Annotated in this window: 112 protein-coding genes, 1 tRNA gene and 1 other RNA gene (2 of these 114 cut by a window edge); 59 read left to right on the top strand and 55 right to left on the bottom strand. The window is 61.4% G+C overall.

Going from position 1 to position 111,251, the window contains the following annotated elements; genetic code table 11:
- Positions 1–1,178 carry the 3' portion of an AsmA family protein gene (locus tag ACSQ3G_RS10315; RefSeq protein ID WP_436109953.1) on the top strand. 2,524 nt of this gene lie to the left of the window's left edge, so the window shows 1,178 of its 3,702 coding nt (coding positions 2,525–3,702); its start codon lies beyond the left edge, outside the window; its stop codon occupies positions 1,176–1,178.
- Between the two features lie 28 nt (positions 1,179–1,206).
- Here ACSQ3G_RS10315 and ACSQ3G_RS10310 read toward each other — a convergent pair whose 3' ends face one another.
- The 4 genes from ACSQ3G_RS10310 to ssrA form a co-directional block, all read right to left on the bottom strand.
- Positions 1,207–1,416 carry a ribbon-helix-helix domain-containing protein gene (locus tag ACSQ3G_RS10310; RefSeq protein WP_046626051.1) on the bottom strand — a complete coding sequence of 70 codons (210 nt, stop codon included), beginning with the start codon at positions 1,414–1,416 and terminating at the stop codon, positions 1,207–1,209.
- 114 nt (positions 1,417–1,530) lie between these two features.
- Entirely contained in the window at positions 1,531–1,725 is a 195-nt protein-coding gene (locus ACSQ3G_RS10305; protein ID WP_046667612.1) for a DUF4169 family protein, read from the bottom strand.
- Positions 1,726–1,746: 21 nt separating this feature from the next.
- Positions 1,747–2,253, bottom strand: a complete 507-nt coding sequence (locus ACSQ3G_RS10300; RefSeq protein ID WP_046667613.1) for an SspB family protein — start codon at positions 2,251–2,253, stop codon at positions 1,747–1,749.
- A gap of 120 nt (positions 2,254–2,373) precedes the next feature.
- Positions 2,374–2,753: a transfer-messenger RNA gene (gene ssrA, locus ACSQ3G_RS10295) on the bottom strand.
- 238 nt (positions 2,754–2,991) lie between these two features.
- Between ssrA and ACSQ3G_RS10290 the strand changes: the two genes are divergently transcribed.
- Complete coding sequence (locus tag ACSQ3G_RS10290) at positions 2,992–3,357, top strand: hypothetical protein (RefSeq protein WP_105424373.1); 366 nt, start codon at positions 2,992–2,994, stop codon at positions 3,355–3,357.
- 46 nt (positions 3,358–3,403) lie between these two features.
- Here the strand turns inward: ACSQ3G_RS10290 and ACSQ3G_RS10285 are convergent, their stop codons facing one another.
- The 8 genes from ACSQ3G_RS10285 to ACSQ3G_RS10250 form a co-directional block, all read right to left on the bottom strand.
- Positions 3,404–3,688, bottom strand: a complete 285-nt coding sequence (locus tag ACSQ3G_RS10285; protein WP_105424374.1) for a copper-binding protein — start codon at positions 3,686–3,688, stop codon at positions 3,404–3,406.
- A gap of 22 nt (positions 3,689–3,710) precedes the next feature.
- Positions 3,711–4,190 carry a cupredoxin domain-containing protein gene (locus ACSQ3G_RS10280; RefSeq protein WP_105400977.1) on the bottom strand — a complete coding sequence of 160 codons (480 nt, stop codon included), beginning with the start codon at positions 4,188–4,190 and terminating at the stop codon, positions 3,711–3,713.
- Between the two features lie 32 nt (positions 4,191–4,222).
- A complete protein-coding gene (locus ACSQ3G_RS10275; protein WP_105424375.1) occupies positions 4,223–5,581 on the bottom strand; it encodes a multicopper oxidase family protein in 1,359 nt (452 codons plus the stop codon).
- A gap of 14 nt (positions 5,582–5,595) precedes the next feature.
- Positions 5,596–7,047, bottom strand: a complete 1,452-nt coding sequence (locus ACSQ3G_RS10270; protein WP_436109952.1) for a TolC family protein — start codon at positions 7,045–7,047, stop codon at positions 5,596–5,598.
- A 5-nt stretch (positions 7,048–7,052) separates the two neighbouring features.
- Positions 7,053–7,271, bottom strand: coding sequence for a hypothetical protein (locus ACSQ3G_RS10265; RefSeq protein WP_436109951.1), 219 nt, complete (start codon positions 7,269–7,271; stop codon positions 7,053–7,055).
- An 88-nt stretch (positions 7,272–7,359) separates the two neighbouring features.
- Positions 7,360–7,788: a hypothetical protein gene (locus ACSQ3G_RS10260; RefSeq protein ID WP_342588832.1), complete on the bottom strand. Its 429-nt coding sequence runs from the start codon at positions 7,786–7,788 to the stop codon at positions 7,360–7,362.
- Positions 7,789–7,896: 108 nt separating this feature from the next.
- Positions 7,897–8,145 (bottom strand): hypothetical protein, encoded by a 249-nt coding sequence (locus tag ACSQ3G_RS10255; protein ID WP_436109950.1) that lies wholly within the window; start codon positions 8,143–8,145, stop codon positions 7,897–7,899.
- A 109-nt stretch (positions 8,146–8,254) separates the two neighbouring features.
- On the bottom strand, positions 8,255–8,527 hold the full coding sequence (locus tag ACSQ3G_RS10250; protein ID WP_436109949.1) for a hypothetical protein: 273 nt from the start codon (positions 8,525–8,527) through the stop codon (positions 8,255–8,257).
- A gap of 225 nt (positions 8,528–8,752) precedes the next feature.
- On the opposite strand from ACSQ3G_RS10250, the gene ACSQ3G_RS10245 reads away from it, so the two are divergent.
- Together ACSQ3G_RS10245 and ACSQ3G_RS10240 are read left to right on the top strand one after the other, a co-directional pair.
- Positions 8,753–9,430 carry a winged helix-turn-helix domain-containing protein gene (locus tag ACSQ3G_RS10245; RefSeq protein WP_046633601.1) on the top strand — a complete coding sequence of 226 codons (678 nt, stop codon included), beginning with the start codon at positions 8,753–8,755 and terminating at the stop codon, positions 9,428–9,430.
- Between the two features lie 196 nt (positions 9,431–9,626).
- The gene (locus ACSQ3G_RS10240) at positions 9,627–10,766 is read left to right on the top strand and encodes a sensor histidine kinase (protein WP_436109948.1); all 1,140 of its coding nucleotides are present in this window, start codon (positions 9,627–9,629) and stop codon (positions 10,764–10,766) included.
- Between the two features lie 68 nt (positions 10,767–10,834).
- Here the strand turns inward: ACSQ3G_RS10240 and ACSQ3G_RS10235 are convergent, their stop codons facing one another.
- Complete coding sequence (locus ACSQ3G_RS10235; RefSeq protein ID WP_436109947.1) at positions 10,835–12,736, bottom strand: multicopper oxidase domain-containing protein; 1,902 nt, start codon at positions 12,734–12,736, stop codon at positions 10,835–10,837.
- 250 nt (positions 12,737–12,986) lie between these two features.
- Between ACSQ3G_RS10235 and ACSQ3G_RS10230 the strand changes: the two genes are divergently transcribed.
- The 6 genes from ACSQ3G_RS10230 to ACSQ3G_RS10205 all read left to right on the top strand — a co-directional run bounded on the left by ACSQ3G_RS10230 (position 12,987) and on the right by ACSQ3G_RS10205 (position 19,352).
- The gene (locus tag ACSQ3G_RS10230) at positions 12,987–13,880 is read left to right on the top strand and encodes an NAD-dependent epimerase/dehydratase family protein (RefSeq protein ID WP_436109946.1); all 894 of its coding nucleotides are present in this window, start codon (positions 12,987–12,989) and stop codon (positions 13,878–13,880) included.
- Positions 13,881–13,979: 99 nt separating this feature from the next.
- On the top strand, positions 13,980–14,774 hold the full coding sequence (locus ACSQ3G_RS10225) for a thymidylate synthase (protein WP_436109945.1): 795 nt from the start codon (positions 13,980–13,982) through the stop codon (positions 14,772–14,774).
- Positions 14,771–15,301: a dihydrofolate reductase gene (locus ACSQ3G_RS10220; RefSeq protein ID WP_436109944.1), complete on the top strand. Its 531-nt coding sequence runs from the start codon at positions 14,771–14,773 to the stop codon at positions 15,299–15,301. Before ACSQ3G_RS10225 ends, ACSQ3G_RS10220 begins: the two co-directional genes overlap by 4 nt.
- Before the next feature lie 140 nt (positions 15,302–15,441).
- A complete protein-coding gene (hflK, locus tag ACSQ3G_RS10215; RefSeq protein WP_105400980.1) occupies positions 15,442–16,539 on the top strand; it encodes an FtsH protease activity modulator HflK in 1,098 nt (365 codons plus the stop codon).
- Complete coding sequence (gene hflC / locus ACSQ3G_RS10210; RefSeq protein ID WP_436109943.1) at positions 16,536–17,486, top strand: protease modulator HflC; 951 nt, start codon at positions 16,536–16,538, stop codon at positions 17,484–17,486. The genes hflK and hflC overlap by 4 nt, the downstream gene beginning before the upstream one ends.
- A 222-nt stretch (positions 17,487–17,708) precedes the next feature.
- Positions 17,709–19,352 (top strand): Do family serine endopeptidase, encoded by a 1,644-nt coding sequence (locus ACSQ3G_RS10205; protein ID WP_436109942.1) that lies wholly within the window; start codon positions 17,709–17,711, stop codon positions 19,350–19,352.
- Between the two features lie 16 nt (positions 19,353–19,368).
- Here ACSQ3G_RS10205 and ACSQ3G_RS10200 read toward each other — a convergent pair whose 3' ends face one another.
- Genes ACSQ3G_RS10200 through serB form a run of 4 tightly spaced genes read right to left on the bottom strand, consistent with a single transcriptional unit; the run spans position 19,369 to position 21,579 of the window.
- A complete protein-coding gene (locus tag ACSQ3G_RS10200; protein WP_436109941.1) occupies positions 19,369–19,959 on the bottom strand; it encodes a GNAT family N-acetyltransferase in 591 nt (196 codons plus the stop codon).
- Positions 19,960–19,974: 15 nt separating this feature from the next.
- Positions 19,975–20,289, bottom strand: a complete 315-nt coding sequence (locus tag ACSQ3G_RS10195) for a helix-turn-helix domain-containing protein (protein WP_345927186.1) — start codon at positions 20,287–20,289, stop codon at positions 19,975–19,977.
- Positions 20,286–20,639 carry a type II toxin-antitoxin system RelE/ParE family toxin gene (locus ACSQ3G_RS10190; RefSeq protein ID WP_245440344.1) on the bottom strand — a complete coding sequence of 118 codons (354 nt, stop codon included), beginning with the start codon at positions 20,637–20,639 and terminating at the stop codon, positions 20,286–20,288. The genes ACSQ3G_RS10195 and ACSQ3G_RS10190 overlap by 4 nt, the downstream gene beginning before the upstream one ends.
- A gap of 49 nt (positions 20,640–20,688) precedes the next feature.
- Positions 20,689–21,579 carry a phosphoserine phosphatase SerB gene (gene serB, locus ACSQ3G_RS10185; protein ID WP_436109940.1) on the bottom strand — a complete coding sequence of 297 codons (891 nt, stop codon included), beginning with the start codon at positions 21,577–21,579 and terminating at the stop codon, positions 20,689–20,691.
- Here serB and miaA point away from each other — a divergent pair, their 5' ends adjacent.
- Positions 21,580–22,470 (top strand): tRNA (adenosine(37)-N6)-dimethylallyltransferase MiaA, encoded by an 891-nt coding sequence (gene miaA / locus ACSQ3G_RS10180; RefSeq protein WP_436109939.1) that lies wholly within the window; start codon positions 21,580–21,582, stop codon positions 22,468–22,470.
- 7 nt (positions 22,471–22,477) lie between these two features.
- Here miaA and ACSQ3G_RS10175 read toward each other — a convergent pair whose 3' ends face one another.
- Positions 22,478–24,595: an ATP-binding protein gene (locus ACSQ3G_RS10175; protein WP_436109938.1), complete on the bottom strand. Its 2,118-nt coding sequence runs from the start codon at positions 24,593–24,595 to the stop codon at positions 22,478–22,480.
- A 434-nt stretch (positions 24,596–25,029) separates the two neighbouring features.
- On the opposite strand from ACSQ3G_RS10175, the gene ACSQ3G_RS10170 reads away from it, so the two are divergent.
- The gene (locus ACSQ3G_RS10170) at positions 25,030–26,817 is read left to right on the top strand and encodes an acetolactate synthase 3 large subunit (protein ID WP_105424520.1); all 1,788 of its coding nucleotides are present in this window, start codon (positions 25,030–25,032) and stop codon (positions 26,815–26,817) included.
- Positions 26,818–26,867: 50 nt separating this feature from the next.
- On the top strand, positions 26,868–27,440 hold the full coding sequence (gene ilvN, locus ACSQ3G_RS10165; RefSeq protein ID WP_436109937.1) for an acetolactate synthase small subunit: 573 nt from the start codon (positions 26,868–26,870) through the stop codon (positions 27,438–27,440).
- Between the two features lie 73 nt (positions 27,441–27,513).
- Here the strand turns inward: ilvN and ACSQ3G_RS10160 are convergent, their stop codons facing one another.
- The gene (locus ACSQ3G_RS10160; protein ID WP_436109936.1) at positions 27,514–28,356 is read right to left on the bottom strand and encodes an aldo/keto reductase; all 843 of its coding nucleotides are present in this window, start codon (positions 28,354–28,356) and stop codon (positions 27,514–27,516) included.
- 174 nt (positions 28,357–28,530) lie between these two features.
- Between ACSQ3G_RS10160 and ACSQ3G_RS10155 the strand changes: the two genes are divergently transcribed.
- The 4 genes from ACSQ3G_RS10155 to ACSQ3G_RS10140 are packed head-to-tail and all read left to right on the top strand — an operon-like array spanning position 28,531 to position 30,809.
- On the top strand, positions 28,531–29,124 hold the full coding sequence (locus ACSQ3G_RS10155) for a LysE family translocator (protein WP_436109935.1): 594 nt from the start codon (positions 28,531–28,533) through the stop codon (positions 29,122–29,124).
- 11 nt (positions 29,125–29,135) lie between these two features.
- Complete coding sequence (gene nthA / locus ACSQ3G_RS10150) at positions 29,136–29,795, top strand: nitrile hydratase subunit alpha (RefSeq protein ID WP_436109934.1); 660 nt, start codon at positions 29,136–29,138, stop codon at positions 29,793–29,795.
- Positions 29,792–30,451 carry a nitrile hydratase subunit beta gene (nthB, locus tag ACSQ3G_RS10145; RefSeq protein WP_436109933.1) on the top strand — a complete coding sequence of 220 codons (660 nt, stop codon included), beginning with the start codon at positions 29,792–29,794 and terminating at the stop codon, positions 30,449–30,451. The genes nthA and nthB overlap by 4 nt, the downstream gene beginning before the upstream one ends.
- Complete coding sequence (locus tag ACSQ3G_RS10140) at positions 30,438–30,809, top strand: nitrile hydratase accessory protein (RefSeq protein WP_436109932.1); 372 nt, start codon at positions 30,438–30,440, stop codon at positions 30,807–30,809. The genes nthB and ACSQ3G_RS10140 overlap by 14 nt, the downstream gene beginning before the upstream one ends.
- Before the next feature lie 3 nt (positions 30,810–30,812).
- Here ACSQ3G_RS10140 and ACSQ3G_RS10135 read toward each other — a convergent pair whose 3' ends face one another.
- From ACSQ3G_RS10135 to ACSQ3G_RS10125, 3 genes are read right to left on the bottom strand one after another with little or no spacing between them, the layout of a single operon-like run.
- Positions 30,813–31,598: an anti-sigma factor family protein gene (locus ACSQ3G_RS10135; protein WP_436109931.1), complete on the bottom strand. Its 786-nt coding sequence runs from the start codon at positions 31,596–31,598 to the stop codon at positions 30,813–30,815.
- A complete protein-coding gene (locus ACSQ3G_RS10130; protein WP_436109930.1) occupies positions 31,595–32,155 on the bottom strand; it encodes an RNA polymerase sigma factor in 561 nt (186 codons plus the stop codon). Before ACSQ3G_RS10130 ends, ACSQ3G_RS10135 begins: the two co-directional genes overlap by 4 nt.
- Entirely contained in the window at positions 32,139–32,516 is a 378-nt protein-coding gene (locus tag ACSQ3G_RS10125) for a COG4315 family predicted lipoprotein (RefSeq protein WP_105400834.1), read from the bottom strand. Before ACSQ3G_RS10125 ends, ACSQ3G_RS10130 begins: the two co-directional genes overlap by 17 nt.
- A 150-nt stretch (positions 32,517–32,666) precedes the next feature.
- Here ACSQ3G_RS10125 and ACSQ3G_RS10120 point away from each other — a divergent pair, with 150 nt between their 5' ends.
- Entirely contained in the window at positions 32,667–33,032 is a 366-nt protein-coding gene (locus tag ACSQ3G_RS10120; protein ID WP_436109929.1) for an ArsR/SmtB family transcription factor, read from the top strand.
- On the top strand, positions 33,029–33,505 hold the full coding sequence (locus ACSQ3G_RS10115; protein WP_436109928.1) for an SRPBCC family protein: 477 nt from the start codon (positions 33,029–33,031) through the stop codon (positions 33,503–33,505). The genes ACSQ3G_RS10120 and ACSQ3G_RS10115 overlap by 4 nt, the downstream gene beginning before the upstream one ends.
- 4 nt (positions 33,506–33,509) lie before the next feature.
- On the opposite strand, the gene ACSQ3G_RS10110 is transcribed toward ACSQ3G_RS10115, so the two are convergent.
- Together ACSQ3G_RS10110 and ACSQ3G_RS10105 are read right to left on the bottom strand one after the other, a co-directional pair.
- Positions 33,510–33,989, bottom strand: coding sequence for a DUF2269 family protein (locus tag ACSQ3G_RS10110; RefSeq protein WP_436109927.1), 480 nt, complete (start codon positions 33,987–33,989; stop codon positions 33,510–33,512).
- Positions 33,989–35,269, bottom strand: a complete 1,281-nt coding sequence (locus ACSQ3G_RS10105; RefSeq protein WP_436109926.1) for an SDR family oxidoreductase — start codon at positions 35,267–35,269, stop codon at positions 33,989–33,991. The genes ACSQ3G_RS10110 and ACSQ3G_RS10105 overlap by 1 nt, the downstream gene beginning before the upstream one ends.
- A 179-nt stretch (positions 35,270–35,448) precedes the next feature.
- Here ACSQ3G_RS10105 and ACSQ3G_RS10100 point away from each other — a divergent pair, with 179 nt between their 5' ends.
- Positions 35,449–36,573, top strand: coding sequence for an ATP-dependent DNA helicase (locus ACSQ3G_RS10100; protein WP_046633654.1), 1,125 nt, complete (start codon positions 35,449–35,451; stop codon positions 36,571–36,573).
- Between the two features lie 9 nt (positions 36,574–36,582).
- Here ACSQ3G_RS10100 and ACSQ3G_RS10095 read toward each other — a convergent pair whose 3' ends face one another.
- Positions 36,583–37,257 (bottom strand): MerR family transcriptional regulator, encoded by a 675-nt coding sequence (locus tag ACSQ3G_RS10095; protein ID WP_436109925.1) that lies wholly within the window; start codon positions 37,255–37,257, stop codon positions 36,583–36,585.
- A gap of 355 nt (positions 37,258–37,612) precedes the next feature.
- Here ACSQ3G_RS10095 and ACSQ3G_RS10090 point away from each other — a divergent pair, with 355 nt between their 5' ends.
- Complete coding sequence (locus ACSQ3G_RS10090; protein WP_436109924.1) at positions 37,613–38,365, top strand: pyridoxine 5'-phosphate synthase; 753 nt, start codon at positions 37,613–37,615, stop codon at positions 38,363–38,365.
- Here the strand turns inward: ACSQ3G_RS10090 and ACSQ3G_RS10085 are convergent.
- The 3 genes from ACSQ3G_RS10085 to ACSQ3G_RS10075 all read right to left on the bottom strand — a co-directional run bounded on the left by ACSQ3G_RS10085 (position 38,362) and on the right by ACSQ3G_RS10075 (position 41,051).
- Positions 38,362–39,312 carry a bifunctional helix-turn-helix transcriptional regulator/GNAT family N-acetyltransferase gene (locus ACSQ3G_RS10085; RefSeq protein ID WP_436109923.1) on the bottom strand — a complete coding sequence of 317 codons (951 nt, stop codon included), beginning with the start codon at positions 39,310–39,312 and terminating at the stop codon, positions 38,362–38,364. The genes ACSQ3G_RS10090 and ACSQ3G_RS10085 overlap by 4 nt on opposite strands.
- 59 nt (positions 39,313–39,371) lie before the next feature.
- Positions 39,372–40,088 carry an aspartate/glutamate racemase family protein gene (locus ACSQ3G_RS10080; RefSeq protein WP_436109922.1) on the bottom strand — a complete coding sequence of 239 codons (717 nt, stop codon included), beginning with the start codon at positions 40,086–40,088 and terminating at the stop codon, positions 39,372–39,374.
- 78 nt (positions 40,089–40,166) lie between these two features.
- A complete protein-coding gene (locus ACSQ3G_RS10075) occupies positions 40,167–41,051 on the bottom strand; it encodes an SDR family oxidoreductase (protein WP_436109921.1) in 885 nt (294 codons plus the stop codon).
- A 145-nt stretch (positions 41,052–41,196) separates the two neighbouring features.
- Here ACSQ3G_RS10075 and ACSQ3G_RS10070 point away from each other — a divergent pair, with 145 nt between their 5' ends.
- From ACSQ3G_RS10070 to ACSQ3G_RS10055, 4 genes are all read left to right on the top strand, one after another.
- Positions 41,197–41,607: a winged helix-turn-helix transcriptional regulator gene (locus tag ACSQ3G_RS10070; protein ID WP_046633662.1), complete on the top strand. Its 411-nt coding sequence runs from the start codon at positions 41,197–41,199 to the stop codon at positions 41,605–41,607.
- A 243-nt stretch (positions 41,608–41,850) separates the two neighbouring features.
- Complete coding sequence (gene glmU / locus ACSQ3G_RS10065) at positions 41,851–43,212, top strand: bifunctional UDP-N-acetylglucosamine diphosphorylase/glucosamine-1-phosphate N-acetyltransferase GlmU (RefSeq protein WP_436109920.1); 1,362 nt, start codon at positions 41,851–41,853, stop codon at positions 43,210–43,212.
- 119 nt (positions 43,213–43,331) lie between these two features.
- Entirely contained in the window at positions 43,332–45,158 is a 1,827-nt protein-coding gene (gene glmS, locus ACSQ3G_RS10060) for a glutamine--fructose-6-phosphate transaminase (isomerizing) (RefSeq protein ID WP_436109919.1), read from the top strand.
- A 91-nt stretch (positions 45,159–45,249) separates the two neighbouring features.
- Complete coding sequence (locus ACSQ3G_RS10055; RefSeq protein WP_046633667.1) at positions 45,250–45,945, top strand: DUF502 domain-containing protein; 696 nt, start codon at positions 45,250–45,252, stop codon at positions 45,943–45,945.
- On the opposite strand, the gene recG is transcribed toward ACSQ3G_RS10055, so the two are convergent.
- The gene (recG, locus tag ACSQ3G_RS10050) at positions 45,942–48,047 is read right to left on the bottom strand and encodes an ATP-dependent DNA helicase RecG (protein WP_436109918.1); all 2,106 of its coding nucleotides are present in this window, start codon (positions 48,045–48,047) and stop codon (positions 45,942–45,944) included. The two genes, ACSQ3G_RS10055 and recG, sit on opposite strands and share 4 nt — an antisense overlap.
- A 90-nt stretch (positions 48,048–48,137) precedes the next feature.
- On the opposite strand from recG, the gene ACSQ3G_RS10045 reads away from it, so the two are divergent.
- A complete protein-coding gene (locus ACSQ3G_RS10045) occupies positions 48,138–48,467 on the top strand; it encodes an FAD assembly factor SdhE (protein WP_105415773.1) in 330 nt (109 codons plus the stop codon).
- A gap of 11 nt (positions 48,468–48,478) precedes the next feature.
- Positions 48,479–51,985 carry a transcription-repair coupling factor gene (gene mfd, locus ACSQ3G_RS10040; protein ID WP_436109917.1) on the top strand — a complete coding sequence of 1,169 codons (3,507 nt, stop codon included), beginning with the start codon at positions 48,479–48,481 and terminating at the stop codon, positions 51,983–51,985.
- On the opposite strand, the gene ACSQ3G_RS10035 is transcribed toward mfd, so the two are convergent.
- Genes ACSQ3G_RS10035 through ACSQ3G_RS10025 form a run of 3 tightly spaced genes read right to left on the bottom strand, consistent with a single transcriptional unit; the run spans position 51,986 to position 55,461 of the window.
- Positions 51,986–52,924, bottom strand: coding sequence for a DMT family transporter (locus tag ACSQ3G_RS10035; protein WP_436109916.1), 939 nt, complete (start codon positions 52,922–52,924; stop codon positions 51,986–51,988).
- Positions 52,925–52,939: 15 nt separating this feature from the next.
- Entirely contained in the window at positions 52,940–53,611 is a 672-nt protein-coding gene (locus ACSQ3G_RS10030; RefSeq protein ID WP_436109915.1) for a DsbA family oxidoreductase, read from the bottom strand.
- Positions 53,612–53,646: 35 nt separating this feature from the next.
- Positions 53,647–55,461 (bottom strand): extracellular solute-binding protein, encoded by a 1,815-nt coding sequence (locus tag ACSQ3G_RS10025; protein ID WP_436109914.1) that lies wholly within the window; start codon positions 55,459–55,461, stop codon positions 53,647–53,649.
- A gap of 276 nt (positions 55,462–55,737) precedes the next feature.
- Here ACSQ3G_RS10025 and ACSQ3G_RS10020 point away from each other — a divergent pair, with 276 nt between their 5' ends.
- Positions 55,738–56,385, top strand: coding sequence for an invasion associated locus B family protein (locus ACSQ3G_RS10020; RefSeq protein WP_037087005.1), 648 nt, complete (start codon positions 55,738–55,740; stop codon positions 56,383–56,385).
- Between the two features lie 115 nt (positions 56,386–56,500).
- On the opposite strand, the gene hspQ is transcribed toward ACSQ3G_RS10020, so the two are convergent.
- The 4 genes from hspQ to ACSQ3G_RS10000 all read right to left on the bottom strand — a co-directional run bounded on the left by hspQ (position 56,501) and on the right by ACSQ3G_RS10000 (position 59,777).
- Positions 56,501–56,830, bottom strand: a complete 330-nt coding sequence (gene hspQ / locus ACSQ3G_RS10015; RefSeq protein ID WP_046667651.1) for a heat shock protein HspQ — start codon at positions 56,828–56,830, stop codon at positions 56,501–56,503.
- Positions 56,831–56,924: 94 nt separating this feature from the next.
- The gene (locus tag ACSQ3G_RS10010) at positions 56,925–57,848 is read right to left on the bottom strand and encodes a DMT family transporter (RefSeq protein ID WP_436109913.1); all 924 of its coding nucleotides are present in this window, start codon (positions 57,846–57,848) and stop codon (positions 56,925–56,927) included.
- 112 nt (positions 57,849–57,960) lie between these two features.
- The gene (gene glnA, locus ACSQ3G_RS10005) at positions 57,961–59,370 is read right to left on the bottom strand and encodes a type I glutamate--ammonia ligase (protein WP_037087011.1); all 1,410 of its coding nucleotides are present in this window, start codon (positions 59,368–59,370) and stop codon (positions 57,961–57,963) included.
- A gap of 68 nt (positions 59,371–59,438) precedes the next feature.
- The gene (locus ACSQ3G_RS10000; RefSeq protein WP_007753933.1) at positions 59,439–59,777 is read right to left on the bottom strand and encodes a P-II family nitrogen regulator; all 339 of its coding nucleotides are present in this window, start codon (positions 59,775–59,777) and stop codon (positions 59,439–59,441) included.
- Positions 59,778–60,120: 343 nt separating this feature from the next.
- On the opposite strand from ACSQ3G_RS10000, the gene ACSQ3G_RS09995 reads away from it, so the two are divergent.
- Entirely contained in the window at positions 60,121–61,602 is a 1,482-nt protein-coding gene (locus ACSQ3G_RS09995; RefSeq protein ID WP_436109912.1) for an NAD(P)H-hydrate dehydratase, read from the top strand.
- On the opposite strand, the gene ACSQ3G_RS09990 is transcribed toward ACSQ3G_RS09995, so the two are convergent.
- Both ACSQ3G_RS09990 and uvrA read right to left on the bottom strand, forming a co-directional pair.
- Positions 61,599–62,411, bottom strand: coding sequence for a DUF72 domain-containing protein (locus tag ACSQ3G_RS09990; protein ID WP_436109911.1), 813 nt, complete (start codon positions 62,409–62,411; stop codon positions 61,599–61,601). The genes ACSQ3G_RS09995 and ACSQ3G_RS09990 overlap by 4 nt on opposite strands.
- A 24-nt stretch (positions 62,412–62,435) precedes the next feature.
- On the bottom strand, positions 62,436–65,357 hold the full coding sequence (uvrA, locus tag ACSQ3G_RS09985) for an excinuclease ABC subunit UvrA (protein ID WP_105415785.1): 2,922 nt from the start codon (positions 65,355–65,357) through the stop codon (positions 62,436–62,438).
- Between the two features lie 246 nt (positions 65,358–65,603).
- On the opposite strand from uvrA, the gene ACSQ3G_RS09980 reads away from it, so the two are divergent.
- The gene (locus tag ACSQ3G_RS09980; RefSeq protein ID WP_436109910.1) at positions 65,604–66,161 is read left to right on the top strand and encodes a single-stranded DNA-binding protein; all 558 of its coding nucleotides are present in this window, start codon (positions 65,604–65,606) and stop codon (positions 66,159–66,161) included.
- 49 nt (positions 66,162–66,210) lie between these two features.
- Here ACSQ3G_RS09980 and ACSQ3G_RS09975 read toward each other — a convergent pair whose 3' ends face one another.
- Both ACSQ3G_RS09975 and ACSQ3G_RS09970 read right to left on the bottom strand, forming a co-directional pair.
- The gene (locus ACSQ3G_RS09975) at positions 66,211–67,356 is read right to left on the bottom strand and encodes an HPP family protein (protein WP_436111697.1); all 1,146 of its coding nucleotides are present in this window, start codon (positions 67,354–67,356) and stop codon (positions 66,211–66,213) included.
- Positions 67,357–67,461: 105 nt separating this feature from the next.
- Entirely contained in the window at positions 67,462–68,091 is a 630-nt protein-coding gene (locus tag ACSQ3G_RS09970) for a MarC family protein (RefSeq protein ID WP_436109909.1), read from the bottom strand.
- A gap of 227 nt (positions 68,092–68,318) precedes the next feature.
- Here ACSQ3G_RS09970 and gyrA point away from each other — a divergent pair, with 227 nt between their 5' ends.
- Both gyrA and tnpA read left to right on the top strand, forming a co-directional pair.
- Positions 68,319–71,135, top strand: a complete 2,817-nt coding sequence (gene gyrA, locus ACSQ3G_RS09965; protein WP_436109908.1) for a DNA gyrase subunit A — start codon at positions 68,319–68,321, stop codon at positions 71,133–71,135.
- Positions 71,136–71,314: 179 nt separating this feature from the next.
- Positions 71,315–71,749, top strand: coding sequence for an IS200/IS605 family transposase (tnpA, locus tag ACSQ3G_RS09960; protein WP_436109907.1), 435 nt, complete (start codon positions 71,315–71,317; stop codon positions 71,747–71,749).
- A 146-nt stretch (positions 71,750–71,895) separates the two neighbouring features.
- Here tnpA and ACSQ3G_RS09955 read toward each other — a convergent pair whose 3' ends face one another.
- Positions 71,896–72,039 carry a hypothetical protein gene (locus tag ACSQ3G_RS09955; RefSeq protein WP_167336316.1) on the bottom strand — a complete coding sequence of 48 codons (144 nt, stop codon included), beginning with the start codon at positions 72,037–72,039 and terminating at the stop codon, positions 71,896–71,898.
- Positions 72,040–72,068: 29 nt separating this feature from the next.
- Entirely contained in the window at positions 72,069–72,224 is a 156-nt protein-coding gene (locus ACSQ3G_RS09950) for a hypothetical protein (RefSeq protein WP_436109906.1), read from the bottom strand.
- A gap of 438 nt (positions 72,225–72,662) precedes the next feature.
- Between ACSQ3G_RS09950 and coaD the strand changes: the two genes are divergently transcribed.
- The 5 genes from coaD to tgt all read left to right on the top strand — a co-directional run bounded on the left by coaD (position 72,663) and on the right by tgt (position 76,627).
- A complete protein-coding gene (gene coaD / locus ACSQ3G_RS09945) occupies positions 72,663–73,157 on the top strand; it encodes a pantetheine-phosphate adenylyltransferase (protein WP_436109905.1) in 495 nt (164 codons plus the stop codon).
- 27 nt (positions 73,158–73,184) lie between these two features.
- Entirely contained in the window at positions 73,185–73,757 is a 573-nt protein-coding gene (locus ACSQ3G_RS09940) for a peptidylprolyl isomerase (protein WP_046667657.1), read from the top strand.
- Between the two features lie 70 nt (positions 73,758–73,827).
- Positions 73,828–74,337 (top strand): peptidylprolyl isomerase, encoded by a 510-nt coding sequence (locus tag ACSQ3G_RS09935; protein WP_046633694.1) that lies wholly within the window; start codon positions 73,828–73,830, stop codon positions 74,335–74,337.
- Positions 74,338–74,402: 65 nt separating this feature from the next.
- Positions 74,403–75,500, top strand: coding sequence for a tRNA preQ1(34) S-adenosylmethionine ribosyltransferase-isomerase QueA (queA, locus tag ACSQ3G_RS09930; protein WP_436109904.1), 1,098 nt, complete (start codon positions 74,403–74,405; stop codon positions 75,498–75,500).
- Positions 75,497–76,627, top strand: a complete 1,131-nt coding sequence (tgt, locus tag ACSQ3G_RS09925; RefSeq protein ID WP_436109903.1) for a tRNA guanosine(34) transglycosylase Tgt — start codon at positions 75,497–75,499, stop codon at positions 76,625–76,627. The genes queA and tgt overlap by 4 nt, the downstream gene beginning before the upstream one ends.
- Positions 76,628–76,636: 9 nt before the next feature.
- Here the strand turns inward: tgt and ACSQ3G_RS09920 are convergent, their stop codons facing one another.
- The gene (locus tag ACSQ3G_RS09920) at positions 76,637–77,062 is read right to left on the bottom strand and encodes a DUF4864 domain-containing protein (RefSeq protein ID WP_046606992.1); all 426 of its coding nucleotides are present in this window, start codon (positions 77,060–77,062) and stop codon (positions 76,637–76,639) included.
- 284 nt (positions 77,063–77,346) lie between these two features.
- Here ACSQ3G_RS09920 and ACSQ3G_RS09915 point away from each other — a divergent pair, with 284 nt between their 5' ends.
- The 4 genes from ACSQ3G_RS09915 to ACSQ3G_RS09900 all read left to right on the top strand — a co-directional run bounded on the left by ACSQ3G_RS09915 (position 77,347) and on the right by ACSQ3G_RS09900 (position 79,923).
- Positions 77,347–78,501, top strand: coding sequence for an MFS transporter (locus ACSQ3G_RS09915; RefSeq protein ID WP_436109902.1), 1,155 nt, complete (start codon positions 77,347–77,349; stop codon positions 78,499–78,501).
- 138 nt (positions 78,502–78,639) lie between these two features.
- Positions 78,640–79,224, top strand: a complete 585-nt coding sequence (locus ACSQ3G_RS09910) for a J domain-containing protein (RefSeq protein WP_046633704.1) — start codon at positions 78,640–78,642, stop codon at positions 79,222–79,224.
- A 76-nt stretch (positions 79,225–79,300) separates the two neighbouring features.
- Positions 79,301–79,780, top strand: coding sequence for a GNAT family N-acetyltransferase (locus tag ACSQ3G_RS09905; protein ID WP_436109901.1), 480 nt, complete (start codon positions 79,301–79,303; stop codon positions 79,778–79,780).
- A 53-nt stretch (positions 79,781–79,833) separates the two neighbouring features.
- Positions 79,834–79,923: transfer RNA gene (locus ACSQ3G_RS09900), tRNA-Ser, on the top strand.
- A 958-nt stretch (positions 79,924–80,881) separates the two neighbouring features.
- On the opposite strand, the gene ACSQ3G_RS09895 is transcribed toward ACSQ3G_RS09900, so the two are convergent.
- Positions 80,882–81,601 (bottom strand): Crp/Fnr family transcriptional regulator, encoded by a 720-nt coding sequence (locus tag ACSQ3G_RS09895; RefSeq protein WP_436109900.1) that lies wholly within the window; start codon positions 81,599–81,601, stop codon positions 80,882–80,884.
- A gap of 93 nt (positions 81,602–81,694) precedes the next feature.
- On the opposite strand from ACSQ3G_RS09895, the gene ACSQ3G_RS09890 reads away from it, so the two are divergent.
- The 10 genes from ACSQ3G_RS09890 to ACSQ3G_RS09845 all read left to right on the top strand — a co-directional run bounded on the left by ACSQ3G_RS09890 (position 81,695) and on the right by ACSQ3G_RS09845 (position 91,394).
- Complete coding sequence (locus ACSQ3G_RS09890) at positions 81,695–81,994, top strand: DUF6894 family protein (protein ID WP_436109899.1); 300 nt, start codon at positions 81,695–81,697, stop codon at positions 81,992–81,994.
- A 256-nt stretch (positions 81,995–82,250) separates the two neighbouring features.
- The gene (locus ACSQ3G_RS09885) at positions 82,251–83,303 is read left to right on the top strand and encodes a septal ring lytic transglycosylase RlpA family protein (RefSeq protein ID WP_436109898.1); all 1,053 of its coding nucleotides are present in this window, start codon (positions 82,251–82,253) and stop codon (positions 83,301–83,303) included.
- Between the two features lie 67 nt (positions 83,304–83,370).
- Entirely contained in the window at positions 83,371–84,549 is a 1,179-nt protein-coding gene (locus ACSQ3G_RS09880; protein WP_436109897.1) for a D-alanyl-D-alanine carboxypeptidase family protein, read from the top strand.
- A 70-nt stretch (positions 84,550–84,619) separates the two neighbouring features.
- A complete protein-coding gene (gene tmk / locus ACSQ3G_RS09875; RefSeq protein WP_046633712.1) occupies positions 84,620–85,300 on the top strand; it encodes a dTMP kinase in 681 nt (226 codons plus the stop codon).
- On the top strand, positions 85,297–86,325 hold the full coding sequence (locus tag ACSQ3G_RS09870; RefSeq protein ID WP_105415805.1) for a DNA polymerase III subunit delta': 1,029 nt from the start codon (positions 85,297–85,299) through the stop codon (positions 86,323–86,325). The genes tmk and ACSQ3G_RS09870 overlap by 4 nt, the downstream gene beginning before the upstream one ends.
- A 104-nt stretch (positions 86,326–86,429) precedes the next feature.
- Complete coding sequence (gene metG / locus ACSQ3G_RS09865; protein WP_105434813.1) at positions 86,430–87,983, top strand: methionine--tRNA ligase; 1,554 nt, start codon at positions 86,430–86,432, stop codon at positions 87,981–87,983.
- Positions 87,984–87,993: 10 nt separating this feature from the next.
- Positions 87,994–88,776, top strand: a complete 783-nt coding sequence (locus ACSQ3G_RS09860) for a TatD family hydrolase (protein WP_436109896.1) — start codon at positions 87,994–87,996, stop codon at positions 88,774–88,776.
- Positions 88,777–88,779: 3 nt separating this feature from the next.
- Positions 88,780–89,601 carry an MBL fold metallo-hydrolase gene (locus tag ACSQ3G_RS09855; RefSeq protein WP_436109895.1) on the top strand — a complete coding sequence of 274 codons (822 nt, stop codon included), beginning with the start codon at positions 88,780–88,782 and terminating at the stop codon, positions 89,599–89,601.
- 359 nt (positions 89,602–89,960) lie between these two features.
- A complete protein-coding gene (locus ACSQ3G_RS09850; RefSeq protein WP_436109894.1) occupies positions 89,961–90,770 on the top strand; it encodes a sulfite exporter TauE/SafE family protein in 810 nt (269 codons plus the stop codon).
- A gap of 42 nt (positions 90,771–90,812) precedes the next feature.
- Complete coding sequence (locus tag ACSQ3G_RS09845; protein ID WP_436109893.1) at positions 90,813–91,394, top strand: cation efflux transmembrane domain-containing protein; 582 nt, start codon at positions 90,813–90,815, stop codon at positions 91,392–91,394.
- 59 nt (positions 91,395–91,453) lie between these two features.
- Here ACSQ3G_RS09845 and ACSQ3G_RS09840 read toward each other — a convergent pair whose 3' ends face one another.
- From ACSQ3G_RS09840 to ACSQ3G_RS09820, 5 genes are all read right to left on the bottom strand, one after another.
- Positions 91,454–92,512 (bottom strand): arsenic resistance protein, encoded by a 1,059-nt coding sequence (locus tag ACSQ3G_RS09840; protein WP_436109892.1) that lies wholly within the window; start codon positions 92,510–92,512, stop codon positions 91,454–91,456.
- Complete coding sequence (locus tag ACSQ3G_RS09835; protein WP_436109891.1) at positions 92,509–93,219, bottom strand: cytochrome c biogenesis CcdA family protein; 711 nt, start codon at positions 93,217–93,219, stop codon at positions 92,509–92,511. Before ACSQ3G_RS09835 ends, ACSQ3G_RS09840 begins: the two co-directional genes overlap by 4 nt.
- Positions 93,220–93,221: 2 nt before the next feature.
- On the bottom strand, positions 93,222–93,611 hold the full coding sequence (locus ACSQ3G_RS09830) for a thioredoxin family protein (protein WP_436109890.1): 390 nt from the start codon (positions 93,609–93,611) through the stop codon (positions 93,222–93,224).
- On the bottom strand, positions 93,608–94,198 hold the full coding sequence (locus ACSQ3G_RS09825; protein ID WP_436109889.1) for a hypothetical protein: 591 nt from the start codon (positions 94,196–94,198) through the stop codon (positions 93,608–93,610). The genes ACSQ3G_RS09830 and ACSQ3G_RS09825 overlap by 4 nt, the downstream gene beginning before the upstream one ends.
- Before the next feature lie 85 nt (positions 94,199–94,283).
- Positions 94,284–95,473, bottom strand: a protein-coding gene (locus tag ACSQ3G_RS09820) for an IS3 family transposase (RefSeq protein ID WP_255760215.1) whose coding sequence is annotated in 2 segments (ribosomal slippage) — positions 94,284–95,224 and positions 95,224–95,473 — 1,191 coding nt in all. Because the reading frame shifts where the segments join, the coding sequence is not laid out codon by codon here.
- A gap of 78 nt (positions 95,474–95,551) precedes the next feature.
- On the opposite strand from ACSQ3G_RS09820, the gene ACSQ3G_RS09815 reads away from it, so the two are divergent.
- Positions 95,552–96,025, top strand: coding sequence for a MerR family transcriptional regulator (locus ACSQ3G_RS09815; RefSeq protein ID WP_436109888.1), 474 nt, complete (start codon positions 95,552–95,554; stop codon positions 96,023–96,025).
- Here the strand turns inward: ACSQ3G_RS09815 and ACSQ3G_RS09810 are convergent.
- From ACSQ3G_RS09810 to ACSQ3G_RS09785, 6 genes are all read right to left on the bottom strand, one after another.
- Positions 96,002–98,293: an AAA family ATPase gene (locus ACSQ3G_RS09810; protein WP_436109887.1), complete on the bottom strand. Its 2,292-nt coding sequence runs from the start codon at positions 98,291–98,293 to the stop codon at positions 96,002–96,004. The two genes, ACSQ3G_RS09815 and ACSQ3G_RS09810, sit on opposite strands and share 24 nt — an antisense overlap.
- Before the next feature lie 139 nt (positions 98,294–98,432).
- Entirely contained in the window at positions 98,433–98,840 is a 408-nt protein-coding gene (locus ACSQ3G_RS09805) for a VPA1267 family protein (protein WP_436109886.1), read from the bottom strand.
- Positions 98,840–99,292 (bottom strand): hypothetical protein, encoded by a 453-nt coding sequence (locus ACSQ3G_RS09800; RefSeq protein WP_436109885.1) that lies wholly within the window; start codon positions 99,290–99,292, stop codon positions 98,840–98,842. The genes ACSQ3G_RS09805 and ACSQ3G_RS09800 overlap by 1 nt, the downstream gene beginning before the upstream one ends.
- Positions 99,285–101,645 (bottom strand): hypothetical protein, encoded by a 2,361-nt coding sequence (locus ACSQ3G_RS09795; protein ID WP_436109884.1) that lies wholly within the window; start codon positions 101,643–101,645, stop codon positions 99,285–99,287. The genes ACSQ3G_RS09800 and ACSQ3G_RS09795 overlap by 8 nt, the downstream gene beginning before the upstream one ends.
- On the bottom strand, positions 101,642–103,174 hold the full coding sequence (locus ACSQ3G_RS09790) for a tyrosine-type recombinase/integrase (RefSeq protein ID WP_436109883.1): 1,533 nt from the start codon (positions 103,172–103,174) through the stop codon (positions 101,642–101,644). The genes ACSQ3G_RS09795 and ACSQ3G_RS09790 overlap by 4 nt, the downstream gene beginning before the upstream one ends.
- Entirely contained in the window at positions 103,171–104,385 is a 1,215-nt protein-coding gene (locus ACSQ3G_RS09785; protein WP_436109882.1) for a tyrosine-type recombinase/integrase, read from the bottom strand. Before ACSQ3G_RS09785 ends, ACSQ3G_RS09790 begins: the two co-directional genes overlap by 4 nt.
- 247 nt (positions 104,386–104,632) lie before the next feature.
- On the opposite strand from ACSQ3G_RS09785, the gene ACSQ3G_RS09780 reads away from it, so the two are divergent.
- The 7 genes from ACSQ3G_RS09780 to trpC all read left to right on the top strand — a co-directional run.
- Complete coding sequence (locus ACSQ3G_RS09780; protein WP_436109881.1) at positions 104,633–105,634, top strand: IS30 family transposase; 1,002 nt, start codon at positions 104,633–104,635, stop codon at positions 105,632–105,634.
- A gap of 189 nt (positions 105,635–105,823) precedes the next feature.
- Positions 105,824–105,982, top strand: a complete 159-nt coding sequence (locus tag ACSQ3G_RS09775) for a hypothetical protein (RefSeq protein ID WP_250813572.1) — start codon at positions 105,824–105,826, stop codon at positions 105,980–105,982.
- 90 nt (positions 105,983–106,072) lie between these two features.
- Positions 106,073–106,420: a DMT family protein gene (locus tag ACSQ3G_RS09770; protein ID WP_037082394.1), complete on the top strand. Its 348-nt coding sequence runs from the start codon at positions 106,073–106,075 to the stop codon at positions 106,418–106,420.
- A 63-nt stretch (positions 106,421–106,483) separates the two neighbouring features.
- Complete coding sequence (locus tag ACSQ3G_RS09765; protein ID WP_436109880.1) at positions 106,484–107,401, top strand: DUF72 domain-containing protein; 918 nt, start codon at positions 106,484–106,486, stop codon at positions 107,399–107,401.
- 118 nt (positions 107,402–107,519) lie between these two features.
- Positions 107,520–109,403, top strand: a complete 1,884-nt coding sequence (locus tag ACSQ3G_RS09760) for a peptidylprolyl isomerase (RefSeq protein WP_436109879.1) — start codon at positions 107,520–107,522, stop codon at positions 109,401–109,403.
- 19 nt (positions 109,404–109,422) lie between these two features.
- Positions 109,423–110,439, top strand: coding sequence for an anthranilate phosphoribosyltransferase (gene trpD / locus ACSQ3G_RS09755; RefSeq protein ID WP_105424427.1), 1,017 nt, complete (start codon positions 109,423–109,425; stop codon positions 110,437–110,439).
- 4 nt (positions 110,440–110,443) lie between these two features.
- A protein-coding gene (trpC, locus tag ACSQ3G_RS09750; RefSeq protein ID WP_436109878.1) for an indole-3-glycerol phosphate synthase TrpC crosses the window boundary here: on the top strand, positions 110,444–111,251 show its 5' portion. It continues 8 nt past the right edge of the window; the window shows 808 of its 816 coding nt (coding positions 1–808); its start codon is at positions 110,444–110,446; its stop codon lies off the right edge, out of view.

Genomic DNA, 111,251 nt, shown 5'->3' with positions numbered 1-111,251 from the left:
CGGTCAGCGATCCGCAGAGCGGGGCATTTTCCTCCAAACCCTTTGCCCGGCCGATCTTTTCCGGCGCGGACGTCGCTCTCGACGTCAAGGCGCGAAGGTTCGATGCCGGCGTTTTCGGCAATATCGGTGATTTTGCAGCCAGGGTCACCCATCGCAGCGGCGGCATCACCATCGAGAACGGTGCGGGCAACTGGCAGGGCGGCCGGCTTGCCGGCCGGCTGCTGATGTCGAACGGTGACGGAACAGGACTTCTGCAGGCCCGGATTTCGGCGGAGAACGCCGATCTCGCGCCGCTCGTCTGGAAGGCTGGCGGCAAGCCGGTCGCCAGCGGCAAGCTCGATTTCAACATGTCCGCCGAATCGACCGGCAGGACCTTGGCCGAACTCCTCGGTGCAACGAGCGGTTCGGCCGAGTTGCGGCTGAAGGGCCTGACCGTCGCCGGCATCAATCCCGATGCGATGAAGCCCTTGATGGCCGGGGTCGACAAGCTTGGCGGCGAGGTGACGGAGTCGAGGGTCCGGCCGATCGCAACCGGCCTGCTGCATCAGGGAAGTGCGGCGGTCGGCAACGTGACCATCCCCGTGACGATCACGGCCGGCGAAGCGCGGGCGCAGAATGTCGCAGCCGGCGTCGGCGCGACGAAGCTCGCGGGCGAGGGGCGCTTCGATCTGCTGGATGACAGTCTGAGCGCAAATCTGGCGGTCACCTACGATGCCGGCGAGGAAGCGCTGGCCGGCGGCGATCCGACCATCCGGCTCGAATATTCGGGGGACCTTGCCGCACCCGCCAAACGGGTCGATATCGCGGCGATGACGAATTTCCTGTCGCAGCGGGCTTTCGAGCAGCAGCGGCGGCGTGTCGAGACGCTGCAGGCGAGCGTGCTCGAAAAGCAGCGTCTTCGCCGTGAGGTGGCGCTCTATAATTTCCAGGCGATCGAGCGGCAGGCGGCCCGCGACAAGGCGGCGGCCGAAGAGCGGGCCCGCCAGCAGCAGGCGGCCGAGGCGGAACGCCAGCGTCAGGGAGTGGAGGCGGCGGCGCGAGCGGCGGAAGAGGTGCGTCAGCGCCAGATCAGCCAGCCGCCGCAGCTGATCGTACCGCCGACCGACGGCGCGATCCGCCAGAACTTTCCGTCCCCCGGCATTTCCAATATGCCAAGTCTGCCAGGGGTGCAGCAGTAGCTGCCCCAACGGCGGTGCCAATTTCATTCTACGAAGACTTGAGCCACGTCAGGACATGGACGCGCAGCGCCGACGAGAGATTGCTGGCAGCATCCCTTTGATCGTCGATCTCGGCGATCAGGGTCGCCAGGCTGATATCGCGTTTTGCTGCGATTGCCTTCAACTCGAGCCAGAACTCGTCCTCGAGGGAAAAACTGGTGCGATGACCGTGAAGGGTCGCGGAATGTTTGCGGATCACGAAACTCTCCGGACCTTCGGAACAAGCTCGCTTATTCAGACTGTGGTACTTCCGGCGTCAAGCCGATCGGCTGAAGCTTGGTTAGCGGATACTTAATATACACCGGACGGAAAGTCAGTCGTCCTTGCCGGGCTTTTCCAGGCGGCCCTGGTCGAGCCCCTTCTCCGCCTTGTCGTTGCGTGCCTTGGTCAGGGACTTGTCGGCCTTGGTACGGCCGAAGGTGAGGCGGTTCTGCTCCGCCTCCTTTTCCTTTTCGAGCCGTTCCTTGGCTTTGCGGAACTGGCGAAGGTTGACGATTTCGGCGCTCATGGCTGACGCGCCTCCCGGCGCTTACTGCTTCTTGCGGAAGGAATCGAGCGAGATGACCGAGCCGGGCTTCTTCTCTTCGCCGGGCTTGGCTTCGGTGTCGGCAGACTTGGAAATGGCATCTACGGGGATGGCGGTGATTTCGGCGGTGGTGTTCTCGTCCTCGTCGGCGAGCGGCACTTCGAATTCAAGCTCGAAATTCACAGAAGGGTCGTAGAAACCGCGAATGGCGTTGAAGGGAACGACCAGGCGTTCCGGGGTATCGGAGAAGGAAAGGCCGATCTCGAACTGGGTATCGGAGACCTTGAGGTCCCAGAACTGGTGCTGGACGACGATGGTCATCTGTTCGGCATATTTCGCCTTGAGGTGCTGCGAGATGCGCACGCCCGGGGCGCCGGTCAGGAAGGTGATGAAGAAATGATGGTCGCCCGGCAGACGGCCCGTGGCCGCAACCTCGGTCAAAACCTTACGGATGACGCCGCGCAACGCGTCCTGCGCCAGAATATCGTAACGGATGTGGTCCTGCCCCATACGGTCCTGTCTTTCCATTCTCTCGTCTTTTAGTCAGACGCGTTATGCCATGCCGGCCCGGCGCGGGGAAGCCCCGACGAGCATCCGAGTCAGTTCCATAGTATTCGACTGGGGAGCGAAGGTGAAGGCTTCTGTTGCCAGGTGCCTTCGGACCCCGCCTTAAAGTGCTACCTCCAAGGACTTAGTTCGGATTTCCCGCACCGCCATTAGGCAGCGAGAGCATAACCCTTAGCGTTGTTGTCGTTTGCAACTACACTTTTTGACCCGATAACGGTGGTATCATGCCGAGCAAAAGTTCGATCTTTAAGCCCTTGTCGATCCTATTTCGCCCCCATCAAAAGCCGGTCCGCAAGGTTTCCATGCGACCGACCGGTTTTTGGTGGAGGCGCCGGGTACCGCCCCCGGGTCCAATAGGTTTATTACACCGGCCGTTTATTGCCATAGCCGGACCGAAGTCCGGCAACCGTCATATAGGCGTTTCCACCCCCGGTGAAAAGGGGTGAGAAGCGTGAAGGCTCCCATAAATCGTCGCATCGATCACTTTTGCCGCTGGCCAACAGGGAAACGGGCAGGAACCGAGGATCAGCGCAATCGACCGGTTCCTTCGCGCAGATAACGATCCGCGATCGTTGCGCTTCCCTTTTTTGATATGAGCCGTTGTGGCAGCACCTGACAATCGCTGTCCCAGCGGTCCAATCGATGCTAAACTACTGAAGTGTCGTGCCTTGGGAGGGGCCGATGGGCCGTCTCTGCTTAGCTGTGGCAGCATTCGTCATTGTGGCGTCGGGCCTAGAAGCTCAGGAACGTCAGCCGTTTCACATTGCGCAATTCCCCGACAGCCGGACAGTGAGCCTTACGATCATGTCGGCGGCGACGTCGGAAGACATCGAGTATGATTACGACGTCGCAATTGGACTGACCGAGCACAAGACCGGCGGCGAACCCATCTTCGTGGACAACGGCACCCATGTCATGCGTATCCGGTGTCAGGCGCCACGAACGGTATTGGTCGGCGCTACAGTTTACAGGCTGCATGACCCGCCAGTGATGGGCGACTGGAAAGAGGACCTGTGGAAGGCCTTGTGCCTTCAACCCGTCTCTTGAGTAGGTGAGTAGGCCCCCGCTTCCGGGGAAGCGGGGGCCGTTGTTGTCACTTCACCTGGGTGACGGTCAGCTTGCCGTTGACACGTTCCGCCACGAACTGGATGTTCGCGCCTTCCTTCATCTTCCCGAGCATCCCCTCGTCGGCCACGCTGAAGACCATGGTCATCGCGGGCATTTCTAGACCCTTCAGCTCCTCGTGGATGAGCGTGACCTTCTTGGCCTTGGCATCGACCTTCTTGACCGTGCCCTTGGTGAATTCCTGAGCGAACGCACCGCTGGCGGATGCCAGGCCGAGCGCTGCGACGACAGCAAGTTTGAGAACCGTTTTCATGCTCTTACTCCTTCCTTCTTACCTACTTGTTGGCGACAGTGACGTCGCCGTGCATTCCGGCGTCGTAGTGGCCGGGAACGAGGCAGGCGATCTTGAAGACGCCATCGTTGGTGAATTTCCAGACGATATCACCGGACTTGCCCGGCTTCAGGCGGATCGCGTTCGGATCGTCATGTTCCATGTCCGGAAATTTCTCCATGACCGCCTTGTGCTCCATCACCTTCGCCTCCTGGTCGAGGACGAATTCGTGGTCGAGCTCGCCTTCGTTCTTGATGGTGAAGCGGATGGTCTGACCCTTGCGAACCTTGAAGTCGTTCGGGGTGAAGATCATCTTGCCGTCGGGCGTCTCCTTCATGCTGACGCGGATGGTCTGGCTGACCTTCGACTTGTCGCCGGGTTCGCCAACGGCCATGGCTTCGCCGTGGCCGCCCGCGTGGCTGCCCGATGCCAGAACCGGCGTTGCGAGGGTAGCGAGGATGAGGCCAAGAATTGCAGTTTTCATGATCATGTCCTTTGATTGTTGGAAGTGTTCGATCAGCCGTGGTTCGAATGTTTCGACGGCGGCTGTGTCTTTGCGTCTTTGGCCTTGGGCGCGTCGGGGAGGCTTCCCGTCCACTCCCAGGCCTGGGTGCCGGGCGGGTTTTCGTACCAACCCGGATCGGCGTAGTCGCCCGCCGAGATACCCTCGCGGACCTTCACCACGGAAAACATGCCGCCCATCTCGATGGGGCCGTGTGGTCCCCATCCAGTCATCATGGGAACAGTGTTTTCCGGTATTTCCATGGACATCTCGCCCATATCCGCCATGCCGGCCGTACCCATCGGCATATATTCGGGACGGATCTGCCTGATCTTTTTGGTGACTTCCTTCTTGTCAACGCCGATGAACGTCGGGATGTCGTGGCCCATCGCGTTCATCGTGTGATGCGACTTGTGGCAATGGATCGCCCAGTCGCCGACATGCTTTGCGTCGAACTCGTAGGCCCGCATCGCGCCGACGGGAATGTCGATGCTGACCTCCGGCCAGCGGGCTTCAGGCCGAACCCAGCCGCCGTCGGTGCAGGTCACTTCGAAATCGTAGCCGTGCATGTGGATCGGGTGGTTGGTCATCGTGAGGTTACCGACGCGGACGCGGACCTTGTCGTTCTTCGAGACCACCAGCGGATCGATGCCCGGGAAGATGCGGCTGTTCCAGGTCCAGAGATTGAAGTCGGTCATCTCCATGACGCGCGGCACATAGGTGCCGGGATCGATGTCATAGGCGCTGAGCAGGAAAACGAAGTCGCGGTCGACCGGCATGAACTTCGGGTCCTTGGGATGGACCACGAAGAAACCCATCATGCCCATCGCCATCTGGACCATCTCGTCCGAATGCGGGTGGTACATGAAGGTGCCGGACTTCACGAGGTCGAACTCGTAGACGAAGGTCTTGCCGACGGGAATATGTGGTTGGGAAAGGCCGCCCACACCGTCCATCCCCGATGGCACGAGCATGCCATGCCAGTGGACCGTGGTGTGCTCCGGCAGCTTGTTGGTCACGAAGATGCGGACCCGGTCGCCCTCGACCGCCTCGATGGTCGGACCTGGCGACTGGCCGTTATAGCCCCAGAGGTATGCGGTCATGCCTTCCGCCATCTCGCGTTCGACAGGCTCGGCGACGAGGTGGAACTCCTTGACGCCGTTGTTCATGCGGAAGGGCAGGGTCCAGCCGTTCAGGGTCACCACCGGATTGTAGTCGGGACCGACTGACGGCCGAACCGGCGTCTGGGTTGCGGCGGAATCCATGGCGGCTGCTTCCGGCAGACCCATGTTCGATGTCTGGCCCCAGGCCTGGGAGGAGACGAGTGCGGCACCGGCGGCACCTGCTCCGAGCAATTGTCTTCTATTGAACATTCTCGTTTCCTTTCTCAGTCTTCGGCTTCTTCAGCCGAAGCGACCTCGGTTTCTGCCGAGGCCGAACCGGTGCTGCCGCCATAGATGACGGGGGCAAGGTTCGCTTCGGCAAGCCAGAAGTCGCGTTTGGCGTTGACGGCAAGGATGGTGGAATCGATCTTCTCGCGGGTGTCGGCGATCAGTTCGAAGGTGCTGGTGATCATTCCGTTGTAGGTGAGGAGGGACTGTTCCTCGATCGCATTGCGCAACGGCAGGACGTTGTTTCGGTAGTGGCGCGCGATATCGTAGTTCGACTTGTAGGCCAGATAGGCAGAGCGGGCTTGTGAACGGGTGTTGACCGCAAGTTCCGCCAGCTGGTTGGCAGCCCGCATATAGGCGAGCTCGCCCTTTCGCAGACGCGCCTGGCCGGAATCGAAGATCGGGATCCTGAATTCCAGTCCTGCCGTCTTCGACACGTCCGAGAGGATCTTGCCGTCCTCGCGCTCGCGTTCCTTTTCGTAAGTGCCGACCAGTTCGATGTCGGTGACGATGCGGGTGACATCCTCGAGCTTGTAGGACTGGGCGGTCGCCTGAAGCTCCAGGCGGGCGACCTGCAGATCCATGCGCTTGTGGATCGACTCGGCCTCGATGTCGTTGCGCTTGATCAATGCTTTCGGCAGTGAGGGGAGGCGGTTCGGAATCTGGAAGTCGATGTCGGAACCGGTGAGGCCCATCAGCCTGACCAGCTCCTCCTTGGCAAGCTTTGCTTCGAGCCTTGCCTTGGCAGTCTCGCCGGTCAGCTCCGCGTAAAAGACGTGTTCACGAGCCTGGTCGGCCTTCGGCATTGATCCGGCTTCGCCGATCTTCTTGGCGAGTTCGGAGGCAGCGTCGGCGGCGACCTTGGCCTGGTTGAGGTAGGCGACGTTTTCCCATGCCGCCACGGCGTTGATCCAGGCTCGCCGCGTTTCGGCGGCGAGAGAGATCGTGGCGATCGCCGCGTTGAGCTGGGCCTGACGGAACCGCGTGTCGGCCAGCTTGATGTTCTTGTCGTATGTCGCCAGAGCCAGAATATTGGCCGCGACGGCGCCCTCGAGAACGCGATAGGCCTCAAGTCCGGGAGTGGCTATCCCGGTCAGGCCGACGGAGAAGGTCGGCAAGACCGAAAGCTGCGTCTGCCATGCGTCCGCCGCACTATCTCCGAGATCGGCATAGGAGGCCTGGAGGCCCTTGTTGTTCAGGAGAGCGACCTGGACAGCGGTCTCGACGTCGATGGTCTTTTTGGCCAACAGCGCCTTCACGCGGCCCTGGACTGCCTGAGCCTGCTGTCGGTTCTGGACCCACACGGTTTGTTTGCCGGTTGCCTCGCTGCCTTTCGCCGAGGCATTCATGAAGCCGGCGTCTTTGGCCGAATAGTCCGTCGTTACGCAGCCGGTGGCGACAAGGGGGAGCACGACGGCGGACACGAGCCTGATGTGATGTGTTATCATCGCGCTCATCCTTTTTTCGGAGCCTGGGCATCGTTGAGACCGCGCCAGGGCTTCGGATCGACGGGCATGCGATGGGTGTAGCCGTCAATGGGGCTCCGATATCGGAGGGGCATGACGTCGGCCCCGGTGTCGGGGTGGTCGGTCGAAGCAACGACTTCAGGCAATGTGGATGCACACCCGCTGGCAAAAAGCGGAAGAGCAACCACCAGGAACAAATGTTTCATGGTAAAAATCCGAGAATATGATCGCAATTGCGCCATGGCGCTCACTCGCGCACAGGCACAGCAAGACCCGCCCTGCGGGTGCTAGTTCTCAGATATTAGGTGGACGATGCAGGCTCGGCTTCTGACCGGCAGTATCCGTGTCGTCGATGAACTCGCGAATGGAGACCACGCGCGGATGGTTCAACGAGGAGCCGGAGCAGGCGATGGCGGCAACACCGCAATAATCCGTGCAGCAGGAGCTTTTGGATTTTTCCGGGCTGCCGTGGTCGTGCTGGTTGCCGTGATGATCGGCATCGGCCATCGCAACGCCGTCGCCATGGTGAGCGGCGTGGCCATCTTCGACCTGCGAGACCTGGGCGGCGCTTTCGGGATGCATCGCGGCGCTGACGGCAGAAAAGCTGTAGCCCGCCAGTGACAAGATCATCACCAGTCTGAACATCAGTGCCATCGCTTTAGATGTGATTCGATACATCCCGCTCATGCCTATCAGGATTGCCAGAGCCTTCGAGCTTGTCAATCGACGCCTTCTCAAACCACCACTTCACGTCGTTTGTGTGGCACCGCAACAACGCCACGAAGGGTGCCCCGCCGTATCTGAGGCCAGCGGGCACCGGTTGCATTGGCTTTAGTTGGGGCGGTCCGAACCACCATAGTAGTCGCCGCTGTTGGTCGTCTTCGGGGTCGTGTCCCACCCGTTGCGAAGCGCCGGATTGTTGATCGATCCGGTATATCCGTAGCGGGCGTCCCGGGCTGCAGATGCTTCTACCGAAGGGTTGCGGTCAGCCCCTCCGTAGTAGTTGCCTTCCTGGGCCAGTGCGGATGTGCTCAGAAAAATTGCGGCCAGAAGCGCGATAGCGGAAGCTGCTTTCATCATTGTAGATATTCCTTCAGAATTGCCGACCATTGGAGTTAGCGACCATGGTCGATGCGTTGCCGATGTCTTGAATGTCGAGCAGGGATCGCTGATCGACGGCAGTTGAAGTTCAGCGGTTGTCGCGGGATTTATGGAGTTCAGCACGCGGATCGGTTACGGAAACGGTCCCGAACCGCTTGTTGGTGCGCTCGACGATGCCATTGTCGAGGACCCGGAATGTCACGTTGCTATTTGACTTGGCGACGGCGGTTTCTCCGGGTTTGCCGTGCCCTTGGACAATCGCATCCACATGAGACGCTTCGGGAGCCAAGGGACCGTTAGCCAGAGCGGGGACTGCAACGGCCGCGAAACCAACCGATAGGATTAGGAGCTTGGAATTCATGATCTTTTCCTCGTTCGACTGCGTGGTGCAGCGTGAGGAAGTTACATCGCGGTTTTGTCGGCCGCCTTTCGCCAAGTTTACAAAATTGTAAGGTGGAACGGCTCACCGCCGCGGCTATCACGGGTCAGGCAGGGCTGATATCCTGCCGCAACAAAGCCTGGATCGTGCCGCTTGGAGCATCGGCGAGCGCGCGATCAAAATACTGCTCTACAGACCGGAAGCCTTATGAAAATCCTCCTCATAGAAGATGACAAGAAGACGGCCACCTATATCGTCAAAGGTTTTACGTCGGCTGGACATGTCGTGGATTGGGTTCTCGATGGCAGAGATGGGTTGGCGGCCGGACTCGATGCGTCCTATGACGTGATGGTCGTAGACCGGATGGTTCCAGCTCTGGACGGCCTCACGCTCGTAAAGAGCCTTCGCGCAGCCTCCGTCCGAACCCCGGTTCTTTTCCTCACGGCCATGAGCGGTGTCGATGACCGCGTCGAGGGTCTCGAAGCCGGGGGCGATGACTATCTCGTCAAACCTTTCGCCTTCTCGGAGTTGACAGCGAGGATCAACGCGTTGCTCAGGCGTCCGCCAATGACTGCCGAGAAAACGAAGTTGCGCGTCGGGGATCTTGAACTCGATCTGGTCAAACGAACCGCCGAACGAGCTGGAATGCCTCTTGAATTGCTGCCGAGAGAATTCACGCTGCTGGAGCTTCTGATGCGAAACGAGGGAAGGGTGCTCACCAAAACGATGCTTCTGGAGAGGATCTGGAACTTCAATTTCGATCCGCAGAGCTCCGTGGTCGAAACCCATATCAGCCGATTGCGGTCGAAGATCGATAAACCGTTCGACTTCCCGCTCCTGCACACCGTCCGCAACACCGGTTATAGCCTGCATGCGCGGCGGTAGCTTCTTCAAGAGCACGGCTGTCCGGCTTGCCTTCCTCTACATATCGCTGTTTGTGGTCTCCTACCTCGCAGCCAACGTCATTGCCTACCAGATGGTGCTGAATTTTCTGGACGAGCGGCTCAACGCAAACGTTATGGAGCGATACAGGGAAATCGGGTCAGCCTACGAGGCTCGCGGCCTCCCAGGCGCGATCAGCATGATCAACAGCCACGGCCCGGCGATCCGAGGCGAAGAGACGATCTACACGCTCCGGAATTCATCCGGAGCGCTGATTGCCGGAAACGCCGAACTGGAAGGCGTTGCGAAAGGCTTCTCGACCCTGAGGCCTAAAGATCAGCATCAAAGCGACGTCAACTATAAGCTGTTCCGGGGCCAGCTCGACGGGAACGACCTGACGGTTGGCATCAGCTACGGCGACACCGACGAACTGGCACGGATCGTGTTGGTCAGCTTCGGGTGGGCCACCGCAATCGTATTTACCGTCGGGCTAGGCGGAGCGGTCGTCCTGAGATATCGCACCCGTCGGCGGATTTCGGAGCTCTCCCAAACCGCTCATGCCATCGGCCGCGGCGAGCTTGCGAGGCGACTGCCGGTCTCGTCGAGGATGGACGAGATCGACATGTTATCGTCGGAGGTCAATGTTGCGCTGGAGCGTCTGGAGGCGAGCGTTGCCACCTTGAACCATGTAACGACGGACGTCGCCCATGACCTGAAAACGCCGATCGGTCGGACGTTCCTGATTCTGGACGATGCTCTGCAGGCAGAAACAATGGAAGAGGCCAGAAACGCGGTAGAAGCCGCTCTCGCTGAACTGACCGCGATAGCGAGCACGTTCGACGCACTCCTGAGGATTGCTCAGATCGAGGCCCGCAACAGGACTGCCCATTTCAAGTCAATCGATCTCACTGCACTGGTCCGCGACATCTACGATATTTACGACGCGATCGCCGCGGAGGACGGCTACACGCTTCGTATGCAGGAAGCGGGTGAGGAATGTCAGGTTCGCGCCGATCCGGACCTGATAAGGCAGATGTTGGCCAATCTGCTCGCCAACGCGCTCCGTCATACCCCGCCCGGCTCCACCATCACATTGGGCGTGACGCATCGTAGCGGCGCCATCTGCTTGAGCGTATCCGATGACGGGCCAGGCATTCCTGCGGAAGAGCGGGAGCGGGTATTCGATCGCTTCTATCGGCTAGAAAAAAGCAGAACCACCGTCGGATCGGGTCTTGGCCTCAGCCTCGTAAAAGCGATTGCAGAGCTTCATGGTGCGAAGGTCGAGTTGCTGGACAATGCGCCGGGGCTGTCTGTGGTTATCCTGTTCCGCCGCCTCTGAAACTGCTCCGCGTGCGGCGTGATCGCCTCTCATATGGCGCGATCATGGGCGAAGTCGAGCTGAAACACTCACGTTTGGACATCGATCACCAGCATTAAGCCACCACCGCCGTCGGTTTCGACATTGTTGTTCGTCGTGTGGTGGGAGATATGGCAGTGGACGAGCCATTTGCCCGGCCGCCGGGCGGTCCATAGGACATCGTAGCGTTGTCCGGGAGCAATGTTGACCGTGTCGGCCAGGTAGCGGGCGGCTGGCGCCAGTGTCTCCCCGTCGCGTGCGGCGACCTCGAACGGGCCTCCATGGACGTGCATCGGATGGATGGCCGTCGTGTGGGAACCGACGAAGCGTATTTTCAGTTTCTGCCCGACCTTCATCTTGATCGTATCCGTTGCGGGATAGGATTTCCCGTTGATCGTGAAGAAGTTGGGCAGGGCACCTTCCATCGGCATGGCGGGATATGTGAGCCACTCCCGCTTCACCCATTCCTGAAGCTGCATCGTATATTCGAGATCGGCCGGAATTTCGTTCGCCGCATCCTTGGGATCGATGATCAGTGCGCCGTACAGGCCAAGCGACTGCTGCCGGTCCACGTGGTCGTGCGTGTGGTAGAAATACGTGCCCGACTGCCCGACGGTATATTCGTAGGTGAAGGTCTGGCCGGGCTCTATCGGCTTCTGGGTGATGTGGGCCGGCCCGTCCATCTCGTTTGGCAGGATCAGGCCATGCCAATGGACGGTCGTGCTTTCTGGCAGCCGGTTCGTGACGTTGATCCGGACCTTGTCGCCTTGCACGACCCGCAAGGTCGGGCCTGGAACCTGATTGTTGTAGGCGTAGGCTTCCACCGTTTCGCCGGGCAATATCGACCACCCGATCACCGAGGCGGTCAGGTCGAAGACCTTGACGTCGCCATCGATACGCGGCGGAAGGACTTCGCCGCCCGTCGCCGTCTCCCGCGCCCGAAAACCGGCGAGACGGGGATCGACCGCCGCCATGTCGCGCATGGCGTCGCCCGGCGTATCGAACGTCATGATCATCCCGGGGGCCATGATCGCACCACCGACGTCGTGGGCGCTCAGTTGCATGTTCACCTTGGTGAACGGGTAGGCGAAGCCGGCAATCAGCATGATCGAGGTGAAGGCGGCCATCGTCGCGATCTGGAGACGGGTAGGGGCGAATGCGCGGCTTGGGCGATCCTGCCCCGACCCATGATGCTGATGGTTGCCGGCTGGATCTTGTCCTCGCGCCTCTCCGTGGGCAGGTGCGCCCTCCTGCTGGTGCTGCCCATGAGTGTCGCCGGACACGTGGCCTCGCTCCGTCATCAGCCCGTGCTTCAGGCCCTTGGCGACCAGCCAGACGTTGAACGGGTAGGCGATGACAAAACCGACCCCGATGCCGAGGGCCATCACGCCCCAGAAGAGCATCTCTCCCGGCCACATGGCCCTCATGTCGCGGCCCATCATCAGGATCGCCATGACCGGAGCCATGCCGGCCATCATCGCATTCATGCTGATGAATTCCGGCATGAACGAATTTCGGACATTCTGCCAGTAAGTGCCGCCCATCATGTTCTTCATGAACAGAGCCTGGAAGATGAACAGGCCGAGCGTGAAGCCGGCGATGTATTCGATGATGATATCGATCCACATCGGCAGCCCGAGAAGGGCGGTGATCGCAGCGGCGATGATGATGCCCGTCGCATCGCCGGCAACGCAGTGGATGGTGGAGCCGATCCCCTGCTTCCACAGCGGCTTGATGAACTCTTCGTGCGTTCCGGGCACAGGTTCCTTGTCGGCCAGGATGTAGAGGAGCAGGCCGATCGGCCCGAGGTAGAGCGTGACGAGGATGAAGCCCCATTTCATCACAGCCGGCTCGGGATTGTTCCTGAACTGATCCCAGGCGACGTACAGGGTGCTCAGGCCGGCGAGGATGAACCAGACGAAGAGAAGATAGTCGATTGGCTGGATGAACACGGCTTCCTCCAAGTCGCGAAGTCACGAGATGGAGCGGACGCTACAAGTTTCCAGCATTGGAAGGTCAAGCGCGTCGAGGCGTGTTTCAGGCGTCCTGCTTTTGCGCGATCGACGTTGACGGGCTGGTGGTGCCATGCTTCATCATCGAGCCAGACAGGTCGTTTCGGCTGGCGATGCCGGGCTCGCAGAAGGTGGGCGGACGATATCGACAGTTGCGGCAGGGCCAGGATGGGATTTGAGGAGGCACGTCATGGGCAAGCGGATCGTATTCACCGGCGGCAGCGGCAAGGCCGGACGGCATGTCGTGCCGTATCTCGTAGGGCAAGGGCATGAGGTCCTCAACCTCGACCTAGTGCCGCTCGAGTGCCCCGGCGTCAACACGCTGATTGCCGATCTCAGGGACGGCGGCGAGACCTTCAACGCGCTGTCGATGCATTTCGGCTTCAAGGGACTGGAGAGCGGCAAGGGGCCGGCGCCCGCCGATGCGGTGGTGCATTTCGCCGCCGTGCCGCGCATCCTGTTGCGCCCCGACAACGCGACGTTTTCGGCCAACACGATCTCCACCTACAACGTCATCGAGGCGGCGATGAAGCTCGGTATCCCCAAGGTGATCATCGCATCCAGCGAGACGACCTATGGGGTCTGCTTTGCCGAGGGCGACAGGGACTACCATTCCTTTCCGCTCACCGAAGATTACGATGTCGATCCGATGGACAGCTACGGTCTCTCCAAGGTCGTCAACGAGAAGACGGCGCGGGCCTTTGCCATGCGTTTCGGCGCGGACATCTACGCGCTTCGGATCGGCAACGTGATCTCGCCGGAGGACTACAGCCGCTTCCCCGTCTTCCTCGCCGACCCGCCATCGCGCAAGCGCAATGCCTGGAGCTATATCGATGCCCGCGATCTCGGCCAGATCGTGCATCTCTGCATCGAAAAGGACGGCCTGGGCTTCCAGGTCTTCAACGCGGTCAACGACACGATTACGGCGCTTGAGCCGACCCGGCCGTTCCTCGAGCGCTGGGCGCCCGGCACGCCCATCGTCGGCGAGATCGGCGAATTCGAGGCTCCGATCAGCAACCGCAAGATCAGGGAGGTCCTGGGTTTCGCCGAGAGCCACGATTGGCGCCAATACGTCACCAGGTGATTGGCGCCGCTAAAACGGGGGAAAGCCACCAAACGCGATTGGTCGGGCCGAGCTATGCTACTATATGATTCCATGACGATGGAATCGGCGGCCTGACCCATGAAACAATATCTCGATCTTCTCCGGCATGTGATGGAAACCGGCACCGACCGGGGCGACCGGACCGGCAAGGGCACCCGCTCGGTATTCGGCTATCAGATGCGCTTCGACCTCGCAGAAGGTTTTCCGGTCCTGACGACCAAGAAGCTGCATCTGAGATCGATCATCCACGAGCTCCTGTGGTTCCTGAAGGGCGATACGAACGTCGCCTATCTGAAGGAGAACGGCGTCTCGATCTGGGATGAATGGGCCGACGAGAAGGGCGAGCTTGGCCCCGTCTACGGCTATCAATGGCGCTCCTGGCCCGCCCCCGACGGCCGCCAGATCGACCAGATTTCGCAATTGATCGAGGGCCTCAAGGTCAACCCCAATTCGCGCCGGCATATCGTGTCGGCCTGGAACGTCGGCCAGCTCGACGAGATGGCGCTGCCGGCCTGCCATTGCCTGTTCCAGTTCTACGTCGCCGACGGCAAGCTCTCCTGCCAGCTCTACCAGCGCTCCGCCGACGTCTTTCTCGGCGTGCCGTTTAACATCGCATCCTACGCCCTGCTGACGATGATGGTCGCCCAGGTGACCGGCCTGAAGCCCGGCGACTTCGTCCACACGTTCGGCGATACGCATATCTACTCGGATCACTTCGATCAGGCGAAGCTGCAGCTGACCCGTACCCCGAAAGCGCTGCCCACCATGCGCGTCAATCCTGCGGTAAAGGACATCTTCTCCTTCCGCTTCGAGGATTTTGCGCTGGAAGGATACGAGGCCGATCCGCATATCAAGGCGGCGGTGGCGGTGTGAGCAAGCCCCATCTCGTCATCATCGCCGCCGTCTCGCGGAACGGCGTCATAGGCCGCGATGGCGATATGCCCTGGAGACTTTCGACCGATCTGAAGCGCTTCAAGGCGCTGACCTTGGGCAAACCGGTGATCGTCGGGCGCAAGACCTTCGACAGTTTCGGCGGCAGACCTCTCCCTGGCCGGCCGCATGTGGTCGTCACGCGCAATCCGGACTTCCACTACGAGGGCATCGATGTGGCAGCCTCCCTCGACGAGGCACTGAAGATTGCCGGCCGCAGGGCCGAGGAGGCCGGAGCCGACGAGATTTATGTGCTCGGCGGCGGCGAGATTTATGCCCAGGCGATCGAGATCGCAGACATGCTGCGCGTTACCCATGTCGAAACCGATATTTCGGACGGTGATACGGTCTTTCCGGCCATCGATCCGGCGGTGTTCGAGAAGATCGATGAGGTTGCCGTTCCGGTGGGCGAGAAGGACAGTTATCCGACCCGTTTCGCCACTTATGCCCGCCGAACCGCGACAAACTGAAACATTTCGTTACCGTTGAACGGGAAGTTATTGAACCTGCGTTGAAAGCAGGTCGGCGCATCCCTATAACGGGCAATAGCCAGACGGCTGCCGCACGGCAGGGTCGCGGTTTGGGAGCGAATACGAACAAAGAGGTTTTGATGCCCTGGAGCAATCAGAATGGTGGCGGCGGCGGTCCTTGGGGCGGCGGTGGCGGTAATAATCAAGGGCCCTGGGGACAGGGACCGAACCGCCCACGCGGCGGCGGGGGCAGCGGCGGTCCGCCCGACCTCGAAGACATCATAAGGCGCAGTCAGGACCGGCTGCGCAGCGTAATGCCCGGCGGCTTCAACGGCGGCGCCTTCGCGATCGTTCTCATCGTGATCATTGCCTTCCTCGCCTTCCAGTCCGTCTATACGGTCCAGCCGGACGAGCGCGGGGTCGAACTGCGTTTCGGCCGCCCGAAGGACGAAATCTCGATGCCGGGCCTGCATTTCCATTTCTGGCCCTTCGAGTCCGTCGAGATCGTCAAGGTCACCGAACAGCAGCAGAATATCGGCGCGGCTCGGGGCTCAAGCTCCAATGCCGGCTGGATGCTGACCGGCGACCAGAACATCGTCAACGTTCAGTTCTCGGTTCTGTTCACCGTGACCGATCCGAAGGCCTATCTCTTCAACCTGGAAGGCCCGGCTTCGACGCTGCAGCAGGTTTCCGAAAGTGCCATGCGCGAAGTCGTCGGCCGCCGTCCGGCGCAGGACATTTTCCGCGACAACCGCGAAGGCATCTCGACGGAAGTGCGCAGCATCATCCAGGGTACGATGGATACCTACGGCTCCGGCCTTTCCATCAATGCTGTACCGATCGAGGATGCGGCGCCGCCGCGTGAAGTGGCCGACGCCTTCGAAGAAGTGCAGCGTGCCGAACAGGACGAGGATCGTTTCGTCGAAGAGGCGAACCAATACGCCAACCAGAAGCTCGGTCAGGCCCGCGGTCAGGCAGCCCAGGTCCGCGAAGAGGCATCCGCCTACAAGGACAAGGTCGTCAACGAAGCGCAGGGCGAGGCGCAGCGCTTCGTCTCCATCTATAACGAATATGCCAACGCGCCTGAAGTGACGCGCCGGCGCATCTTCCTCGAAACCATGGAAACGGTGCTGAAGAACTCCCGCAAGATCATTCTGGACAACAAGGACGGCGTGGTTCCCTATCTGCCGCTCAACGAGATGATCAAGCCGCAGACGAACCAGGGAGGCACACGATGAACTCCAATCGACTCCCCGCAATCCTGATCGGCCTCGCGGTCCTTCTCATGCTCATCTATTCGTCGGTCTTCGTGGTCAATGAGCGCGAACAGGCGATCGTCGTCCGCTTCGGCGAAATCCAGGACGTCAAGCGCGAGCCGGGCATCTACTTCAAGCTGCCCTTCGCATTCATGGACGCCGACCGCGTCCAGTATGTCGAGGACCGGGCTTTGCGCTTCGATCTCGACAATATCCGCGTCCAGGTGCGCGGTGGTGCCTTCTATGAAGTCGACGCTTTCGTCGTCTACTCGATCACCGATCCGCGCCTCTTCCGGGAAACTGTCTCGGGCGACCGCGATTCGGCCGAATCGCGCCTTCGCACCCGCCTCGATGCGGCTCTGCGCCGGGTCTACGGTCTGCGCAATTTCGACGCGGCGCTTTCCAACGAGCGCTCTTCGATGATGCAGGAGGTTCGCGCCGACCTCACCGCGGCTGCGGAAACCCTCGGGCTCGCGATCCGCGATGTTCGTATCCGCCGCACCGACCTCACCCAGGAAGTGTCGCAGCAGACCTTCCAGCGTATGAAGGCGGAACGTCTTGCAGAAGCTGAACTGATCCGCGCTCGTGGTAACGAGCAGGGCCAGCGTCGCCGCGCCATCGCCGACCGTCAGGTGGTCGAGCTGGTCTCCGAAGCGCAGCGGGATTCGGAAATCATGCGCGGTCAGGGCGATGCCGAACGCAACAAGATCTTCGGCGAAGCCTTCCAGCGCGATCCGAGCTTCTTCGAGTTCTACCGTACCATGCGGGCTTATGTGGCTGCACTTGCCGACAACGGCACGACGCTGGTGCTGTCGCCGGATTCGGAATTCTTCCGGTTCTTCAACTCGTCCGCAGGTCAGGCACTTGCGCCGATCCAGCCTCCGGCTCGACCGGCACCGCCTGCCGCGCCCGCAGCGCCGGCGAACTGATCCGACAAGCTTGGGGCGGCGCAAAGCCGCCCCTTTCATGACAAGACCATCCACAGGCGTGACGGGTAGAGGGCGCAGTCCTCACGAAAAGGTAATTTCCACAGTCGTCATTCCGCCTTATGCTCTGCCGAAACTCCGCCCGATTCAAAGGTTCCTATAGCCTGCCCGGGTGGAGACCGCTCTTCCGGGGTGATGCGGACAACCCAACAGCGAGGACGCCAGATGGCCCATTCGGTTCGATCGACCTTCAAGCGCACCGTCACGCTTGCGGCAACTTTTGCCCTGCTGGCGGCACCCTTGCAGGCGATTGCCCAGACACCGGTCCCTGCCGCCCCGGGGCAGAGCGCCAATCCGCCGGCCGGTTCTCCGGGCGTCATGCTGCCGGCTCCGCCGACCCCGTCTCCGACCATTAATCCGCCCCCGGCTCCCGGGCCGATGGCAGGCGGCGGCCCGGGCTCGATCGCCGATCTCGCCGAGGGCCTGCTCGATGCCGTCGTCAACATCTCCACCTCCCAGAGCGTCAAGGACCAGGGGGCCGGCCCGCAGCCTCAGATCCAGGAGGGCTCGCCGTTCCAGGAGTTTTTCGAGGACTTCTTCGATGGCCAGGGCAACCAGAACGGCAATCAGAAGGTTTCTTCGCTCGGCTCCGGCTTCGTGATCGATCCCTCCGGCTACGTGGTCACCAACAACCACGTCATTGAAGGCGCCGACGACATCGAGGTGATTTTCCCGAACGGCTCGAAGCTCAAGGCCAAGCTGGTTGGCACCGACACCAAGACCGACCTGTCGGTCCTGAAGGTCGAGCCCAAGGCGCCGCTCAAGGCCGTGCGCTTCGGCGATTCCCGCCGCATGCGGATCGGCGACTGGGTGATGGCGATCGGCAACCCCTTCGGCCTCGGCGGATCCGTGACACTGGGCATCATCTCGGCCCGCGGCCGCAACATCAATGCCGGTCCCTACGACAACTTCATTCAGACGGATGCGGCGATCAACAAGGGCAATTCCGGCGGCCCGCTGTTCAACATGCGCGGCGAGGTGATCGGCATCAATACCGCGATCATTTCACCGTCCGGCGGTTCGATCGGTATCGGCTTCGCCGTACCGACGGAGCTCGCCGAAAATGTCGTGCACCAGCTGACCGAATTCGGCGAGACGCGTCGCGGCTGGCTCGGCGTGCGCATCCAGCCGGTCACCGACGACGTGGCGGCAAGCCTCGGCCTCGACCGGGCGCGCGGCGCGCTGGTATCCGGCGTGGTCAACGGCGGGCCGATCAAGAACGGCGAGATCAAGGCAGGCGACGTGGTCCTCACCTTCGACGGCCAGTCCGTCAACGAGATGCGCGACCTGCCGCGCATCGTTGCGGAAAGCCCGGTCAACAAGGAAGTCGACGTGGTGATCCTGCGCGACGGCAAGCAGCAGACCGTCAAGGTGACGCTCGGCCGCCTGGAGGATAGCGCCGATCCGGAGGAGGAAGACGACCAGCCGGCCCTGCCGGAAGGCCAGGGCGAGAACAAGACGCCGGACAACAAGCCGCCCGGGGACCAGAAGGGCGAACTCAGCCAGGACCCGGCCGCAGCCTTCGGCATGACGCTCGCCGTGCTCGACGAGGAGCGCCGCAAGAGTTTCAGCATCGTTGAAAGCGTCGAGGGGGTATTGATCACCGCCGTCGCGCCGAATTCGCCGGCAGCCCAGAAGGGGTTGAAGGTCGGCGAGGTCGTGGTCGAGGTGGCGCAGGATTTCGTCGAAAGCCCGGCCGACGTCGTCAAGCGGATCTCGGTCCTGAAGTCCGAGGGCCGGCGCAACGCGCATGTGATGGTCTCGGATCCTTCCGGAAACCTGCGCTTCGTGGCGCTGCCGCTGGAATAAGCCCAGGGCGAGGCGGTCAGTGGGTGTGCCCCGCGGCCGCCCCCTGGCGTTGCCACTCATCGCGTGTAATCGCGTAGACCACATGCGGTTTCAGATGCGGATGCGTATCCGGCACCCGCGGATGGTCGAAATCCATGCCGGTGATGCGATGCAGGCCGAGCCGCTTCATCACTGCGGTCGATCGCCTGTTTTCGCCGACTGCGAAGGAGACGACCGCATCGAGGTGCTTTTCGCCGAAGGCGAAGTCGAGCAGCGCGCGGGCTGCCTCCGTGACATAACCGTTGCCCCAGAACCGGGTCGCCAGCCGCCAGCCGATCTCCACCGTCTCGATCGGAAAGATATCCGGCATGTTGGCGAGCGACAGGCCACAGAAACCCATGGGCTCCTGCGTTTCCTTCAGTTCCAGCGCGTAAAAGCCGAGCCCGGTTTCGGTGATCGCATCATTGAGTTTTGCGAGGAAGGTGTCGGCCTCCTCGTGGGTGCGGCGGAACGGGAAAAACTCCATCACCTTCGGATCGGAATTGATCTCGCGAAAGAGGCCACGGTCGCTGTCGATCCAGCTTCTGAGGCGCAGGCGTTCGGTTTCGAGGATGATCCGTGGGGGCATGTCTTGGGCTTTGTCCTACGAAACCTTCGCAGAGGATTTCGGCTTTTCGAACCTGATGCGCAGTTTGGTACCGGTGGCATCGGCGAAACGCTGCAGGGTGCGGGTGGAGGGCATGGAGCGACCGCTCTCCAGCCGCGCGATCGCAGCCTGCGTCGTACCCATGGCCTTGGCAACGTCTTCCTGCGTCATGGACGCCTGGGCGCGAGCCTTGATCAGGGCCTCCGCGAGGGCGAACTCCTCTTCGAGGGCGTCGTATGCCGCGACGAATTCGGGGTCCTTGCGCCACTCTTCAAAGGCATCTCGGGCAAGCAGGCTATTTCGTTTCGTCATTTGACCTCCTTCGCTTTCTTCAGCGCGAATTCGATGTCGCGACGCGGCGTTTTCTGAGTTTTCTTTCGAAAAACGTGCACGACAACGACGCGCCTTTCTTTCACCGTAATATAGGCGGCACGGGCAATGCCATCGCGCCCCGTTAGGCGCATTTCCCAAACGGGGCCTTCGAGATGCTTCACATATGGCGCGCGCATCCCGGCAAGGCCATGGTCTTCGATCAGGTGAGAGATGCGCTCGAAGACCGCACGCATGTCCAAGGGAAGGGAATAGAGTTTTTCCCTTACTTCAGCATCGAGAAACTCAATCGTCCAAGGCATAAAATATACCATTTTTGCAATGATCTTCAATGCAAATAATGCGATGTATATTTCAATCAGTCAATCGCAAGGGTTGCAATCAGGCCGTCACGAAATCCGTCTTGCGATAACCCTGGATATAGAGGAGGGCGGTCAGATCGCCGTGGTCGATGCGCATCCTGGCCTGGGCGGCAACGGTGGGCTTGGCGTGCAGCGCGACACCGGAACCGGCGATGTCGAGCATGCCGAGATCGTTGGCGCCGTCGCCGACGGCGATCGCGTCTTCCGGGGAGATGCCGAGCTTTTCCGCGATGGCAAGCAGCGCGTCCACCTTGGCCTGTTTGCCGAGGATGGGTTCGGCGACCTCGCCGGTGAGGATGCCATCGTTTTCGAGGAGGATGTTGGCGCGGTTCTCGTCGAAGCCGAGGGTCGCGGCGATGCGGCTGGTGAAGACCGTGAAACCGCCCGACACGAGCGCGGCGTAGTGGCCTTTGGCCTTCATAGTGGCGATCAGTTCCGGCCCACCTGAGGTCAGCGTAATGCGCTTGGCGATGACGTCGTCGACGACCGTGATCGGCAGACCTTTCAGAAGTGCGACACGTTCGCGAAGCGCGGGTTCGAAGGCGATCTCGCCGTTCATGGCGCGGGCCGTGATCGTCGCGACCTTGTCCTTCAGTCCCACGACATCAGCAAGCTCGTCGATGCATTCCTGGCCGATCATGGTCGAATCCATGTCGGCGATCAGGAATTTCTTGCGCCGCGTATCCGCGTCCTGGATGACGAGATCGATCGGGACGCTGCTGATGACAACCCTCAGATTGGCCTCGGCTGCCTCGATATCGCAGCCGTCGCGCAAGGCGATATCGCAGGCGATCCCATCCGCCAACCAGTAGAGGCCGGAGGCTTTCACCGCCTCCGCCGCTTGTTCTCCGAGCTGTTGCGTGAGAACGGGGTTTGACGGATGGGCAATGAGCGTGGCAACGAAAGCCATATGAGCGACCTTATCGACAATTTTGATGCGATCCTGATAACCGGGCCGACGGCCAGCGGCAAGTCGGCGCTTGCATTGCGCCTGGCGCGCGAGAAAAACGGCGTGGTGATCAATGCCGACAGCATGCAGGTCTACGACACGCTGCGGGTCCTGACGGCGCGACCGGCCGAGGACGAGATGGAGGGCGTGCCGCACCTGCTCTACGGGCATGTGCCGGCGACGAGGGCCTATTCCACCGGCGAGTGGCTGCGCGACGTGACGGCGCTTCTGCCGGAACTGGCGCGCGAGGGCAGGCTGCCGGTTTTCGTCGGCGGCACCGGGCTTTATTTCAAGGCGCTGACCGGCGGCCTGTCCGACATGCCGGAAATCTCGCAGGATATTCGTTGCGAGGTGCGCCTGCGTCTCAAGGAGGAAGGCCCGGAAGCGCTGCATGCGGAGCTTTCGACACGCGATGCGACGGTCGCGGCGAACCTCGAGCCGAAGGACGGACAGCGGATCGTGAGAGCGCTGGAGGTTCTGGCGGAGACCGGCCGCTCCATCGCCGAGTTTCAGGGCAGGCAGGGGCCGGTGGTGATCGATCCGTCGAGGGCGAAGAAGCTTGTCGTCCTGCCGGACAGAAAGCTCCTGCACGAACGGATCGACCGCCGTTTCGCGACGATGCTGGAGACCGGGGCCGTAGATGAGGTGAGGGCGCTGCTGGCGCTCGATCCCGCCCCCGACCTGCCTGTCGTGAAGGCGATCGGCGTTGTGCAGATCGCCGAGATGCTGGAAGGCCGTATGAGCCGGGAAGAGGTTATCGAACGTGGCTCGGCATTGACCCGCCAATATGCCAAGCGCCAGATGACCTGGTTTCGCAACCAGATGGACGAGAGTTGGGAGCGCCTGGCCTGAGTCCGGCTCAGTCCTTGTCGTAAAGGCTGCTCAGCGGTTTCTTCAGCAGGCTTTCGCGTAGCGATCCTTCGCGCCGGAGCAGCGGGTTCGGGCGCGGCGCGCCTTCGGGCACCGGCGGACGCTGGAATGTCGGAGGCGTGGGCTGGTAGGGCTGCGGCTCAGGCGGGCGGTCGCGGCGCAGTTCAGCGAAACGGTCGGGGCGGGGCGCCGAGGGTTGTTCGGGGCCCGCCGCGCGCGGCAGCATTTCCGGCCGGTAGGGTTCCAGCTGCGGGTTGCCTGCCATGGGCGGCGTCGGATTGATCGTCACATGGCCGGTCGAGCGGATCTCCCGGTTCCAGCGATCGAGTTCGGCATCACCTGCCGGCGGGAAATCATCGTCCGTATCCTCGTCGGCCCCGGAAGCGCCTTCCGCGAAAGGCGCCGTCGCCGTGGAGTAGCTTTGCTGGAAGGTGGAAATATCGGGGCCGCTGACGGCGCGCATACGGGCGATCACGGTGCGCAGATCGACCGTATCAGGCGTATCCTCCGTGCCTTTGTCGGCGACCCCATTGGCCTTGGGCAGGTATTTTTCCTCGACGCGGGCAAACCGCATGCGCATCGGCACGGAAATCGCCTCGCCGAAGGCGATCGCCTCACCATTGCCGATCGACGACAGGAAGCTGGTCGTCGAGATCGACGAATTCGGGATTGCCGACTTGATGATTTCCTGGTCGCGGTCGTTTGACAGCCGCATCGCGAACACTGTGGAACACTGCGACAGGATCGTCTGGTCGAGTTCGCCGGGGCGTTGGGTGATGACGCCGAGCGAGACGCCGTATTTGCGGCCCTCCTTGGCGATCCGCGAGATGGCCTGCCTTGTCGGGAAGAAACCAAGTTCCCGGTCGGCCGGCACGTAGCGGTGTGCTTCCTCGCAGACGACGAGCATGTGGATGGCGCCATTGCTCCAGAGCGCCAGTTCAAACGCCATGCGGCAGAGGACCGAGGCGATGGAATTGACGACTTCAGAGGGAATGCCGGCAAGCTGGAAGGTCGAGATCGGCCGGTCGTCGCCGGGAATGCGGAAGATATAGGCGATCGTCTCCATGATCGTGTCGTTGATCGTATTGTTGGAGAACATGAAATGGTAGCGCGGGTCGTTGATCGCCGACAGGATGCGCATCTTGAGCGACCGCAGGAACGGTTTTTCGCCGCGGCCTTCCAGGCGGCCGATACGTTCGTCGATCAGCGCCAGGAGGTCCGCCATGCGGTAGGGGACCGGCGTATCGGCGGTGACCGAGCTTTTTTCCGTCGAGCGGCGCATCAGCGAGGTCTCGTTGCCGCGGAAGGCGCGTTTCGCCTCCGGGATCAGGTCGCGCAGGATGTCGAGTTCTTCCGCCACGGCCGGGCGGCCGCGGAAAACCACTTCTGAAAACTCTTCGAGCCGCATCAGCCAGAAGGGCAGGTCGAGCGTCTCGGTATCGATGACGACCGCGTGCTCGGGGAAGGCTGCGGCAAATTCGTTGTGCGGATCGAGAATGAGGACGCGCAGCTTCGGGTCGGTCTCGATCGCTTTGTGGAGGAGCAGGGAGACGGCGGTCGATTTGCCGACGCCGGTCGAGCCGACGATGGCGAAATGTTTCGACAGCATCGACGGGATATGGATCGTCGCGTCGATCGTGTCGTCCTGCGTCAGCTTGCCGACCACGCAGGTTTCGTTCTTGCCGGTATCATAAATGCGGGAAAGGTCGGCGGCACGAATCCGGTGCGCGACGGCGCCGAGATAGGGATAACAGGAAATGCCGCCGGTGAATTCGTCGCGGCCATTGAGCCCCTTGCGCACCTCGCCGAGCAGTTCGGCCTCGATGTGAAAGCCGGTGTTGCCGTTTTCGCTCCATTCCTTGCCACCGGTTTGCATTGCATAGGCAAGCGCCACGACACGGTTTTCGCCGACGCTGATGGAGATCAGCCGGCCGACGGACCACAGTTCGGTAAGATCGGTCTCGCCGTGTTCAGCAACGGCGGAAATGGTGGCGTGCGAGCCGGTGCAGGCGACGACGCGGCCAAGCATGCGGTTGCCCGGCTTCTGGATGTCGCGACGATCCTGCTCTCCTGCAGATGCGGAATGTTGCAGATCGTTGTTCAACAAACTCTGGCCCCTATCATTGGGGGTGGCGGAACGGGTCACGGTTCGTCCGTCGGGTCGCTACCCTCCAAACAGGGGGACTATATTGTGCCGGCCTTAACAACTCGTGTAGGAAAGCGCGCGGCCGAATGCGCGGAAACGGAGCAGCAAAATCAGGCCGATGAGGATTTTTGGTGCAGGCCCACGTTGACGAACGACATTTATCTGGCTAACACTTCGCGCCATGAAGATCTCGATCGCTCTTATTGTGGTGGGAACGCGCATGGGCAGGACGGTGTAACCGTCCGGCGACAGCCACCCATGCGCGGAAAGACAGGCTCCTCCAAGGGGCCTTTTTTTATGCCTTCAATCCGGCTCGGAGGAGCCGCCGGTAAAAATCCAGCAGCGAATGGACCAAGACAATGACGGATACGAACAATCAGGGGCCGGGCAACCAGATGCCAGATAATCAGATGCCAGATAACCGGATGACTGGTGCGGAGATCGTCCTGAAGGCTCTGAAGGACAATGGCGTCGAACATATCTTCGGATATCCGGGCGGCGCCGTTCTGCCGATCTATGACGAGATCTTCCAGCAGGACGACATTCAGCACATTCTGGTGCGCCACGAGCAGGGCGCCGGCCATGCGGCCGAAGGTTATGCCCGCTCCACCGGCAAGGTCGGGGTCATGCTGGTGACCTCCGGTCCAGGCGCCACCAATGCCGTCACCCCGCTGCAGGATGCGCTGATGGATTCTGTGCCGCTGGTCTGCCTGTCGGGCCAGGTCCCGACGACGTTGATCGGCTCGGACGCCTTCCAGGAATGCGACACCGTCGGCATCACCCGGCCCTGCACCAAGCACAACTGGCTGGTCAAGGACGTCAACGAACTGGCCGGCATCATCCACGAGGCCTTCCGCATCGCCCAGACCGGGCGGCCAGGTCCGGTCGTCGTCGACATCCCGAAGGACATCCAGTTCGCGACCGGTACCTATACGCCGAAGCCGGAGATCGCTCAGAACACCAGTTATCAGCCGCGCACCCAGGGCGACATCAACGCCATTCAGGCGGCTATCGAGCTGATGGCCTCGGCGCGCCGGCCGATCCTCTACACCGGCGGCGGCGTCGTCAATTCCGGCCCGCACGCCTCGCGCCTGCTGCGCGAGCTGGTCGAGCTCAGCGATTTCCCGATCACCTCGACGCTGATGGGGCTCGGCACCTATCCGGCGTCGGGCAAGAACTGGCTCGGCATGCTCGGCATGCACGGTTCCTACGAGGCGAACATGGCGATGCACGACTGCGACGTCATGGTCTGCATCGGCGCCCGTTTCGACGACCGCATTACCGGCCGCCTCAACGCGTTCTCACCGAATTCGCGCAAGGTCCATATCGATATCGACCCGTCCTCGATCAACAAGAACGTGCATGTCGACATCCCGATCCTCGGCGACGTCGGCAGCGTTCTCGAAGACATGGTCCGCCTGTGGCGCGCGCTGCCGAAAAAGCCGGCCAAGGCGCAGACCGAGGAATGGTGGAGCCAGATCAACCGCTGGCGGGCTCGCAAGAGTTTTTCCTACAAACATTCCAACGACGTCATCATGCCGCAATATGCGCTGCAGCGTCTTTTCGAGGCGACCAGGGGGCATGACACCTACATCACGACGGAAGTCGGCCAGCACCAGATGTGGGCGGCGCAATTCCTCGAATTCGAGGAGCCCAACCGCTGGATGACTTCCGGCGGCCTCGGCACGATGGGCTATGGTCTGCCGGCGGCGATCGGCGTTCAGGTGGCGCATCCGGACGCTCTCGTTATCGACGTTGCCGGTGACGCCTCGATCCAGATGTGCATCCAGGAAATGTCCTGCGCCATCCAGCATAACCTGCCGGTCAAGATCTTCATCCTGAACAACCAGTACATGGGCATGGTCCGCCAGTGGCAGCAGCTGCTGCACGGCAACCGTCTGTCGAATTCCTATACGGAAGCGATGCCGGACTTCGTCAAGCTTGCGGAAGCCTATGGCGCCGTCGGCATCTACTGCGACGATCCGAAGGAGCTCGACGACAAGATCGAGGAAATGATCGCGGTCAAGAAGCCGGTGATCTTCGATTGCCGCGTCGCCAATCTCGCCAACTGCTTCCCGATGATCCCTTCGGGCAAGGCACACAACGAGATGCTGCTGCCGGACGAAGCCACCGACGAAGCGGTTGCCAATGCCATCGATGCCAAGGGTCGCCAGCTCGTCTGAGACGGGCGGCACATCCTTCAACAAAATTCTGAGGAAATGGACCCAAGACCATGAATGCGCATCAGCAACCGACCGGATCCGCCTATTTCATCGCGCCTGAGACGGCGAAAGCCGAAAGCCACACGCTTTCGGTTCTCGTCGCCAACGAACCGGGTGTGCTCGCACGGGTGATCGGCCTGTTTTCCGGCCGCGGCTACAATATCGAGAGCCTGACGGTTTCGGAAACGGAACACGAAGCTCACCTATCCCGCATTACCATCGTGACGCGCGGCACGCCGACGGTGCTCGAACAGATCAAGGCGCAGCTCGAGCGCATCGTACCGGTGCACCGGGTCGTCGACCTGACTGTTCGCGCCCACGCACTCGGCCAGGAACGGCCGATCGAGCGCGAGGTGGCGCTGGTCAAGGTTGTCGGCCAGGGCGAACACCGCGCCGAAACGCTGCGGCTTGCGGATGCCTTCCATGCCAAGGTCGTCGATGCGACGGTCGAGCATTTCATCCTGGAGATCACCGGGAAATCCTCGAAGATCGACCAGTTCGTGGCGATCATGAAGCCGCTCGGCCTAGTAGAAGTCTGCCGCACCGGGATCGCGGCGATGAACCGCGGTCCGCAGGGGATGTAACGGGTCGGGCGGAGATCGATGTCTTCGAGGCGATCGACACGCTGGTAGCGGAGCGTCGGATGCTCGATCTCGACTAGATCATCTCCAACGGCGCCTTTTGCGATGGTGGCGGGAAGGCGGCGTCGAGGGCTGTCCAGTCCGCCTCGCTGAGATCCAGATCGACCGCCTCGGCATTTTCCGCGACGCGGTCCGGATTGGCGGATTTCGGGATGGCGATGACGCCGTCGCGTTCCAGCAGGAAGGCAAGCGCCACCTGCGCGGGTGTGGCCTGATAGGCCTTGGCGATGCGGATCAGTTCGCCGTTTCTGGCAAGCCGGCCCTGTTCGATCGGTGAATAGGCCATAAGCGGGATGCCGCGCTCCTGGCACCAGGGCAGAAGATCGTATTCGACGCCGCGGCGGGAGAGATTGTAGAGCACCTGGTTGGCGGCGCAGTTTCCGCCATCCAGCACTTCCATCAGTTCCTGCATGTCGCCGAGATCGAAATTGGAGACGCCCCAGGCGCCGATCTTGCCGGCCCGGCGCAGTCCCTCGAAGCCGGCGACGGTTTCGGCCAGCGGATGCTCGCCGCGCCAATGCAGGAGATAGAGGTCGAGGCGGTCGGTCTTCAGCCGGTCGAGGCTGCGTTCGCAGGCCTCGACGACACCCTTCCGGCTGGCATTCCAGGGATAGACCTTGCTGACCAGAAACACCTGGTCCCGGCGGCCGGAGATCGCTTGGCCGGTGATTTTTTCGGCCCCGCCCTCGCCATACATTTCCGCCGTGTCGATCAGCGTCAGGCGGAGGTCGAGGCCGCGCTTCAGGCTCTCGATCTCCACCGCGGCCTTGCGGCCGTCCTCGCCCATCTGCCAGGTGCCGAGGCCGAGAGCCGGAACCGAAATGCCGGAGGGCAAGGTGACTGTCGGAATATCGGACATCAGGGACCTCGGTCTGTCGCTTCTGGAGACGTATATCCTACTCAGATATGGCTTTGATTGAAGCTGCCAAGTTCCGCTTGAAGATCTTCTCCAACGATCCTATCACCGGAAGGTGGGCCATCCGCGAAACGAGATGGTCGAGATAGCCGGGACGGATTGGCGCTAGGAGAAAATATGTCGCTGGAAACTTTTCTGGCCCTTGTCCTGTTCGCCTTCACGACTTCGATCACGCCGGGTCCGAACAACATGATGCTGTTCGCGTCGGGCGTGAACTTCGGCTTTGCGCGGACAATTCCCCATATGCTCGGCATCGGTGCCGGCTTTCTGTCGCTGCTGATCGCGGTCGGCCTCGGCCTCGGCGCGCTGCTGCATTCGGTGCCGGTCGTCTACACCGGACTGAAATTCGCCGGCGGCGCCTATCTGCTCTGGGTCGCCTGGAAGATCGGCACGTCGCGCAGCCTGGCGGACGGCAAGACCGGTGCACAGCCGATGACATTTGTTGGTGCGGCGGCCTTCCAATGGGTCAATCCGAAGGCCTGGGTCATGGCAGTCACTGCCATGGCGACCTATACGAACCCGGAATATTACCTGCCGACCGTGATGCTCGTGGGGCTGGCGTTCGCTGCGGTCAACGTGCCGAGCGTTTCGACCTGGGCCGGCTTCGGTTCGGCGTTGCGCGAATGGCTGTCGGTGCCGGCGCGGCTGAAATGGTTCAACATCACCATGGCGCTCTTGCTTGTCGCAAGCCTCTGGCCGATGTTGAAGTGAGGGAGACGACCATGTCTACACATCATCACCACGATCACCATCACGACCACGGGCATGACCCCCAGCACGGCCATGACCACGATCACGACAACCGCTACAGCGACATGCAGGCGCGCGTAAAAGCGCTCGAAACGGTGCTGACCGAAAAGGGGCTGATCGATCCGAAGGCGATCGATGCGATCGTCGACACCTATGAGACGAAGATCGGCCCGCGCAACGGCGCCCGGGTGGTCGCCAAGGCCTGGAGCGATCCGGATTTCGCCGAATGGCTAAAAACCGATGCGACCGCGGCGATTGCAAGCCTTGGATTTACCGGCCGGCAGGGCGAGCATATGCGGGCGGTGTTCAATACGCCGGATACCCATAACCTGGTCGTCTGCACGCTGTGCTCCTGTTACCCCTGGGCGGTACTCGGGCTGCCGCCGGTCTGGTACAAGGCGCCGGCCTATCGCTCGCGCGCGGTCATCGATCCGCGCGGCGTGCTTGCTGAATTCGGCCTGGTCCTGCCGGAGACCAAGAAGATCCGCGTCTGGGATTCGACCGCCGAACTGCGCTATCTGGTGATCCCCGAAAGGCCGGAAGGTACAGCAGGTCTCGGCGAGGAGGCTCTCGCCGACCTCGTCAGCCGCGACGCGATGATCGGCACGGCGATTGCGGGGCCTCGGCCATGAACGGGCCCCATGATCTCGGCGGCCAGATGGGCTTCGGGCCGGTGGCGCCGGAAAAGGACGAGCCGTATTTTCATGCCGAGTGGGAGAAGCGGGCGCTGGGGCTGACACTGTCCGGCGGTGCTCTCGGTGGCTGGACGATCGACGAAAGCCGGCATGCGCGCGAAAATATTCCGCCGGCGGCGTATCTGGGCGCGAGCTATTACGAAATCTGGATCCAGGCGCTGGAAGTGCTGCTCGAACGCCATGGTTTTGCGGCGCGGGCGGAAATCGATGCGGGCCGCAAGCAGATGGAGCCGGCGACGCCAAAACGCATCCTGAAGGCGGAGATGGTGGCGGGCGCGCTTGCCAAGGGCGGACCGTGCGACCGGCCCGTCGAGACGGAACCACAGTTCCAGCCGGGCGACCGGGTGCGGACCCGCAATTTCAATCCGGAGACACATACGCGGCTGCCGCGTTATGCCCGCGCCAAGACCGGTGTCGTCGAGGCCGTGCAGGGCTCCTTCGTATTTCCGGACGACAATGCGCATGGCAAGGGCGAGAACCCGCAATGGGTCTATACGGTGGTGTTCGACGGCCCTGAAATCTGGGGCGAGGGCGCCGACCCGACGCTGACGGTCTCGATCGATGCCTGGGAGAGCTATCTTGAGCGCGTGTGAGGTCCCCTCGGCATTGGTGCAGTCGCCCGGATTGCCGAAGTCACCGGAGGGTGATCCGGTGTTTCCGGAGCCCTGGGCGGCGGAAGCCTTCGCGATGACCGTGCATCTGTACGAGCGCGGCCTGTTCAGCTGGGGCGAATGGGCCGAAGCGCTTTCAGGCGAGGTCCACAAGCCCGGCAGAGCGGATGACGGCAGCGACTATTTCGACTGCTGGGTGGCGGCACTCTCCGGCCTGCTGGTCGGCAAGGGCGTCGCGGACTGCGAAACGATCCTCAGGCTGCAGCGGAGCTGGCAGCGGGCAGCGGAGGCGACGCCGCATGGCCGGCCGATCGAACTTGCCAACGATCCGCTGCGCTGAAGATCAGCTCGGAAACTGGCGGTAACATTCCTCGGCGACCCGGCGCAGCATGTCGCGGGAGATTTCGCCGGTGACGGCATATCCGAGCTCGCCGTCGATCCAGTAGAAGGTCTCGACGGTGCTGGCGGAGGCGAACCGAAAACTGGTCGTGCGGTTTTCCTTGTTGCGCCCGACGAGCACGGTCAGGCGCTGGCCCGTCTGGTCCTCGTACATGAACAGCGCGCCCGGCTTGCCGCCGACCGGCAGGAGGCGGCCGCCGACCAGCTTGAAGCCCTGTCCCTGCAGGTTCGGAACCTTGAGATTGGCGATCGACAGCCGCTTGCCAAGCCAGTTGGCGAGATGCGTCTCTTCGTTGGCGAAAACTTCGACCGGGTGGCGCACTTCGCTTGCATAAACGAGGAAGGCGTTGCGAGCCTCGCGCGGCAGGACTTCGGTAGCGGCAAGCTGGATATCCGGGCGTCCGAACAGCAGCGGGCCATAATGGCCTCCGAGCGCGCCGGCTGCGAAGATCACGACCGCGGCGGCTGCCAGCGCGAAGCGGCGGGACGGCCGGGTGCTGGTGCGCGCCAGACCGCCCGTGAGAATCTGGATATCGGTGGGTTTCGATCGTTCATGACCGGCGAAGGCGGCGCGCAGATCGTCGTTCTGTTCCTGCCAGTCGGCCACCATCTGTGCGGCGTCCGGGTTCTCGGCCAGAAAATCCTGCACGCGAGCGCGGTCGGCCTCGTTTAGGACGCCGTCGGCATAGGCGTGCAGTTCCGCTTCGGTTACGGATCTGGCTTCGGTCATCGTGGTCTCCGCAAAGGTATGACGTTTTCCTCCCGCATTTTTTCCCGCAATGCCTGGCGCGCCCGAGACAGGCGCGACATCACCGTGCCGACCGGAATCTCCAGCATCTCGGCGACTTCCTGATAGGCGTAACCTTCGACGACAACCAGCATCAGCACCGCGCGGGCCTCCTTCGGCAGCGTCTCCAGCGCCTGCACGAGACGGTTCTTTTCCAAGGGATCGTCGGCAGCCGTGCTTGCAGCCAAGCTCTCGGCCTCCTCGATGCCGACGGACGGGCGTCGCGCGATCGACCGCCGTGCGTTGAGGTGAAGATTGGTCATGATCCTGTAGGCCCAGGACTTGAAATTCGCGCCGCGCCACTGGCCGCGACTGACCAGCGCCTTCTCGACGCAATCCTGCAACAGGTCCTCGCTCTCCGTGTCCGAGCGCGTCAGGCTGCGCGAATAGCGCCTGAGCGAGGGCAGGAGGGCGAGGATCTGCGCCTCAAAGGAAAGCGGCGCGTGAGCCTGTGCCTCACGCGCCGTTCCGGAAGCGGATTGATCAGGGCTTTGCGACATCCCAAACGCCGTTCACGCCGTCACCGGTGGTGTCGCCTTCCTTGGTGTCCTTGACCCAGTAATAGAGCGGCATGCCATCCTTCGCCCACTGCTTGGCCCCGTCCTTGCGGGTCACGATGGAGTATGCACCATCGGCCTTCGCATCGGAAGCGGCCATGACCGGCGGCCAGTTGGTGGCGCACTTGTCGTAGCAGTTGGAAGTACCTGGCTTGTCGTTCTTGAAGGTGTAGAGCGTCATGCCCTTTTCGCCGACGAGGACTTCGCCTTTGGTCGAGGTCTTGACGGTCTTGAACGGGCCGGCGGCAAAGGCGACGGAGGTCAGCGCTGCGAGCGCGAAAGGCACGAGAATGAAGGTCTTCATGGATCGTCTCCCTGGTTGATGGCGGCCTCACGTCGGCCACCGAAGTCAAGACACCGGGAGCGGCGGATTTATTCCGTCGATGCCGAAGATTTTTCGGGAAAATCATTATTTAGCTATTGAGCTAAGTATCTTGATTTGATACTTATCCTTATGGAAAACTATTCAAACGAACTCGACGGTCTGTTCCAGGCGCTTGCAGATCCGACCCGGCGGGCGGTTCTGGGGCGGCTCGGTCACGGATCGGCCAGCATCAGCGATCTCGCGGAACCGTTCGACATGGCGCTGCCCTCGTTCATGAAACATGTGCGTTTCCTGGAGGAGAGCGGCCTGATCCGCACGCAGAAACAGGGCCGGGTGCGGACATGCACGCTGGAGCGGGCACGGTTCGCGATGCTGGAGAACTGGCTTTCCGAACAGCGGGCGATCTGGGAAGCCCGTACCGACAGGCTGGAGCAATTGGTTCTGGCGAAACAGGAATTCCTTCGGCACGAACAGAAACGGGAGACAGGCAGATGACGCAGACGTTCAATCCGGATCTCGACCTCACCATTTCGCGGTTGATCAAAGCGCCGCGCTCGGCTGTGTGGAATGCCTGGACGGACAAGGCGAGTTTCGAGCAGTGGTGGATCCCGGCGCCGGCGCTCTGCAGGGTCACGGCGATGGACATTCGCCCGGGCGGGGCCTTCGAAACGCAGATGAGCGAGAACGGCGGCGATTTCGGTCCGCATCTCAGCGCCTGTTTTCTGGCCGCCGACGACCAGGAGAGGATCGTCTTCACCAATGCGCTGACAGGCGGTTGGCGGCCGGCCGAACAGCCGTTTATGACAGCGATCATCACCTTCAAGGATCATCCGCAGGGCACGGAATATCTGGCGCATGTCATGCACAAGAGCCCGGAGGACCGCAAGATGCATGACGAGCTGGGCTTTTTCGACGGTTGGGGCACGGTGATCGAGCAGCTGGTGAAGCTGGTCGAGCGGCGGCACTGAGGGCTCAGAACAGCGGGATATCCGGCTTCGTCAGCATCAGCCAGAAGATGGCGATGACCGCGAAGAAGGCCGGGAAGCCGCAGGCAAACCAGATCCGGTAGAGCCGGTACCATTCTGGCGGCAGCGGCGCGGAGTCTTCGCAGGCGATGCGGGCGATATCGCGCATCTTGATCTGGATCCAGACGACCGGCAGCCAGAACAGTCCCGTCACCACGTAGAGAATGAGCGACAGGGCGACCCAGCCATCCGTCAGCGACCAGCCGATGCTCCTTGCCAGCAGGTAGCCGGTAACCGGCTGCAGGATGACGGCGGTGGCGGTGAAGACGGTATCGGCCAGCACGACCGTGCCGGCGGTGTGGGCGATCAGTTTCGGATCTTCCGTCCGCCGGGCGATGACCATGAAAAAGGCGATGCCGGCGCCGGTTCCGAGCAGCACCGCGGCGCCGATTACATGCAGGAGGCGCAACAGGCTTTCGGCGTCCATCAGCGTTCGTCCAGAATGGCGAGGGAGACGAGGGTGAGCGCGATCGACGGCAGGACTTTCACGAGGACCCCGAGCGGATCGAGCCAGAGCTGCGGCGCAAGGATCGTGCCGCCGGCCAGGTAGGCGAGGCTGGTGAGGATCATTCCAAGCATCGCCTTGCGGGCATGGGGGCGGACGAGGACGGCAGACCCGAGCAGGATGTCGAGGAGACATGTCGCGACCGTCATTGCCACGGCGAAGGAGCCCGGCACGATGGGCGGAAATCGGGCTGCCGCGGCGCTCAGGTCGAGGAGCGGGATCAGGCCGGACAACAGCCAGAACAGCGACAGCGTCAGAATGATTGCGGGTTTCAGGAGATAGAGCCGCGCGAACCAGAGGTCCTGGACGCCGCTCGGATGGGCGGCGAGGGTCTCTGCCGCATCTGCCAGGACGAGGCCGGCCGGTTTCGGCCTCAGGCTCCTGACGCCTTCCGACATTATCGTCACCGCCGTCGAGCGAAGCGGCGAACGCCAGCCGAGTCGTCCGGCGATGTCGGCGGCCCAGGTGACGGGTTTCGCAAGCGCCGCCGGCGATGCAATGACGGCGGCCGCAGGCAGGCCAAGCCAGGTGCGGTGAAGCTTCACGAGGTCAGACAAGGTCAGGGTCCTGTCGGCGGCGAGATCGAGATCGCTGCCGGCCGGGATGGTGCCGTCGACCGAAAGGGAGACGGCGGCGGCGACATCGTCGAGCGAGACGGTTTCGACCGGGCTTTGCGCATGGATGAGCGGCAGCAGGCCGGGTAGGCTCGCGAGCGACCGGAGAAGCGCTGTGCCGCCATGGGCATTGCGGCCGATAACGAGCGCAGGCCGCAGGATGACGAACGGGAGACCGCTTGCCGCAAGCGCTTCGTCGGCACGACGTTTGGTGGCGAGGAAGGGCAGGTCGGCGGCTGCGCCGTCCGTGCGGGCGGAGATCTGCACGATATGCCTGCCGCCGAGCGCCCGTGCCGCCTCGTAGAGCGACAGCATCGCCTTTTCCTGGGTGGCGCCAAGATCATCCGAAAGACTGTCCTGGAGGGCGCCAGCGCAATTGACGACGACATCCTGATCCTCGATCAGCGGACGCCATGCGGCGGCAGACAGTTGCGCGAGATCTGCCTTTATCCACTCGGCCGCGGGCCATTTCAGGCGGGCTTTGTCCGGGTCTCGCCCGAGCCCGGTTATTCGATGACCCTCCGCGGCAAGCCTTTGCAGGATCGCCGAGCCGATAAAGCCGGTTGCGCCGAGAATCAGAATCTTCATGCCGCGATCATAGGGGCCGATGATGAAAGCTGAACAGTGGCAATTCCACCCTCCGGATAGACGGAGAGAAAGGTGTCGCCCGCCCTCCGGAAGACCGGCAACGAGCTCATCCCGGCCTTTGATTCATCTTTCGTTCTTTTTCGGTTGCGCTTGGCCGCAGAATCCTGCCAAGTCCCGTCATGCAATTTGCACCGCAACAGGACGAGGCCCTCAAGGCCGTTTCACAATGGCTGAAAGAGGGCCGCGGCCAGGTCTTCCGGCTGTTCGGTTATGCGGGCACCGGCAAGACCACGCTTGCCAAACATTTCGCCGAAAATGTCGATGGCGAGGTGCTGTTCGCAGCCTTCACCGGCAAGGCGGCGCAGGTTCTGCGCTCGCGCGGGGCGCGGAACGCGAAAACCATCCACTCGCTGATCTACAGGCCGCGCGGCGAGGAAGCGGTCGAGGACGATGCCGGAAAAACTTCGATCGCGCCGATGTTCTCGATCAACCGCCAGAGCCCGGTCGCCAAGGCGGCGCTGATCATCATCGACGAATGCTCGATGGTGGACGAGGCGCTCGGCAAGGACCTGATGAGCTTCGGCACGCCGATCCTGGTGCTCGGCGATCCCGGCCAGCTGCCGCCGGTAACCGGCGGCGGGTTCTTCACCGAACAGGAGCCGGATTACCTGCTGACGGATATCCACCGCCAGGCGCGCGACAACCCGATCATCCAGCTCGCGATGAACGTGCGCGAGGGCAAGGAGATCATGTATGGCGACTATGGCACGGCGAAAGTGATTTCACGCAACGAGGTGACGCAGCCTTTGGTGATGGAGGCGGACCAGGTTCTGGTCGGCACCAACAAGACCCGCAAGCGCTACAATCAGCGGCTTCGGGAACTGAAAGGGTTTACCGCCGACTATCCGCAATCCGGCGACAAGCTGGTCTGCCTGCGCAACGACCCGGCCAAAGGGCTGCTCAACGGTTCGCTCTGGCAGGTGATGAGCTCGTCGCGCGAGACCGTGAAGCCCGGCATCAACCTGATGATCAGGCCGGAAGACGACGACATGGATCGCGGCGCGGCCAAGATCAAGCTTCTGAAACAGGCGTTCGAAGAGCAGGAAGGGGAAATCCCCTGGACGACCCGCAAACGTTACGACGAGTTCGATTACGGCTACGCGCTGACCGTCCACAAGGCGCAGGGGTCGCAGTGGAACAACGTCGTTCTGTTCGATGAAAGCTGGGCGTTTCGCGACAGCCGGGAGCGCTGGCTTTATACCGCCATCACGCGCGCGGCCGAGACTCTGACGATCGTCCGCTAAAGAAGCCGATCAGTTCGGCACGAAACCGAGCAGCATCGCCTTGGCGACCGCCTGAAAACGGTTGGTGGCCTGGAATTTCTGGATGATGTCATCTTCCATCCGGCGCAGGTCCTCGAATTCGAGATTGAGCGCGCGGGCAAGCCGTGGCGCCGAATAACCCTCGGCCATCAGCCCCAGGCACCGTTTCTCGATGTCGCTCAGGACCAGCGACATGGGCTTGGGAGTGGCAAGCGTCGGATTTTCCTCCTCGGCCACCAGCAGGCTTTCGATCTGCTGCATCTGCCGGCGGATGTTGGAGATGTCGGCCGTGAGCTCCCGTTTGCGCCGCGCCAGCATGTCGTGGAACATCTCGTCCGCTTCCGCCTCCGAGGTCGCGCCGGCAAGCTCTTCCATCAGTTCCTGGATGACCGCAACCGGAATACCGATCTCGCGGCAGGCATTGATGACCGCCATGCGGTGGATCTGAACCCTGTCATAGACCCGCATGCTGCCGGAGCGGCGGGCCGTGATCAGGCCCTTTTCCTCGTAGAAGTGAAGAGTGCGATGGGTGACGCCGAAGAGGTCCGCCATTTCGGCGATCGCCACCGGCTGGGTGGGCATTTCAAAAGAGAGTGAAACCTGGGGGAGATAAGGGAAATTGTGGGCCGCTCCCGCAAGGGGCGCACTGTCGGTCCTGGCTTGCATGATATCGCTCTGCATCGAGTTCCCTTGCGCCTGAGTTTGGCGTCGTGGTCAGATATGCATCTACAGGTTGCGACTTTGCGCCGAACCTTCTGGATGGAACCTCGGTACTGAAAATGCGGACCCGATTAAAATCGATGGCAGAATTCGCTGTTCAAACCGTATTCCGCCGCCTTTTGGCCTGCTCAGCGAACTCTGTTAGATATACGTTACTTAAAATTTTAGGAAATGGTAGCCCCGGTTGCCTCGTGAATTCTCGTCCATCAAAACTCTTTATAGGTGCATTTTTCCAAACCTGGTGGCATTGCGAAGGCGCATGTCCTAAAAGCGGATCAACCTTTCAAAACCGGGTATTGCCATGCCGACCAAGCTTTCCGTGAACCTCAATGCCGTCGCCATGCTGCGCAACCGCCGCGATCTTCCCTGGCCGAGCGTCAAGGGGCTGGGGCGCATCGCGCTTCAGGCAGGTGCGGCCGGCCTGACGGTGCATCCGCGCCCCGACCAGCGCCACATCCGCTTCACCGATCTGCCGGCTCTTCGGGCGCTGATCGACGACGAGTTTCCAGCGGCCGAGTTCAATATCGAGGGATATCCGAGCGAGGATTTCCTGGCGCTCTGCGAAGCGACCCAGCCGGAGCAGGTGACGCTGGTGCCGGACGATCCGACCCAGGCGACCTCGGATCACGGGTTCGATTTCCGCGCCACGCACGAGATGCTGAAGCCGATCGTGGCGCGGCTCAAGAAGGGCGGCATGCGGGTGTCGTTGTTTGCCGATGGCGACGGCGATGTCGAGGCGGTAAAGCTTGCAAGGGCAACGGGTGCCGATCGCATCGAGCTCTATACCGGTCCCTATGGCGGCTGTTTCGACAATCCGGAGCGCGGCGCCGAACTGCTTGAAAAACTCGGGCGGACGGCGGATGCGGCACTTGCCGAAGGGCTCGGCGTCAATGGCGGCCACGACCTGACAGTCGCCAACCTGCCGGCATTGGTGAAGCGTATACCGAAGCTCGCCGAGGTGTCGATTGGGCACGGGCTGACGGCGGATGCGCTCGAATACGGCATGGCGGAAACCGTGCGCCGCTTCCGCCGCGCCTGCGGCCAGGCCGTCTAGTTCGACGACGAAAGCTTCGCTTCGCAGAGATCCAGCACCCAGGTCTGGCCGTTGCATTCCGGCCCGAACAGGTTGTGCTTTTCCTCCGCGACGAGTTTGAAGCCCGTGGTCTCGTAGATGCGGATCGCAGCCGTCAGGCAATCGTTGGTCCAGAGCGACAGCATCTTATAACCGGCGAGCGTCGAGAACTTGATGCATTGCTCGACCAGCGTCCGGCCGAGACCGAGGCCACGGGCGGCCGGGTCGAGATAGAGGAGGCGCAGCTTGGCGGTATCGCCGCCGCCATCGGCCAGGACCACCGAACCGACACGCTTGCCGTCGCGTTCGGCGATCCAGCAGCGTTCGCGCTCGGGGTTGAAATTGGCGATGAACTTGCCGGCGACCTCGGCGACCAGCCCTTCGAACTTGTCGTTCCACCCGTATTCCCGCGCATAAGCGACCGCCTGAGCTTCGATGAGCCAGCCCATGTCGCCGATCCGGTGCGGACGGATGACGACCGGTGGGGAGGGGGCGGCCGATTGCGGATCGAGAATGGTGCGGATCGCCTGCATGGAGCCGATCAGCTTCTCATGGCCCATCTCGTTCACGTCCCTCAGATCCTTGGCGATCTGCTGGCGGGAGCGTTCGCCGAGCGTCTCGTATTCGGCTTGTCCCTTGTCGGTGACAACGAGGATCTGGCTACGTTTGTCCTCGGGATCCGGTTCGCTGTCGATGAAGCCCGCCTCGCGGAATTTCTTCAGCAGCCGGCTGAGATAGGCGGGATCGAGGCCGAGATCGCGGTTGAGTTCGGTTGCCGAAACCCGTTTGCGGGCGCCCATCTCGTACAGGATGCGCGCCTCGGTCAGCGTGTAATCTGTATCGAGATAGCCCTTGGCGAGAACGCCGAGCTTGTTTGTGTAGAAACGATTGAAGGCGCGGACGGCGTCGAGAACGGCAGGATCGGTCATCGGCAGGATCTCCTCTTCGAAGATTCTGTCCAATATTTACTTGACTGAGTCAAGCAAACTTACGCCGCGGCGCGTTTCACCGGCGACAGGCCGAGTGCGAAATCGACTGCGGCCCTGGCGTGGATGGCGGTGGAATCGACGCCAGGAAGCGGCAGGCTGGAGGGGTCGAGCAGGAGGCAGATTTCCGTGCAGCCGAGGATGATGCTGTCGGCGCCTTCAGCCTTCGCCTTTTCGATCATGGCGATGGCCCGCGTGCGGGAGGTGTCTAGAACCGTGCCGGCACAGAGTTCGTTGAAGATGATGTCATGGATATCGGTGCGATCGTCCGCGTCCGGCACCATGACATCGACGCCGAGCATCTTCATGCGCTCGATATAGAAACCGTGCTCCATCGTGTAGCGGGTGGCCAGCAGGAGCGGGCGGTTCAGCCCTTTCGACGTCAATGCCCTGGCGGTCTCATCGATGACATGGATGAGCGGCACGTCGATCGCAGCCTGTACGTCCGGCGCGACGATGTGCATGGTGTTGGTGCAGATCAGCACGCATTCGGCGCCGGCCGCCTTCAGCCCGCGGGCGCTCTTGGCAAGGTGCTCGGCCGCCAGATCCCAGCGGCCGGCCTTCTGCATGTCGACGATTTCGGCAAAATTGACGGAATGCAGCAGGAGATCGGCCGACGCAAAACCACCGAGGCGTTCGCGCACCATCTCGTTGATCAGCCGATAATACACGGCAGTGCTTTCGAAACTCATCCCGCCAATCAAGCCGATCTTGCGCATTTTTTCTCCAAACGAGATGGAATCTGGTAACTCCATCTCATTATCGCGAAATTCGGAGAGCCGCAATCCGGCGAGATGCTAAGCGGCGAGGGCGGCCTTCTGGGTCTCGAAATAGGCGGCGAGCGTCTGCGGCTTCTGGCCGGTCAGCGTCTCATAGTCGCTGGTCACCTGTTCGAAATTGCCAGCACGGATATTGGCATCCGCCGAGACTAGCATATTCACGACGAAAGCAGGCAGGCCGGCGCCGGTAAGGCCCTGGGTCAGCTGCTCGTCGGTGACATCAACGACATCCAGCGGCTTGCCGGTGGCAGTTGATGCGCGGGCGGCGATTTCGTTGGCCGTCAGGGATTCCGCACCGGTGAGCGTCAGCGTGCGGCTGCCGGCCGGCGGATTGGCAAGGGCTCCGGCTGCGGCACGGGCGCAGTCGTCGCGGCTGATCGTGGTGATCTTGCCCGCACCCACGGACGTGTACCATTTGCCGACCTGAAGATTGTGCGGCATGCTCATCAGATAATTGTCGTGGTACCAGGAATTGCGCAGGATCGTGTAGGCGACGCCGCTCGCCTTGATGGCCTCTTCGGTGCCGAGATGATCCGGCGCGAACGTGACCAGCGACTTGTCCGGGTTGGGCATGGACGTGTAGACGATGTGCTTCACGCCGGCCTTCTTGGCGGCGGAAACGGCGTTCCTGTGCTGCGTGATGCGCTTGCCGGGCGTCGCCAGCTCGTCGGTGGAGATGATCAGCAGACGGTCGACGCCGGTGAATGCCTTGATAAGGCCGGCTTCGTCGTCGAAATCGGCCGTGCGGGTTTCCAGACCGCTGGCGGCAAGGTCGGCGAGCTTGTTCGGATCACGGCTGGCGGCGACGATGTCGGCGGCGGCGACCTTGGATGTCTCCAGCAGGTGACGCAGGACTGCGGGGCCCAGATGGCCGGCGGCGCCGGTGACGAGAAGTTTGGTCATGCGGGTTTCTTTCCTGGCAATGGCCGGCCTGTAGCGCGGCGAGAACGTTGGTCTCAAAAAGAGACTAGCACTAGAATAAGAATTGACTTCGATCTGTAAAGGAGGCAGTTTCGAGGGAGATCGTTACTTCAAGGGAACCAACTCCATGGCCCTCAATGCAAGCCGCAAGCCGGTGCTGGACGGCAAGGAATGTGATATGTCCGGGTGGGACATGGGTAACTGCCCGGTTCGGGACGTCCTCGACCGGATCGCCGGCAAATGGTCGACGCTGCTTCTCGGGGCCTTGGCGCGTCAGCCCTACCGCTTCGGCGAGCTTCGCCGGCTGGTGCCGGATATTTCGCAGCGGATGCTGACCCAGACGCTGCGCGACTTGCAGCGCGACGGTTATATCGAACGCGAAGTGTTTCCGACCAAGCCGCCGAGCGTCGAATACCGGATGACCGATCTCGGCCGCTCGCTCTTCGAGCCGCTTTCCAAGGTGCTGCTATGGGCGGAGGCCAATCATCCGTCCGTCAAGGCAGCGCGCGTGAAATACGACGAGAGCGAACTGGCTTAATGTGAAAAGGGCTCCGATATGGCAGCCCGATATTCTCCATAGGGCCTGGCAACAACCAGACCTGACCGCGACCATCCTCCTGGCATATCCTATAAAACGGCAGCATCTGTTCCAATGGTTCGGTCAAATTCCAGCGCAGGCGGTCGAGCCACCTTTTTGTTGCGGCCAGACATAAGGCGTTTATCGCACTTCAATCATCTTGCTGTTATGAAGCGGCAAAATGCCTGAGAAGGAGAAACCCCTATGAGCCGTTCCTGCCTTGCCGTCATCCTCGCCGCCGGCGACAGCACGCGCATGAAATCGTCGATGTCGAAAGTGCTGCATCCGATTGCCGGCCGCCCGATGATTGCTCATGTCATGGCGGCGGTGGCATCGAGCGGCGTGACCGAGGCGGCTCTGGTGGTCGGCCGTGATGCGGACGGGGTTGCCAAGGCCGGCGCGGTCCAGGGTGTTACGGTCGAGGCCTTCCTGCAGACCGAGCGCCGGGGCACAGGCCATGCGGTCCTGACGGCGAAACAAGCCATCGCCCGCGGTTACGACGACATCCTGGTCGCCTATGGCGACGTCCCGCTGGTCACCTCGGCTCCCTTCGCCGAGGCGCGGGAAAAACTGGCCGCCGGAGCCGATGTCGTGGTGATCGGTTTTCACACCGACAAGCCGACCGGCTATGGCCGGCTGCTGGTGGAAAACGGCGAGCTGATCGCCATCCGCGAGGAAAAGGATGCGACGGAGGACGAGCGCAAGGTCACCTGGTGCAATAGCGGGCTGATGGCGATCAACGGCCGCAAGGCACTGTCGCTTCTGGAGGGCATCACCAATCAAAACGCGAAGGGCGAATATTACCTGACCGATCTCGTCGAGATCGCCCGTGCCGCCGGCGGCAAGGTCGTGGCGGTCGATGCGCCGGAAACGGAGGTTGCCGGCTGCAACAACCGGGCCGAACTGGCCATGCTCGAAAAGCACTGGCAGGAACGCCGGCGCCATGAGTTGATGATCTCGGGCGTCAGCATGATCGCGCCGGAAACCGTCTTCCTGTCCTATGATACGGAGATCGGCCAGGACGCGCTGATCGAGCCGAACGTCGTTTTCGGCCCGGGCGTCAGGATCGACAGCGGAGCGGTGATCCATGCCTTTTCCCATATCGAGGGTGCGCATGTGAGCGGCGGCGCGACGGTCGGACCTTTCGCGCGGCTCCGCCCCGGCGCCGATCTTTCCGCAGGCTCCAAGGTCGGCAATTTCTGCGAGGTCAAGAATGCCAGGATCGACGAAGGCGCCAAGGTCAACCACCTGACCTATATCGGCGATGCCTTTGTCGGCGCTCATTCCAATATCGGCGCCGGCACGATCACCTGCAACTACGACGGCGTCAACAAGCACGAGACCCGCATCGGCGCCAATGCCTTTGTCGGATCGAACTCGTCGCTCGTCGCACCCGTCTCGATCGGCGACGGCGCCTATGTCGCCTCGGGAAGTGTCATCACCGACAATGTCCCGGCCGATGCGCTGGCGCTTGGCCGTGCCCGCCAGGAGGTGAAGCCGGAGCGCGCGAAAATCCTCCGGGAGCGGGCGCTCGCCCTCAAGGCCGCCCGCAAGGCGCAAAAGTAGCGCGGCTATTAACATTTGCGCGTTACTTTCCGACATCGAAAGTGACCGGCGGGCCGATTGCGCAAAACCAGCAATCGGCTAGGAGTTCGCGCGGGTTCCAGAAGCGGAGAGGGTCGTTCATGTGCGGAATTGTCGGGATCGTCGGAAATTCGCCGGTGGCGGCGCGTCTGGTCGATGCGTTGCGAAGGCTCGAATACCGCGGTTATGATTCTGCAGGCGTCGCGACCATCCACGAGGGCCGCATGGATCGCCGCCGCGCCGAAGGAAAACTCTTCAATCTCGAAAAGCGGCTCGACGCCGAGCCGCTGCCCGGCACGATCGGCATCGCCCACACCCGCTGGGCGACCCACGGCGTTCCGAACGAGACCAATGCCCATCCGCATTTCGTCGATGGGGTTGCCGTCGTCCACAACGGCATCATCGAGAACTTCTCGGAACTGAAGGACGAACTGCTGGCCGAAGGGGCGGTCTTCGAAAGCCAGACCGACACGGAGGTCGTGGCACACCTGCTCGCCAAATACACCCGCCAGGGTCTCGACCATCGCGCCGCCATGCTGGCGACGCTGAACCGCGTTGCCGGCGCCTATGCGCTGGTGGTGATGTTCGAGGACGACCCGGGCACGATCATGGCCGCCCGGTTCGGACCGCCGCTTGCGATCGGCCACGGCCGCGGCGAAATGTTCCTGGGGTCGGATGCGATCGCGCTGTCGCCGTTCACCAATGAAATCACCTATCTGGTCGATGGCGACTGCGCCGTCATGACCCACAAGGGTGCAGAGATCATCGACTACGACGGCAGGCCGGTGACGCGGCAGAGCCAGATTTCCCAAGCCTCTGCCTTCATGGTCGACAAGGGCAACCACCGCCATTTCATGGAGAAGGAAATCTACGAACAGCCGGAGATCATCTCCCATGCGCTCAGCCACTATATCGATTTCGCCGCCCATACGGTGAAGGCGAACGATACGGCGATCGACTTCGGCAAGGTCTCGGGCTTGGCGATTGCCGCCTGCGGCACGGCCTATCTGTCCGGCCTGATCGGCAAATACTGGTTCGAGCGTTATGCGCGCCTGCCGGTCGAAATCGACGTCGCCTCGGAATTCCGCTATCGCGAACTGCCGCTGTCGCCGTCCCAGGCGGCGCTGTTCATTTCCCAGTCGGGCGAGACCGCCGATACGCTTGCCTCGTTGCGCTACTGCAAGGACAACGGCCTCAAGATCGGCGCGGTGGTCAACGTCAGGGAATCGACCATCGCCCGCGAATCGGACGCGATCTTCCCGATCCTCGCCGGCCCGGAAATCGGCGTCGCCTCCACCAAGGCCTTCACCTGCCAGCTTGCTGTCCTCGCCGCGCTCGCGATCGGTGCCGGCCGCGCCCGCGGCACGGTGACGGCGGGCGACGAGAAGGCGATGGTGAAGCACCTCGCCGAAATGCCGCGGATCATGAGCCGGGTGCTGAACGACATCCAGCCGCAGATCGAGTCGCTGTCGCGCGAACTGTCGCGCTTCAAGGACGTGCTCTATCTCGGCCGAGGCACCAGTTTTCCGCTTGCCATGGAAGGCGCGCTGAAGCTCAAGGAGATCTCCTACATCCATGCGGAAGGTTATGCCGCAGGCGAACTGAAGCACGGGCCTATCGCGCTGATCGACGAACACATGCCGGTGATCGTCATCGCGCCGCATGACCGCTTCTTCGAAAAGACCGTTTCCAACATGCAGGAAGTGGCGGCGCGCGGCGGCAAGATCATCTTCATCACCGACGAAAAGGGGGCGGCGGCGTCCAAGCTTCCCACCATGGCGACGATCGCGCTGCCGAATGTCGACGAGATCATCGCGCCGATGATCTTCTCGCTGCCGATCCAGCTTCTTGCCTATCATACGGCGGTGTTCATGGGGACCGATGTCGATCAGCCGCGCAATCTGGCAAAATCCGTCACGGTGGAGTGATATCCGCCGGCTTTTCCTTGCATCGCAACATCGCATCCGGCATTGTCGCATCAATGATTGCGGCAATGCTTAGGGTATGCAGGGAAACAGAATGAGCGACAGTCCAGAGCGAATATCGCTGGCCGGCCGTCTCAGGAACAACTTCCTAACCGGCCTGATCATCTGCGCGCCGCTTGCCATCACCATCTGGCTTACCTTCACCTTCATCGACTGGGCGGATAGCTGGGTCACGCCCTATATTCCGCAGCGCTACGACCCCCAATATTACTTCAACATCACCATTCCCGGCACCGGCCTGCTGATCGCGGTGGTGCTCATCACCATCATCGGCTTTCTCGGCAAGAACCTGATCGGCCGCTCGATCGTCAAGTTCGGCGAATCGATCCTGCACAGGATGCCGCTGATCCGCAGCATTTATAAGAGCATCAAACAGATCTTCGAGACGGTGCTGAAGGAACAGTCGACCTCCTTCAAGAGATGCGGGCTGATCGAGTTTCCGAGCCCCGGCATGTGGGCGCTGGTCTTCATTTCCGGCGACGCGCAGGGAGAGATCGCGGCGAAGCTCAATGCGGACGGTGAGGAAATGGTCGGCGTCTTCCTGCCCCCGACCCCGGTTCCGACCGCCGGTTTCCTGATGTTCGTGCCAAAGAGCAAGATCATCATGCTCGACATGACGCCGGAAGAAGGCGCCAAGCTGCTGATATCGGGGGGCCTCATCGCACCGGACTACAAGCCCGTCCCCGGCGCACCGACCGCCGTCCTGCCGGCCCCGAAAATGCAGGCCTAACCGGCTCTCAGGAACCGGATAGCCTCGTCGCGGCGGTGCAGATAAAGCAGCACGCGCATGTTCTGGCCCCGTTCGCTGGTGAGTTCCGGATCCCGCTCCAGGAGGTAGGCCGCATCCTTGCGGGCGATTTCCAGCAGGTCCGCATGCGCTTCCAGGCTGGCGATCCGAAAACCGGGCGTGCCGGACTGGCGGGTGCCGAGCAGCTCGCCTTCGCCGCGCAGTTTCAGATCCTCCTCGGCGATCAAAAAACCGTCCTCGCTGTCGCGCAGGATCGAAAGCCGCGCCCGGCCGGTTTCGCTGAGCGGCCCCTTGTAGAGCAGGATACAGGTCGAAGCCTCGTCGCCGCGCCCGACGCGGCCGCGCAACTGGTGCAACTGGGCGAGCCCGAACCGCTCGGCATGTTCGATGACCATGATCGTCGCATCCGGCACGTCGACGCCCACTTCGACGACGGTGGTCGCGACCAACAGCCGGATTTCGCCGGTCTTGAAGGCGCCCATCACCGCGTCCTTGTCAGGTCCGCTCATGCGGCCGTGGATGAGGCCGACATCGCGGCCGAGTTCCCTGGCAAGAACCGCATAACGTTCCTCCGCCGACATCAGATCGGAGACGTCCGATTCCTCGACGAGAGGGCAGATCCAATAGGCTTTTTTTCCTTCGCCGATCGCGCCCCTCAGCCGGGCGACGATGTCGCCGATCCGTTCGGTGGGGATGGTGACGGTTTGGATCGGCTTGCGGCCTGCCGGTTTTTCGGTGAGCTTCGAGACGTCCATGTCGCCGAAGGCGGCGAGCACCAGCGTGCGGGGAATGGGCGTCGCGGTCATCACCAGCATATGCGGGGAAATTCCCTTGGCCGTCAGCCGAAGGCGCTGATGCACGCCGAACCGGTGCTGCTCGTCCACCACCGCGAGCATAAGATTGTGATAGTTGATCGCGTCTTGAAAGAGTGCGTGGGTGCCGACGATGATCTGCGCTTCGCCAGACGCAATCCGCTCGATGATCTGGTCGCGCTCGCGCCCCTTGGTGCGGCCGGTCAGCACCTCCACCGCGACGCCTGCCGCACCTGCGAGCTTGGAGATCGTCGAATAATGCTGGCGGGCGAGGATTTCTGTCGGCGCCATCAGCACCGCCTGGCCACCGGCCTCGACGGCCGCCGACATGGCGAGCAGCGCCACTAGCGTCTTGCCGGCCCCGACATCGCCCTGCAGCAGTCGCAGCATGCGGTCTTCGCCGGCCATATCCTTGATGACGTCCTCGACAGCCGCTTTTTGGCTGGGCGTCAGCGAGAAGGGAAGGTTGGCGATGATCTTTGCGGCAAGATCGCCCTTCACGCGGATCGGCTGGCCCGGGACCTTGCGCACCCTCTGACGCACCAGCGACAGGGACACCTGGCCGGCGAGGAACTCGTCATAGGCGAGCCGCCGACGGGCAGGGGCCTGCGGATCGATATCCGCCGCGTCGCGCGGATCGTGCAGCCCGCGAAAGGCCTCCGCCACCGACGGAAAACCCTGGCGCAAGGCCAGCGCCGCATCCGCCCATTCCGGCAGTTCCGGTATGCGGGCGACGGCACCGTCGATCGCCTTGCGCAGGACTTTCGGCGTCAGGCCGGCCGTCATCGGGTAGACCGGCTCCACCAGGGCCATGTTTTCGGCCTCGGAGGATTTTACGATGAAATCCGGATGCACCATCGAGGGCCGGCCGTTGAACCAGTCCACCTTGCCGCTCACCATCACCATCTCGTCAATCGGCAGCGACTTTTCCAGCCAATTGCCTTTTGCCCGGAAGAAGGTGAGCGCCAACTCGCCCGTATCGTCGTGCAGGAAGACGCGATAGGGCATATTGGACTTGCCGGGCGGGGGCGGCTGATGGCGGTCGACCCGGCCTTCGATCGTGACGATCGCGCCTTGCGGCGAAAGCGCGATGCCCGGCCGGTTGCGCCGGTCGATCAGCGAGGAGGGGGCATGGAAAAGCAGGTCCACGACACGACAATCGTCCGGGTCCTCGCGGCCGGTGACGCGGGCGATCAGTTCGGCAAGCTTCGGCCCGACACCGGCAAGCGAGGCGACGGGCGAGAACAGCGGATCGAGTATGGCGGGACGCATGGCGCGCAAAATGCGATGGATTTTGCCCATTTGGCAAGGTGACGAGGGCGGAAAAGCGTCCTATATGAACGGCAAAACAAGGACACGGCCATGACAGGACTATCCCGCACCAGCGCGGATCTCGACCCGCGCCGCAGGCGCATCCTCTATCGCTGCTGGCATCGAGGCATCCGGGAAATGGACCTGGTTCTCGGGAGTTTTGCGGAATCCGAGATCGGCAAGCTCGGAGAAGCCGAACTCGACGAATTCGAAGCGATCATGGGCGAGGACGACCACGACCTGCATGCCTGGATCACCGGGGCTCAAACTTTGCCCGAGCACAGGAAGACGCCGCTTTTCGCGCGCGTCGCTGCCTATAACCCGGATTTCGATCCCGTCACCAAGGCTTCCCTGGAAGCAAGGCTCGGGCACAAGATATGAATTCTGGCCCGATGATTCCCGGATTCGACGCGAAGAAGATCGCCGCGGCGCAAACCCCGCTGACCATAGGCAACGTGCCGCCGGGCATGGAGCCGCTGATCCTTGCCGAGCTCGCCCGCGCCGGCCAGGCGGTCGCCTATGTCATGTCGGACGGCCAGCGCATGTTCGATCTGGACCAGATGCTGACCTTCGTGGCGCCGGAAATCCCGGTCCTGACTTTGCCTGCCTGGGATTGTCTTCCCTATGACCGCGTTTCCCCGAGCGCCGATGTCTCCGCCCGCCGGCTGGCGGCCCTCTCCGGGCTGATCTCGCATGCCAAGAAGCCGCATGCGGCGATCGTGCTCGTCACCGTCAATGCGATGCTGCAGAAGATCGCTCCTGCCGAGATCATCGAAAGCCTCGCCTTCTCGGCCAAACCCGGCAACCAGATCCGCATGGACGACATCGCCGCGCGGCTCGAGCGCAACGGGTTCGAGCGTGTCGCGACGGTTCGTGAAGTCGGCGAATTCGCCGTGCGCGGCGGCATTCTCGATGTCTTCGTGCCGGGCACGGAGGAGCCGGTACGCCTCGATTTCTTCGGCGACACGCTGGAATCGATCCGCTCGTTTGACCCCGCCAGCCAGCGCACCACCGGCCAGGCGCGTGCCCTCGACCTCAATCCGATGAGCGAGGTGACGCTGACGCCGGACACGATCAGCCGCTTCCGCAAGAACTATCTCTCCCTCTTCGGCGCCGCGACCCGCGACGACGCTCTCTATCAGGCAGTCTCGGAAGGCCGACGTTACCCCGGCATGGAACACTGGCTGCCGCTGTTCTACGACGGTCTCGAAACCGCCTTTGACTACTTCAAGGGTTTTCGGATCGTCACCGACCACACGGCTCGCGAAGCGGCCGGCGAGCGTTCGAAACTGGTGCTCGATTATTACGAGGCGCGGCGCGACAGCGGCACCCAGGGCAAGGGTGCGGCCGCCCAGGCGGCGCCCTACAAGCCGGTTTCACCGGGTCAGCTCTACCTCGAAAGCAAAGCCTTTGCCGCAGCGCTTGACGCCGTCAACGCGGTGCGCCTGACGCCGTTCAACGAGATGGACGCGGAAGGTCGCCGGGTGGTGACTCTGGATGCGCATGCCGGCCCGCGCTGGGCGAAAAACCAGACGGAGGAAAAGGACCGCGACGAACGGGTCAACGTCTTCGACCTTGTCGTCAAGCATATCGCCGACAAGCGCGCCGAGGGCGCCAAGGTTCTTGTCACCGGCTGGTCCGCCGGCTCGCTCGACCGGCTGCTGCAGGTGCTCGACGAGCGCGGGCTGAAGCGCATCAACCAGATCGACAAGCTTGCCGATCTCGACAAGCTGGAAAAAGGCGAGACGGCTTCTGCGGTCCTCAGCCTGGAGGCCGGTTTCGAGACGGGCAATATCGTCGTCATCGGCGAACAGGACATTCTCGGCGACCGCATGGTCCGCCGCGGCAAGCGCCGCAAGCGCGGCGCCAATTTCCTGACCGAAGTCGCCGGCCTCGACGAAGGTTCGCTGGTCGTCCATGCGGAGCATGGCATCGGGAAATTCGTCGGCCTGGTGACGATCGAGGCCGCCGGCGCGCCGCGCGCCTGCCTCGAGCTCCACTATGCCGACCAGGCAAAACTCTTCCTGCCGGTCGAGAATATCGATCTTCTGTCGCGCTACGGCTCGGATGCGGCGGAAGCCCAGCTCGACAGGCTTGGCGGCGGCGCCTGGCAGGCCCGCAAGGCGAAGCTCAAGAAACGCCTGCTCGATATGGCGGACGCGCTGATCCGCATCGCGGCCACCCGCATCACCCGCCGCGCGCCGGTGCTCACCACGCCGGAAGGGCTCTACGACGAATTCGCCGCCCGCTTCCCCTATGACGAGACCGAGGATCAGGCGAACGCCATCGATTCCGTGCGTGATGATCTTGGCGCCGGTCGGCCGATGGACCGCCTCGTCTGCGGCGACGTCGGTTTCGGCAAGACGGAAGTCGCGTTGCGTGCCGCTTTCTTCGCGGCGATGAACGGCGCGCAGGTCGCGGTCGTCGTGCCGACCACGCTTCTCTCCCGCCAGCACTTCAAGACGTTTCGCGAGCGTTTTCGCGGTCTGCCGATCAAGGTCGAGCAGGCCTCGCGGCTGGTGCCCGCCAAGGAACTCGCCCAGACCAAGAAGGACATTGCCGACGGCAAAGTCGACATCGTCGTCGGCACCCATGCGCTGCTTGGCGCCGGCATCCAGTTCGCCAATCTCGGCCTGCTGATCATCGACGAGGAGCAGCATTTCGGCGTCAAGCACAAGGAACGGCTGAAGGAGCTGAAGAGCGACGTGCATGTCCTGACGCTTTCGGCAACGCCGATCCCGCGCACGCTGCAGCTCGCCATGACGGGTGTACGCGAACTGTCGCTGATTACCACGCCGCCGGTTGACCGCATGGCGGTCCGCACCTTCATCTCGCCCTTCGATCCGCTGGTCATCCGCGAAACGCTGATGCGCGAACATTATCGCGGCGGCCAGAGTTTCTACGTCTGCCCGCGGCTGGCGGACCTGCCGGAAATCCAGACTTTCCTCCAGTCGGACGTGCCGGAACTGAAGGTCGCGGTTGCCCATGGCCAGATGGCGGCAGGCGAGCTCGAAGACATCATGAATGCCTTCTACGACGGCAAATACGATGTGCTTCTGTCGACCACGATCGTCGAATCCGGCCTCGACGTGCCGACCGCCAATACGCTGATCGTCCACCGCGCCGACATGTTCGGCCTGGCGCAGCTCTATCAGCTCCGCGGCCGTGTCGGCCGTTCCAAGGTGCGCGCCTTCGCGCTCTTCACACTGCCGGTCAACAAGCAGTTGACGACCACCGCCGAGCGCCGCCTGAAAGTGCTGCAATCGCTCGACACGCTTGGTGCCGGCTTCCAGCTCGCCAGCCACGACCTCGACATCCGCGGCGCCGGCAATCTGCTCGGCGAGGAACAGTCCGGCCATATCAAGGAAGTCGGTTTCGAGCTCTACCAGCAGATGCTGGAGGAAGCCGTGGCGGAGGTGAAGGGCGACGACGAGATCACCGATACCGGCTGGTCGCCGCAGATTTCCGTCGGCATCACAGTGATGATCCCGGAAAGCTACGTGCCGGACCTGCACCTGCGCATGGGCCTTTACCGCCGTCTCGGCGAAGTCACGGACCTGTCCGAGATCGACGGTTTCGGCGCGGAAATGGTCGACCGTTTTGGCCCGATGCCGGTCGAGGTGCAGAACCTGTTGAAGGTGGTCTACATCAAGTCGCTGTGCCGCAAGGCCAATGTCGAGAAGCTCGACGCCGGCCCCAAGGGTATCGTCGTCACCTTCCGCGACAAACAGTTCCCGAACCCGGCCAATCTTGTCGGTTATATCGCCAAGCAGGGGACGCTCGCCAAGATCCGCCCGGACCACAGCGTCTTCCTCACCCGCGACCTGCCGTCCCCCGAAAAGCGGCTGACGGCCGCCGCCCAGGTGATGACCCAGTTCGCGGAATTGGCTAAATCGTGATCATGTGTCGGATTTGTTGTCGGGGACGGTAACGACGGCGGCTTGCTGATCCGTCGCGACGGACGCGGGCAGGCGCACGTCGCGTGCCCGCTCGCGGGCGAGCGTCAGGAGGCCGGAGCCGATGATCAGCACGATGCCGATCAACATCGGCAGGTCGACTTTGTCGCCGAAGACGAGATAACCGAACAGGATGGCCCAGAGCATCTGGCTGTATTGGGTCGGCCCGATCACGGCGGCGGGCGCGTAATTGGCGGCATACATCAGCCAGACGGTGGCAAGTGCCCCCAGCAGGCCGTATCCGGCAAGCATGGCCCATTGCGGAAGGGTCGGCCAGTGGAAGTCCGGGATCATCAGGATGCCGAGGATGACGAGAACGCCAAGCACCCCGGCGCCATAAAGCGAGATGTGCTTCTCGGACGGCCCGACGGCGCGATAGACGATGATCGAGATCGCCCCGGAAAATCCGGCAAAAACCGCGCCGACATGCCCGATCGAAAGCTCGCGGAAACCGGGGCGCAATATGACCAGAACGCCGACGAAGCCGATGATCACGGCGCTCCAGCGCCGGATGCCGACCGTCTCCTTGAGGAACAGCACCGACATGATCGTCACGAAGGACGGCAGCAGGAAGATCAGCGCGAAGGCTTCCGCCATCGACAGATAGGTGAAGGCCGCGACACTGCCGATCGTCCCCACGGCCGCGGAGAAGAAGCGCAGGACCCATAACGGCCGGTTGGTGCTTCTCACCACGTCGAGCCAGCTGTCCCCCGGCTTCATGAGATAGGGAAAACCGGCCAGCATGAAGACGGCGCCGAAAAAGCCCATTTCATAGGGCGTCAGCGCGCCCTCGATCATCTTGACGCTGGCATCGCTCCAGGAATAGGCGGCAAACGAGGCGAAGGCGAGAAGGACGCCTTTCGGGGTCTGGTCGGTACGCAAGCGGTCGGTCCGTTCTCAGATCATGCCCTTGCGGGCTTCCGCCTTCAGCTTGGCGATTTCGCGCAGCGCATTGGCAAGCACATCCGGCGTCTGCGCGCCGCTGACCGCGTATTGTCCGTCGATGATGAAGAACGGCACGCCAGTCACGCCCATCTTCTGGGCCGCCTCGATCTCCCCAAGGACGGTGTCCTTGTCGGCGTCGCTTGCCAGAAGGTTCTCGATGACCTTGCGGTCCAGGCCCGACTTTTCGGCGATATCGGCCAGCACGGCGTGGTCGCCGACATTGCGGCCTTCCTCGAAATTCGCCTTGAACAGGGCGGTCGCGACCTTGTCCTGAATTTGACGATCCTCTACGATTGCCCAATGCAGCAGGCGATGGGCATCGAGCGTGTTGGGCCCGATCTTGATCGCCTCGAAATCATACTTGATGCCAACCTCTTCGCCGAGCTTCTTCAGCATCTCGTGGGCGCGTTCGACGGCATCCCTGCCGCCGAGCTTGGCGGCAAGGTCGGCCTGATGGTCGACGCCCTCGGGCGGATGGTCCGGATTGAGCCGATAAGGGCGCCAGTTGATATCAAAGCCGATCTCGTCCTGCACCTCGGCGACCGCCAGTTCCATCCTTGCCTTGCCGAGGTAACACCAGGGGCAGACGATATCCGAAACGATGTCGATGGTTACGCGCTCCATGGCGGCGTCCTTTCTTCGGTAACCGGAAGACCGGATTATTGCGCCCGCTTGTCCCACCAGGTGTTGAGCTGGTAGCCATAGAGCGGGAGCTTTTCCGGATAACCGATATGCTTGCGACGCGCCACCCACTGATCGGGGATATGATAGAGCGGAACGAGATAGTGACCGGAAATCAGCATCCGGTCGTAAGCCCGCACCGCGGCCTCGAAATCCTCCTTGCTGCGAACGGTCAGCATGGTCTCGATCAGCTTGTCGAGATCGGGGTCCGCAGTGCCGGCAAAATTGAAACTGCCGTCGCGATTGCGGGAATCCGATCCCCAGCGCCCGGCCTGTTCGATGCCCGGCGACAGTGACGCGGGATAGGATTTGACGATCATGTCATAGTCGAAATTGCCGGAGCGGGCCTGGTACTGGGCATCGTCGACGGTGCGGATCGACATGTCGACGCCGATCATTTTCAGCGTCCGCTGATAGGCGATCGCGAGCTTTTCCTGGTCCTGGGTCTGGGTCATGACCTCGAAGGTCAACGGCCTGCCCGAAGCGTCCGTCATCCTGCCGTTCTTGATCGCATAACCGCCCTTCCTGAGAAGATCGACCGCATCGCGCAAAACCTTGCGATCCGCACCGGAAGCGTCGGTCTTCGGCAGATGATAACTGCCGTCGAGCACCGCCGGCTCGATCCTGCCCTTGATGGCTCCGAGGATCTTGAGCTCCCGTTCGTCCGCCGGCTTGCCGAGCGAGGAGAGGGGCGAATTCTGCCAGAAGCTTTCCGTGCGGGTATAGGCGCCCTCGAAGAGGTTCTTGTTGGCCCATTCGAAATCGAAGGCGAGCGACAGGCCGGCGCGCACGTTGACGTCGGCGAAGAGCGCTCTTCTCGTATTGAACACGAAACCGAGCATGCCGGTCGGCAGCTGCGGCTTGAACGCATCCTTGATCACGTCGCCGTTCTGGACCGCCGGGAAATCATAGGCCCGCGCCCAATGTGTCGGGCTGCCATCGGGATAGATGTCGATCGCGCCCTTCTTGAAGGCCTCGAACAACGTGTTGTCCTGCAGGAAATATTCGACGCTGATCTGGTCGTAATTGTCGAAACCCACCTTGGCCGGAATATCCTTGCCCCAGTAACCCGGATCCCGTTCATAAACGATGCGTTCTCCGGGCGAAATGGATTTGATCCGGTAAGGGCCGGAGCCGACCGGCGGCTTCAGCGTCGACTGATCGAAGGTGACTGGATCGGTCGCGTGTTTCGGCAGGATCGGGGTGCCGGTGGCGAGAATCAGGGGAAATTCACGGTCGGCCTTTTCGTTGAAGGTCAGACGGACGCCGTGTTCGCCGACCTTCTCCATTTTCGCGACGGGCGCCAATCGGGACGAGAACGGAATGCGGGCCTTGTCGCGCAACAGTTCGAACGAAAAGATCACATCATCCGGGGTCACCGGTTGGCCATCCGACCATTTCGCCTTCGGATTGAGATTGAACTGGATGAAGGTCCGGTCGTCATTCCATTCGACGCTCTCGGCCAGCAGCCCATAAAGTGTGAACGGCTCGTCGCTGGAACGGGTCATCAGCGATTCGAAGATAAGATTGCCGAAAGCCGGGTCCCAGATGCCGCGCGCCGAGGTGCGCATGCTTTTCAGGATGAACGGATTGAGGCTGTCGAACGTGCCGACGACGCCATAGGTTACACGCCCGCCCTTCTTCACGTCCGGGTTCACGTAAGGGAAATGTTTGTAGTCGGGGCCGAGCGCCGGACTGCCGTGCATGGCTATCCCGTGCACCGGTTCGGCAAGGGCCGGGGTGCCGATAAGAAGCGCGGCGATGAGGGGAAGAAAGCGTCGCATGGGACCCATGGCGGTGAAATCCTCGCTGATTCGCCTGCAAAATAGCGCATGCCATGAGGCCAACCAACCGTCGCCATGTGCAAAAGAGTGATCGCCGACGTTAACTCCTTGTCAAAAAATACGAAAGAGGGACTGGATATCGATGTCCGCCCGATGTAACAGGTTGGCCACACGGGCGGGTCATTCAATTGCCTCATTTGACCGACAGGTCACAGGCAGTAGGACACCCCGAGGGAGTTGACGGCGTCTGCCGTACCCAGCGGATTTCAGGAGACGGATCTCGTTATGATGCTTAAGGCAACCCAAGTTCTGCGGACGGCGATGTCCGCTCTCGCTCTTTCGGCCGGCGCAGCAGCGCTGCCGGTCGCAGCCCTTGCACAGGATGCTCCGGCCGCGGCCGCTCCTGGTGCACCGCCGCTCGGCTGGTTCAAGACCTGCACCAAGCAGGACGACAGCGATCTCTGCGTCGTGCAGAACATCATTGCCGCCCAGAACGGCCAGCTCATCACCGCCGTCGGCCTGATCACGGTGGAAGGCAAGGTCAACCGCAAGATCATGCAGGTTTCGGTCCCGACCGCGCGGCTCGTGCCGCCCGGCATCGTCATGCAGATCGACGGCGGCAAGGGCCAGAAGCTCGATTACATCGTTTGCCTTCCGGACAAGTGCACCGCCGAAGTGCCGCTGACCGACGCCATGATCGCCAGCCTCAAGAAGGGCGGCGAGGTGGTCTTCACGTCGATCAACTTCCGCCGCGCTCCGAACCCGATCAAGGTTCCGCTCACCGGCTTCACCGGCGTATTCGACGGTCCGGCCATGCCGCAGGAACAGATCGCTCAAAGCCAGCGCAGCCTCGAAGAAGGCATGCAGCGCAAGGCGGAAGAGACCCGCAAGAAGCTGGAAGACGCCCAGAATTCTGCAAAGCAGGGTCAGTAAGTTCCAGTCGGAACCAAACAGCTTAAAGCCCGGCCAAGCGCCGGGCTTTCTGATTCCGGACATGAAAAAAGCGCCGACAGAATGCCGACGCCTTTCCGGGTCTTGCGAATTCGGGTTAGTGGGCCAGTATGATCTTGGGCTTCAACTGACCGGATGGGCCGCGATCGAAGATCTGGTAGACCTGCGGATTGCGCAGCGGGGCATCGTTTTCGTCGTGTTCCAGGTTCTGCTCCGAGACATAGGCGACATACTCCGTCTCGTCATTCTCCGCGAGGAGATGATAGAAGGGCTGGTCCTTGTTCGGCCGGATTTCCGCGGGAATGGAATTCCACCATTCTTCCGTATTTGCGAATTCCGGATCCACATCGAACACGACGCCCCGGAACGGAAAGACCTTGTGGCGGACCACTTCTCCGATGGTAAATTTAGCGTGGCGTTGTTTCATGGTGCGATGTCCTTTCGCATCCTAATGTGGGAATAAAATTCTCCGACATCAAGAGATTAATGCAGACCGGCCCGCTTCGTTCCACGGGATAGACTTAAGACTTAGTCAGCCTCCGCGGCCGGGTCGTCGCCAGAACTATGCCGCCGAGCACTAGAACGATGCCGACCGCGTGATAGCTTTCAAAAGTCTCGCCGAGGAATATCACCGCCATGACGATAGAGACCGGCGGCATCATGTAAAGCGTCACTCCCGCCGTCGCCGGACCAAATATCCTCACCGTATGCTGAAAGCAATAAAACGCTGCAAGCGAGGCAAACAGGATGATGCCGGCAATCTTCGACCAGGCTGAAAACGTCGTCGGCAGCAGTCCGCCATGGAAGAATTCCCAGAGCGCCGGGGGCAGCAGGGGGAGCGACCCGGAAAAGCCGATCAGCGCGAACAGCGTGAATGGCCGGATCGCCTGGGCCGCCGGGCGGCGCAGCAGGAGCGAATAGATCGCAAAGGCGATCGCCGCCACGAGCATGCCGAGGTCGCCGACATTGAAATTCATGTGCGCCAGGGCGCCGACGTCGCCACGCAGCACGATCGCCGCCACGCCGGCGAATGCGACCGCCATGCCCAGAAGCTCGCGGCCGCCGATCCGGCGGCCGGAAAACTGCCATTCGAAAAGGATGATGAACAGCGATGAGGTCGTGTAGATCAGCGTCGCATTCGATGCCGTCGTCAGCGTCAGCGCCCAATAGACGAAGCCGCCGCTGATGCCGATGCTCAGGAAACCCAGCCACAACCAAAGCCAGGTATGCCGGCGCACAAAGGTCCAGGCAGCCGCCCAGTCGAGATACAGCAGCGGCACGATGATCAGCGTTGCTCCGGCCCAGCGGATGAAGGCGGTGATGAACGGCCCGATCTCGCCGATCACGCCGCGTCCGAAGATCAGGTTGCTGGAAAAGAACACCGGCACGAGCGCGAAGATCACCCAGTCGATCGGGCGCGGTTGTGGAGAGTTGGGGGAGGTCATCGGCACACCGGCAATGGAGGCGCAAGCCACAAGGCTCGGCGAAATGGAAAACGGCGGGCTTGCGGCCCGCCGTTCTTAACGCAGCCAAGCGCGGAAATCGCGCCCAGTCGGATCAGGCCGAATAGTACATGTCGAACTCGACCGGATGCGGCGTCATTTCGAAGCGCATGACTTCCACCATCTTGAGCTCGATATAAGCGTCGATCTGGTCGTCGTCGAAGACGCCGCCGGCGGTCAGGAACTTGCGGTCGCGATCGAGGTTTTCGAGGGCTTCGCGCAGAGAACCGCAGACGGTCGGGATCTTCTTCAGTTCCTTCGGCGGCAGGTCGTAGAGATCCTTGTCCATGGCCTTGCCGGGATGGATCTTGTTCTTGATGCCGTCGAGGCCGGCCATCAGCATGGCAGCAAAGGCAAGATAGGGGTTTGCCAGCGGATCCGGGAAGCGGACTTCGACGCGCTTCGACTTCGGTCCTGTGCCGAAGGGAATGCGGCACGAAGCCGAGCGGTTGCGAGCCGAGTAAGCGAGCAGAACCGGCGCTTCATAACCCGGGACGAGACGCTTGTAGGAATTCGTCGTCGGGTTGGTGAAGGCGTTGATCGCCTTGGCATGTTTGATGATGCCGCCGATATAGAAGAGGCAGCTCTCGGAAAGGCCGGCATATTCGTCGCCGGCGAAAGTCGGCTTGCCGTCCTTCCAGATCGACTGGTGCACGTGCATGCCCGAGCCGTTGTCGCCGAAGATCGGCTTCGGCATGAAGGTCGCGGTCTTGCCATAGGCATTGGCGACCTGGTGCACGACATACTTGTAGATCTGGATCTTGTCGGCGTTGCGCACCAGCGTGTCGAACTTGACGCCGAGCTCGTGCTGGGCGGAAGCCACTTCGTGGTGATGCTTTTCGACGACCACGCCCATTTCGGCGAGCACGGTCAGCATTTCGGAGCGCATGTCCTGCAGGCTGTCGACCGGCGGAACCGGGAAGTAGCCGCCCTTGACGCGGGGGCGGTGGCCAAGGTTGCCGGTCTCGTAGTCCGTGTCGTCGTTCGACGGCAGTTCGGACGAGTCGAGCTTGAAGCCCGTGTTGTAAGGGTCGGCCTTGTACTTGACGTCGTCGAACACGAAGAATTCCGGCTCGGGGCCGACAAATACCGTATCGCCGATGCCCGATGCCTTGAGATAGGCTTCGGCCTTCTTGGCGGTGCCGCGCGGATCGCGGTTATAGGCTTCGCCGGAAATCGGATCGAGGATGTCGCAGAAGATGACCATGGTCGACTGGGCGAAGAACGGATCCATGTGGACCGTCGCCGGGTCGGGCATCAGCACCATGTCCGACTCGTTGATGGCCTTCCAGCCGCCGATCGAGGAACCGTCGAACATGACGCCATCGGCGAACATGTCCTCATCGACGCAGACGACGTCCATGGTGACATGCTGCAGCTTGCCCTTGGGGTCGGTAAAGCGCAGGTCCACGAACTTGACGTCGTTTTCCTTGATTTGTTTCATGATTTCGCTTGCGCTCGTCATATGGCCTCCTCGATGTACGATGACGATGAAACCCCGGCCTTTGGCCCTAGGGCGTTTATTGGGGGCGTTTAGATGGCGTCCACGCCCGTTTCACCGGTGCGGATGCGGATGACTTCCTCCACATTGGAAACGAATATCTTGCCGTCTCCAATCCGTCCAGTCTGTGCCGCATTGCGGATGGCTTCAATGACGGCATCCGCGTTCTCGTCCGCCAGGACGACCTCAACTTTGACCTTCGGCAGAAAATCGACGACGTACTCCGCGCCGCGATAGAGCTCGGTATGGCCCTTCTGGCGGCCAAAGCCCTTGGCTTCGGTCACTGTGATCCCCTGCAAACCGACTTCCTGAAGGGCTTCCTTCACTTCGTCGAGCTTGAAAGGCTTGATGATCGCTTCGATCTTTTTCATGAGAAACTATATCTCCGCTTCTCTCTTGAAGCAGGCCGTTACCCGCTCGCACATGCCAATGCAGTTATCGTGCCAAACTCGGACGACACTTTCAAAAAAATAATGCGGTTTTGCCCTAATTCCCTACAAAACAGCAGCTTCAGTGACAAAATTGCTTCCGTTTTTCTCACAATTGGTGCGTTGCGGCACAAGAATCGGAGTTTTTTGAAGTTTTTCCTCTAGTTAAGCATTGTCGAATATACTGCGAGTGCGGATGTAAATTTAGGCATTTGCACAATTTTTTGCCTATTTGACGGGCCAGACGGCGCTTGTTTTCTGATCATCTTTCCGTTCAATTGCGCCTATGGATGCTTCGCTTGTCTCATTGCTTCTGACACCCGACGAGATGGCAGCGGCGGACGCCGCCTCTGCCCGATCCGGCATTCCGCCGTTCGCTCTGATGGAGCGGGCAGGGCAGGCGGTTGCGGCGGCCGCACTCCGGCAATTTCCCGGCGCCTTGCGTTTTGTCGTGCTCTGCGGCCCCGGAAACAATGGCGGCGACGGATATGTGGCGGCCCGCGCGCTTGACCAAGCCGGCGCGTCCGTTCGCGTCTATCATCTCGGCGACCCGCAGAAGCTGAAGGGAGATGCCAGGCAGGCGCGCGAGCTCTGCGGCCTGCCGTCTGAACCGCTCCAGGCCTATCGGCCGATGGCGGGGCACGTGGTGGTCGATGCGCTATTCGGCGCCGGCCTGACGCGTGACGTGCCCGACATTGTCGCGGATCTGATCCGCTGGGTTGGCGAGGCGCGGATACCGGTTATCGCCGTCGACCTGCCTTCCGGTCTCTGCGGAAGGCGTGGCGTACCGCTCGGCGCCGCCTTCCAGGCCGCCCATACGGTCACCTTCATGACCCGAAAGCCGGGCCACCTGCTGCTGCCGGGCAGGTCTCTCTGCGGTGACGTCGAGGTTTTCGATATCGGCATTCCGGCCCGCATTATCCGTGAGGTTGCCGGCGAGACGAGGGAAAACGGACCGGAATTGTGGCGCAGCCTCTTGGTCGAGCCGGGAAGCGAAACCCATAAATACCGCCGCGGCCATCTGGCCGTGTTTTCCGGGGAGGCGGGCAAGACCGGCGCGGCTCGGCTTTCGGCGACGGCGGGCCTGAAGGCAGGGGCAGGGCTGGTGACCGTCGGTTCGCCGAGCGCTGGCATGCCGGTCAATGCAGCCTCGCTGACTGCGATCATGCTGCATCCGGTCGATACGGTGAAAGATCTGAAAAACTGGCTCGGTTCGGCAAAACTCGCCGCCTTCGTGCTCGGACCGGGATTTGGCATCGGCAAGAAAGCGAGGCAGTTCGCGCTGGCGCTGAAAGATCGCCCGTTGGTGCTCGATGCCGACGGGATCACCTCCTTCAAGGAAAAGCCCTCGGACCTGTTCGATGCCTTTGCCGGCGGGGAGCCCCACCTGGTGCTGACCCCGCACGAGGGCGAATTCGCCCGCCTGTTTCCTGACATCGCCGCGGATGACAACCTGAGCAAGATGGAAAAGGCGGTGGCGGCTTCCGCCCGCGCCCATGCCGCCATTGTCTACAAGGGCGCCGATACGGTGATCGCCAGCCCCGATGGACGCGCCTATATCAATACCAACGGACCGCCGTGGCTCGCGACTGCCGGTTCCGGCGACGTTCTGGCCGGCATGATCGGCGCATTGCTCGCCCAAGGCATGCCCGCCTTCGAGGCAGCCGCGGCAGGCGTCTACCTGCATGGCGAAGCCAGCAAGCGGGCGGGCAGGGGCATGACGGCCGAAGATCTCGCCGTCCATGCCGGCATCTTCCTGGATCCCTAGCTTCGGCTTTCCAGGAGTTCGCGCATCGCCATCGCGCCATAGGGCGCGTTCACCTTGCCCTCGTGGATGAAGAAGGCGAAGACGTCGCGCGGCTCCTTCTTCGGCTTGTGTTTGTCATCGACCAGAGGCAGGTCGTCCGGCACGCTGCCTTCCGCCCAGGTTTCCAGCCTTTTCGCCCAAGCTTTCATATCCTCTTCCGCATAACAGGTCTTGATATCGTCCGACCCCTTCTGCAGGCGCGCGTAGACGAAATCCGCAGTCACATCCGCGATCATCGGATAGTCGAAATGATCGGCACAGACGGGCGCGATGTTGTATTCCGTAAGCAGCGCGATGAATTCCGGCACCTTGAACGTGTCGTTGCGGACCTCGACCACATGGGTCAGCTTCAGCCCGTCCAGCTTGTTCGGTAGCAGTTTCAGGAAGGCCTCGAAATCATCCGCCTCGAACTTCTTGGTCGGCGCGAACTGCCAGAGCAATGGGCCGAGATGGTCGCCAAGCTCGGTCAGGCCCTGGGTCAGGAATTTCTCGATCGACTCCCCCGCTTCGGCCAGGACCTTGCGGTTGGTGGTGAAGCGGCTCGCCTTCAGAGAAAAGATGAAGCCGTCCGGCACTTCCGATGCCCATTTGGCGAAGGTCTCGGGCTTTTGCGACCCGTAATAGGTGCCGTTGACCTCGATGACCTTCAGTTTGCTGGCTGCGTATTCGAGCTGCTTCTTTTTCGCCAGTTTTTCAGGATAGAACGTGCCTTCCCACGGCTCGAAGGTCCAGCCGCCGATGCCCGTGCGTATTGTGCCGGCTTTGGTCATGAATTGCCTCCCTTGTGCGGAGGTTCACTCCGCCGCTTCCACCTTCTTCATCGGCCGCCGCTCCAGCAGTTCCTTCAGGAAGTGGCCGGTATAGGACCGCTTTTCCTTGACGATCTGCTCGGGCGTGCCGGCCGCGATCACTTCGCCGCCACCGGTGCCGCCTTCCGGGCCGATATCGATGATCCAGTCGGCCGTCTTGATGACCTCGAGATTGTGTTCGATAACCACCACGGAATTGCCCTGGTTCACCAGTTCCTGCAGCATTTCCAGAAGTTTGGCGACGTCGTGGAAATGCAGGCCGGTCGTCGGCTCGTCGAGGATATAAAGCGTGCGCCCCGTCGAACGTTTCGACAGTTCCTTGGCTAGCTTGACGCGCTGCGCCTCGCCACCCGAAAGCGTATTGGCCTGCTGGCCCACCTTGATATAGCCGAGGCCGACATCGAAAAGCGATTGCAGCTTGTCGCGAACCGCCGGCACTGCCGAGAAGAACTCGACGCCCTCCTCGACTGTCATGTCGAGCACATCGGCGATCGACTTGCCCTTGAAGGTGACGTCGAGCGTCTCGCGATTGTAGCGCTTGCCGTGGCAGACGTCGCAGGTGACGTAGACGTCCGGCAGGAAGTGCATCTCGATCTTGATGACGCCGTCGCCCTGGCAGGCTTCGCAGCGACCGCCCTTGACGTTGAACGAGAAACGGCCCGGCTGGTAGCCGCGGGCTTTTGCCTCCGGCAGGCCGGCAAACCAGTCGCGGATCGGCGTGAAGGCGCCGGTATAGGTGGCGGGGTTTGAACGCGGCGTCCGCCCGATTGGTGACTGGTCGATATCGATCACCTTGTCGATATGTTCAAAACCGTCGATCCTGTCGTGTTCGGCCGGGATTTCGCGGGCGCCCATGACGCGGCGCGCGGCGGATTTGTAAAGCGTCTCGATCAGGAAGGTCGACTTGCCGCCGCCGGACACACCTGTCACTGCGGTGAACACGCCGAGCGGAATGGCGGCCGTGACATTCTTGAGGTTGTTGCCGCGGGCGCCAAAAACCTTGATCTCCTTGCCCTTCTTCGGTTTGCGGCGCTCCGCCGGTACCGGCACGCCGAGCTCGCCCGACAGATATTTGCCGGTCAGCGATTTCGGATTGGCCATCACCTCGTTGGGCGTGCCTTCGGCCACCACCTGTCCGCCATGGATGCCGGCTGCCGGGCCGATATCGACCACGTAGTCGGCACTCATGATCGCGTCTTCGTCATGCTCGACGACAATCACCGTATTGCCGATGTCGCGCAGGTGTTTCAGTGTATCGAGCAGGCGGGCATTGTCGCGCTGGTGCAGGCCGATCGACGGCTCGTCGAGAACGTAGAGTACGCCGGTCAGGCCGGAGCCGATCTGCGAGGCAAGCCTGATGCGCTGGCTTTCGCCGCCGGAGAGGGTGCCGGAATTGCGCGACAGGCTGAGATAATCAAGGCCGACATCGTTCAGGAACCGCAGGCGTTCGCGGATCTCTTTCAGAATGCGGACCGCGATCTCATTCTGCTTGGCGTTCAACTGTTCCGGCAGCACCTCGAACCAGTCACGCGCGATCCGGATCGACATCTCGGTGACCTGGCCGATATGCAGCTTGTTGATCTTTACGGCGAGTGCCTCCGGCTTCAGGCGATAGCCGTTGCAGGCCGGGCAGGGGGCTGCCGACATGTAGCGTTCGATCTCCTCGCGCGCCCAGGCAGAATCGGTTTCCTTCCAGCGGCGTTCGAGGTTCGGCACGATGCCTTCGAAATTCTTGACCGTCTTGTAGGAGCGGGCGCCATCGGCATAGTGGAATTCGATCTTTTCCTCGGTGCCCTCGAGGATGGCTTTCTGCGCCTCCGCCGAAAGCTCGTTCCAGCGGCTCGACAGCTTGAAATCGAAAACCTTGCCCAGTGCTTCGAGCGTCTGATTGTAATAGGGCGACGTGGATTTCGCCCATGGCGCAATCGCGCCGTCGCGGAGCGTCCGGGCAGGTTCCGGCACGATCAGCGCTTCATCCACCTTCTGCTGCGAGCCGAGACCGTCGCAGGTCGGGCAGGCGCCAAAAGGATTGTTGAACGAAAACAGCCGCGGCTCGATTTCCGAAATGGTAAATCCGGAAACGGGGCAGGCGAACTTTTCAGAAAACAGCACCCGTTCGTGCGTCTCGTTGAGGGATTTGTTGGCGGACCCGCCCGCCGAAGTCTCCTCCGGCGGCAGCGGCTTGTCGGCGAATTCGGCGACGGCCAGCCCATCGGCAAGTTTCAACGAGGTTTCGAGACTGTCGGCCAAACGCGCGGCAATATCGGAGCGGACCACGAGCCGGTCCACGACGATATCGATATCGTGCTTGTATTTCTTGTCGAGCGCCGGAACGTCGGCGATCTCGTAAAACTGGCCGTCGACCTTGACGCGCTGGAACCCCTTTTTCATCAGGTCGGCGAGTTCTTTTTTATACTCGCCTTTGCGCCCGCGGATCATTGGTGCCAGAATATAAAGACGCGTGCCTTCCTCGAAGGCTAGGATGCGGTCGACCATCTGGCTGACCGTCTGGCTTTCGATCGGCAGGCCGGTCGCCGGCGAATAGGGCACCCCGACGCGCGCAAAAAGCAGGCGCATATAATCGTAGATTTCGGTGACCGTGCCGACCGTCGAGCGCGGATTGCGCGACGTCGTCTTCTGCTCGATCGAGATCGCCGGCGAAAGCCCGTCGATCTGGTCGACATCCGGCTTCTGCATCATTTCCAGGAACTGGCGCGCATAGGCCGAAAGGCTTTCGACGTAACGCCGCTGGCCCTCCGCATAGATCGTGTCGAAGGCGAGCGACGACTTGCCCGAACCGGACAGGCCGGTCATGACGATCAGCGAATTGCGGGGCAAATCGAGATCGATGCCCTTCAAATTATGCTCGCGCGCACCACGTATGGAAATGCTCTTCAGTTCGCTCATCTTCATGCTCTCGGGAGGATCGAAGGCCCTTATGTAGTGATTGATCCACGACTGTCGAGACGAAACTGCTGCCATGCAACGCCGTTCCCGAGTCGGTTGACAGCACTATAGGAATAAAATAGAACAAATAAAGAACAAATTGCCTGTGGATTAAAGATCGCAAAAACCCAATGGCTCGGCCCGATGAGCTAGAGTGTCGCGATTGATTTTTGGTGCCGTTACCGGGCGGCAGATGAGGTGATGAATATGGCTGGTAGTGTGAACAAGGTAATCCTGGTGGGGAATGTGGGGGCTGATCCTGAAATCCGCCGGACGCAGGACGGCCGGCCGATCGCCAACCTTCGCATCGCCACGTCCGAAACCTGGCGCGATCGCAACAATGGCGAACGTCGCGAGAAGACCGAATGGCATACCGTCGTCGTCTTCAACGAAGGTCTCTGCAAGGTCGTCGAGCAATACGTGAAGAAGGGCGCCAAGCTCTATATCGAAGGCGCGCTGCAGACCCGCAAGTGGCAGGACCAGACCGGCAACGACCGCTATTCGACGGAAATCGTGCTTCAGGGCTTCAACTCGACGCTGACCATGCTGGATGGCCGCGGCGAGGGCGGCGGTGACCGTGCTGGTTTCGGCGGCGGTGGCGGCAATCGTGTCGGCAGCGATTTCGGCGGCAACGATTTTGGCGGCGGCGACGATTACGAGCGCCGGCCCGCTGCGGGCGGCACGAGCCGCGGCGCTCCGTCCTCCGGCGGTCAGCCGGCCGGCGGCAATTTCTCGCGCGATCTCGATGACGACATCCCATTTTGATCGGTCGGTCGGCATCGATTTATAAAACGGCAGCTGCCTGAATTATCGATCAGGCGGCCGCCTTGTCGGCGAGCATCGCGACCAGGACGTCCGATTGCGAGAGAATGCCGACCAGTTTGTTGTTCTCCCGGGTTACCGGCAGGTAGTGCAGCCCTTCCTCGGCGAAGATGACGATAGCGTCTGCGATCGGCGTGGCCGGGCCAACCGTCCTGACAGGCGCTGTCATGATGTCCTTGACCGTGTCGTTCGGTGCGCTGGCCCCCGACAGGACGAGGCGCACACGCTGGGCAAAACCGATTTTCGGCCGGCCTCTCGTCCAGTTCGCCTTGTCGAGAAAATCTGTCTGGGTGACGATGCCAACCACTTCCGCCCTGTCGTTGGTAACCGGCAGGGCCTTGAAATGGTGGGCGCGCATCAGGTCGTGCGCCTCCTTCAGGGTATTGTCGGGTGCGACCGCCACCACATCGCGCGACATGATGCTGGCGCAATCGAGATGGCCGGCGCGCCGGCGGTATGAGCGCAATTCCGTCCGCCGCAGGATCGTTTCGAGGTCGTCGCGGTCGATGTCGAGGAATTGGTCGTATTCTTTGAGGACATCGTCGAGGTCGGCGGAGGTAAAGCCGATCCGCTGGATCGAGGCCGGATCGGTCGTGCCGTGATCGGCCGCCGGCTTGGCCGCGTGCGGGTATCGACGGCCCGTCAGATTGTTGAAGGCCAGCGCGAGCAGCAGCAGGGCCAGCGAATTGCCGGCGACGGGCCAGATCACGAAACCATATCCGAGTTGGTGGATGGCCGGCCCACCCAGCACCGCGGTCAACGCGATCGCCCCGCTCGGGGGATGCAGGCAGCGAAGCGTCATCATCGCGGCGATGGCAACGGCGATTGCCACCGCCGAGGCCAGGAAGGGGTCGGGTATCAAAAGCGCGGCAGTCACGCCGACAAGAGCGGCGACGATATTGCCGCCAAGGATCGACCACGGCTGTGCGAGCGGGCTGGAAGGCACCGCAAACAACAGCACGGCCGAAGCCCCCATGGGGGCGACCAGTGCCGGAAGCGTTGCATCTGCCTTCAAAGCCAGGCTTCCCAGCAGTCCCGTCACCAGAATGCCCACGAGCGCGCCAAGTGCGGCACGCAATCTTTCCTTGGGGCTGACGGGGGTGGCTTCCGGCAGGAGCCGGCGCAACATGCGGCGCATCATGGAGACCTTCGAGTGAGGTGAGATGAATCGCGTTTTAGCAGAAAATTCCGCTCTGTCGCCCAGGTCTTACCTAACGCTGGGTCCCACGCGAAGAGTGCGGGCCTAAAGATTGAAGGCCGACCGCACCCCGTCGACGACGAACTGAACGGAGAGCGCCGCGAGGATCACGCCCAGCAGACGAGTGAGGATCGCCCTTCCGGTGACCCCGAGGAAACGGTCAAGCCGTTCGGCGACCAGAAGCGTTGCGTAGACGAGCAGCATGATCAGCGCGATGACGCTGATGAAAAGCGCCCGATCGAGAACGCCGGGCAGGGTGCCGGAAAGCAGGACGGTGGCCGAGATCGCGCCCGGTCCGGCAATCAGCGGCAGCGCCAGCGGAAACACCGCGATATTGTGGATGTGGTCGATGGTGATCGCCGCCTGGGATGTCTTTTCCTTTCGCTCCTGGCGTTTCTCAAACACCATTTCAAACGAGATCCAGAAGAGCAGCAGGCCGCCGGCAATGCGGAAGGCACCGATCGAAATGCCGAGCAGCCCGAGCACGCTCGAACCGAACAGCGCGAAGACGGCGAGGATGCCGAAGGCGATCAGCGATCCCCGGAAGGCGACCTGGCGGCGCTGGAGGGCGGTCATGCCGACGGTCAGGCCCAGAAAGACCGGCGCCAGACCGGGCGGGTCGAGTGTCACGAGCATCGTGGTCAGCGCATTGACCAGCATATCGGGGGTCGCCATATCCTCTCCCTGTCAGGCTGCAATCCTTGCAGTCGCATGCGAAGATTGTTAGGACAGGCCGGCAGCGAAAGAAAGCCCACCCCGTCAGCGTCGCGGCATGTTTCGACCTTGTTCAAAAGCCGTGTTAAAGCCGCAAAAGCTGTTCAAAACCATTGTGGAAATTGGCGCTCGGAACCGCTTTCCGCTATAAAAAAGAAACTGATTCCGAACAGAGATCGTGATCCGATTTGACTGAGCAAAGCACACCCGGCGGCGGAAAGCTGCCTCCAGGCATCGAACCCATTTCCATCATGGAAGAGATGCAGCGGTCCTACCTCGATTACGCCATGAGCGTCATCGTCAGCCGCGCCCTTCCTGACGTCCGCGACGGACTGAAGCCGGTCCACCGGCGCATCCTCTACGGCATGTCGGAACTCGGCATCGACTGGAACAAGAAATATGTCAAATGCGCCCGTGTAACCGGGGACGTGATGGGTAAATTCCATCCGCACGGCAACTCGGCCATCTATGACGCGCTGGCGCGTATGGCGCAGGACTGGTCGCTCCGCCTGCCGCTGATCGACGGCCAAGGCAATTTCGGCTCGATCGACGGCGATCCGCCGGCGGCCGAACGTTACACCGAATGCCGCCTCGAGAAAGCGGCCCACGCGCTGCTCGACGATCTCGACAAGGAAACCGTCGATTTCCGCGACAACTATGACGGCACGCTCTCCGAGCCCGTCGTGGTGCCGGCGAAATTCCCGAACCTTCTGGTCAACGGCGCAGGCGGCATCGCCGTCGGCATGGCGACCAACATCCCGCCGCACAATCTGGTGGAAGTGATCAACGGCTGTATCGCCCTGATCGACAACCCGGCGATCGAGCTGCCGGAAATGATGGAGATCATTCCCGGTCCGGACTTTCCGACAGGCGCCTTGATCCTCGGGCGGGCCGGCATCCGTTCCGCCTATGAAACCGGCCGCGGCTCGGTGATCATGCGCGGCGTCGCCGCAATCGAACCGATGCGCGGCGATCGCGAGCAGATCATCATCACCGAAGTTCCCTACCAGGTGAACAAGGCGACCATGGTCGAGAAGATCGGCGAGCTGGTGCGCGAAAAGCGCATCGAGGGCATTTCCGACCTGCGCGACGAATCCGACCGCCAAGGTTACCGGGTCGTCGTCGAGCTGAAGCGCGATGCCAATGCCGACGTGATCCTCAACCAGCTCTATCGCTACACGCCGCTGCAGACCTCCTTCGGCTGCAACATGGTGGCGTTGAATGGCGGCAAGCCGGAACAGCTCGCGCTGCTGGACATGCTGCGTGCCTTCGTCTCCTTCCGTGAGGAAGTGGTGAGCCGGCGCACAAAATACCTGCTGCGCAAAGCTCGCGAACGCGCCCACGTCCTGGTGGGCCTGGCGATCGCGGTCGCCAATATCGACGAGATCATTCTCCTGATCCGTCGCGCGCCCGATCCGCAGACGGCGCGCGAGCAGTTGATGACCCGTCGCTGGCCGGCTCAGGACGTCGATGCGCTGATCCGCCTTATCGACGATCCGCGCCACAAGATCAACGAGGACGGCACCTACAATCTGTCCGAGGAACAGGCGCGCGCCATCCTCGAGCTTCGTCTCGCCCGCCTGACGGCTCTCGGCCGTGATGAAATCGGCGATGAACTCAACAAGATCGGCGCCGAGATCAGCGATTACCTTGACATCCTCTCGTCGCGCCTGCGCATCCAGACGATCGTCAAGGAAGAGCTCGCCGCCGTGCGCGATGAATTCGGCACGCCGCGCCGCACGCAGATCCTCGAAGGCGGTCTCGAAATGGACGATGAGGATCTCATCGCCCGCGAGGACATGGTCGTCACCGTTTCGCATCTCGGTTATATCAAGCGCGTCACGCTCGGCACCTATCGCGCCCAGCGCCGCGGCGGCAAGGGCCGTTCCGGCATGGCGACGCGCGACGCGGATTTCGTCACGCGCCTGTTCGTGGCCAATACCCACACGCCGGTTCTGTTCTTCTCCTCGCGCGGCATCGTCTACAAGGAAAAGGTCTGGCGCCTGCCGATCGGCACGCCGCAGTCCCGCGGCAAGGCGCTGATCAACATGCTGCCGCTGGAGCCGGGCGAACGCATCACCACGATCATGCCGCTGCCAGAGGACGAAACGACCTGGGAGAACCTGGATGTGATGTTCTCGACCACCCGCGGCACCGTTCGCCGCAACAAGCTGTCCGACTTCGTGCAGGTCAACCGCAACGGCAAGATCGCCATGAAGCTCGAGGAAGAGGGCGACGAAATCCTCTCCGTCGAGACCTGCACCGATCAGGACGACGTGCTGCTGACCACCGCGCTCGGCCAGTGCATTCGCTTCCCCGTGGGTGACGTGCGCGTCTTTGCCGGCCGCAATTCGATCGGCGTACGCGGCATCACGCTCGGCGAAAGCGACCGCATCATCTCCATGACCATTGTCGGCCATGTGGATGCGGAGCCCTGGGAGCGCGCGGCCTATCTCAAGCGTTCGGCGACGGAACGTCGCGCCGCAGGCGTCGACGAGGAGGATATCGCTCTCGTGGGTGAGGAAGTCACCGAGGAGGGACAGTTCTCCGACGACCGTTACGAGGAACTGAAGGCCCGCGAGCAGTTCGTGCTGACGGTTTCCGAAAAGGGCTTTGGCAAGCGGTCGTCTTCCTACGACTTCCGCACCTCGGGCCGCGGCGGCAAGGGCATCCGCGCCACCGATACGTCCAAGACAGCGGAGATTGGCGAACTGGTCGCCGCCTTCCCGATCGAGGACAACGACCAGATCATGCTGGTGTCCGATGGCGGTGTGCTGATCCGCGTGCCGGTCAACGGCATCCGCATCGCCAGCCGCGCTACGAAGGGCGTTACGATCTTCTCGACCGCCAAGGACGAAAAGGTTGTCTCGGTCGAGCGTATCAGCGAGCCGGAAGGCGACGAGGAAAACGGCAATGGCCTGCCGGAGGAAATCGTCAGCGAGACCGGTGATCTCGGCGCTGCCGCCCCGGATGTAGGCCCGACGGATGAGGGTGCGGCGGAATAAGCCGCACCTCAATCAAAGAATGGCCAAAATAAAAAGCCGGAGGATGAAAATCCTCCGGCTTTTGTTGTAAGCAAGATAAACCTCCACCTTCGGTGGAGGACTGGACGAGTTCTACATAGTGATTGAGAGACCTCCGTGCTTGGACCGCTAGGCTGGCCGAGACACAGAACGGAGGTTCTATGGAAGAACGATCGCAATCACACGCGACATGGGACTGCAAATACCATGTGGTCTTCGCGAGTAAGTACCGAACGAAACGACTTTACGGGGACTTGCGCCGTGAGTTGGGTGACCTTTTGCACAGGCTTGCTCAGCAGAAGGAATGCCGGATCGAGGAAGGGCACCTGATGCCCGACCATGTACATATGCTGATATCGATCCCGCCGAAATATTCGGTCTCGCACATCGTCGGCTTCTTGAAGGGCAAGACGGCTCTTTACGTTGCCAACAAGTATGCCCGCAAGCGGCGCTACAAAGGCTATCACTTTTGGGCGCGAGGGTACTTCGTCTCGACCACTGGCTATGATGAGCAGGTCGTCAGACGGTATATCCGTAACCAGGAAAAGGTCGACAAAGCTTCCGACTTTGCCGACCTCTTTAACCGTAGCTACTAACCTATAGCAAAACCACTTCTAGTGGTTCAAGCGCAGCGTTTCAAACCTCCACCTCTGGTGGAGGTCATGACTTTTGAACCGCTTGCGACGGGAAAGTCTGCGTGAAAGCGGTTCGCTACTGTCAAATCGTCAAATCGGGCAATCCGTCAGAACACGCTGTGGCGGCGCGAGAAATCCCTGAAATCCTTCATGTCGGCACGTTCGCGCCTGAGCTCGGAAATCGTTGAGGCCACGGAAGCCACGAACATGATGCTGATCAAACCTGCAAGTACTGTCAACGTCACGAACATGGGGTTCCTTTCTCGTCCGTGTATCCGCCTCAGTAGTACGAGAGATCGCTATAACGGCCCGTTACTTGCGGATAATTCAGATCTCCCAATTGGGATTTATCTTGATAAAGGGTTACCGTTGCCGTCAGCATCACCGCAATCATGGCCGTCCAGACCAGGTTAATCATGGTGATCTTGTCCAGCATGATCGTTTTCCTTCTCGCGATCATCGCCATCTGTCCTTCTTGTTAGCCTGAACGCGCATCGCGCAAACAGGTTCCACCGCATTTTGAGAGATACTTAACCGTGTGGCTCTGAAGCGTCCTTGAATGCTCTGTTCATCTGGCGTTCAGAATTCGAAGTCTTTTTCAGGCTTCTTCCGGTCCGAATGCGACTACGAAAGCCTCCAATGCAAAAGCGAGAACCACGGCTCCCATCACCATCAAAGCCAGCATTTGTCGTCGTTTCTCCCGAGATACGCACGGGTCTTTCGCCCGCCACGATCGTCATAAGACCACGGCGCCGCTGAAACGCCCTTGAACGGGCCATTCATCTTTCGTTCAGAATTGGGAGATGCTTGCGGTTGGGCGGCTTCCGTGACAAAAGGCGCGTGAAATTTCGCTGAAACAGTTCCGGACCTCGGCATGACCACCGCTTTTTATCCCGGTTCTTTCGATCCGATGACCCACGGACATCTGGATGTGCTCGTCCAGGCGCTGAATGTCGCGGACAAGGTGATCGTCGCGATCGGCATTCATCCGGGCAAGGTGCCGATGTTCACCTTCGAGGAGCGGGCCGAACTCATCAGCGCCTCGCTTGCCGAAGCGTTGCCGGGCAAAGCCAACCAAGTATCGGTGGTTTCCTTCGACAAGCTGGTGGTCGATGCCGCCCGCGCCAACGGCGCCGCCCTGTTGATCCGCGGCCTGCGCGACGGCACCGATCTCGACTATGAAATGCAGATGGCAGGCATGAACCGGCAGATGGCGCCGGATATCCAGACCGTCTTCCTGCCTGCAGGCACCGCGTCGCGGCCCATTACGGCCACATTGGTCCGGCAGATCGCGGCGATGGGCGGCGACGTCAGCGCCTTCGTGCCTGCCGCGGTCCTGAAGGCCCTGAACAACAAGCTGAAACGCTGATCGTTTCCGAACCCCGGAGATCTTTCCATGAAACTGCTTCGTCTTGCCGTAGCCGGCGCTTTCGCCCTCGCTTCCATGGTTCTGCCGGCTGTTGCCGCGCCGGATGATTTCCTGACCATCGAGCTGAAGGATGGCCCGGTGGTGATCCAGCTGATGCCGGAAGTTGCGCCGAAACATGTGGCGCAGATCAAGGCGCTCGCCGCCAAGGGCGAATACGACAATGTCGTCTTCCATCGGGTCATCAACGGCTTCATGGCCCAGACGGGCGACGTGGAGTTCGGCAAGCAGGGGGGCAAGAGCTTCAACCCGGCTCGCGCCGGCATGGGCGGCTCGGAAATGCCGGATATTCCGGCCGAATTCTCGAAAGTGCCGTTCGAGCGCGGTATCGTTGGCATGGCGCGGTCGCAGGATCCGAATTCCGCGAACTCGCAATTCTTCATCATGTTCACCAAATACCCGAGCCTGGATGGCCAATATACCGCCGTCGGCAAGGTCGTGTCCGGCATGGAACTGGTCGACAAGATCAAGCGCGGCCAGGGTAGCAATGGCGAGGTCACCAATCCCGACAAGATGATCAAGGTCACCGTCGGTAAGAAGTAGGCCGCAGGAATTAAACGAAGGGCGCCCCCGTCGCAGACGACAATCGGGTGCCGAATTAAGGAGAAAGCATATGGCCGAGATCAAAGATCCGGAAAACACCCTCATCATGGAAACCACCAAGGGCAAGGTCGTCATCTCGCTTCTGCCCGACCTGGCGCCGGGCCACGTCGCCCGCGTCAAGGAGCTTGCCCGCGAGAACGCCTATGACGGCGTTGTTTTCCATCGCGTCATTCCCGATTTCATGGCTCAGACGGGCGACGTGAAATTCGGCAAGCAGGGTTCCGAGAGCTTCAACCCGGCCCGCGCCGGCATGGGTGGCTCGGAAAAGCCGGACCTCAAGGCTGAATTCTCCGCCGTGCCGCATGTCCGCGGCACCTGCTCCATGGCCCGTTCGCAGAGCCCGAACTCGGCCAACTCGCAGTTCTTCATCTGCTTCACTGACGCCCCGTGGCTGAACAAGCAGTACACCGTGTGGGGCCAGGTCATCGAAGGCATGGACTTCATCGACCAGATCAAGAAGGGCGAGCCGGTCAAGGATCCCGACTCGATCGTTTCGGTCCGCGTCGCCGCCGACGTCTGATCTCTACGGAACGAATGGCCCGCTCCGTCTGTCGGCGGGGCGGGCTTCGCTTTTTTGGAAAATCCATGCGCGTCGATCTCTTCGACTTCGATCTCCCGGAAAAAAATATAGCGCTGAGGCCCGCGAGCCCGCGTGACAGCGCCCGGCTGCTCGTCGTGCGGCCAGAGGGAGAATCAGCAGGCCAGCCGGTGCTTGCCGATCACCGCGTGTCCGATCTGCCGGGTTTCCTGAAACCGGGCGACGCGCTGGTCTTCAACGACACCAAGGTCATACCGGCGCAGCTCGAGGGCATCCGTCACCGCGAAGGGGCGGGCGGCCAGCAGGTGTCGGCGACGCTGCATATGCGCGTCGCGCCCGATCGCTGGAAAGCCTTCGCCAAGCCTGGAAAACGCATCAAAATCGGCGACCGGATCGAATTCGGTCATGGCGGAAACGCCTGCCTGATCGGTTCGCTTGCCGCAACCGTGGAAGACAAGGGCGAGGGCGGCGAAGTTACCCTGCGCTTCGATCTTTCCGGCCCGGCGCTCGACGAGGCGATCATGGCGGTCGGGCACATTCCGCTGCCGCCCTATATCGCCGCCAAGCGCCCGGAAGACGCACAGGACCAAAAGGACTACCAGACCATCTACGCCCGCGAGGAAGGTGCCGTCGCGGCCCCAACGGCGGGCCTGCATTTCACGCCGGAGCTTTTCTCGAACCTCGACGCTGCCGGCATCGAACGGCATTTCGTGACGCTGCATGTCGGGGCAGGGACCTTCCTGCCGGTCAAGGCGGACGATACGGCCGAGCACAAGATGCACCAGGAGATCGGCCATGTCAGCGCCGAGACTGCCGCGCGGCTGAATGCGGTGAAACGCGCCGGCGGGCGCATCGTCTGCGTTGGCACCACGTCTTTGCGCCTGATCGAGAGCGCTGCAGCCGACGACGGCACGGTAAAACCCTGGAGCGGCGCGACTGGCATATTCATCACGCCGGGCTACCGCTTCAAGGCGGTCGATATGCTGATGACCAATTTCCACCTGCCGCGATCGACGCTGTTCATGCTGGTCTCGGCCTTCTGCGGGCTGGAGACGATGCGTGCGGCCTATTTGCACGCGATCGAAACCGGCTACCGCTTTTACTCCTATGGCGATTCCAGCCTTCTTTTCCGGGACAACCGATGACCGAGACTTTTCAGTTCAATCTCAAGGCCACCGATGGCGGCGCGCGGCTTGGCGAAATCACCATGCCGCGCGGCACGATCCGCACCCCGGCCTTCATGCCGGTCGGCACGGTCGGCACCGTCAAGGCCATGTACCTCGACCAGGTGCGCGATACCGGCGCCGATATCATTCTCGGCAATACCTATCACCTGATGCTGCGCCCGGGTGCGGAGCGTGTCGCCCGGCTTGGCGGCCTGCATGAGCTGATCCGCTGGAAACATCCGATCCTCACCGATAGCGGCGGGTTCCAGGTCATGTCGCTGTCGGGCCTTAGGAAGCTTGACGAGAAGGGCGTGACGTTCAAGAGCCATGTGGACGGCAGCCTGCACCACATGTCGCCGGAGCGCTCGATCGAAATCCAGGGCCTGCTCGGCTCCGACATCCAGATGCAGCTCGACGAATGCGTGGCGCTGCCTGCCGAGCCGAAGGAGATCGAGCGGGCGATGGAACTGTCGCTGCGCTGGGCCGAGCGTTGCCGTATCGCTTTCGGCGATCAGCCGGGCAAGGCGATGTTCGGCATCGTCCAGGGCGGCGACCAGCCGGAACTGCGCATCCGCTCGGCCGAAGGCCTGAAACAGCTCGGTCTCAAGGGTTATGCGGTCGGAGGGCTTGCCGTCGGCGAGCCGCAGGACGTCATGCTGAAGATGCTCGAAACGACGCTTCCCGTTCTGCCGTTCGAAAAGCCGCGTTACCTGATGGGCGTCGGCACGCCGGATGACATGCTGAAATCGGTGGCGCGCGGCATCGATATGTTCGATTGCGTGATGCCGACCCGTTCGGGCCGCCATGGGCTTGCCTTCACCCGCCGCGGCAAGGTCAATATCCGCAACGCCCGCCATGCGGAGGACATGCGGCCGCTGGACGAGGAATCGAACTGCCCGGCCGCCCGCGATTATTCCCGCGCCTATCTGCACCATCTGGTGCGCGCCGACGAGGCGCTTGGCGGTATGCTGCTCTCTTGGAACAACCTGAATTATTATCAGGATCTGATGAAGGGCATCCGCCAGGCGATCGCCGAAGGGCGGTTCGCCGATTTCTACGCCGAAACCCAGGAAATGTGGGCGAAGGGCGATATCGATCCGGTCTGATCGAGGCTGTCAGATACCCTGGCTGGCGGTGTTGCGGATCATCCGCACGCCGTTGACCTTGTAGGATCCATCGTCCATCAACCGCATTTCGTAGATGGCCGTCCAGTCCTTCCCTTCCCTGGCGCTGATCATCACTTCCTGCAGCACCACTTCCCCGCCGCCGATCATCTTCGAGCGGCCGAAGGCATAGTTGCCGGCGTGATAGACGGGCTCGTAGGTTTTCCGCACCATGTCCAGGAACCGGTCCTTGTTGGGATAGAGGCTGCGGATCCCGGGCGAGGCGAAGGAATAGGCCTTTTCCGCGTCATCCTGCATGAGCGCGGCGATCTGGCCGGAAATCACCGCCTGGGCGTTGGCGACGGGATCCTCGGCTTTGACGGCGGTGAAGGAACAGAGAGCGAAACACAGAACGACTGCAAGATATCGAACCAGCATCGGGCTTTCTCCAGGGGCGAGCACCAGAAGGCTAGCGCCTTTGGGCGCAAGGAGAAGATGGCGCCTGCGAGTTTTTTGCGCAACGCCTTTCTTGAAGGCAAACGAATCCGAATGATTACAGAATGATGACGCGTTGAAGTGGCCGCTGCCGTTATCCGCACATTTTCGTGATATTCCGGCCATCAGAGGCGCAGGGCAGGGTCCCGTTATCGCGGCTTGTCGGTATCGGCCGACACTGTCAGGAATGCGGCGGGAATATTGATTCGCCCGGACATGCTATTTCGATGAAAAACCTTTTACCGCCGGCGCTGCTTTATTTCAGCAATGCCATCCTCTTCATTTCGCTGTTCACGCGGTTGCCGGCTATCCAGGCGTCGCTGGGAATCGACAAGGCTGACCTCGGTCTGGCCCTGCTGAGCGCGCCTGTCGGTACCTTTCTCGCTCTGCCACTGGCCGGCCGCATCAACGACCGTCTGACGCCGCGGCTGACGGCACTCGTCACTTTGCCGATCTGCGCCATGCTCACGCCGGCGCTGACCGTCTTTCCGGTCGTGGGATTCGTGATCTGTTTCTTTCTCTTCGGTTTCTTCCGCACGATTTTCGACGTGGCTGCCAACATGATTTCCGCTGGCATAGAACAGCGGACCGGCCGGAAGGTGCTGTCCCGCAGCCACGGTTTCTGGTCGGTGGGTCTGCTGGCCGGCTCCCTGGGTTCCGGCTTCCTGGCCGAAAAGGCGGTGACGCCCTTCGTGCAGCAGACCATGGCCGCCGGTTTCGTCGTCGCCGCGTGCCTGCTGGTGTTCTGGATCACTCCCAGGGAGGCGTCTCCGCAAACGCGGCCCGACCACAAGCGCGGGGCATATGTGCTTCCGGACAGGATGATCGTGCTGATCTGCGTGATGGTTTTCGGCCTCTGCATCGTCGAGGGCGCGGTCTACGACTGGGGTATCTTTTTTCTGCGCGAACAGCTGAAGGCGGATCCGGCGATTGCTGGCGTGCTTTATGCCGCCTTCACCGTCGGCATGGGGCTGACGCGACTTTCCGGCGACATGCTGCGGGACAGTTTCGGATCCATGGTGCTAATACGTGCCTCGGCCGTTTCCGTCGCTCTTGGGATTGTCCTTCTCGTGGCGACGCCGAGCCTGACGCTTTCCGGCCTGGCGCTTTTCCTGATCGGCTGCGGCGTGGCGCTCGCTTACCCGCTCGCGGTCTCGACAACGATCGAGCTTGGCAAGGGTCAGCCGTCGGAAAACCTCGCGGCACTGGGCCTGACGCTGATGTTGTCGACGATCGGCGTGCCGCCGCTGCTCGGCTTCATTGCCGAACATGTCGATCTCGTCGCGACCTTCCTGGTGCTGCTGCCTTGCGTCCTGGTCAGCTTCCTGATGGCGCCCGTCGCCGAGGGCCGCCGCCCGTCATGGCCGCTCCGGCGCCGCTAGCCTGCTCAACTGCCCTGTGGGAAAATCCGGCAAGGATATGGCCTGCCCATAATTGGCCACAAGAGTCGGTGAGGGGTTGAGACCGCTGGCCTTAGCCGTTAGACAATGAAACCGGATTTGCCGAAAACAGGTGACACTGTGATCGACCCTTATGAGATGCTTGGTGTTTCGCGCGAGGCGGATGGCGTAGCCATCAAGTCCGCCTATCGCAAACGCGCGAAAACGGTTCACCCGGATGCCGGCGGCGACGTCGACGCATTCGGAAAACTGACCGTGTCCTATGAACTGCTCTCCGATCCGGTACGCCGAAAAGTCTACGACGATACGGGTTACGACCCGGAACTCGCCGACACCAAGGATCTCCAGGGGCTGGTGATTCTCGAAACGCTGGTCAACGAGATCATCCTCGACGAGCGCGAGCCTGGAAGTTTCGATCCGGTCGCCGCCATACGGCGCAAGCTGACCGACAAGATCGTCAATGCCCGCTTCCATATCCTGGAGATGGAGCGCCACCGCGCCCGCATCCGCAACCACATCGACCGTATCGGCCGCAAGCCCGAGACGGACGTGCTGGGTCGCATGCTGAAATCCCGGTGTGAAGCGATCAACGACGCGATCGGCAGGGCCGAGACCGAGATCGAGAATATCGAGCAGGCCTACGGCATGCTGGACGGGTATTCCTATGAGGTCGAAGTGATCGAGATCAAGACCGCCGCCGAGTGAGGGCCCCGATACGTCTCTTGACACCGAAGTCAGCTTCAAGACATAGCTTCAGCCCATTCAATTCAAAGGGTTTTCGATGGCATTGACCATACGGGAGGGTGTTCGCGGGGATGCCGCGGCGCTGCTCGGTTTCATCCGCGAGCTGGCGATCTACGAAAAGGCCGAGCACGAGGTCGCGGCCACCGTCGAGACGATCGAAAGCTCCATTTTCGGCGAGACGTCGGTGACCAGGGCGCTGGTCTGCGAAAAGGACGGCGTGCCCGTCGGCATGGCGATCTGGTTCTTCAGCTATTCGACCTGGCAGGCGAGAAACGGGCTTTATCTCGAAGACCTGTATGTGACGCCGGCAGCGCGCGGGCTCGGCGCCGGCAAAGCGATGCTGAAGCGGCTGGCGCAGATCGCCGTCGAGAACGGTTGCGGCCGGTTCGAATGGAGCGTGCTCGACTGGAACGAACCGGCGATCCGGGTCTACGAGGCGATCGGCGCAGAGCCGATGAACGAGTGGATCCGCTATCGGCTTTCGGGCGAGACGCTGAAAAGCTTCGCCGAGGGCTGATGGGGCAGGCGAGGTTGACGCTGGACGCGTGACCGTTATAAAGCCAGCGCACTGGAAGAGTGTCCGAGTGGTTTAAGGAACCGGTCTTGAAAACCGGCGTGCGGGAAACCGTACCGTGGGTTCGAATCCCACCTCTTCCGCCATCCCTCCCTCGCATATGCTCGCATAGCCTCGCTTTGCCCCTTGTAACATCGGCCATTTGCGTGCCAGTTATGTGCATGCTTTCGCATCCATTCGCACCAATGCCCACACGTTTGCGGGCATAAATGCGGGCATCGAGGTGCGAAAATGTGGGCATGGAAACACGGGGCGATGGCGGGGCTACAGGCTGGGTGTGCGAAGAGCATGCAAATAAGCCATGGAGCGGCCACCGGGCGTGTGGCTGCGGCGCCGTCCGGCGGATGCCCTGCCCCAGATGCTGCCTTGACGCCGACTGAAACGCAGACCCCGAACGTCTCGGCTGCGTTTAAATCTGTGGCTGGGAAGATCGTGCAGTTAGGCCGGCGCCAACCTCGCCCGTTCGGACGACTATACAAACCTCAGTTCGGGATTGAAATCCGATGCGGCCAACACCCCAATCGGTCGGCCGCAATTCAAAACCCCGCCTAGTCAGCGGGGTTCTCTTTGAGCAACAATTGCGCGCGGCAATCAACGCCTCGCTCTCGCGCCATAGCGAACCAGGATACTTTCCGCGAACTGGTTTCTTACTTGTACCTCGTTTTCAACGCATTTCGAATAGAGGTCCGTCCCCTGCTTGTCGTGACATCTACGTTCAGCTGAATTTCTGAATGATCTTTGCATCTTCCATTCCTCTGGCGTTTGGGTCTGGCAGGCAGTCAAGGCAAACGCTGAAACAGCAAGTAAAAAGTACTTCATAAAATCCCCCGGAATAACTGACGGGATTATGACGAACTTCCGCAGCGTGTCGAGGCTCAACTAGCATTGCGCGAAGTTTGATCCCGTCTATGTGTCTGAGGTGGTGGGGTGATCGCAGAAGGCCGGTTGGGTAGAGGCTTGCCATACATCAGGTTCAGCGGGTGACCGGTCTTCCGCCATTGTTGGCGTATCATGATACCTCACCGTGATTCTCCCTCACGCCTCTCACCGTGGCTCCACGGACAGGCTGAGATAGGTGGGGTCGAATTCCGCCACCTCCTGCAATCGTTCCCAGTCGAGAATGGTGATCGTCTGGTTGGACCAGGAGATCAGGCGCTCTCGCCTGAGCGTCTGGATGACGCGGTTCATGTGAACGAGCGACAATCCCAGTACATCGGCCATCTCGCCCTGCGAGAGCGGGAGGTGAAAGGTCCAGCCGTTGGTGCGGCGGACCACGTCCAGCCGGACATAGAGTTCGCAGAGAATGTGGGCGAGATGCGAGACTTTGGAGCGCCGCCCCATCGCGACGATCCAGGCGCGGTGGATAGAGCCGTGGACCAGCGTATCGAGCCACAACATCCGGGTCAGGTGGGGATGCTGTTCCGTCACCTGCTTCAGGTCGGCATGGTCGCAAAAGCTTACATGGCATGGGGAAAGCGCGATGACGCCGTGATCCATGGTTTTCAGCAGGAAGGCATGCAAATCCACGAAATCGCCGGCGACGTGGAGCGCCGTGATCTGCCGGGAGCCTTCCGCCGTCAGTTTGTATCGGGCAGCGAACCCATCGACGAGCAGGCTGCTGTAGCCGGGCCTCGATCCCTCGACCACCAGGTCTTCTCCCGCCAGAAAGCGCCTTTCACGGCCAACGATACGCCTGAGGATGTCGCGCTCTTCATCGGTGAGAAGGTCATGCTGTTCCAGGTTGAGAAGTAAGGAGTCGATCACGGTTATCCTCGGCGGGCGTCAATATCCGAGGGAAAGAACGGATGAGGAGGCCATATAGATCCCTCGGGAACACCGACCACTGGGCGGGAACAAATGCCCGCAAAGGAAATTCGGTCGATAGATACTCAAGGCAGCGAGCATGGAATGGCGCGATATTTCTTCGATTTGATCAATGGCGACGGGCCTGTGCGTGACAATGAGGGTCAGGAAATATCGACCCGCGAGGAGATCAGCCGGGAGGTGAGCCGGATATTGGCGGACATCGCCCGCGAGGAATTTCCCGAGCGGGGCAAGGGCTCGATCTCCATCGAGGTGCGTAACGAGTTTGGGCAGTCGGTATTTACCGGCCAGCTGTCGTTCCAGACACAATGGTATGATGATCCGGAACTTTGACTGTGCAATACCTGGATTCCCGCGAAGTTAATCTTGGCTGCGAGTGATCGTTGTTAATATACGATTAACTATATCAAATAGAATTTTATCTTTTCCCCTATTTTCGTTCGCATTTTTGCCGCGATGCTAGCAAAAGTTCGCCTCCATTGTGTCCGTCGGCATAGGGGTATGTCCCGGACCGGTTCAATGGCTGTGAAAGGCGGTGCGATCGTGAGGATCGTTCGCAGCCTGATGCAGTGAAGGCGGCATGGGACGGATGAGTTTGGGTGTGAGTGGCGGCAAGCTTTCGCTGGGTGCGAAATGGCTCGGGATAACGATGGTCTGCGCGGGGATGGCATCCTGCGCTACGACAGAGGCACCGAAGTCGAAACCCCGCAGCAAAGAGTATTTTTCCGAAAAGGAATATGGCGTCAAGGCGAGCCCGCGCGTGGTCGGCGACGGCCGGCCGGTGCCGAAGGGCGGTGGCCGGTTCATGGTCGGCCAGCCTTATGAAGTGAGGGGCCAGACCTACGTTCCGAAGGAAGATCCGAACTATAACCGGAGCGGTCTTGCCTCTTGGTATGGGTCAGCCTTCCACGGCCGTCTGACCGCCAATGGCGAAGTCTATGACAGCGACCACCTGTCGGCCGCGCATCCGACGTTTCCGCTGCCGAGTTATGCCCGCGTGACCAATATCGACAACGGCACCTCGGTCATCGTCCGGGTCAACGACCGCGGCCCTTATCATCCGGGCCGCATCATCGACGTTTCCGACAAGACGGCCGAGATGCTGGATATGAAGCGGATCGGCACCGCCAAGGTCAATGTGCAGTATGTCGGCCGCGCCCGCATGGACGGCAAGGACATGCCGTTCCTGATGGCCTCCTACATCCGCAAGGGCGATCGCCTGCCGTCGATCCGGCCGGAAGGCCAGATCGCCACGGGCGTCATGGTCGCGTCGAACCAGACGCTGGGCGACCAGCTCCAGAGCTACGGCTCGGCCATGCCGCGTCCGATGGCGCTGGCAGGCCGCACGCCGAGCGGCCCGGCGCCGGCAGCTTCCGCACCCCAGGCCTTCGAGGCTTTCGAGAATTTCTCGACATTGCCGCAGGTCGGCCCGCACCCGATCGAGCGGCCGGTTGCCGGGGTTGCGCCCGCGCAGAATCGACAGGTCGCCTCTTCCTACCCCGTCGAGGCTCAGGCGCGGCCACCGCAGAGCCGGAACCTGGAAACCGCCTATTCATCCGCTCCGCAGGCAAAAACCCCGCAGGTCGTGTTCGGCAACATGGTGCTGGAAGGTCCCAAGGCTGCTCAAAAGCCCGTGCGCTAGTTCATGGGCGATTGCAGGGTGCAATCGCCACTGCTAGGCATGGGGAAGGACGGTTCGTGGGGTGATCATGCGGCGCCTGCTGATTCTGCTTTGCCTAGTATTGCTGCAAGTATTCCTGCAAACCGGCGCGCCCTCGGGAGCCGTCAACGCGCAGGAACCGCCGCCCGCCTTCGTGACCAAGGCGAGGCAGGTCTATATGGTCGAGGCGAAGACCGGCACGGTGCTGCTCGCCTCCAATGAAAACCAGGGCTTCCCGCCGGCCTCGCTCGCCAAGCTGATGACCATGGAAGTGGTTTTCAGTGCGCTGAAGCGGGGCGAGATCAGCCGTGAGACCGTCTTCCCGGTTTCCGAATTTGCCTGGCGCACCGGCGGGGCGCCCTCGGGCACCACGACCATGTTCGCGGCGCTGAAATCCCAGATCCGTGTCGAAGACCTCATCAGGGGCGTCGTCGTCCAAAACGGCAACGATGCCTGCATCGTGCTGGCGGAAGGGATTTCCCGGTCCGAACCCGAATTTGCATCCCGGATGACGGCGCGCGCCAAGGATCTCGGGCTCGGTCGTTCCGTCTTCGGCAATTCCACCGGCCTGCCGGATACGGAGAGCCGCACGACCGCCCGCGACCTCGTCGAGCTCTCTCGTCATATCTTTCGCGAATATCCGGAATTCTATCCGATCTACGCCCAGCCGGATTTTACCTGGAACAAGATCTTCCAGCGCAACAAGAACCCGCTCTTTTCGCTCAATATCGGCGTTGATGGCCTTGGCGCCGGTTTTGCCGAAGGTTCGGGTTATGCGCTGGTGGCGTCGGTGGCACGCAACGGCACGCGGCTTTTCCTTGCCATGGGCGGGCTTGCCAGCGACAAGGAACGGCTGGAGGAGGCGAGAAGGGTGCTCGAATGGGGACTGTCTTCGTTCGAGACCAAGGTCCTGTTCAAGCAGGGAGAGGTGATCGGCCAGGCGAGCGTCTATGGCGGCACGTCGAGCCATGTCGATCTCGTCGCCCGGGAACCGGTCGATATCTATCTGCCGGCCAACAATCCCGACCGCCTTTCCGGGCGAATCGTCTATCGCTGGCCGCTGAGGGCCCCGGTGACAGAAGGCCAGGATGTCGGCGTGCTGAGGATTTCTTCGGGCGACCGGGTGGTGCGGGAAGTACCGCTGGTAACGGCCAAGCCGATCGAAACCGGTAGCCTCGTCAGCCAGGCGACGGACGCGCTGCTCGAACTGATGTTCTTCTGGCTTTGACAACACAATGTTTCGCAGCGCACCCATATGCGTTATAAGCTGAAGCATAAATTTGAGTGCGGAAAGACGCGTGGCAGAACATTCCGGATTGTTCGTAACTTTCGAAGGCGGCGAGGGGGCTGGCAAATCCACCCAGATTCGCCGGCTCGCAGACCAGCTGCGCCGCCGTGGCCATGATGTGCTGATGACCCGCGAGCCCGGCGGCTCGCCGGGGGCGGAAGCCGTGCGCCACGTTCTGCTCTCGGGGGCTGCGGAAGAGTTCGGCGTGCGGATGGAGGCGATCCTGTTTGCCGCGGCCCGCAACGACCATGTCGAGGAAGTGATCCGGCCGGCGCTCGAAAGCGGCGCCGTCGTGCTTTGCGACCGGTTCATCGATTCCTCACGCGTCTACCAGGGTGTCACCGGCAACCTGGAGCCCGATTATATCGAGGCGCTGCAGCGGGTGGCGATCAACGGCGTGGTGCCGGATTGCACGCTGATCCTCGATCTGCCGGCCGAGGTCGGGCTGAAACGCGCCCGCAAGCGCGGCGCCGACAGCGCGCCCGATCGTTTTGAGCGCGAAGAGATCGAAACCCACGAAAAACGCCGCGAGGCCTATCTCGAAATAGCCGAGTCGGAACCGGAACGCTGCTATGTGGTCGATGCCGAGCGCTCCGAAGACGAGATCGCCGACGAGATTTTCGCGATTGTCGAGCCGCTGGTGCGGGAACTGAGCTTTACCCAGAAGAGCAGCGCGGAATCCGTCGGATGAGCGAGGAAACCGCCGGCATTCTGGAAGGCGCCGTGCCGCCGGCGCGCAATCCGCATCTCTATGGGCATCAGGCCGCCGAGGAATTTCTGGCGCGCAGCTACCGCTCGGGGAAGGGGCACCACGCGATCCTGATCGAGGGGCCGGAGGGGATCGGCAAGGCGACGCTCGCTTTCCGCTTTGCCAACCACGTGCTTTCGCATCCCGATCCCGCGACTGCGCCCGATCGTCTCGCCGATCCCGATCTCAATTCGTCCGTCAGCCGCCAGATCGCGTCCGGGGCCTCGCATAACCTCCTGCATCTGGCCCGGCCGGTGGACGAGAAGACCGGCAAGACGAAAACCGCGATTACGGTCGACGAGGTGCGCAGGGCCGGGCATTTCTTCTCGCAGACGTCAGGCACCGGCAACTGGCGGATCGTCATCATCGATCCGGCCGACGATCTCAACCGCAATGCGGCGAACGCCATCCTGAAGATCCTCGAGGAACCGCCGCGCCGTGCGCTGTTCCTGGTCCTCTCGCATGCACCCGGAAAACTGCTGCCGACGATCCGCTCGCGATGCCAGTCGCTGAGGCTGTCGCCGCTCGGTGACCGGGATCTTGCGAAGGCGCTCGCAGGCCTGGGTACGCCGCTTGACGGCGGCAAAACCCAGGAGATGGTGCTGGCCAAGTCCAAGGGCAGCGTTTCCCAGGCGCTGAAACTCCTGAACTACGGCGGCACCGAGATCATCTCCGCCTTCGAGGAGGTGGTCGCGGCCGACGGTCCGACGGCCCGCAAAGCGATGCACCGGCTGGCGGATGTGCTGTCCGGCAAGGACAGCGAAGTGATCTTCGGCTTTTTCCTGGAGCACCTGAGCGATCACCTGATCGCCAAGGCGCGCAACGCCGCCCTTGCCGGCGATCTTCCGACGGCCGACCGGCAGGCGAAACTGGTCAGCGACATGACCGAGAAGATCACCATCGCGCAAGCCTACAATCTGGACCGCAAGCAGACGATCCTGTCGATCCTCGATGCCGCGCGGCGCTGATCCGAGGGCAGGGGCGGGAACCGCATAAGGAACTTTGTGTTTCGCATCAGCAAAACATGCGCTAAGAGCGGCATGATCCAAATCCAAGTGCCCGAGTGCCCCTGATGTCCGACAAGACGCCCTATTACATCACCACTGCGATTTCCTACCCGAACGGCAAGCCGCATATCGGCCATGCCTATGAGCTGATCGCGACGGATGCCATGGCGCGCTTCCAGCGCCTGGACGGCAAGGATGTTTTCTTCCTGACCGGCACGGACGAGCATGGCCAGAAGATGCAGCAGACGGCGCGCGCCGAAGGCATCGCGCCGGAAGCGCTTGCCGAGCGCAACTCGAGTGAGTTCCGGGCGATGGGCAAGCTGCTCAACGCGTCCAACGACGATTTCATCCGCACCACCGAGCAGCGCCACCACGAGGCCTCCAAGGATATCTGGAACCGGATGGCCGACAATGGCGACATCTACAAGGATACCTATGCCGGCTGGTATTCGGTGCGTGACGAAGCGTTTTATGCCGAGGACGAAACATCGGTGCGCGATGGCGTCCGCTACGGGCCGCAGGGAACGCCGGTGGAGTGGGTTGAGGAGTCCAGCTACTTCTTCAAGCTCTCCGAATACGGCGATAAGCTGCTGAAGCACTACGAGGAAAACCCGGATTTCATCGGCCCCAACGAGCGCCGCAACGAGGTGATCTCCTTCGTGAAATCCGGCCTGCGGGACCTGTCGGTATCGCGCACGACCTTTGATTGGGGTATCAAGGTACCGAATGATCCGGCCCATGTCATGTATGTCTGGGTTGATGCGCTGACCAATTACATCACCGCAACCGGCTATATGGAAGATCCGAACGGCCCCCGCGCCAAATATTGGCCGGCGGACGTGCATATCATCGGCAAGGACATCATCCGCTTCCATGCGGTCTACTGGCCGGCTTTCCTGATGTCGGCGAAGCTGCCGCTGCCGAAGCGCGTGTTCGCCCACGGCTTCGTGCTGAATGCCGGTGAGAAAATGTCGAAGTCGGTCGGCAATGTCGTCGATCCGTTCGAGCTTCTGGAGAAATTCGGGCTCGACTACGTGCGCTATTATCTCTGCCGCGAGATTTCCTTCGGTCAGGACGGCAATTGCAACGATCAGCTGATCGCCACCCGGGTCAATGCGGATCTGGCCAACGGCATCGGCAACCTTGCCAGCCGCTCGCTGTCGATGATCGTCAAGAATTGCGACGGCCATGTTCCGGAACCGGGCGAGCTCACCGATGCCGACAAGGAACTGCTTGCGGCGGCCGACGGCCTGATCGCCATCTGCCGCGAGGAAATGGACAAGCAGCTGATCAACCGCGCTCTTGCGGCGATCATCGGCGTCGTTTCCGAGACGGACCGTTATTTTGCGGCTCAGGCGCCGTGGGTGCTGAAAAAGACGGATACGGCCCGCATGGGCACGGTGCTCTACGTGACGGCGGAGGTCGTGCGCCAGATCGCCATTCTGCTGCAGCCGTTCATGCCGGAATCGTCGGCCAAGCTGCTCGATCTCGTGGCTTCTCCGGCCGACAGCCGTGATTTTGCGGCGCTTGGCGAAGCTGGTCGCCTGAAGCCCGGTACGCCGCTCGAAGCCCCGGCGCCGGTCTTTCCGCGTTATGTGGCGCCGGAAGCGAGCGCATAAGGCCTTATCCATGCTGATCGATACCCATTGCCACCTGGATTTTGCCGATTTTGCCGAGGAGCGCGACGCGATCGTGTCGCGCGCCCACGAGGCCGGCGTCGGCCAGATGGTGACGATCTCGACGCGGGTTCGAAAACTCGACGGGCTGCTGGCACTGACCGAGCAGTATCCATCGGTCTTCTGCTCGGTCGGCACGCATCCGAACAATGCCGGCGAGGAACTGGACATCCAGACCGAAGACCTGGTGCGGCTCGCCAATGCGCATGAGAAGATCGTCGCGATCGGCGAGGCCGGACTCGACTATTTCTACGACACGCAGACGCCGGCCGACCAGAAGACCGGGTTGATCCGCCATATCGCGGCCGCCCGGGAAACCGGTCTGCCGCTGGTCATCCACAGCCGCAGCGCCGACGATGACATGGGCGAGATACTGACGGCGGAAAGCGGGAAGGGGGCCTTCCCTTTCATCCTGCATTGCTTCTCCTCGGGCGTAGACCTTGCCCGCATCGGCGTGGAACTCGGCGGATATGTCTCTTTCTCAGGAATCCTGACATTTCCGAAATCTGAAGACCTGCGCGCGATCGCCAAAACCGTGCCGCTCGACCGCTTGCTGGTCGAAACCGACGCGCCGTATCTGGCGCCAAAACGCTGGCGCGGCAAGCGCAACGAGCCTTCCTATGTGGTCAATACGGCCGACGTGCTGGCCGAATGCATGGGCGTCAGCTACGAGCAAATAGCCAAGGTTACCACGGAGAACGCGTTCCGCATCTTCTCCAAGATGCCGAGGCTCTGACCTGTGGCGAGGTATCGGCGACGCTTCACCATTCTTGGCTGCTCGTCGTCGCCGGGCGTGCCGCGGCTGAATGGCGACTGGGGCGCCTGCGATCCGAACAACCCGAGGAACCGCCGCACCCGTGCCGCCTTCATGGTCGAGCAGATTGCGCCCGATGGCGGCAGTACCGTGGTGGTCATCGACACCGGTCCTGACTTTCGCGAACAGATGATCTCCGCCAATGTGCAGCGGGTCGATGCGGTTCTCTACACCCACGCCCATGCGGATCATCTGCACGGCATCGACGACCTGCGCGGCTATTTCATCTTGCAGCACCATCGCATCCCGATCTACGCCGATCCGGTCACCATGGACCGAATCCGCCAGGGGTTCGGTTATTGCCTGGAAACGCCGCCGGGCGGCAATTATCCGCCGATCGTCCGGCCGTTCCTGATCGAGACCATGGACGAGCCGATCGTCGTGGACGGGCCGGGCGGACCGATCCGTTTCCTGCCGCATCTGCAGGTGCATGGCGACATCCATTCGCTGGGTTTCAGGATCGGCGACGTGGCCTATTGCAGCGATGTCAGCGATTTTCCGCCTGAAAGCGTGGCGAAGCTCGGCGGGCTCGATGTGCTGATCATCGATACGCTGCAGTACCGATATCACCCGAGCCATCTGTCGCTCGAACAGGCGCTCGAATGGATCGCGAAATTTGCGCCGAAACACGCGATCCTGACGCATATGCATCTTCCGCTCGACTACGACACGGTGATGGCGCAGACTCCGGAGCATGTCGAGCCAGCCTATGACGGTCTCGCGTTCGAGGTTGCGCTCGATCTCTGATCTCTGGCAGAACTGGTGGAGTGGCCGCGAACTCGGGTTTTCCAGGCCCTGGCGCAGATATATTAGTTCCAAAGAGTGCGGTTTCGGCACTGAAGCTGGGTGAGTGAGTGCGTAATGCTCCCGACGTTGTATGGGGTTGGCGTCGTACACAACGGATTACGGTGTTGCAGCTCGGTTTTTAAGGCGATTGTTGCTTTTGATACCGCCCCGTTTCACTACACTTGGTAACATTGTTGCACGCTTCAAAGTGCCCCCTGTTGCTTATTGCATGGCCCGGAGGGACGGCTCGATCTTCTTGTCTCGACGTGTGCCGCAATGGTCGATAGGTTCCACCAACTATATCGATCCGAAGGAACCGCATGTCCGAGCCTGCTGCTGCTATGACGACGTCACAAAGTGCTCCAGCATCTTTCGGCGGAGGAGCCTTAATCGGTACGCTCGGGGGACTGATCGGGCTCGGCGGAGCCGAGTTCCGGCTACCGCTTCTGATCGGGTTCTTCAATTTCGCCGCGCTTGAGGCCGTTATCCTAAACAAGGCGATGAGCCTTGTCGTCGTGGCGTCAGCTCTTCCATTCCGTGCCGCGACCGTCCCGTTCAGCGCCATAGCTGACCATTGGACCATCGTCGTCAACCTCTTGGCAGGAAGCCTGCTGGGCGCGTGGTTTGGCGCTGGTTGGGCAGTGAGGCTGCGGTCTGAGACGCTGTATAAAGTAATCAGCATCATGCTGGCGTTGATCGCAGTCGTCCTCATACTCGGCCACGATGCCACCGCAGGGCAGCCTGTTCTCATAGGGACAGCTCAAATCGTTGCTGGCATCGCGGCAGGCTTTATCATCGGGATCGTGGCGTCGCTCCTTGGGGTAGCTGGAGGGGAGCTTTTGATCCCGACGCTCGTGCTATTGTTCGGGGCGGATATAAAGCTGGCGGGCAGTCTGTCGCTAGCGGTCAGCCTCCCAACGATGCTCGTAGGATTCACCCGATATAGCCGTGACCAGAGCTTTTCCGTCCTCGGCCGCAACAAGGTGTTTCTCCTCACGATGGCGGTTGGCTCGATAGTTGGCGCGTTCATTGGCGGGTTGTTGCTTGGGATCGTGCCCAACGGACTTCTGCTACCACTGCTTGCCGTGATCCTGATCGTCTCGGCATGGAAAGTCTGGCACCACAAGTGAGTCCGATGTAAGCGATGCTCCAGGTAACAGGAGCAATAGTTTATGGACAACGCAATCCGGCGGATAGTTTTGATCGTCGCGCTCGCGAACCTAGCGTATTTCGGCGTTGAGTTCGTTGTCGCACTGAGGATCGGATCGGCATCACTTCTGGCGGACAGCGCCGACTTCTTCGAGGACGCTTCCGTCAATCTGCTGATCTTCGTGGCGATGGCCTGGTCCACCAGGAACCGGGCGCGTGCCGGAATGGCCATGTCGATTATACTGCTCGCTCCGGCAATCGCGTTCCTCTGGACGGCATGGCACAAATTTCAGGTCCCTGTTCCCCCGGAGCCACTCGCCCTCAGCCTGACAGGCGTCGGTGCCCTAATTGTCAACGTCTCATGCGCCTATCTTCTGGCGGCTTACCGTGATGCAAGGGGCTCACTTACCAAGGCGGCTTTCCTCTCCGCGCGTAACGACGCCATCGCCAACATTGCGATCATCGCGGCCGGAGCTGCAACGTTTTACCTGTGGCATTCGCCATGGCCAGACCTGATCGTGGGCTTAGGTATAGCCTGGATGAACTTGGACGCGGCAAAGGAAGTTTGGACGGCTGCACGAGCGGAACATCAGGCTGTGGCATAATCACCGGAGAGTTTCATCGCAGTGTTCCGTTCAAGCGCCCTGGGCGGCTCTTCTTCCTGTCAGATGCTGTCGGCTGCCCGGCCTGAAGGGTTTTTGCCGAATCTTGGAGCCAACCGCACATAGACCAGCTCGCTCACAAGCTCGACCAGCGTCTGCGTCACAATGATTGCCGGGAGCAAGGGGACAGCACCGGGAACCGCAAAGGCCAAGGGCAGGACAACCAGCGAGTTGCGCGTGGCCGCGCTGAAGGCGACGGCCCGTCCGGCAGGCGCGGAGAGCCGGAACAGCCTGCTCACACCCCAACCGGCCAAAGGAGCAACGACCGCAAACGCCATATAGATCGGCACCACCCGCAAGGCATCATCGAGAGCTGCGCCTAGTTGCGGAACTACAGCCAAGACGACGATCAGAAGGACGAGTGCGGTTGCAGGGACGGGGAGCAGTCCGAGTCCCGACGAGACGCGGCTTCCTCCACTGCTTCGCCCAGCCCATATCTGGACGACAACGGCAAGCACGAGGGGGACGGCGATCAGCCAGACGAACGCATGCACAAACGGTCCCACCTGAATGAGAGACCCCGCTTCAGGACCAAGGAAGAGACCAAGATACACGGGCAACAACAGCATCTGGACGATCAGGAGTGCGGGCGTCGCTGCGAGAAGAAGTCGTGCGTCGGCGCGGCCGAGATGGGAGAAGGTGACCACGTAGTCGATGCATGGCGCGAGGAGCACCAGCAGCACGCCGAGACGCACCATCGGATCGGGTGGCAGGAACTGGACGAGGATTCCCACCAAAGCAGGAACAACCACGAAGTTCGTTAGAAGCAGGACCCCGAGAAAGCGGAAGCGCGAGAAAGCCTGTCGCAGGTCTGCAAGCGGAACCTGCAGGAAGGTCACGAACAGCATGAATGCGAGTGCGGGATTGATGCCGATCTCCAGCGCCGTTGTTCCGGGTAGAGTAAGGGCGGCAATTGCACCGAGGACGACAGCACCAAAATAGATGCTGATCTGATGGTCTTCGAGTGTTTCGCGGAGGATCGTCAATGGCAGCGCTTTCGTCGTTTTCGTGTTCATAAAAGTTTCCATGGAATGACAGGGATAGCTACCGGAAGCCGTCAAATTTTCGTCGTCAGGCCGATTATCCAGTCCGGCACCACACGTTCGAGCGCCGTCTGTACCGTCCTGTCCGTTCCGGTCAGGGTCATCGTCCCAGCCACGATCAACAACACCCCCAAAGCCATCTTGATGCCGCCCGCCGATCTCGCCATCTTCCCCCGCCAACGCAGAAGCGCCTCGCGCGACAGCATCCCCAAAAGAAGGAGTGGAAGGGCAGCCCCAATGCCGAAGGCCAGCATCGTCATGCTTACGGTCCAGAGGTTTTCGCCTCTTGCCGCCATGACAGAAGCCGCGCCAAGCGTAGGTCCGACGCACGGCGTCCAGACCGCGCCGAGAAGCAACCCGACGCCGAATTGCCCTCCGATCCCGGACGTGGACATTCCACGAAAGCGGTTCTGAGTCCAGTCGCTCAACGGCCCAGCAGCCGTCGCGAACCTCGCGTGGAGCTGCGGCATGACGAGGACCGCGCCGACAAGGATCAGCAGCACGGCCGAGGTTGTCCTGAACATCGTCATGTCGAGGCCGATGGAGAACCCTATCGCAGCGATAAACACGCCTATCGCCGTGAACGACATCGCGACGCCAGCAGCCAGCGCAACCGGAGCGGCCCTGTGCTCAGCCGCCGCGCCTGCCATGACGACGGGCACCAATGGCAGGACGCAGGGCGACAGGATCGACAGGACGCCCGCTAGGAATGCGAGTGCCACCATCGTCAGAGCGCCTTGCGCAAGAATGCTTCGATCTTGGAGGGATCGCTGACGCCCACACTCCTGTCGATCTCCTTGCCATTCTTGAACAGAACCATCGTGCTTTGCGACTGCACCCTCAGCTTTTTGAGCACGTCCTTCTGACTGTCGAAGTCGATGTCAAACTTCTTCATCTTCGCAAAGTCACCAGTTCCGAGCAATTTGGCGACAACCGGCTTCTGCGCCCGGCAGACCTCGCACCAAGGGGCGGTGACGTGGACGAGCACCGGTACTCCGGCTTCGGCTGCCGTTGCGAAGCCGGGAACAATTTCATCGGCCGCAGTGGCGATCCGGCCTGCGGAGAGCGTCAGAAGGAGGGCGGAAGCGGTGGAAAGGAACAGGCGGCGGTTCATCATGCAATCTCCAGGTTCTTGGATATGGAAGGCGGTGCAAAGTGGGCGAAGAGCGTGTCGGCGGCGTCGCGGGCCGCCTCGGGCGCGGTAATCTTCAGACGTACACCATCAGGGCTCGCGGCGAGATCGAAGTCGAGGAAGGCGCAGCATTCGGTTTCCTTGCGAACAAGGTCCCGCAGCTCGGGTAAGGCGTCGGCGGCATAGGTCAGTTCGATTGACAGCGGCTTGCGCGACACACTGCGCAGATGGCGCGACGCAAGCGCCTCGATCCTCGCCGTGCGAGTCTTGAAGTCGCCCGCATCCAGCGTGCAGGCGATGGGCGTTTCCGCCTTCGCGTCCGTAGTACATGAACCGCAACCGCAGTCGCTGGCAGACATCGCAAACGTGCTTCCGCCCGCAACAGCTTTGTGGCGCGACAAGAGGAGAAGACTTCCCATTGGCAAGGCAACCATGAGGGCCAACGGCCCCCAATAGGACACGGCGGCCCCGGCTGCGATGCCCGCTCCAGTGGCAAGGGTCAGCAGCGGAGCAGCGCAGCAGGCGGCGCAGGCCACGAGGCCGATGCCCGCGAGCTTGGTCGTGTTGTTCATTTTTTCTATCTCCTTGAATCGTGAATGGTCGAAGTCTACTCCTTCAAGTAACTTGAAGGGCAAGGAGTGACCTTGCCCCCAAGTTTTATCCAGTTTTGAGTTCGCTCCAGCGGTTTTTGGTTGCTGTATTTGGGGCGGTAGCGGCGGGTTGCGGTGCGGAGCCATTTCGGCTGCGCAGCACCGCATCACGTCGCGGATTGATGGTCTGAGCGAACTCGGCGGGTGTCAGCCAGCCAAGGCCGGAGTGCGGTCGATGATCGTTGTAATCGCTGCGCCAGTTTGAAAGCGCTGATCGAGCGTGGGTCAATGACGAGAAGAGCGTTTCATTCAAGAGCTCGTCGCGCAGCCGACCATTGAAGCTTTCGATGAAGGCGTTCTGGATCGGTTTGCCTGGTGCGATGTAGTGCCAATCGACTTTGGTCCGGTCGGCCCATTGCAGGATCGCGTTGCTGGTGAACTCGCTGCCATTGTCACTGACGATCATCCTGGGTTTGCCACGTTCCTCGATAATCCGATCAAGCTCGCGGGCAACCCGAAGGCCGGAAAGCGAGGTATCCGCGACGAGGCCAAGGCATTCTCTGGTGCAATCGTCGACGACCGTCAAAACCCGGAACCTGCGACCATCGGTGAACTGATCCGACACGAAGTCCAACGACCAACGATCGTTGGACGCCATCGGAACCAGCATCGGTGCTCGTGTGCCTATCGCTCGCTTTCGGCCGCCACGCTTGCGCACCGTCAGCTTCTCCTCGCGATAGAGCCGGAAGAGCTTCTTGTGGTTTACAAGGTGTCCCTCGCGCCTGAGCAGCACATGAAGGCGTCGATAGCCGAAGCGGCGGCGTTCGTGCGCCAACGCCTTCATGCGCTCGCGAAGGCCCTGATCGTCGCTGAGTTTAGTGTCATAACGGATCGTCATCCGGCAAAAACCGATGGCTTTACACGCCCGCCGTTCGCTCATCCCACGTTGGTTCATGAGATGTGCGACAGCTTTCCGCTGGGCTGCGGGCGTCACCACTTCTTTCCCAAAAGGTCTTTCAAAGCGGCATTGTCGAGCATGGCATCCGCCAGAAGCCGCTTCAGCTTCGTGTTCTCGTCCTCCAGCGTCTTCAGCCGCTTGGCCTCGGACACCTCCATGCCGCCAAACTTGGCTTTCCATTTATAGATGCTGGCATCGCTGACACCGTGCTTGCGGCAAAGCTCCGCGACCGGCGTGCCCGCCTCGTGCTCCTTCAGAATGCCGATGATCTGTTCGTCCGTGAAACGGTTGCGCTTCATTCTCTGGTCCTCTCAATGGGCCAGAGCTTACTTCAAAATGGATTATTTCAACGGGGCAAGGTCACGAGCAATGCCGCCATGAACCTTCACATCGCCGTGTTCACTATCGGAGCCCTCGCCAAGGCGTCGGGACTCACCACCCCGACCATCCGGTACTACGAGGAGATCGGCCTGATTCCGAAGGCACGACGCTCCCCGTCCGGGCAGCGTTACTATGAGGAAGCGGACCTTTCGCGCCTAACCTTCATCAGGCAGTGCCGGGATTTTGGGTTCGGGATCGAGCAGGTGCGCCTGCTGCTCGATCTTTCGATTAGCAGGGAACGGGACTGCATAGAGACGCGCGACATCGCCCAGGCGCATCTGTACGAGGTGAGACAGAAGCTCGATGAACTGCGGGGGTTGGAGGAGCGTCTTGCGGTTTTTGTAGATCGGTGCAACGAAGCGTGCGCGGGCGGTCCAGGCACGGATTGCGTTGTCTTCAAGGACCTCACGTCGAAGCCGCGATCCTGCTGCGAAGCTGAAGCCCCGTCAAATCGTCATCCGGAAGACTAGACCATTGTCCCGCGACAGGCTCTTTGGCGGGTGGCTGATAATTTCGGAGATCAGTTCGGCGTCGCCCACCAGCACGACCGTTTCGACAGCGCGAGTTATCGCGGTGTAGAGCATGGTCCGGTCCAGCAGTTTCGACCGGACGACAGGGATGATGACCCGTTTGAATGCCGACCCCTGCGCCTTATGGACACTGATCGCCCAGCCATGGGTGAGCTTCTCAAGATCAGCCGTGGTGATTACGTCTTCAGCGCCGTCGTCAAACCGCGTCCAGGCACCCTTGGGATGTGGCTTGGTAATGACGCCCAGGGAGCCGTTCATGAAGCCCGTGCAGATCGGATCGCCCGTGACCTTGTCGAGAACGGACTTCCCGTCGGCGTCGACCTGGGGTGCCTTCGAGTAATCGTTCTTCAGCCACATGATTTTCGAGCCGACGCTCAGACCCCAATCCTCGACGTTCGGCTGCTTGCCCATATATTCGATCTCGATGGCGCGGTTCAGCTCCTTTGATCCGGCGGGGCCGTTCTTCACCTGCGTGAGTATCTGGACGTCCATCTCATGCAGGGGGGCCGTCTTGCCATATGCTGGAACGAGGCCACACATGGCGCGGAAGGCAGCTATGGTCTTTCCGGCCACATCGTCTTTCGACGCAGGGAAGAGATAGACGCCAGGTGTCAGCGCGACGTTCGGATCGAAGCGCCGGAGACCTACCGCCTTTCCGGTGCGCACAGCGGATGCGACGGCCGGAATGCCGGTGGCGTCGTCCTGTCTGTGGACAATGTCCAAGGTGACCGAAGGTATCGCCGTTGCCTTGACCATGGTGTGGAAGGGCAGGCCGGGTCCGATGGGCGGAAGCTGACCGGGATCGCCGATGAAGATCAGGTTGACCTCGATAGGTAGCTGGGCGAGCACCCGGTAAATTGACGGCGTATCGAGCATGGAAGATTCGTCGAAGATGACCGTCCCCGCCTCGATACGACGGCCTGCGTCCTCGATGTCGTGAACTAGCCGAGAGAGGGTGCTCGCTGGACGACCTGTCGCCTCGCTGATCCGCCTGACGGCGCGGCCTGCCAGAGCCACCTGCAGGTGCTCGACGCCGTGGCTTTTAGACTTCGGAAGACCGTCACGGACAGCCTCCAGGGCGGCAAGGATGGCCCGGACGACCGTCGTCTTGCCCGTGCCCGCGCCGCCGCTGATGACGCAGACGCCGCAGGTAGTCGCCATGAAGACCGCCTCGCGCTGCGCATCGGTCAAGGCGTAGCCGATCTCCGCCTCGACCTTGGTCATGGCATCGACCACGAGCTTACCGTCAAATCCCGGAACTTCGCGACCTATGCGCTCGCCGATCTGTCGGGCGACTTCCTCCTCAATGAACCGACAGGCTCTCGACTGAAGAAGGTCGGTTGACGGTGACACCACGCGCCCCGTGGTCGAGGCCAGATCGATGGCACTCGCCGCATCGCCGATCCAAGGCGCGAGCAGGCGTTTCACCAGTGGTCTCAGGACAGAGGCGGGGGAGGCCATGTTCCCTGCCCGGAAGCGGATGGCCAGCGCCTCCTCGACGGCGGCCGCCAGGCGTCTCGGATCGTCAAGGGCGACACCCAATCGAAGCGCTCGGGCGTCCACATCCTTCCACGGCTCCAGCAGTGTCATCGTGAACGGATCGGCCTTAATGCGGTCGATGGCTCCGAGACCCCAGACACGGGCGGCTGCACCCGCCACACGGGGCGATACTCCGTACCGATCCAGCCAACGGAAGATTTCGACCTCCTCGGCAAGCATGCCGAAGCCGTCGACGATAGCGATGGCCCGATCCGCCCCCATGACCTCCGCGAGCGCCTTCAGGTCGCGATCCCGGATGATGTCGTAGATAGTCTCGCCGAAGCGGTCCCAGACCTTTTCGGCGGTCGCCCAGCCAATACCGACGAAGCGCTTGTCGCTGGCAAGGTGCCGGATGATCGCCCGTCCCCTGGTCACCAAGGGCAGGGCTACCTCGGCATGAAGCTGCGGACCATATTCTGGATGGAGTTGGATGGGACCAGTGACGCGCCACGTCTCGCCGACGGCCGGATCGCGCGGTGATCTCTTTGCGGGGACGAGGGCGCGGCGGAGTTGCTCGGTCTCGTCGCGGCCGATGATGACATGGTCGCCGAACCGGCTGGCATGGACGGAGGTGAGGGAAAGCTCCCAGGAAGACTGCTCAGAACGCTCACCAAGGACCAGCAGCGTCTGGTCCTCGGAACCACGCCGTCGTTCAGTGGCCCCTGCCATGGGTTCTGGCTCTCCGTTCACTGCGGCCACCCACGACGTGCCGTCGCGGGTCCCTGTGCCTCATTCACTACGATCCAGCTCCCACGGCCTGTCGGGGCCACGACGGCGCGGCTCCGAGGACCAGACTTCAGACACCCAATCATGGAAGTCTCCCAGTCTCGGCGATGACGGCGCTCAACCTTTTCAGGCGGTCCAGGTCGCGGCGCAGCGAGGCGTTCTCTGCCTTCAGGCGCAGGTTCTCCTCTTCCAGAGCCATCTGGTTACCGTCCACTTTGGCCTTCTGCTCGCGGTCCGCTTCCGCCTGTTCGAGGCGTGTCAGATTGGCCTTGCGATCACGGTCGTCGGCGTTGCCGAGGATTTCGGCGCAGCGAGGATTGGTGCGGAACACCTGTCGGTCGAACCCGCATTCCTTGGCGATGAGGCTCTTGTTCAGATCGACGCCGTATCTGGGAAGCGGCTCGTCCTTGTGCTGCTCCAGATATTCGATAAGAGCGTCGACGTGCTCCTGGGCGACCTCGACGCCGCTCTTGCCAGACCCTTTCGCCATTAGGACTTCCTCGGCGGAAGGGTGACGACCTCGCCAGATGGAATGGCATTCATCTCGTCGAGTTTGTCGACTGTCGCCTGATATCCCTCGAACAGACGTTTCCATTTCGAGAAGCCGCCCATTTCGGCGACAGCCAGGATCATCATGCGGTGTGACGCTATCACGAGCTGCCGATCAGCCTGAAGCTGGTCAATCTCGGCATTCTTCACCTCGACCAGCCACTCTAATTCGGTGCGGGATTTCTTGCTGCTGCGGTCGATGGCAGACCGTATCGTCTCCTGCCTGCGCTGGGCGTTTTCGAACTTGGTGCGCCTGTCGGCGTTCCGGGTGATGTCGGTAGCGTTCTTGAAGACCTCGCCACTGCGCCGCACGATAGCTCTGGCGGTGATGGTTTCGTTTTCGGCGATCATCGCCTCCAGCAATTCCTCAAGATGGGCGATCTTATCAATCATCGAGGTCTCTCAGGCGGCTCATGGTGTCGATGATGGTGTTACCGAACTTCTGCTCCGGCGTCACGGACAGGTCTTTGCCATCGGGGAAGGGGCGGTCACCGGGTTCAGTTGCGAGCGCCTTGCCGATGTTCTCGTAGCGGATGCGGGCATGGGCGATCTGGTTCGCCCACCCAGCATATCGACGGCCCTCGGGCACGGATTCCAACTGGATGATGATTTTCGCGAAGCGGTCGCGCATCTTTTCGAGATGATCGTGCTCTTCGACGACGTCGGTCCGGGCAAGATGAAGGCAGCCGTTGAAGCATTCGAGGTGTTTCGGGCAAGGATCGCTGGTGAAGCTGTTAACGCACAGGCCATACGGCGTGACGTGGAGACCGTCCGCCTCGGCATTGAGATAGTCGAAAGCCGCGTCGTCCCCATACTCGCGCTGGACACGCCGGAACTCGTCGACAATAGGGCCACGTACCTTGTTGGCGGCGATCATCTTGTAAACCTGAAGCGCCTTGTCACCGAGCGCGTCCTCGGCCTCCGGAGGGACGTCGATTTCGCGGATGTCCTCATGGAGGCTTCGATGATCGTACTCATAGCTCTGCTGGACGCTGCGCCGACCGAACTTCTTGGTGATCATCGTGTCGGCGACGCCGAGCCGGAACAGCTCGGTATTCTGCAGGTGCCGCAGGGAATGAGATGTCAGCGTCAATGCGCGGTCCTCGTCCGTCTGGCCGTAGCGCCGGAACAGGGTTTCACCGCTCGCCTTGCCGCTCAAGGAGCCATTCAGCGAACCTTTCTCCAAATGGCCGACTGCAGAGTAAAGCGTGGTATCAAGGATTCCGTTGTTGCGGCCTTCGATCAGGTTCCTGATGGGCATCAGGAACAACAGTTCATGAGGGTGGAACTCAGTGCCGTCAGTAGTTCTGGCTGGCTTGGTATCGGACAGCTTGGTGGCACGGTTTTCCCGGATATGTTCCTCCACATCGCCCACCCGCACAAATGCGTTCCGCCATGGAATTGCGCTCGTGTAGGGCATGCCAACCTCATTGCGTATCGGAATATGCCTCTGGGCGGGATTGGTCCAGAACTTCGTCAACATGGCTGGTCGGCCGAGAAGCTGATGTTCTCTAACCTCTGCAAGCAAGCTTGGATTATAGGACTGGCGATAACGCGCGATCAGCTCAGCAGGTGGCGGCTCGTGGGAGAAGACGGGGTTACCAGTCATCCGGACGTACATTTCCCAGGCGGGCAGCAATCTATCATCGGGATATTCTGGGAACACCCGTCCTGTCTGGGACTGCAGCCGGAGCCTTTCGCGCAAGGGAGCGGTGATTGTCGCGATGTAATCGAGTGCCTCAACGAGAATTTCCTCGAACATCGGCGGTACGTGCTGACTGTTTTCGTACAAGGCCAGGCCCTCGGCCAACTCATCCTCGTCCTGTTTTTCCGCGAAGTACCGGATCACAAGCGAGCGCGAGAACCCCCCACGCTCTCCGGCTGGTCGGCCATCCGCGTCGAGATATTCACGCCAACGCTTCCAATCCAGAGGAAGCATTGCGGCCTCTCCGATCCGGAAGCCCATAATGATCTGAACCTTGAATGCAGCGAACCTGATCGCGTCCGAGAATGTGAGCGGCGTCTCCGTGAAGACAATCCGCACCAGCTCCCAGAAGGCCTTTTCATCCGGAAGCTTCGACGCCGACTTCCTTTCCACCAGACTGCGCCGAAGGCTCTTGCTGCCACCGTGGGCGTTCTGGCGGTCGCGGATCGCATCGGCCTGCTGTTGCGCCGCCAATGCTTCTTTGGTGGCATAGGGCTGGCAGAAACGGGCCAGAGAAGGAATGTCGGCGAGCTTCTGTTTGTCGATGACGTTCCTGACCATCGTCACGAAGTCGAGCGCCTGTTTGCCAGATTCGAACGAATGCAGAACTGCATTGTAGGCCTGCTGGATATGATCAGGGGTGATAGCCCAGGGCGGCGTATCTTCCGCCGCAGGAGCCAGGCGTCGGATACCGGCCACCACTTGGATCGCGCTTCCGGGCTTCGTCTGGCTGAGGAGAAGTTGGTGGATCAATACGGCCTGGTAAAAGTCCAGCCAGTGTGGAGGCATCGGTCTCGCGACCAGTGAACCTTGCCCCATTTCCACTCTGATTTCATTCAGCTTATCGAAGGATGCAGTGTCCACGCCGACCTGGCCGAGCCATGAGACCGGGTTGGAGAACCCGCCTCGTAGTTCTGTCAGGTTCCACCGCGTATCTTTGCTGACCTTGCCATCGCCATCGAAGACTAGCTTCCAGCTTAGGCCGCGCTCTCCAGCCAGCCTCTTTGCGGTAGCGATAAATTCGGCATAGAACGGGTTCATACCTCCTCCTCACCATCGGATTTCAGCTCCTCGGCAACACGCCTTGCGGCGTCGAGAGTGCTCTTCAACTGAGCGTAGGCCGGAGATTGCTGGTTGTTGCGGGAGGCGGCGGCGAACTCCGTCACGACTGGACGGAGGCTCTCCACGACCTCCTGATGGATTTCAGGGTCATTGAGCGGCATGAACTGGGAACAGGTGTAGCAGGCCAACACCGGATTCTTCATGCAGAGGTTCTGGCCCAGGTTACATCCGCCTATTCCCGCAATGGGTATTCCGTGGGGCACGCCTCCGATCTGCTTCTCGGCCGGGAGGCCGAGAAGCATCGCCTTGTCGATGGTTTTCGTTGTCGCGATCTTTGCAACATTGCTGTAGATGGGCGAGATCGCCAGCGCGTCGTTGATGCGCTTGGCCTGCGGGGGCGATGCGTCGAAGTATACGTTGGCGACGCGGTCGCTGGAGTGCCCCATGAACTCCGTCAGACCGACGTGAGAGATGCCGCCGTCCGCGAGGCGTTGCGCCGCCGTGTGCCTCAGGTCGGTTGGAGACCAAGCCTCTCCCGTCAAATCCGCCGTAAGCTCACGAATGGCCCGGCTAACGCCAGATGGTGTCAGGCCGAAGAGGAGGCGAGGGGGCACGCCCTCCTCCATGCTGATGCTTCCTGCATCCCGACGTTTCACGAACTCGTTGAAGAGCGGACCCCACTCCCGCTTGATCCGTCGGGTTTCGCGGATGCGCTTGCGGTTGTCCTTCTGCTTGATCCGGGTGACCGCTACATGGACAGCGCCAGTCGTGTACAGCCGAACATCGGCCGTCTCGATCCGCGCAATCTGACCGGGGCGGAACGCATACTGGTACGACGTGACCAAGATGCATACGTCGCGCAGTGTCTCGTCATCTATCGACTGCGGATCATTCGAAAGCGCCGCGCACATTGTGTCGATGTGATCGACGATCAGGCTTTGGTGATCCAGGGGCAGGAAGCAGTCGCCGATGCGGACAACCCTATACTTGTCGACCTTCGGACTTCTCAAAGCACGGATGATCGATGCTGTCGCGGGCGTCCAATGACCAATGTTGAGCCGACAGAGGGAATGGAGAATAGCTCTTAGCGAGTAGCTTTCTCTCGCAGAGACTTCTGCAAGTACGGATGTGTTCCAATGAGATCGAGCGTCGAACGGCTGTGACACAACCAGTTCGATGAGCGAGAGGACGCCGCGACGCGCGAGATAGCTCAGCGTGCTCCCAAAGAGGATCGTTACGTAGTGGAGGTCATGTTCGCCAAGCCAATCAGCGAACACATGTTTCATGACCTCCGTTGCAGAGCCAAACGCATTGAACGCTATTTGATGCTGGCGGCCGTCCAAGGCAAGGAAGACTTGGTCGGTTTCGGCCAGGTCTCGGACGGAGCATATCTCGTTCGCAAAATCATCGTAGTATTTGACCACTGCGGGCAGCGGCGGCAATCTTGATGTCAGGCGATCAATCTCGGCGACTAGGTGGTTGTTCTGAAGCGTGACGGCGGGCTTCAACGGGACGTCTCCGGAACAGCGCGTCGAAGAGCATCCACGAAGTGATCGAACTTTTCGTCCCAGACTTCGGCTAGGCTGGTTTCGAAGTAGGCCTTGGCATAGAGGCGGGGCATGTCCGACTTCTTCGACCATCCGAAGAACGTCCGCAACTTTTCCTGAGCCTTGTCCAAATCATTGCCTGTGTCCTGATACCGACGCATCCTGACGACAGCGGATGTATGACGCAGATCATGACAGGAGACGCCTTTAAGTCCCTGCTTTTTCAGTGATTGCTTGGCATCATTGGACAGAGCCTTCGTCGCAACCTCGAAGATTTCACTCAGGGATCGCAGCGAAAGCGGCAGGCCTTTTTGAGAGATCAAAAGGTGTGGGTGGTTTGCCCGTCCGCGATGGTTGCGGATGTAGAACCTGACGAGTTCAACTATCTCTTCCTGTAGCGGAAGCTGGCGTCGCGACGTCTCGGTCTTCAGTCCAGGCTGTTCGTATCGAGGGTCCAGATCATCGACTTCCTCGACATCCAACCAGTGAACGGTCTTGCGGGCGACCGGATCGAAGTCCTCCTTGAATGAGGAACCGTACAGCAACGCGCCTTCGCCACGGCGAAGCCCAAGGCGCAACAGCAACATGAAGACCAAGAGGTTGCGCCAGCGCAGTGTATCAGTCTTGAAGGGGTTTCGCGGCGAGTCAGGCCTGAAGATTTCGTACAGGTCCTCGATTACGAGCGGCGGAAGCGCCCGGATAGGCGGCGGCGGCTTCTGCGGGTTCGGGACGAGATTGCGGTAGAATGTCTCAAGGCGATGCACTTTCGCCTGGATTTCGTTCGCCCGCGCACGAGCCGTGCTACCGGCTTGGCGAAGCATTTCGGTCGCGAAGTCGAGCGCAAACTTCCATGTGGACGACTTGTCCGCGTTCTCGATAACTGCCTCATTCCTGAGTTGAGCGAAGAAGCCGAGAAGACATTCTTCCAAGGCATCGCCATCGGCTTCGGCTATAAGACGGTCAAGACAGTCGGTACCGTGTTGCTCGCAGACGGCCTCGTAGAAACGATCAATGGCTGTCAAATATTTCTGTCGGCTAGACGGCTCCAGTCTCGGGTTCAGGACGTCACTCCAGATGGTGGCCCAAAACCGTGGGACACCACGCGGCCCGACAACGACAAGCCCGCGTGCGGATGGCGGCAGCGCCGAATTTCTCATATTGATAACCGGCATGGTGACTCGCGTTTTTCAATGAGCGCAACCATGCCATCCGTTAGCCCCAACGCAACACCACAAACCGCAGGATGTTGAGTTTTCCACAATCGCGTAAAATGCGGTTCCAGGTCAGAATGCAACAGCAAACAAACCGCCTAGATGTTCCATAATCTATCTTATGCGATATTTGTGTCGCATCGGGTACATTCTAATTTCAAGTGCGACATGCCAATAACATCAATGGCTTCGCCTTGGAGAAATTTGCATGTCGCCCTGCTATTCGCAACTCACCCTGTCCGACCGCCGCCATCTGTATCAGTTAAAGGAACGCAAGCTGCCGGTTGGTGAGATCGCCCGCCAACTCGGCCGTCATCGTTCGACCATATACCGCGAGCTCAAGCGCAACACGTTCCACGACCGCGAGTTTCCAGAATACACTGGTTACTTCGGCACCATCGCCAACGACATGAGCAAGGAGCGCCGCCGACGGCTGCGCAAGCTCAGACGACATCCACAGCTGCGAGACCTGATTATCGATCGACTGAAGGCCAAATGGTCACCGGAACAGATTGCCGGCCGGCTGTTGATTGACGGGATCAGCCCAGTCAGCATCTGCCCGGAAACGATCTATCGCTTCATCTACTGCAAGGAGGATTATCCACTTGGCCTTTACGAGCACCTGCCTGAGCGACGTCGCCGACGCTTGCCGCGTGGATCCCGCAAGCCGCGTGACGGGCTCATCCCGTTTGAGTGCCGGATCTCGCAACGGCCTGATTTTGTTGATGATCGGTCCGAGTTCGGCCATTGGGAAGGCGATCTGCTGATCTTCAAACGCGAGCTTGGCGAGGCCAACATCACCTCGCTCGTCGAACGCAAGAGCCGCTACACCGTGTTGATCAAGAACCGCAGCCGCCACTCGCGGCCGATCATGGACAAGATCATCAATGCGTTCTCGCCGCTGCCGTCTTTTGCCCGTCGCAGCTTTACCTTCGACCGCGGTACCGAGTTTGCCGGCTTCCGGGCTTTGGAAGACGGGATCGGCGCCAGGAGCTGGTTCTGCGACCCGAACTCGCCCTGGCAGAAAGGTGCTGTCGAGAACGCCAACAAGCGGATCCGCCGCTTCCTGCCTGGTGACACCGACCTATCCAACATCACGCAGCAACAGCTCGTCGACCTCGGCCATCACCTGAATGCGCAGCCACGCAAATGCCTAGGATACAAAACACCCGCCGAAGTGTTCATCGCCCATTTGCGTGAAACAGGCTGATCCCCTACCCTCCAATCGCGTATGTTGCACTTGGCGTAGATTCTCCATCGGGAACGCTACCGACGAACACCCGTTCCCTCCCGCTGAGGCTTCCCAGACCGTTGGCCTCTTCGTCAAGCTCGGCGCAAGCAAGCGTCCCTAACGTCGGCCTCACCCGGAATGATTCCGGTTCAGATTGAGGACAATGATATGTCGAACGAAACCAATACCCACCAGCCGTCCGAACAGTCGCTCGCGCTGTTCCTGCAGGACAACGACGCCGACAAGCTGACCGATATTCTGGTCGAGGCGCTCTACGAAGCCTTCCGCATTCTCGAAGACGAAGTTCGTCCCGAAACGTTTCACTAGATCGTCCGTTCGAGTGCTCGGACATGCTTGTCTTTCGCGTGCGAACATGATTGCCGTACGGCATTAGCAGCCCTCACGGATTCTCCCATCATGTTTGCAAGCGCCACGCCCTTCCTCACCATCGGCCTTCTGATTCTGTCGAACGTCTTCATGACCTTCGCCTGGTACGGGCACCTGAAATTCGAGAGCAAGCCGCTTTATCTCGTCATTATGGTGAGCTGGGGCATCGCCTTCTTCGAATATTGCGCCCAGGTGCCGGCAAACCGCATCGGCTACGGTTACTTCAATGCAGCCCAGCTGAAGACCATTCAGGAGATCATCACGCTCTCGGTCTTCGTCATTTTCTCCGTGCTTTATCTCGGCGAGCCAATTCACTGGAAGCAGATCGTCGGCTTTGGTTTCATCGCGCTCGGGGCGTTCTTCATCTTCACGAAATAGAGCGGGCGCCGGGAACCGGCGCGCCATAGATGTGTTCGGGCCACCATGACGTCAGGTGGTGCGATGAAGAAGAGATCGGGCGATATCCGGATCGGCATTTCGGGCTGGACCTACAAGCCCTGGCGCGGCGTGTTTTATCCCGAGGGCCTGCCGCAGAAGCAGGAACTCACCTACGCCGCCGAGCATTTCCGCTCGATCGAGATCAACGGCACCTTCTACGGACTTCAACGGCCGGAGAGCTTTGCCGCCTGGTATGACGCGACACCCGACGACTTCGTCTTCGCGATCAAGGGGTCGCGTTACATTACCCATATGCGCCGCCTCACCGATATCGAAACGCCGCTCGCCAACTTCCTGGCGTCCGGCGTCCTGCGCCTCGGCAAGAAGCTGGGGCCCGTCCTCTGGCAGTTTCCCCCGCGGATGAAATTTTCGACGGAACGTTTCGAGCCGTTTCTGAAGCTGCTGCCGAAGACCACGGGAGATGCCCTCGACCTCGCGGCGCGGCACGACTCGCGCCTCGACGGGCGCGACTATGTGAAGACGGATGCGGATCGGCCGATCCGCCATGCATTGGAGATTCGCCACGACAGCTTCCGCTCACAGGATTTCATCGACCTGCTGCGCCACTACAGGGTCGGCCTGGTTGTCGCAGACACGGTCGAGTGGCCTCTGCTGATGGATCTCACCGCGGATTTCGTCTATTGCCGCCTGCACGGCTCCGAGCAGCTCTATGTCAGCGGATATGATGACGAGGCGCTCGACCGCTGGGCGCAGCTCATCCGCCAATGGACGAAGGGTCGCGACCCGAAAGACGCGGAACGCGTGGGGCCGCCTTCCCCACCGCGTGCGCACGGCCGGGATGTCTATGTCTACTTCGACAACGACGTGAAAGTGCGCGCCCCGCGGGATGCCCAGGCCCTCGCCGACCGGCTTGATGCGGGGCCGATTTCGTCGATTGCGAAGACCGCCAGACGCGCCTGAACGGGAGGTTTTCGCTTTTCCGTCGGCATGCCTTCATTTCTATCTCGGTTTGATTTAGAGACAGTCCTTCAATCCGCCTTTTCCGGGCGGTAGGACTGTTCGCAAGGTATGTTGATAAATGCTTGATTCCCTCAGAAACGCCGCCCGCTCCTGGGTTGCCAAGTCGCTTCTCCTGCTTCTGGTTGCCTCGTTTGCCGTCTGGGGTGCTTCTCAGTCGTTGGTGACGACCGGCGGCAACACGGTGATGACCGTCGGGGACCAGCAGATTTCGAGCGAGGAATTCCGCCTCGCCTACCAGCGGCAGATCGCCAATCTCAGCCGCCAGTTCGGGACGCAGTTGACGGCCGAGCAGGCCCGCGCCTTCGGCATCCAGAACGAGGTGTTCACGCAGCTCGCAGCCGGCGCCGCGCTCGATCAGCTTTCCGACGACATGAACCTCGGCCTTTCGGAGGACCGCCTCGCCAACCTGATCGCCGAGGACCCGGCCTTCAAGGGCGTCAACGGCCAGTTCGACCGCAACCTCTTCACCTCTCGCCTGCGCAATGCCGGCATTCGGGAGGACGACTACATCAAGGAGCGCAGCAAGGTCGCGGTCCGCAGTCAGATCGTCGAGGCAGTTTCGGATGGCTTCCAGCCGCCGAAAGTGCTGGTCGATGCCTTGAAGAGCTATCGTGACGAAACCCGCACGATCGACTACATCCTGCTCTCCAACGCCAATATCGATCCGGTGAAGGCGCCGGCAAACGATGTGCTCGCTGCATGGTTCGAGGGCGTGAAGACCCGTTACCGCGCACCCGAATACCGCACTTTCACCTATGTGAAGCTGCAGCCGGGCGACATCGCCGACGCATCTTCGATTACCGACGAAGCGGCGCGCGCCGAATATGACAAGCGCAAGGACAGCTTCAAGACGCACGAAACCCGCACGATCGAGCAGCTCCCCTTCCCCAACAAGGAAATGGCGCAGGCGGCCGCGACGCAGCTGAAGGACGGCACCGCCACTTTCGACCAGATCATCAAGGATCAGGGCAAGACGGCGACGGACGTTCGGCTCGGCGATTTCACCAGGGAGAACGTGCCCGATCCGGCCTTTGCCGATCCGGCCTTCAAGGTCGCCGCCAGCGGCGGAACGACGCCGGTCATCGACGGCACCTTCGGCCCGGTCATCCTGCGCGTCACCAATATCCGCCCGGAAACGACGCGTTCGTTCGACGAGGTCAAGGAAGACATCCGCAAGCGGCTTGCCGTCTCTTCCGCGTCCCAGGAAGTTTTGAGCGTTCACGACCGTTTCGAGGACATGCGTAGCGGCGGCACCTCGCTCGAGGAGACTGCCAAGGCGCTCAACCTCAAGGCCGTTACCGTGACATCCGATGCCTCCGGCCGCGACGAGAAGGAGCAGCGCATCACCGAACTGCCGGCTTCCGCCGCGCTGCTCGGCGATGTTTTCCGGACCGAGCCCGGCGCCGACACCATTCCGGTCAACCTCGGCAATGACGGTTATGTCTGGTTCGAGGTGCGCAACATCGTGCCCGAGCGCGACCGCCCGCTCGCCGATGTGCGCGAAAAGGCCGTTGCCGACTGGACCGCCGAACAGCAGCGCCAGGCGCTCACCGCCCGCGCGACCGAGCTCAAGAACCGCCTCGACAAGGGCGAGACGCTTGCAGCCATCGCCACCGAACTTGGCGTAGCGGTCGAAAACAAGCAGGGCCTGCGCCGTGGCGCCGAGGACGCGATCTTCGGCAACGAGGCGATTTCGGCGGCCTTCTCCGGCCCGGTCAACAAGACTGCGACCGCGATCGGTTCCGACGGTGAAAGCCGCCTTCTGATGAAGGTGGCCGCCGTGGACCAGGCAACGACGGATGCGGTTTCCGGCGACCAGCAGCTGCAGCAGATGGCGAACGCTGCCGGTGACGACATGCTCGATCAGATGGTCAACAGTCTGAAGACAAGCTACGGCGTGTCCGTCAACCAGACCGTCGTCGATCAGGCCATGCTGCAGTAAACCAGAGGGACGGCCGACCATGCCTGAGCTGAAACCCCTGCTTGCCAAGGTTGCCAATGGCGAGAGCCTCAGTCACGAAGAGGCGCGAGGCGCTTTTGACATCCTGATGTCCGGCGAGGCGACGCCGTCTCAGATCGGCGGCTTCCTGATGGCGCTGCGCGTGCGCGGCGAGACGGTTGCCGAGATCACCGGCGCGGTCGAAACCATGCGATCGAAGATGCTGCCCGTCTCCGGCCCTGCCGACGCCATCGACATCGTCGGCACCGGCGGCGACGGCCTCGGCACCTACAATATCTCGACGCTTGCCTCCCTGATCGTCGCCGGCTGTGGCGTCCCGGTCGCCAAGCACGGCAACCGGGCGCTGAGTTCGAAATCCGGCACTGCCGATACGCTGTCGGTTCTGGGCGTCAACCTGGAGATCGGGCCCGACCAGATCTCCCGCTGCATCACGCAAGCCAGCATCGGCTTCATGTTCGCGTCGATGCATCACGCGGCGATGCGCCATGTGGGGCCGAGCCGCGTCGAGCTCGGGACCCGCACGATCTTCAACCTGCTCGGCCCGCTTTCAAACCCTGCCGGCGCCAAACGCCAGCTTCTCGGCGTGTTTGCGCCGAAATGGCTGGGGCCTATCGCCGAAGTCCTGCGCGATCTCGGTTCGGAGACGGTCTGGATCGTCCACGGCGACGGCATGGACGAGATCACCACCACGGGTATCACCCAGGTGACGGCGCTGGAAGACGGCAAGATCCGCTCTTTCGAACTGACGCCGATGGATTTCGGCGTTCAGCCCGCAACGCTGGACGAACTCAAGGGCGGCGATGGCGTGCACAACGCGGCCGCATTGCGCGCCGTGCTCGGTGGTGCCAAGAATGCCTATCGCGATATTTCGCTCTGCAATGCGGCTGCCTCGCTGGTCGTCGCCGGCAAGGCGGAAACGATCGCCGACGGCATGAGGCTTGCCACCCGTTCGCTGGATGGCGGCCAGGCAGCTGCTGCGCTCGACCGTCTGGTTGCCGTCTCGAACGAAAAGGATTGAGGTCATGACGGATATCCTCAAGAGGATCGAAGCCTACAAGCGCGAGGAAATCGCCGCTGCCAAGGCGAGCGTACCGCTTGCGGAGCTGAAGGCCCGCGCTGCGGACCAGCCCTCCCCGCGCGGCTTTCATCGCGCACTGAAGGCGAGGCAGGATAGCGGTGCCTTCGGGCTGATCGCCGAGATCAAGAAGGCAAGTCCGTCCAAGGGCCTCATCCGCCCGGATTTCGATCCGCCGTCGCTTGCAGCAGCCTACGAAGCCGGTGGTGCCACCTGCCTCTCCGTCCTCACCGATGCGCCGAGCTTCCAGGGCGCGCCGGAATTCCTGACCGCTGCCCGCAACGCCTGTTCGCTGCCGGCGCTGCGCAAGGATTTCATGTTCGAGACCTACCAGATCCACGAGGCGCGCGCCTGGGGCGCCGACTGCATCCTGCTGATCATGGCCTCGCTTTCCGACGACGAGGCGCGCGAGCTATACGACGTGACCGCCGAACTCGGCATGGACGCGCTGATCGAGGTGCATGACGAAGAGGAAACGGAGCGGGCGCTGAAGCTCCCCTCGCCGCTGATCGGCATCAACAACCGTAATCTGCGCACCTTCGAGCTCAATCTCGAAACGAGCGAGCGGCTGGCGCCGATGGTGCCGGCCGACCGGCTGCTCGTCGGCGAAAGCGGCATATTCAGCCATGAGGACTGCCAGCGCCTGAAAAAGGTCGGCATCAACACCTTCCTGGTCGGCGAAAGCCTGATGCGCAAGGACGACGTGGCCGCCGCCACACGCCTTCTCCTGACCGGCGAGGCTGCGGCCCAGGCGG

This window comes from Neorhizobium tomejilense (assembly GCF_964254135.1).
Taxonomy (GTDB): Bacteria; Pseudomonadota; Alphaproteobacteria; order Rhizobiales; family Rhizobiaceae; genus Neorhizobium; species Neorhizobium tomejilense.
The sequence above is the reverse complement of the archived record's forward strand: the minus strand, read 5'-3'. Positions and strand labels throughout refer to the sequence as shown.

Bases quoted from the DNA above. Each gene is read 5' to 3' on its own strand.
- ACSQ3G_RS10305 (WP_046667612.1), bottom strand. From the start codon at position 1,725: ATGAGCGCCGAAATCGTCAACCTTCGCCAGTTCCGCAAAGCCAAGGAA.
- ACSQ3G_RS10300 (WP_046667613.1), bottom strand. From the start codon at position 2,253: ATGGGGCAGGACCACATCCGTTACGATATTCTGGCGCAGGACGCGTTG.
- ACSQ3G_RS10290 (WP_105424373.1), top strand. From the start codon at position 2,992: ATGGGCCGTCTCTGCTTAGCTGTGGCAGCATTCGTCATTGTGGCGTCG.
- ACSQ3G_RS10285 (WP_105424374.1), bottom strand. From the start codon at position 3,688: ATGAAAACGGTTCTCAAACTTGCTGTCGTCGCAGCGCTCGGCCTGGCA.
- ACSQ3G_RS10280 (WP_105400977.1), bottom strand. From the start codon at position 4,190: ATGAAAACTGCAATTCTTGGCCTCATCCTCGCTACCCTCGCAACGCCG.
- ACSQ3G_RS10275 (WP_105424375.1), bottom strand. From the start codon at position 5,581: ATGTTCAATAGAAGACAATTGCTCGGAGCAGGTGCCGCCGGTGCCGCA.
- ACSQ3G_RS10270 (WP_436109952.1), bottom strand. From the start codon at position 7,047: ATGATAACACATCACATCAGGCTCGTGTCCGCCGTCGTGCTCCCCCTT.
- ACSQ3G_RS10265 (WP_436109951.1), bottom strand. From the start codon at position 7,271: ATGAAACATTTGTTCCTGGTGGTTGCTCTTCCGCTTTTTGCCAGCGGG.
- ACSQ3G_RS10255 (WP_436109950.1), bottom strand. From the start codon at position 8,145: ATGATGAAAGCAGCTTCCGCTATCGCGCTTCTGGCCGCAATTTTTCTG.
- ACSQ3G_RS10250 (WP_436109949.1), bottom strand. From the start codon at position 8,527: ATGAATTCCAAGCTCCTAATCCTATCGGTTGGTTTCGCGGCCGTTGCA.
- ACSQ3G_RS10245 (WP_046633601.1), top strand. From the start codon at position 8,753: ATGAAAATCCTCCTCATAGAAGATGACAAGAAGACGGCCACCTATATC.
- ACSQ3G_RS10240 (WP_436109948.1), top strand. From the start codon at position 9,627: ATGATCAACAGCCACGGCCCGGCGATCCGAGGCGAAGAGACGATCTAC.
- ACSQ3G_RS10230 (WP_436109946.1), top strand. From the start codon at position 12,987: ATGGGCAAGCGGATCGTATTCACCGGCGGCAGCGGCAAGGCCGGACGG.
- ACSQ3G_RS10225 (WP_436109945.1), top strand. From the start codon at position 13,980: ATGAAACAATATCTCGATCTTCTCCGGCATGTGATGGAAACCGGCACC.
- hflK (WP_105400980.1), top strand. From the start codon at position 15,442: ATGCCCTGGAGCAATCAGAATGGTGGCGGCGGCGGTCCTTGGGGCGGC.
- hflC (WP_436109943.1), top strand. From the start codon at position 16,536: ATGAACTCCAATCGACTCCCCGCAATCCTGATCGGCCTCGCGGTCCTT.
- ACSQ3G_RS10205 (WP_436109942.1), top strand. From the start codon at position 17,709: ATGGCCCATTCGGTTCGATCGACCTTCAAGCGCACCGTCACGCTTGCG.
- ACSQ3G_RS10200 (WP_436109941.1), bottom strand. From the start codon at position 19,959: ATGCCCCCACGGATCATCCTCGAAACCGAACGCCTGCGCCTCAGAAGC.
- ACSQ3G_RS10195 (WP_345927186.1), bottom strand. From the start codon at position 20,289: ATGACGAAACGAAATAGCCTGCTTGCCCGAGATGCCTTTGAAGAGTGG.
- serB (WP_436109940.1), bottom strand. From the start codon at position 21,579: ATGGCTTTCGTTGCCACGCTCATTGCCCATCCGTCAAACCCCGTTCTC.
- miaA (WP_436109939.1), top strand. From the start codon at position 21,580: ATGAGCGACCTTATCGACAATTTTGATGCGATCCTGATAACCGGGCCG.
- ACSQ3G_RS10170 (WP_105424520.1), top strand. From the start codon at position 25,030: ATGCCAGATAATCAGATGCCAGATAACCGGATGACTGGTGCGGAGATC.
- ilvN (WP_436109937.1), top strand. From the start codon at position 26,868: ATGAATGCGCATCAGCAACCGACCGGATCCGCCTATTTCATCGCGCCT.
- ACSQ3G_RS10160 (WP_436109936.1), bottom strand. From the start codon at position 28,356: ATGTCCGATATTCCGACAGTCACCTTGCCCTCCGGCATTTCGGTTCCG.
- ACSQ3G_RS10155 (WP_436109935.1), top strand. From the start codon at position 28,531: ATGTCGCTGGAAACTTTTCTGGCCCTTGTCCTGTTCGCCTTCACGACT.
- nthA (WP_436109934.1), top strand. From the start codon at position 29,136: ATGTCTACACATCATCACCACGATCACCATCACGACCACGGGCATGAC.
- nthB (WP_436109933.1), top strand. From the start codon at position 29,792: ATGAACGGGCCCCATGATCTCGGCGGCCAGATGGGCTTCGGGCCGGTG.
- ACSQ3G_RS10135 (WP_436109931.1), bottom strand. From the start codon at position 31,598: ATGACCGAAGCCAGATCCGTAACCGAAGCGGAACTGCACGCCTATGCC.
- ACSQ3G_RS10130 (WP_436109930.1), bottom strand. From the start codon at position 32,155: ATGTCGCAAAGCCCTGATCAATCCGCTTCCGGAACGGCGCGTGAGGCA.
- ACSQ3G_RS10125 (WP_105400834.1), bottom strand. From the start codon at position 32,516: ATGAAGACCTTCATTCTCGTGCCTTTCGCGCTCGCAGCGCTGACCTCC.
- ACSQ3G_RS10120 (WP_436109929.1), top strand. From the start codon at position 32,667: ATGGAAAACTATTCAAACGAACTCGACGGTCTGTTCCAGGCGCTTGCA.
- ACSQ3G_RS10115 (WP_436109928.1), top strand. From the start codon at position 33,029: ATGACGCAGACGTTCAATCCGGATCTCGACCTCACCATTTCGCGGTTG.
- ACSQ3G_RS10110 (WP_436109927.1), bottom strand. From the start codon at position 33,989: ATGGACGCCGAAAGCCTGTTGCGCCTCCTGCATGTAATCGGCGCCGCG.
- ACSQ3G_RS10105 (WP_436109926.1), bottom strand. From the start codon at position 35,269: ATGAAGATTCTGATTCTCGGCGCAACCGGCTTTATCGGCTCGGCGATC.
- ACSQ3G_RS10100 (WP_046633654.1), top strand. From the start codon at position 35,449: ATGCAATTTGCACCGCAACAGGACGAGGCCCTCAAGGCCGTTTCACAA.
- ACSQ3G_RS10095 (WP_436109925.1), bottom strand. From the start codon at position 37,257: ATGCAAGCCAGGACCGACAGTGCGCCCCTTGCGGGAGCGGCCCACAAT.
- ACSQ3G_RS10090 (WP_436109924.1), top strand. From the start codon at position 37,613: ATGCCGACCAAGCTTTCCGTGAACCTCAATGCCGTCGCCATGCTGCGC.
- ACSQ3G_RS10085 (WP_436109923.1), bottom strand. From the start codon at position 39,312: ATGACCGATCCTGCCGTTCTCGACGCCGTCCGCGCCTTCAATCGTTTC.
- ACSQ3G_RS10080 (WP_436109922.1), bottom strand. From the start codon at position 40,088: ATGCGCAAGATCGGCTTGATTGGCGGGATGAGTTTCGAAAGCACTGCC.
- ACSQ3G_RS10075 (WP_436109921.1), bottom strand. From the start codon at position 41,051: ATGACCAAACTTCTCGTCACCGGCGCCGCCGGCCATCTGGGCCCCGCA.
- ACSQ3G_RS10070 (WP_046633662.1), top strand. From the start codon at position 41,197: ATGGCCCTCAATGCAAGCCGCAAGCCGGTGCTGGACGGCAAGGAATGT.
- glmU (WP_436109920.1), top strand. From the start codon at position 41,851: ATGAGCCGTTCCTGCCTTGCCGTCATCCTCGCCGCCGGCGACAGCACG.
- glmS (WP_436109919.1), top strand. From the start codon at position 43,332: ATGTGCGGAATTGTCGGGATCGTCGGAAATTCGCCGGTGGCGGCGCGT.
- ACSQ3G_RS10055 (WP_046633667.1), top strand. From the start codon at position 45,250: ATGAGCGACAGTCCAGAGCGAATATCGCTGGCCGGCCGTCTCAGGAAC.
- recG (WP_436109918.1), bottom strand. From the start codon at position 48,047: ATGCGTCCCGCCATACTCGATCCGCTGTTCTCGCCCGTCGCCTCGCTT.
- ACSQ3G_RS10045 (WP_105415773.1), top strand. From the start codon at position 48,138: ATGACAGGACTATCCCGCACCAGCGCGGATCTCGACCCGCGCCGCAGG.
- mfd (WP_436109917.1), top strand. From the start codon at position 48,479: ATGATTCCCGGATTCGACGCGAAGAAGATCGCCGCGGCGCAAACCCCG.
- ACSQ3G_RS10030 (WP_436109915.1), bottom strand. From the start codon at position 53,611: ATGGAGCGCGTAACCATCGACATCGTTTCGGATATCGTCTGCCCCTGG.
- ACSQ3G_RS10025 (WP_436109914.1), bottom strand. From the start codon at position 55,461: ATGGGTCCCATGCGACGCTTTCTTCCCCTCATCGCCGCGCTTCTTATC.
- ACSQ3G_RS10020 (WP_037087005.1), top strand. From the start codon at position 55,738: ATGATGCTTAAGGCAACCCAAGTTCTGCGGACGGCGATGTCCGCTCTC.
- hspQ (WP_046667651.1), bottom strand. From the start codon at position 56,830: ATGAAACAACGCCACGCTAAATTTACCATCGGAGAAGTGGTCCGCCAC.
- ACSQ3G_RS10010 (WP_436109913.1), bottom strand. From the start codon at position 57,848: ATGACCTCCCCCAACTCTCCACAACCGCGCCCGATCGACTGGGTGATC.
- glnA (WP_037087011.1), bottom strand. From the start codon at position 59,370: ATGACGAGCGCAAGCGAAATCATGAAACAAATCAAGGAAAACGACGTC.
- ACSQ3G_RS10000 (WP_007753933.1), bottom strand. From the start codon at position 59,777: ATGAAAAAGATCGAAGCGATCATCAAGCCTTTCAAGCTCGACGAAGTG.
- ACSQ3G_RS09995 (WP_436109912.1), top strand. From the start codon at position 60,121: ATGGATGCTTCGCTTGTCTCATTGCTTCTGACACCCGACGAGATGGCA.
- ACSQ3G_RS09990 (WP_436109911.1), bottom strand. From the start codon at position 62,411: ATGACCAAAGCCGGCACAATACGCACGGGCATCGGCGGCTGGACCTTC.
- uvrA (WP_105415785.1), bottom strand. From the start codon at position 65,357: ATGAGCGAACTGAAGAGCATTTCCATACGTGGTGCGCGCGAGCATAAT.
- ACSQ3G_RS09980 (WP_436109910.1), top strand. From the start codon at position 65,604: ATGGCTGGTAGTGTGAACAAGGTAATCCTGGTGGGGAATGTGGGGGCT.
- ACSQ3G_RS09975 (WP_436111697.1), bottom strand. From the start codon at position 67,356: ATGCGCCGCATGTTGCGCCGGCTCCTGCCGGAAGCCACCCCCGTCAGC.
- ACSQ3G_RS09970 (WP_436109909.1), bottom strand. From the start codon at position 68,091: ATGGCGACCCCCGATATGCTGGTCAATGCGCTGACCACGATGCTCGTG.
- tnpA (WP_436109907.1), top strand. From the start codon at position 71,315: ATGGAAGAACGATCGCAATCACACGCGACATGGGACTGCAAATACCAT.
- ACSQ3G_RS09955 (WP_167336316.1), bottom strand. From the start codon at position 72,039: ATGTTCGTGACGTTGACAGTACTTGCAGGTTTGATCAGCATCATGTTC.
- ACSQ3G_RS09950 (WP_436109906.1), bottom strand. From the start codon at position 72,224: ATGCTGGACAAGATCACCATGATTAACCTGGTCTGGACGGCCATGATT.
- coaD (WP_436109905.1), top strand. From the start codon at position 72,663: ATGACCACCGCTTTTTATCCCGGTTCTTTCGATCCGATGACCCACGGA.
- ACSQ3G_RS09940 (WP_046667657.1), top strand. From the start codon at position 73,185: ATGAAACTGCTTCGTCTTGCCGTAGCCGGCGCTTTCGCCCTCGCTTCC.
- ACSQ3G_RS09935 (WP_046633694.1), top strand. From the start codon at position 73,828: ATGGCCGAGATCAAAGATCCGGAAAACACCCTCATCATGGAAACCACC.
- queA (WP_436109904.1), top strand. From the start codon at position 74,403: ATGCGCGTCGATCTCTTCGACTTCGATCTCCCGGAAAAAAATATAGCG.
- tgt (WP_436109903.1), top strand. From the start codon at position 75,497: ATGACCGAGACTTTTCAGTTCAATCTCAAGGCCACCGATGGCGGCGCG.
- ACSQ3G_RS09920 (WP_046606992.1), bottom strand. From the start codon at position 77,062: ATGCTGGTTCGATATCTTGCAGTCGTTCTGTGTTTCGCTCTCTGTTCC.
- ACSQ3G_RS09915 (WP_436109902.1), top strand. From the start codon at position 77,347: ATGAAAAACCTTTTACCGCCGGCGCTGCTTTATTTCAGCAATGCCATC.
- ACSQ3G_RS09905 (WP_436109901.1), top strand. From the start codon at position 79,301: ATGGCATTGACCATACGGGAGGGTGTTCGCGGGGATGCCGCGGCGCTG.
- ACSQ3G_RS09890 (WP_436109899.1), top strand. From the start codon at position 81,695: ATGCCCGCAAAGGAAATTCGGTCGATAGATACTCAAGGCAGCGAGCAT.
- ACSQ3G_RS09885 (WP_436109898.1), top strand. From the start codon at position 82,251: ATGAGTTTGGGTGTGAGTGGCGGCAAGCTTTCGCTGGGTGCGAAATGG.
- ACSQ3G_RS09880 (WP_436109897.1), top strand. From the start codon at position 83,371: ATGCGGCGCCTGCTGATTCTGCTTTGCCTAGTATTGCTGCAAGTATTC.
- ACSQ3G_RS09870 (WP_105415805.1), top strand. From the start codon at position 85,297: ATGAGCGAGGAAACCGCCGGCATTCTGGAAGGCGCCGTGCCGCCGGCG.
- metG (WP_105434813.1), top strand. From the start codon at position 86,430: ATGTCCGACAAGACGCCCTATTACATCACCACTGCGATTTCCTACCCG.
- ACSQ3G_RS09860 (WP_436109896.1), top strand. From the start codon at position 87,994: ATGCTGATCGATACCCATTGCCACCTGGATTTTGCCGATTTTGCCGAG.
- ACSQ3G_RS09850 (WP_436109894.1), top strand. From the start codon at position 89,961: ATGTCCGAGCCTGCTGCTGCTATGACGACGTCACAAAGTGCTCCAGCA.
- ACSQ3G_RS09845 (WP_436109893.1), top strand. From the start codon at position 90,813: ATGGACAACGCAATCCGGCGGATAGTTTTGATCGTCGCGCTCGCGAAC.
- ACSQ3G_RS09835 (WP_436109891.1), bottom strand. From the start codon at position 93,219: ATGGTGGCACTCGCATTCCTAGCGGGCGTCCTGTCGATCCTGTCGCCC.
- ACSQ3G_RS09830 (WP_436109890.1), bottom strand. From the start codon at position 93,611: ATGATGAACCGCCGCCTGTTCCTTTCCACCGCTTCCGCCCTCCTTCTG.
- ACSQ3G_RS09825 (WP_436109889.1), bottom strand. From the start codon at position 94,198: ATGAACAACACGACCAAGCTCGCGGGCATCGGCCTCGTGGCCTGCGCC.
- ACSQ3G_RS09815 (WP_436109888.1), top strand. From the start codon at position 95,552: ATGAACCTTCACATCGCCGTGTTCACTATCGGAGCCCTCGCCAAGGCG.
- ACSQ3G_RS09810 (WP_436109887.1), bottom strand. From the start codon at position 98,293: ATGGCAGGGGCCACTGAACGACGGCGTGGTTCCGAGGACCAGACGCTG.
- ACSQ3G_RS09805 (WP_436109886.1), bottom strand. From the start codon at position 98,840: ATGGCGAAAGGGTCTGGCAAGAGCGGCGTCGAGGTCGCCCAGGAGCAC.
- ACSQ3G_RS09800 (WP_436109885.1), bottom strand. From the start codon at position 99,292: ATGATTGATAAGATCGCCCATCTTGAGGAATTGCTGGAGGCGATGATC.
- ACSQ3G_RS09795 (WP_436109884.1), bottom strand. From the start codon at position 101,645: ATGAACCCGTTCTATGCCGAATTTATCGCTACCGCAAAGAGGCTGGCT.
- ACSQ3G_RS09785 (WP_436109882.1), bottom strand. From the start codon at position 104,385: ATGCCGGTTATCAATATGAGAAATTCGGCGCTGCCGCCATCCGCACGC.
- ACSQ3G_RS09780 (WP_436109881.1), top strand. From the start codon at position 104,633: ATGTCGCCCTGCTATTCGCAACTCACCCTGTCCGACCGCCGCCATCTG.
- ACSQ3G_RS09775 (WP_250813572.1), top strand. From the start codon at position 105,824: ATGTCGAACGAAACCAATACCCACCAGCCGTCCGAACAGTCGCTCGCG.
- ACSQ3G_RS09770 (WP_037082394.1), top strand. From the start codon at position 106,073: ATGTTTGCAAGCGCCACGCCCTTCCTCACCATCGGCCTTCTGATTCTG.
- ACSQ3G_RS09765 (WP_436109880.1), top strand. From the start codon at position 106,484: ATGAAGAAGAGATCGGGCGATATCCGGATCGGCATTTCGGGCTGGACC.
- ACSQ3G_RS09760 (WP_436109879.1), top strand. From the start codon at position 107,520: ATGCTTGATTCCCTCAGAAACGCCGCCCGCTCCTGGGTTGCCAAGTCG.
- trpD (WP_105424427.1), top strand. From the start codon at position 109,423: ATGCCTGAGCTGAAACCCCTGCTTGCCAAGGTTGCCAATGGCGAGAGC.